The sequence below is a fragment of the Pseudomonas sp. Root401 genome (assembly GCF_001425105.1).
Classification (GTDB): domain Bacteria; phylum Pseudomonadota; class Gammaproteobacteria; order Pseudomonadales; family Pseudomonadaceae; genus Aquipseudomonas; species Aquipseudomonas brassicacearum.
In genome coordinates, this window is the sequence record NZ_LMDO01000009.1 from 1 (window position 1) to 115,343 (window position 115,343).

Below are 115,343 nucleotides of genomic sequence, written 5' to 3' on the forward strand. Positions count from 1 at the left end.
AGCAAACGGGGCCCGAAGGTGCCCAAATCCAAAGAGTGGCTGGAAGGCAAAGCCGCGAATGCTCATGTGTCGACGGATCGGGTGCTCAAGGCCGCTAAAGCCAAAAGACCTTGAAAGGGCTGGCTGTAAGAGCGGAACCCTAAGCCGCCGTTACCGAAAAAACGGATATACACACCAACCACGCACCCCGAAACGAAGCTATAAAAAACAGCCACAGGGAAAGCGTCACATCGCACAAACCACACGATTACGCCCATTGGCCTTGGCCTGGTACAGCGCCTTGTCCGCCGCGAACAACAGTTGTTGAAGCTCGCCATACGGCCCGTTTACCCAAGTGGCGATGCCTATACTGACCGTCATCGGCGCTTCCCCCTCGGCCACAGGCAGCAACTGTTCAACCGCTTCGCGAATGTTCTGGGCCATGGTGAACGCGCCAGCGGTGGTGGTCTCGGGCAGCACCACCGAGAACTCTTCACCACCGTAGCGCGCCGCCAGGTCGGCGGGGCGACGGACATGCTTGCTGATCAACTGCGCCAAGGCTCGCAGGGCCTCGTCACCCCGTTGATGGCCATGGCGATCATTGAATGCCTTGAAGTGATCGGCATCGATCATCAGCACAGACAACGGTTGCCCCGAACGTTGGGCGCGCAGCCATTCCTGTTGCAACGTCTCGTCCAGTGTCCGTCGGTTGGCCAGTCCTGTAAGGGAGTCGACGGATGCCAGTTGGGCCAATTTCCGTTCAGCTCTGTAGCGGCGTCGCAATTCGCGGCGCAGCAGCCAGGTGAGCCAGAGCAAACCGATGCACAGCGCGCCGGTAGCGCCACTGACCAACAATGCCGTGCGTTGCCATGACGCGAACACCTCTTGAGAGGAGAGTGCCACCACGACGATCAAGGGCAAGTTGCCCACCTGGGAAAAGGTATACAGGCGCGGTTTCTGATCCTGGCCGGAAACGCTGGTGAAACTGCCATTGCCTTCGCGCAGGATCCGCATGAAATTCGGTCGGTGACTGAAGTCCTTACCTGTAAGGTCTTCGGCCAAGGGGGGCTCTTGTGCCAGGAGGATACCGTCGCGGCTGACCAGGTTGACCGTACCGCCATGACCAATGTTCAGACTCTTGAACAATTGGTTGAAGTAATTGAGGCGCATCGCGGCCTCGGCCACGCCCATGAACTCGCCCCGTTCGTCGCTCAGTCGATAGCTGAAACTGATGCGCCAGTCCTGTGCATGACTTCTGGAGCGGAACGGGCGGCTGATCATCATGCCCGGGCTTGGATCCTGGATATGGGACTGGAAATACTCCCGATCGGCATAGTTGCCTTTGCGCGGCGTGATCGAGGCGGAGTCAGCGATTACATCGCCGCGTTTGTCCAGCAGCAGGATGTCGCCTTTATAAGGGGCGGCGGTGGCGCGGTCGAACAGTGCCAGATGGCGAATCGCTGGCGAAACGTCTTCCAGGTCGTCGCGCTTGGCAGCAGCGACCAAACCTTGCAGCGACAGATCGTAGAGCTCCACGTTACGCAGCACGTCGGCGTCAATCAGTTGCACGATATTGGTCGCCGCACGTGTCGCCGCCTGTTGTGCGGCGGCATGTTCGCGAATCAGCAGGAAAGTCACGATGCTCAGGATAGCGACGACAACCAGCGAGCTGGCCAGTACGAGTACCCGTTCCGAACGTATCGAAGGCGGGGTGTTGCCGGGTGTCGCACTGCGCGCGCTCATGGGTCCGATGTCTGCATTGTGATGTGGCTGGGATCCGTCCCAAAGGATTGCAAACCGGCAATGAACCAGATGCTGGCCTTTTGCTGATTGTGCTTGGATCGGTGAGGGCGGGCAATCAGTGTTTGCGCAATAAACCGGTAGGAACTGCCGAAGACTGCGATCCGTTGATTTTGATCGAGTTGGCTTTCGCCCAGCATTCAACTGTGGAAAAGATCAACCCTTGTGGCTGCCTTAAGCTGGCAAGCGGATCCCGAACGTGTTGGCGCCTTGGTCGCTGTGCACAAACACATCGCCACCATGCATCAGAGCAATGGCCTTGACGATGGCCAGCCCCAGCCCATGGTTGGCGCCACTGTTGCTGCGTGAGGCATCGACGCGATAGAAGCGTTCGAACAGGCGCGGCAGGTGCTCGCCGGCAATCGGTTCACCGGGGTTGGTGACCGCGAGCGTGATCTGGTCGCCAAGGGCTTCGATGCGCACGTCGATCACTTGCCCTGGGGCGGTGTGCTGTACGGCGTTGCTCAGCAGGTTGATCAGCGCCCGACGCAGGTGGGCGATCTCGATGCTGGCCTGGGCGTCACCGCTGACCCGGACCTGGACCTGGGCATCTTCCAGAATGAAGTCCAGGTAGTCGAGGGTGGTCGCCACCTCGCCGGCCAGGGAGGTGCTGGTCAGCTTGGTGGCCTTGCTGCCCTGGTCGGCGCTGGCCAGGAACAGCATGTCGTTGATGATCGAGCGCAGCCGCTCCAACTCCTCGAGATTCGATTGCAGTACTTCGAAGTAGTGTTCGGCCGAGCGTCCCCGGGTCAATGCCACCTGGGTCTGGCCGATCAGGTTGGTCAGGGGCGAGCGTAATTCATGGGCGACGTCGGCATTGAACGATTCCAGCCGCGAATAAGCCTGTTCGACCCGGTCGAGGGTGGCGTTGAAGGAACTGACGAACTGGCTCAGCTCCGGCGGCAAGGGCGATAGCTGCAAGCGCCCGGACAGGCGGGGTGGGGCCAGGCGCCGGGCTTCATCGGACAGCTTGATCAGCGGCTTGAGGCCGATGCGCGCGACCCAGTAGCCCAGCAACGAAGCCAGGAGGACACCGACAATCGCCAGGCTCACCAACGCCACCAGCAGGCGATGCTGGGTCTGGTAGAAGGTCTGGGTGTCGATGCCGATCATGAAGCGCAGCGGCGGACGCTGGTCCTTGGCCGGGAATTGGCTCACCAGCACTTTCATCGGGTAGTGTCGTTGGGGCAAGGTCAGGTCGCGCTTACCCAGGGCGCCTTGGGCAAAGGCACGGATCTGCGCATCGGGATTGCCGTATTCAAAGCGCGGATCGTCGCTGACGATCCAGAAATGGATGCGCTTGTCTTCTTCGCCGAGCAATCGCAGCTTGTTGTTGATCTTCACCCAGTGTTCAGGCGTGCCGTAGCGGCCAACAGTGGACTCCAGGACACTGTAGCGGGCATCGAGCTCGGCTTCGGGCAACAGGCCCAGGCCCTTGGCGACCTGTTGGTACAAGGCGCCCCCGATCAACAGGAACACCAGCGCCGCCACCAGCGTAAACAGGCCGCTCAGGCGCAGGGCGATGCTGTCAGGGAGCGTCATCACTGCGATTCTCCAGCACATAACCCATGCCGCGAATGGTGTGCAGCAACTTCTGTTCGAACGGCCCATCGAGCTTGGCCCGCAAGCGTTTGATCGCCACTTCCACCACGTTGGCGTCACTGTCGAAGTTGATGTCCCAGACCATTTCGGCAATGGCGGTTTTCGAGAGGATTTCACCCTGGCGGCGGGCCAGGACGCTGAGCAGGGAGAACTCCTTGGCCGTCAGGTCCAGGCGCTGGCCGGCCCGTGTGGCCTTGCGGCTGATCAGGTCGATCCACAGGTCGGCGATGCTCACCTGCACCGGTTCATGGCCGCCGCTGCGGCGGGTCAGGGCCTGCAGGCGGGCCACCAGCTCCAGGAAGGAGAACGGCTTGCCCAGGTAATCATCGGCGCCGTCGCGCAGCCCCTTGATGCGGTCCTCGACCCGTTCCCGGGCGGTGAGCATGATTACCGGTGTCTGCTTGCGAGCGCGCAAGGCCCGCAGTACGCCGAAGCCATCCAGGCCCGGCAGCATCACGTCGAGCACGATCACCGCGTAGTCGGTTTCCAGGGCCAGGTGCAGCCCCTCGATGCCGTCCGGCGCCACGTCCACGGTGTAGCCCTGTTCGGTCAGGCCGCGGTGCAGGTAGTCCGCGGTTTTTTCTTCGTCTTCGATAATCAGAACGCGCATGGCCCTGCCTCAGTGGTCTGTGCTCGCCAGCGCCGTCGGCGCCGACCCTGGCTGATGGGCGGGCCGATGGAACAGTCGCTCCAGCCACAAGTATATGACCGGTGTGGTGAACAGCGTCAGTGCCTGGCTCACCAGCAGGCCGCCCACCACCGCGATGCCCAGGGGCTGGCGCAGCTCCGAGCCGGGGCCATAGCCGAGCATCAGCGGCAAGGCGCCGAGCAGGGCGGCCAGGGTGGTCATCATGATCGGCCGGAAACGTGTCAGGCACGCCTGGAAAATCGCCTCCTGGGGCGCCAGGCCTTTGTTGCGCTGGGCGTCGAGGGCGAAGTCGATCATCAGGATGCCGTTCTTCTTGACGATCCCGATCAGCAGCACCAGGCCGATCAGCGCCATGATCGAAAAGTCCTGGCCCAGCAGCCAGAGCATGATCAGCGCACCGAGGCCGGCCGAGGGCAGGGTGGAGATGATCGTCAACGGGTGCACGAAACTCTCGTAGAGCACGCCGAGGATGATGTACACGGCCACCAGTGCGGCGAGGATCAGCCATGGCTGGCTGGCCAGGGAACTCTGGAAGGCCTGGGCCGCGCCCTGGAAGCTGCCGGTAATGGCGGCGGGCATGCCGATCTCGTTCTTCGCCTGGTCGAGCAGGCGCACCGCGTCTCCCAGGGCCACGCCGGGCGCGAGGTTGAATGACAGGTTGGCGGCCGGGAACATGCCATCGTGGGCAATCGACAGCGGGCCGTTGCTCGGCGCATCGAAGCGGGCCAGGGCCGAGAGCGGCACCATTTCCCCACTCAGGGGCGAACGCAGGTAGAAATACGCCAGGCTTTCGGCCTTGCCGCGTTGCTGGGTGTCGAGCTCCAGGATCACGTTGTACTGGTTGGTCTCGGTCTGGAATTCATTGATCTGCCGTTGGCCGAAGGCGTCGTACAGGGCCTGGTCGACATCGGTGGCGGTGAGGCCGAAGCGCGCCGCCGCGCTGCGGTCGATGTTGATGTGGGTGATGCTGCCGCCCAGTTGCAGGTCGTTGGAGATGTCACGGAACGCCGGGTTGCCACGCAGCTTGTCGGTGAGTTTTTGCGTCCAGGCGTTGAGGCTCGGCCCGTCGTTGCTCTTGAGCACGTATTGATATTGGGCGCGACTGGGGCCGGAGCTGAGGTTGATGTCTTGCCCTGCCCTGAGGTACAGCACCACGCCGGGGATTTTCAGCAATTGCGGGCGGATCCGGTCGATAAAACCACTGGCCGACACGTCACGCTCGCCCCGGGGCTTGAGGGCGATCCAGAAGCGGCCGTTGGCGATGGTCTGGTTGTTGCCCGAGACACCGACGGAGTGGGAGAAGGTCTGCACCGCCGGGTCGGCGGCGACGATGTCGGCCAGGGCCTTATGCTTGGCGACCATGTCCGGGAACGACACATCGGCGGCGGCTTCACTGGTGCCCAGTACCAGGCCGGTGTCCTGTACCGGGAAGAACCCCTTGGGAATGAACACGTAGCCAACCACCGCCAGTGCCAGGGTCAGGCCGAACACGCCGATCATCAGTTTTTGATGGGCCAGGGCCCGACGCAAGCCGTGCTCGTACCAGCCCAGCAGATGCTCGCCGAACCCCATCTTGCTGTGGGCATGATGCACCGGGGCGCGCATGAACAGCGCGGCCAGGGTCGGCGCCAAGGTGAGCGACACCACCACCGAAATCAGGATGGTCGAGGTGGCGGTCAGGGCAAACTCCTTGAACAGGCGCCCGACCACGCCGCCCATGAACAGCAGCGGAATGAACGCCGCCACCAATGAGAAGCTGATGGAGACCACGGTAAAGCCGATTTCTCCGGCGCCCTTGATCGCCGCCTCGCGCATGCTTTCGCCGGCCTCCAGGTGCCGGTGGATGTTCTCCACCACCACAATCGCATCGTCCACCACGAACCCCACCGAGATGACGATCGCCACCAGGGTCAGGTTGTTCAGGCTGAAGCCCATCACATACATCAGCGCGAAACTGGCGGTCAGCGACACCCCCAGCACCGCCGAGACAATCAGGGTCGCCGAGAGCTGACGCAGGAACAGCGCCATCACCGCGACCACCAGCAGCACTGCGATCAGCAAGGTGATCTCCACCTCATGCAACGAGGCGCGGATGGTCTGGGTGCGGTCGATCAGGACCTTGACCTGCACGGCGGCAGGCAACATGGCTTGCAGGGTGGGCAGGGCCGCCTGGATGCGGTCGACGGTCTCGACGATGTTTGCCCCTGGTTGGCGGAAGATCACCAGGTTGACCCCTGGTTCGCTGTCGGACCAGGCCTGGACGTAGGCGTTTTCCGAGCCGTTGACGACCTTGGCGATGTCCTTGAGGTGAACGGGTGCGCCGTCCTTGTAGGACACGATCAGCTCACCGTACTCCTCAGGCTGGAACAGTTGGTCGTTGGTGGACAGGGTGGAAATGCTCGAAGCGCCGTACAGGGCGCCCTTGGCCAGGTTGAGGCTGGCCTGCTGGAGCGCCAGGCGGATGTCCGCCAGGGTCAGGCCGATGGCGGCGAGCCGGTCAGCCGAGGCCTGGACCCGGATCGCCGGACGCTGTTGGCCGGTGATGTAGATTTGTCCTACGCCATCGATCTGGCTGATCTGACGCGAGAGCAGGGTTTCGACGTAGTCACTCAGCTCGGTGCCCGGCATCAGGGAGGAACTGACGCTGAGGATCAGCACCGGGCTGTCGGCGGGGTTGACCTTGCGCCAGGTCGGCAGGTTCGGCATGTCGTTGGGCAGTTTGCCGGCGGCGGTGTTGATCGCCGCCTGCACTTCCTGGGCCGCGGTGTCGATGCTTTTATCGAGGCTGAATTGCAGGATCAGGTTGGTCGAGCCCAGTGCGCTGCTGGAGGTCATCTGGGTGATGCCGGGAATGGCGCTGAATTGCACTTCCAGCGGCGTCGCCACCGACGAGGCCATGGTTTCGGGACTGGCCCCAGGCAACTGCGCGTTAACCTGGATGGTCGGGAATTCGGCCTCCGGCAACGGCGCGACGGGCAGGCGAGGAAACGCGATCACGCCCAGCAGTACCAGGGCAAACGTCAGCAGCACCGTGGCGATGGGGTGGTCGATGCACCACGCCGAAATCGAGCCGCGGCCCTTCACGGTTGCGGCTCCGCGGTCTTGGCCAGGGCGGGCGGATCACTGAGCACCTGGATGTGGCTGCCTGGCTTGAGTCGTGACTGGCCGTCGCTCACCAGTTGATCGCCAGGGTTCACCCCCTTGATGATGTGCAGGTCGCTGTCCTGGTAAACCATGACCACCGGCACGCTCTCGACCTTGTCGCCCTTGATCCGGTACACGAAGTGTTGTTCCAGCCCGCGCTGGACGACGGTGGGAGGCACCACCAGGGCGTCCTTGTCGAGGGCGGTCTGGATCTTCAGCGTCACCAGTTGCCCGGGCCACAGCCGTTGCGCGGCGTTGTTGAATTCAGCCTTGGCCCGCAGGGTCCCGGTGTTGGCGTTGATCTGGTTGTCGATGAGGCTCAGGCGCCCCTCGCCGAGCTGCTCCCCGGTGGCGCCATCGGCACCGATATAGGCCTTGACCAAGGCTTGTTCGGGCGCCGCGATCAAGCGTTGCAAGGTGGGCAGCATTTGCTGGGGCAGGGAGAACTCCACGGCGATCGGGTCGATCTGGGTCACCGTGAACAGGCCATCGGTGTCGCTGGTGCGCAGGAAATTGCCTTCATCCACATTGCGAATGCCGACGCGACCGCTCACCGGGGAGCGGATCTGGGTGTAGGACAGTTGCACCTGCGCCGAGTCGATGGCCGCCTGGTTACCCTGGGCGGTGGCCTTGAGCTGGTTGACCAGCGCCTGTTGCTGGTCGTAGGTCTGCTTCGAGACGCCGTCATCGACGCTCAGCAATTTGTAGCGCTTGAGATTGACTTGGGCCACCGCCAACTGCGCCTGGCTCTCGCCGAGCTGGGCCCGGGCCTGGTCGAGGCTGGCGCGTATCGAACGATCGTCGATGGTCGCCAGCAGGTCACCCTTCTTGACCAGTTGCCCTTCCTTGACCAGCAGCCGGGTGAGGATGCCGTCGATCTGCGGCCGGATGACCACGCTGTGCAGCGACAGGACCGTACCGATGCCGCTGGCAAAGCGCGGTACATCCTGTTGCACCACGCTGACGACCCGCACCGGAACGGCGGCAGGAGCGCTGGGCTTGGCGGTCACGGGCTTGAGCACAAACCAGAGGACGAGGGCCGCCAGGGCGACCAGCAGCACGACGAGCAGGACGGTTTTCTTCTGGGTGTGCATGGATATGAAGGGCCGGTTCGGGACACAGGAGTTTGAGCTTTCTTATATAGCGTTACGAGCCGGTCAGGAAGGTGACGGCTAACTGACAGGCTTGTCAGTTTTGTCCTGGCTTGCTGTCGGATGAATGGTTGTGCCAGATGAAACTGCCCTGCGCGCTGTGATATCGGGCAGGTATACTGCCGCCTTTCGCGGCTCGCCCTTCGGGCCCGACTTGCATGCATGACCCGGAGCCTTACATGACTTCCCCGACACCTTCGCCTGCGGATGAACTCCCCGGCGGCGAACAGGCCGATTTGTCCGACAGCGATGTTTCCAGCGCCGAGGACGCCAAAGCGGCGATCCCTGCCTTCAAATTCCCGTTCAAACCCGGTGAACTGGCTGCGGCCAAGGGCGCCGGCCAGCAGCCGTGGTACAAGAACGGCGCGAAGAATGGCCATACCAAGACCCCGGGTGCCGCGCCTCCCGGCACGCGTCGTTCGATGGGCAAGCGCTGACATCATCCTTCACGTACGGGAGCGACTTCAGTTCGCGACCCGTGCGCCTGCCAGGCTTCCACTCAATTCGTAAGCCGCCAGCTCAGACTGGTGCGCCGCGAGGATTTCCGGCAACGAGCCTCGCAGGTACTCGACCCAGGTCTTGATCTTCGCATCCAGGTATTGGCGCGACGGATAGATTGCATAGAGGTTCAGTTCCTGGGAGCGGTAGTTGGGCATGACCCGCACCAACGTGCCGTTGCGCAAACCTTCGATGGCCGCGTACACCGGCAATACCCCCACGCCCATGCCGCTGGTGATCGCGGTTTTCATCGCATCGGCGGAATTCACCAGGAACGGTGAGCTGTTGATGGTGACCATCTCCTGGCCTTCCGGGCCGTCGAACACCCATTTTTCCAGCGGAATGACCGGGCTGACCAGGCGCAGGCAGGCGTGGTTGAGCAGGTCGCCGGGTTTTTGCGGGCAGCCGCTGGCTTTCACGTAGGCGGGCGATGCGCAGACGATGCTGTAGGTGATCCCCAGGCGCTGGGAGACGAAGCCCGAATCCGGCAACTCGCTGGCGAGCACGATGGAGACGTCGTAGCCCTCGTCGAGGATGTCCGGCACGCGGTTGGCCAGGGTCAGGTCGAAGGTCACATCCGGATGGGTCTTGCGGTAACGGGCGATGGCGTCGATCACGAAATGCTGGCCGATACCGGTCATCGTGTGGACCTTCAGCTGCCCGGCCGGTCGCGCATGGGCGTCGCTGGCCTCGGCTTCCGCTTCTTCGACATAAGCCAGGATCTGCTCGCAACGCAGCAAGTAGCGTTTACCCGCCTCGGTCAGGGCAATGCGGCGAGTGGTGCGGTTGAGCAGGCGGGTTTGCAGGTGGGCTTCCAGGTTGGAAACTGCGCGCGAGATGTTGGCCGTGGTGGTGTCCAGTTGCGCGGCGGCGGCGGTGAAACTGCCAGCTTCGGCAACGCAACTGAACGCGCGCATGTTTTGCAAGGTGTCCATGGAGGGCTCTCTTGGGAGGTGGCAAATTGTGACACGAAGTTACAGAGCAGCGGGACCCGACTAATGGATTATCGCGTTAACGGTAACAAAGATTCACAGAAAGGTCGGCTTATCGCCGGGGAGGGCGATGCCTAGAATTGCCGCCAATCCTGGGTCATTGATTCCCTGTGGGGGCTCGCTCCCACAGGTGTGTTACCAGGCATGCATTCTCATGATCGCTTCATGCCCCCCATCTCAGGAATTTTGCGCAAGTGCCGCGTTGCATCAGCAGAGAGCTGAAGACTCTCAGTGTTTGGGTTCTGACATTAACCATCAGCGGTTGCATCGGGACAGGCGGGATAGGGCCGCAAAGCCAGGTAATGCCGGCCAACCAACTGGCGACCGATGCCGCCATCCGCGAGGCGGCTCGCGACGCTCACTGGCCCACCCGCCGATGGTGGCAAGCCTATGGCGATCGGCAGCTGGATCGCTGGGTCGACCTGGCCGTGCGGGACAGCCCGAGCCTGGCCATGGCCGCCGCGCGGGTGCGCCAGGCCAAGGCCATGGCCGGTGTTGCCGAAGCCGCCGAGTCGCTGCAGATCAATGGCGAGGCGACCCTCAAGCGCCATGGCTGGCCCACCGATCAGTTCTATGGCCCGGGCGAACTGGCTGACACCACGACCTGGGACAACAATGCCGCCCTGGGCTTGAGCTACGCCCTGGACCTGTGGGGCCGCGAGCGCAATGCCAGTGAACGGGCAGTTGACCTGGCCCATGCCAGTGTCGCGCAGGCGCGCCAGGCGCAACTGGAACTGCAGAGCAACATCGTGCGCGCCTACATCCAGTTTTCACTGCACTACGCCCAGCGCGATATCGTCGCCGCGACCCTCCACCAACAAGAGCAGATTCTCGACCTGGCGCAGAAGCGCCTGGACGGCGGCATCGGCACCCATTTCGAAGTCAGCCAGGCCCAGGCACCACTGCCCGAGACCCACCGCCAACTCGACGCCCTGGACGAAGCCATCGCCTTGAGCCGCAATCAGTTGGCGGCACTGGCCGGCAAGGGGCCGGGAGAGGGCGCGCAACTGCAACGCCCGACCCTGGCCCTCGGCGCGCCCTTGAAGCTGCCGTCGGCCTTGCCCGCCGAACTGCTCGGCCAGCGTCCGGATGTGGTGGCCGGGCGGTGGCAAGTGGCGGCCCAGGCTCGGGGCATCGATGTGGCCCGGGCCGGTTTTTATCCCAACGTCGACCTGGTGGGTAGCCTCGGCTACATGGCCACCGGCGGTGGGGCGCTGGAATTCTTGACGGGCAAGAAGCTCACCTACAACGTCGGGCCGGCGATCACATTGCCGATCTTCGACGGCGGGCGCTTGCGTTCACAGTTGGGCGAGGCGGCGGCCGGTTATGACATCGCCGTGGCGCACTACAACCAGACACTGGTGAACGCCCTCAAGGGCATTTCCGATCAGTTGATCCGCCGCCAGTCCATGGACAAGCAGCAGGCCTTCGCTGCCGAATCGGTGGCCGCTGCCCAGCGCACCTACGACATCGCAATGGTCGCGTTCCAGCGCGGGCTTACCGATTACCTCAACGTGCTCAACGCCCAAAGCCTGTTGTTCAAGCAGCAACAGGTGCAACAGCAGGTGCAGGCGGCGCGCTTGAGTGCCCATGCCGACCTGGTGACGGCGTTGGGTGGCGGGCTTGAGGCAGTAGGAGCTGTCGAGTGCAACGAGGCTGCGATCTTTCCCCAGACACTTGAGCCCCAAGCGAAAAGATCAAAAGATCGCAGCCTTCGGCAGCTCCTACACAGCACCGACAAGGCACACCCCAAGCGGGAGCAAGCTCCCTCGCCACGATGCTGAGTAGGCCTTCTGTGACGTCTTTACTTTGGCTGTACCGCCTTGAATGGCGCCGGGGTTTCTTCGACTGGGCCCGCAGCGACGGGGTGACCTGGGTCTATATCTTCAAGGTCCTGTTTGCCGCGTTCCTGACCTTGTGGTTGGCGATGCGCCTGGAGTTGCCGCAACCGCGCACGGCCATGATCACCGTGTTCATCGTCATGCAGCCCCAGAGCGGGCAGGTGTTCGCCAAGAGTTTCTACCGCTTCCTCGGCACCCTGGCCGGCTCGGCGGTGATGGTGACGCTGATCGCCTTGTTTGCCCAGAACACCGAGCCGTTCCTCGCCTGCCTGGCAGTCTGGGTTGGCCTCTGTTCGGCAGGGGCGGCGCGTTATCGCAACTTCCGCGCCTATGGTTTTGTGCTGGCCGGCTACACCGCGGCGATGATCGGCCTGCCGGCCCTGGCCCATCCGGAAGGCGCGTTCATGGCAGCGGTCTGGCGGGTGCTGGAAATTTCCCTGGGGATTCTCTGCGCCACCCTGGTCAGCGCCGCGATCCTGCCGCAAACCGCCAGTGCCGCCATGCGCAACGCCTTGTACCAACGCTTTGGGGTATTTGCCCTGTTTGTCACCGATGGCCTGCGTGGGCGCAGCAAGCGGGAGACCTTCGAAGCGCGCAACGTGGGCTTCATTGCCGAGGCGGTGGGCCTGGAAAGCCTGCGCAGTGTGACCGTGTTCGAAGACCCGCACATGCGTCGGCGCAACGGCCGGCTCAGTCGCTTGAACAGCGAATTCATGGGCATCACCACCCGCTTCAACGCTTTGCACCAATTGCTGGAGCGCTTGCGCAGCAGTGCGGCGGATCACGTGGTCAACGCCATCAAGCCAGGTTTGCAAACGTTGGCCGAACTGCTCGACGGTTTCAGTGGCCGCGCCCTGACCGACGCCGATGCGGCCCGTCTGGCGGCGGTGCTGGCCGAGTACAAGGCCGAGCTGCCGGCCCAGGTGCGAAGGCTGCGGGCGTTGTTCCAGGAAACGGCGCCCAGTGATGGGCAGCAACTGGATTTTCATACCGCCTACGAGCTGCTTTATCGCTTCGTCGATGACTTGCACGGCTATGCCCTGACTCACGCCTCCCTGGCTGATCATCGCCACGAACGTGAACGCTGGGACGAGCCGTTCGTGCCGCAGACCAACTGGCTGGCCGCCACGGCATCGGGTGTTCGCGCCGCCTTCATCCTGTTGGTGCTGGGGAGTTACTGGGTCGCCACGGCCTGGCCGAGCGGCGCGACCATGACGATGATCGCCGCCGCCACCGTGGGCTTGTCGGCCGCGACGCCGAACCCCAAGCGCATGGCTTTCCAGATGGCCTGCGGCACGTTGTTCGGGGCGTTGGTCGGCTTTGTCGAGATGTTCTTCATCTTCCCGTTGATCGACGGCTTCCCTTTGCTCTGCGTGATGCTGGCGCCGGTGATCATGCTCGGCTCGTTCCTCAGCTCGCGACCGAAATACGCCGGGGTCGGGCTGGGGTTGCTGATCTTTTTCAGCACCGGTTCGGTACCGGACAACCTGACGGTCTACAACCCCTACGCCTTCATCAACGATTACCTTGCGATGATCCTCGGCATGCTGGTGTGCGCCGCGGCCGGGGCAATCATTCTGCCGCCCAACAGCCGCTGGTTGTGGCGCCGGCTCGAACAGGATTTGCGCGAGCAAGTGGTGTTTGCCATCAGTGGCAAGCTCAAGGGCCTGGCGTCGAGCTTCGAAAGTGGTACCCGCGACTTGCTGCATCAGGCCTACGGGCTGGCAGCGGGGCAGCCCCGGGTGCAACGGGACTTGCTGCGCTGGATGTTCGTGGTGCTGGAGGTCGGCCACGCGATTATCGAACTGCGCAAGGAACAGGCGATTTTGCCGGTGCATCCGGCTTATGCCGAAAGCCAGCCGTGGCGCCAGGCAATTCGGGTGATGGGGCGGGCGCTGGTGCGGCTGTTCCGCCAACCGAGCCAGAGCAATCTGGAGCGTGCCCTGGTGGCGGTCGACCACGCTATCGGCCGCGTACAGGCCACCGACGAACCCTTCGCCCCGCATTTCGACACCTCGGCGCTGCGCCGGGTGAAAAGCTACCTGCATTTCATCCGCACCTCGCTGCTGGACCCGCAATCGCCATTGGCCGGCTATGTCATACCGCATGCCATGCCGCATGCCACACCGCTGCTCCAGGAACCTGAACATGCCCCGTGAGATCGCCTTCCATGGTGTGTACATGCCCACCATGACCCTGATGTTTTTCATCGCCGCCGCCCTGGCCTGGGCCTTGGACCGCTTCCTGTCGGGGCTGGACCTGTACCGCTTCTTCTGGCACCCGGCGTTGCTGCGCCTGAGTCTGTTTACCTGTCTGTTCGGCGCACTGGCGCTGACGGTCTACCGTTGAGATCGATGCGATGAAAAAGTTTTTCAGCCTGCTGGCGACGCTGTTGGTTCTGGCCCTGGCGCTGTGGATCGGCCGTACATTATGGGTCCATTACATGAATGAGCCCTGGACCCGCGATGGCCGGGTGCGGGCCGACATCATCAATGTGGCCGCCGATGTCAGCGGCGAGGTGGTTGACGTGCCGGTGCGCGACAACCAACGGGTGACAAAGGGCGACCTGTTGATGCGCATCGATCCTGAGCATTACCGCATCGCCGTGAAGCAGGCTCGCTCCCTGGTGGCGTCGCGCAAAGCCACTTGGGAGATGCGCAAGGTCAACGCCCATCGGCGTGCCGACCTGGACAGCCTGGTGATCTCCCGGGAAAACCGCGACGACGCCAGCAACATCGCCGACTCGGCCCTGGCCGATTACCAGCAGGCCCAGGCCCAGTTGGAAGCCGCCGAGCTGAACCTGTCGCGCACCGAAGTCCGCGCGGCGGTGGATGGCTATGTCACCAACCTCAACGTGCACCGTGGTGACTACGCCCGCATCGGCGAGGCGAAGATGGCCGTGGTGGACATGAATTCGTTCTGGGTCTATGGCTTCTTCGAAGAGACCAAGTTGCCCAAGGTGCGGGTTGGCGATTCAGCGCAGTTGCAGTTGATGAGCGGTGAAATGCTCAAGGGGCATGTGGAAAGTATCTCCCGCGGCATCTACGACCGGGACAACCCCGAAAGCCGCGAACTGATCGCCGATGTCAATCCGACCTTCAACTGGGTTCGCCTGGCCCAGCGGGTGCCGGTGCGCATTCATCTCGACGAAGTGCCCGACGGGGTGCTGCTGGCGGCGGGGATGACTTGCACGGTGGTGGTAGAACCCCACGACAAGCGCTGACCCCCTGTGGAAGCGAGCCTGCTCGCGATAGCGGTGGGTCAGTTTGCAAAGATGTTGACTGTGCCGCCGCCATCGCGAGCAAGCTCGCTCCCACAGAGGTGATCGCTATTTATCAAAGCGACCCACCCAACCCAAACCGCTTCATTAACCCTTTTTCCAGCAACCCCTTGGGCAGCCAGCCGGCCATCAAGGGCAGTGATCGGCTGCCGTTGCCCAGGCGCAGCAGGCGGGGTGGCTTGGGTTGTTGTGCGGCCTTGAGCAGGCCGGCGGCGAATTCGTGGGCCGGGGTAGGGTTGTCCTGGGAGGCCTTGGCCCGGGCGCGGATGCCGTCGCGCAGGGGCCACCAGGGCGATTGTTCGCTGATCAGTTGTTCGGCTTCATGGCCAGCATTCTTGGCGAAGCTGGAGGCGATGGCACCGGGTTGGACCTCCATCACGCGGATGCCGAACGGCGCCAGTTCCATGCGCAAGGCATCGCTCAAGGCATGCACCGCCGCCTTCGAGGCGCAGTAGGCCCCGGCAAACGGCGTGACCAGCACCCCGGAAACGCTGCCGATGTTCACCACCAGCCCCCTGGCCCGGCGCAACACCGGGAACAGCGCGCGGGTGACCCCGACGATGGCGAACACGTTGGTTTCGAACTGACGCTGCATGGCCGGCACGCCACCGTCCAGCAACGGGCCCATGGCGCCGTAGCCGGCATTGTTGACCAGCACATCCAGGCCGCCGTGCTGCTGGTTGATCCGTTCGTTGAGTTGTTCCAGGGCCTGGCCGTCGTTGACGTCCAGTTGCACGGCGGTGAACCCGGCAGCGCCGAGCGTCGCTACGTCTTCAACCTTGCGCGCCGTGGCCCAGACCTGATAACCCGCAGTCTTGAAGGCGTCGGCGAGGGCGCGGCCAATGCCGCTGGAACATCCGGTAATCAGCGCAACAGGCATGGCGCATTCCTTGTGCAAAAAGTGGGGGAGAGCAATCAGTTGGAAAAGCTACCGTGCAATCGCTCGGCGCGAAACTCCAGGGTCTGCGGGCGATAACCCGGACGCAGGGGTGGCAGCGGCAGGCAGTCTTGCCAGTCCGCGCCGGCCTGCAATTGGCCGGGGCCTCGGTAGCGCGGTGCGTCGTAGGGGGTGTCGGCCAGGTTGATGGTGTCGCCAGGCGCATAGGCCGCGACCCGCCAGTGCAGTTCGATCAGTGGCACGTCATTGGTGTTTTTCAGGTTCAGCGACAGCGGTCGGTCGGCGGGGCATTGTCCGGGGGCATAGGTAATGCGCATTTCCAGGCGCTCCAATTGCCGGGTCTCGCGGTTTTCCTGCCAAAGCACCCACGCAGCGACCAGTCCCAGCCCGATGAACGCCGCCAGGGAAACCGGCAAGGCCCTGGCCGGGTAGCGCAACAACAGGATGAGCCAGGTGATGACCAGCAAGACGCCGATAAGCATGGTTGAAGCCTCCGTTCCCGTTGTCACATCCTACCGAAGGGAGCAGGCGATGGATATTCACCGATCCTGCACCGTCGGTCGTCACTGTCATCTCTGACAGTTGGCAGCCTTGCAAACCCGTTGCTTAGATGGGCCGCGATACCCTGGCACTACACGGGATTCCTACAGATGGGCATGGATTATCGAACGCCGAGGTTGATAGCCGTCGACTCGCGAAGCAGGCCGGTTCGTTCGGTCGAATACTGCCGCAGCCTGGAGAACGGCCCGACGCAGCGGCGTATCAATCGCAGCCTCTTTGACCTCGCCGGGCGTGCGGTGAAACAGTGGGATCCGCGGTTGTGGGCCATGCAGGACCGTGACGAATTGGCCCCCAGCAACCTTTCGGCGATTTATTCGTTGTCTGGCGTCACGCTGCGCACGGACAGCGTCGATGCCGGCCGGCAGACCGATTTGCCGGGGCTCGCCGAGGAAGGACTGCTGGGCTGGGACAGTCGAGGGACACAGCGCGATGTGCTCTATGACGAATCGCTTCGCGCCGTGGCGGTGTTCGAGCAAGGTGATGGGATGCCGCGTCGGTGTACCGAGCGCATGACTTACGGATATCCGGGCCAGGGCGATCAGGACCAAAATCAGTATGGGCAGTTGATTCGGCACGACGATACGGCGGGTGTGTTGTTGCTGGCGTCGTTTGCTTTGATCGGGGAAAACCTTGTCCAGAGTCGCCGTTTTATTCTCGACGCAGGCCCAGCCGGTTGGCCGGAATCCGAAGCCGATCGAGAGCACTTGCTTGAACCCGGCGACGGGGCTATTTCGACGTGGCGTGTCGGCCCGCTGGGTGATGTGCTGGAGCAGGTCGATGCCGGGGAAAATCGACAATGGCAAAGCCTGACGCTCGATGGTCGTCTGTCTGGCAGCCAACTGCTGTTGAAAGGGCAGGGTGATTGGCAGGCGTTGGTGAGCGACATTCGCTACGACGCCCGGGGACAGATTGAGCAGGAGATGGCCGGCAACGGGTTGCAGACCACGCTCACATACAGCCCCGAAGACGGCCGGCTGAGAGAACGCTACGCCGTGCGCGCCGGCAAGGTGTTGCAACATTTGCGCTACGACTACGACCCCGTGGGTAATGTACTGAGCATTGAGGACCTGGCCCTGTCGGTCCGCTACTTCGCCAACCAGCGCATCGATCCGGTCAATCGTTTTGTCTACGACAGTCTCTACCAACTGATCGAGGCCGCGGGCTGGGAGGCGGGCACGAACCATCAGGGGCCCGATTCCGTGGGGCGTAACGACCCGGCGGCGGTCAGCAATTACCGGCAGACCTACCACTACGACGAGGCCGGTAATTTGTTGGAACTGACGCACGTCGGTGCGCAAAACCATGGTCGAGAAATCAAAGCGGCTCGCTACAGCAATCGCTGCCTGCCGTACCGTAATGGAGTGCCGCCCACGGAGGACGAAATCGCTGTGGCGTTCGATGCGCGGGGCAACTGCTTGGAACTGGAGGCGGGACGGTTCCTGGTCTGGGACCTGCGCAACCAGTTGAGTTCAGTCACGTCCATTGAACGCGACTCGGGGCTTGACGACAGCGAAGTGTATGCCTACGACGGCGATGGGCAACGTGTGCGCAAGCTGCGAACGCTGCAAACCGGCACCCGCACTTTGACCGCTGAGGTGCGTTATTTGCCGGGACTGGAGCTGCGCGCCGACAGCGGCACGGGTGAGGTGTTGCAGGTGATCATTGCCCAGGGCGGGCTCGGCAGTGTTCGAGTCCAGCATTGGGAAAGCACGTCGCCGACTGGGGAAAACGATCTCTATCGATACAGTGTTACCGATCACCTGGGCTCGGTCGGCCTGGAGCTGGCCCAAGATGGGCGGATCATCAGCCAGGAGCATTTCTATCCCTTCGGTGAGACGGCCTATCTGGCGGGCGATGACGCAATCGAGGTGGGTTACAAGACCGTCCGCTACTCAGGCAAGGAGCGGGATGCGACGGGGCTCTACTACTACGGCTTTCGGTATTACATCCCTTGGCTACAGCGCTGGATGAACCCGGATCCGGCGGAGGCGGTGGATGGTTTGAATCTGTACGCGATGGTGGGGAACAATCCGCTTACCTTTGTGGATATGGATGGGCGCGTAAAAGTGGAGGCGGAGATAGGAGCCGAGACGAAGACAGATGAGAAAACGTCAATCATCAGTGCTACACCGGCGTTTCGCCCTCTTCGCTTCATATCGGAACCCAAGCCAACGGCAAAGGGCATCTTCGATCGATATATGGCTAAGTACAGCGATAAAGACAGACAACTGCCTTTTACAATGATGGAAGAAATCACAGCGGGCAGGTTGAATTTCATAACAACCAAGGCAGCGTCCAACGTACTGGCAAAAACAGAGGATAAGCGTTTCAAGTTGCGGCATTACACTCAGTCCAGCGGGGTGCCGCCATTCAATGAAATCACTTCGAATTTTGCCTTGGTTCAACAAGGCGTGAAGAAGCTGGGGGACAAGAGCGGCAACACTAACGAAAAAGACTGGACCCAGGCAGGCAATATGGGTTTTACCTTTTTTCTCCTGGTCATTAATGATCAGGTAAATGACCGCGCGTTTCTCGCCTCGGCGACTCACTATGCCGAGTACGATCTCGAAGACGAGAAGGCGTTGGAGGATGCGCTGGGTGCGGACTTCAGGAGTGTGGAATTTTTCGCCTCTCCAGATGTTCTGGCTCCAGCGCATTCGAAGCTCGAGACGGTGCCTATGGTGAGAGGTCATTTAAAAGACTTGAAGGCGATGCTGTTGGCAAAATCAGCAGTCCCAGCTGTACAAGTGGGAAGAATGGATCCTCGCGCGCTGCTCGATAAGATCGACACGGCATTCGGAGGCAGTCTTGAAATCAAGATTCCTGGCTCGATAAAAGTCAAAACGTGGCATACAAAAAACACGACGTCGGGCCATAGGCGGCTTGCCGCTTGAGCCCAAGAAAAAAGCCCTCACCCAGCCCGCTGCGGATAGGGGACGCAGTGGGCTGGATGGGGGCTTCTTGTCCTACTGATCGTTACTGCGCGATGGTCTTCACCGACACGCCGCGTTCGATCGGGGTGGAGCGACCGTAGATGTCTTCGAAACGCTCGATGTCGTCTTCGCCCAGGTAGCTGCCGGACTGCACTTCGATGATTTCCAGTGGGATCTTGCCCGGGTTGCGCAGACGGTGGACCGACGCGATCGGGATGTAGGTCGACTGGTTTTCGCAGAGCAGGAACACGTTCTCGTCGCAGGTCACTTCGGCGGTGCCGCTGACCACGATCCAGTGTTCGGCGCGATGGTGGTGCATCTGCAGCGACAGGCACGCGCCCGGCTTGACCGAGATGTGCTTGACCTGGAAACGACCGCCCATGTCCACCGAGTCATAGGAACCCCACGGACGATAGACCTCGCAGTGGTTCTGGGTCTCGCTGCGGCCCTGTGCGTTGAGGGTGTTGACCATCTGCTTGACGCCTTGGACCTTGTCCTTGTGGGCGATCATCATGGCGTCCTTGGTTTCGACCACCACGATGTTGTCCAGGCCGATCACCGACACCAGCTTGCCGTTGCCGTGGATCATGCAGTTGCGGCTGTCCTGGACAACCACGTCGCCTTTGGTGACGTTGCCGTTGGCATCCTTGGGGTTGACTTCCCACAGCGACGACCAGCAGCCGACATCGCTCCAACCCGCCGACAGTGGTACCACGCAGGCGCGCTGGGTTTTTTCCATTACGGCGTAGTCGATGGAGTTGTCCGGGCAGCAAGCGAAGGTGGCTTCGTCGAACGTGATGGTGTCCGGGGTCTGCTCACTGCGCTCAAGGGTCAGCAGGCAGGTGTCGTAGATGTCCGGATCGTGCTTTTTCAGCTCTTCGAGGAAACGGCTGGCGCGGAACAGGAACATGCCGCTGTTCCAGAAGTAACCGCCGGCCTCGACGAACTCGGTGGCACGCTTGACGTCGGGTTTTTCGACGAAGTGCGAAACGCGGCTCACGCCTTCAGGCAGCAGCGCGTCGTTGGTCGATTTGATGTAGCCGTAGCCGGTTTCCGGTTTGGTCGCCGGTACGCCGAACAGCACCATTTCGCCACGCTCGGCGGCCACGGTGGCCAGGGCCAGGGCGCGTTGCAGGGCTTTCTGGTCTTCCAGCACGTGGTCGGCCGGCAGCACCAGCATCAGCTCGTCGCGGCCTTCGTTGACCAGCATCATCGCGGTCAGCGCCACGGCCGGTGCGGTGTTGCGCCCGAACGGTTCCATCAGGATGCGCTGGGCTTCGAGCTTACGGTTGGTCAACTGTTCGTTGACGATGAAGCGGTGGTCTTTGTTGCAGACCACGATCGGTGTGTCCATGCCTTCGAACACCAGGCGCTCGAGGGTCTGCTGGAACAGGGTGTGTTCACCGGTCAGGGCCAGGAACTGTTTAGGGAATTGCTTGCGCGAAAGCGGCCAAAGACGTGAGCCACTACCACCTGACAAGATCACCGGAATCATGTTTGTTACTCCTTGAAGCGAAATGGTTGTTAGAGCTACTGCGTTCTGTCGTTTCACTCTCTTGTTCTTGTTCCGTACCCGAATGGCTGACCTTTGCTGTAGGAGCTGACGAGTGAAGCGAGGCTGCGATCTTTCCCCTGACACTTGAATCCCAAGCGAAAGATCAAGATCAAAAGATCGCAGCCTGCGGCGGCTCCTACACAAATAGGCGTTCAGCCCTCAGGTGAATTCATCAGCGGGTCGACACTGGGCGTTTAACCCACACTGGCGACAGGCTGCTGCCTGAACCGGTGACGTACAGCACGGCCGCTTCGCCGCGCTCCAGGGCCACGGGTTTGAGGTCGCCGACTTTCTTGTCGCCTTCGAACAGCGCCAGGGACACTTTCACCGGGTTGATTTCACGTTCGCCACGGCCCTTGGCGGCCACGTTCGGCACCACTTCGGTCTTGCCGTCGGCGGTCTTGAGGGTCAGTGCCTTGTCGCTGAGGTTCTGTACGCGGACCAGGGACTTCTGCTTGTTCTTGAACGGCGGCTCTTCGATCAGTTGCGGCTGGCCGCTGGCGTTGTTGACCAGGGTGTAATAGTGATCGGAAGCCAGTTTCACCGGCACGGTCTGGCTGCCGACCTTGGCGCTGTAGTCGCCACCGGGCATGAAGCTGAAATCGCTGCTGGCCAAGGGGGCTACGTCGCTGATGTTGGTGCTGCCGACGGTGGCGCTGACTTCGGCGTTGCTGGCGTTGTACACCCGCACGAAGCTCGAGCCTTTTGGTGCGGTCGGGCCGTACAGGGCTGCGTCACCGGCAAAGGCGGACAGTGAGAGGGCGCTCATGCTGGCGACGAGGGCAACGGCCTTGAAGGAGCGAGCAGCGAGACGGCGAGGAGTAGTGTTGAAAGTCATGGTGGACCTCTCTTTCAGTTTTGCGCCCGGTCGGGCGTCTCGGATGGGGTGTTGGCGGCTACGTTCTGTTGGCGCGCGCCGGCTTGCTTGAGCTCTGCGACCCACTGTGGGTCGGCGTCGCCGATTTCGTTGTTCACGGGCAGATAGCGTTCAGGGAACTCCCAGATCAGCACCTGTGGCGGGCTGTTCTTGAAGGCGTCGCTCTTGAGGTAGCTGAGCATCGGCAGAATCGGGCCATGGCCGTCTTCGGCGTAGTTGACGACGTCGCTGTGCAGGGCTTGCTTGAGTGCACCGACGAAGTTCCAGTTGGGGTTGGCGCTGTAGCTGGTGCCGATCAGGGCCACGGGCACCTGGGCGTCGGCGAACAGCGCGTCGTCGCCGGCCGGCTGGTCATCGGCTTCGCGGGTGTTGCGCTTGACCAGCGGCTCCTGGGCCGGCATCAGGTTTTCGAACAGCGGGTCCAGGGGCAGGAACTGGCGCAGGTCACCCTTGTGGGTGATTTTTTCCGCAGGTTCCGTGACGAAGCGTTGTGGCTCACCGTTGAGCGGCGCGCGTTCGGCAATGGCCTTGGCCAGGTTCTCGGCAGCGACCTGGGCACCTTCCGGAGTCCAGTGGGTGTCGGTGCGCAGGAACACTTGCTGGCCGCCTTGCTTGGCCTGTTGCAGCGGGCCGAGCAGGTCCGGCGCGAGGATCTTGTCGGCGGCCACGCGAGCATGGAAATCCTGGTAGAGGTTGGTGTGAATGCTCGATGGCTTCACGTCACCCAGGTGCTCGGGGTACAGCCGCGCCTTGGCCGGCAGGATCGCCATGACCAGGGTCACGCCTTGTTCCTTGAGTTTCTGGCGCACGCCTTCGACCAGCGCGTAGTTGCCTTGCAGGTTCAGCTCTTCGTTGACGATCGGGTTGAACTCTTCGTCGCTGTACAGCCACTGGTCGCGGCCCAGGACCACGCCTTTGCGGCCTTCGTTGAACAGCTTGTAGTCCAGCGCAGCCCAGATGTTGGTGCCCAGGCGCTTGATCGGGAACTCGTCGTCGTAATGCGTTTCCACGGCCTTGGCCCAGCGCCCGTTGAGCACGGTGGCGTCCGGGTTGGTGCTGAAGCCGAAGAAACTGCGCGTCGACCACAGGCCCAGTGCTGTCAGGATCAGCATGAACAGCGCGATGTAAAAGATGCGTAATGAGCGGGTCATGTTCAGATCCCTCAGAACTGGAAGTAAAGGAACGGCGAGAAGCTTTGCGCCGAGAGTTTGAGAATCGAGGCGATGAACAGCAGCAGCACCAGGGTGCGCATCACGTAGCGTGACCAGTCCACGGTCCAGTAGGCCGGTTGCACCTGGGCTTCGACACCCACGGTGTAGCCCGGTTCATGAATCGTTGCTGGGTTGTCACCCGGCACGGCCTTGATCATTCCCGGTTGTGCGGTGGCCGGGCCGTTGGCCTCGGTATTGACCTCAGGCTTGGTCTTGGCCGGCGGACGGTTGGTGTAGAAGTCCCGCAGGCCGAAGAAGGCGAGGGTGATGTAGGCCACCACCAGCGTGGCGATCTGCAGGCCGGTGAGGTTGGCGCGGGTCAGTTCCGACAGCGACCAGTCGCCGAAGCTGAACATGGCGCCGTACATGCGACCGGCCACGTGCAGGTTCTCGGCACGGAAAATCACCCAGCCCATCACCACCAGCAGGAAGGTCAGCGCCCAGCGGATCGGGTTGATGCTGCGTGGCGTGGTGTTGATGCCCACCGCTTTTTCGATGGCCAGCCACATGCCGTGCCAGGCACCCCAGATCACGTAGGTGATGTTCGCGCCGTGCCACAGACCACCGAGCAGCATGGTCAGGAACAGGTTGCGATAGGTCATCAGCGTGCCTTTGCGGTTACCGCCCAGGGTGATGTAGAGGTAGTCACGCAGCCAGGTGGACAGGCTGATGTGCCAGCGACGCCAGAACTCGGTAATCGACTGGCTGATGTAGGGCTGCTTGAAGTTTTCCATGAAACGGAAGCCCATCATCAGGCCCAGGCCGATGGCCATGTCGCTGTAGCCGGAGAAGTCGAAGTACAGCTGCGCGGTATAGGCCAGGGCGCCGAGCCAGGCATCGCCCGTGGTCGGGTTCTGCAAGGCGAAGCAATGGTCGGCCACCACCGCCAGGGTGTCGGCGATGAACACTTTCTTGATGAAGCCCTGCATGAAGCGGGTGCAGCCTTCGGAGAACTTGTCCAGCGTGTGGGTGCGGTTGTTGAACTGGTCGGCCAGGTCGCGGAAACGCAACACGGGGCCGGCAATCAGGTGCGGGAAAATCGCCACGAACGCCGCGAAGTCGATCAGGTTGCGGGTCGCCGGGGTGTCACCGCGATAGACGTCGATGATGTAGCTGATGGACTCGAAGATGTAGAACGAGATCCCGATCGGCAACAGCACGTGGGTCAGGATGAACGGGTTGAGACCGAAGCCGGTGATGATGGCGTTGAGGCTGTCCACGCCGAAGTTGGCGTACTTGAAATAGCCCAGGATGGCCAAATCCACGCCCACGCCGAGCAACAGCCAGCGCTGGGCCGGTTTGGTGCGCACACCGGCGGCGCCGACTTTCAGGCCGATCCAGTAGTTCCACAGGGTGACGCCGGCGAACAGCGCCAGGAAGTCCACCCGCCACCAGGCATAGAACACGTAGCTGGCGATCAGCAGCAGCAGGTTGCGATAGCGTTGCCCGCTCAAGTAGTACAAGCCGAGAAAGATCGGCAAGAACAGAAACAGGAACACATTGGATGAAAATACCATCCCGATCTCTCCATGTTGAATCAACAGTCAAGGGCCAGAGCCCCCCCAAACCCCCCCAATGAAAAAGAGGGGTGATGATCGTTCCCACGCTCTGCGTGGGAATGCCTCTACGGACGCTCCGCGTTCGGCTTTGTGGGACGCAGAGCGTCCCGGGCTGCATTCCCACGCAGAGCGTGGGAACGATCAGCGGTGTGTCAGCTCCCTTTTTCACCTTTCTCCCGCGAAGGGTCGTACACCCGGGTCAAGTCCCCGCCGAGGCGGAAGGTCTTGAACGGTTGCATCTCATGCTTGCGCTCCAGCACATCTTCGCTGCAGGTGTAGAGGCTGCAGAACGGTTCGAGCCAGGCGAATTTCGAGTCGACCTTCAGGTCCTTCATGTCCTGCTTGTCGCCGTTCTTCTCTTCGAAGATGTCCGGGTCTTCGACCCCGGCCAGCACCCGGTCACCCAAGCGCTTGAGGGCGCCGTTGTTTTCCTGGCGCAGGTCCACACCATTGACCTGGGCGAAACTGGCGATCATCGCCAGTGGCGGCAGGGCATAGTTGTGGTAGGACAGGGCGCGTTGCTTGCGCTTGAGTTCGTTGGGCAGGAAACCGTCGGCATCGATCTGGTTGACGCCGACCTTGTATTCCTTGACGGCCCAGTCGAACAGGTCGCGGCGGTTGGTTGCCACGGAGGTTGCCATCACCGACCAGGCGGCCCAGTAGGAGTGGTTGTTGGTCTTGTCCAGCGGCAGGTTGTCCCAGTCGCTGACCACCTGATCGGCCATCCGGCTGAACCAGCCTTCGATCAGTTGCGCCTGCTCCGGGTGATTGGCCAGTGGGCGAGACTCGGAGAACTTCAGGCGCACATAGGCCGACGCCATGCTGCCCAGCGCCCATTTGCGCATGGACTTGCCGGTGTGGTTGAAGTCCTTGGACATCAGCGCATCGGCCTGGGCCCACGCGGTCAGCCAGTTGAGGGTGCATTCCAATTGTTCGGGACGGCCGTCACGCATGAATTGCATCACTTGCTTGCTGACGCCACGCTCGATCTTGGTGATGTCGGCGGTGCTGTCGCGGAAGGCTTTTTCCGATTGCACATTCAGCGTTGCGCGGGCCTTGTCGGAGCCCTCGTACTTGCTGCGAAATTGCAGGGAGCCGGTGTAGGGCGTCGGTGTGGCGTCGCAGCCTTGGGCCGCTTCGCCGGCCTTGACCTTTTCGATCGGGGCGAAGTAACCCTGTGGCGGGCGCAGCGGGGCCGCCGCCTGCGTGGCCCCGGCGAACATCGCCAGGGTCAGCAGGGAGGGCGCCAGCAGCGTTTTAAACGTTCGGGTGCGCGTGGTACTGGTCATGAGACGAGACCTCATTGTCCGATTTGAGCCGTTTGTTCGGCTTGCGGAGATGCGTTGCGTTTGCAGATTTTCGCTTCGATCTGCTGCGGCTCTTTACCGGCTTCGGGGCCCTGGACTTCAACAGCCAGAAGGTTCTGCGAAGCCCAGTCCTCGTCGGTGCGCAACTGGAAGGCGAAACGTCCGTCGGTTTCGGAGGTATCCGGTTTTTCGATCTTGATATCCTCGTGGCGCCCATTCATGTACCAGAGGGTGGCTTGCAAGGTTTTCACCGAGGTGTCGGCGAAGCGGATGTCGACCTGGTGGCTGCCGTTACGCAGATCCATGTTCTTGCTATTGACCATCAATTCGTTCTTGCCCGGCTTGAGCGCGGTCTTGCTGCTCATGAGCGCCGGCTTGCCTTCGCAACCGTTGTTGTCCAGCAGCGCCATCATCTGGCGATAGATGGTTTCCTGGTCCAGGCGATACAGCGGCGAGAATTCCCAGATGAGGATTTTCGGCGGGTTCTTCTGGAACTCTTCGCTGCCCAGGTACTGGATCATCGCGCCCTCGAAACCGCCGCCGGGGAAGGCTACGTTGAGGATGTCGGCGCCGATGGCCTCTTCCAGGAAACCGGCGAAGTTGTAGTTCTTGCCGCTGTGACTGGTGCCCACGAGGGTGATCTGCGGGTTGCCGGAATCGCTGAACAGGTCGCCGTCGCCAGCCTCGCCCTTAGGCTCGGTGGTGAACTGGTCCATGTACTGGATCGCATAGCTGGTGCCGCACAGCTGCCCGGCCATGTTGTGCAGGGTGCCGGTCTTGCCCATGCGGCCGGACTTCTTGGTCTCGAACTCACGCTTGGGGATGTCGGCGAAGGCCGGGAGCTGCTTGACCTTCTCGGCGACGATCTTGGCCGTGCGCTGGGCGCCGTATGGTGTCCAGTGCTGGTCGCCACGGAAATAGAAATCGTGGGCGGGCAGGGTTTCGGGCAGGTTTTCGTTGGTCAGCGGCGACAGGTCCGGCACCACGTAACCCATCTGGGCGAAACGGTCGAGCATGGATTTGTAGTTGGTCAGGGCCTTGTCAAAGTTGAAGCTGGCCTTCTCCTGCGGATTGAGCTTGTTGCGGTTCACCAGGCCTCGGGTCGGCTGGTAGACGAGCACCAGCTCGACGCCTTTTGCCTTGAACGCATCGTGCAACTGCTGCAGGCGTTTGTAGCCGGCCGGGGTGGTGTTGAATTCGGTACGCAGGTCTTCCTGGGTCCGGAACAACCAGTCGCCCTGGGCCTGCACCAGCGTGGTGAAGTTCTGTTGGTAGCGCGTGGTGTAGTTCTTCGCGTCGTGGGCTGCAGGGCACAGGTTGCAGCACGGTTCGGCGGTGAAGCTTGGTGCCTTGATTTCATCGGCGCGAGCGCCGCTTGCGGCGGCGAGAATGCCGGCAGTCAGGGCGGACAGGCCCAGGAGTTTGATCATCTTTGGGTTCATAAAGGTCATCCTCAGTCCCGCATTTCGGTCTGGCGTTCGACAGGGTCGATCAGCACGGCTTTCTGCTGGCGCACCAGCAGGTCGAGAATTTCATCCTGGCGCTCGCCGAGGATTCCCGAGAAGCTGATGCCGCTGGATTTGGTCGGTGCGAGCATGGACACGCGGTACAGCTCGACGCTCAACGGCGAATCGATGGACAGCGGGCCACTGCCGTTGGCAGCCAGTTCGCCGCCGACCACGATCAGCGAAACCTGGGCGTCGAACGGGTCGAGCTTGATGTCCCGGTCGGTGTCGGACAGGTCTTTGATGTGGCCGTAGAGACCGGTCAGGCCGTTGGCCATGGACACGTTTTCGTAGAGGCGGATGTTCACGCTGTTACGAATGCGGATGCCGTGGCGGCGATTGCTGATCACTTTGTTGCCCCACAACAGGTTGTCACCACTCTCGTAGAGCGTGATGCCGTCGGTGTGGTTCTTGTAGATCTCGTTGTAGGCGATCAGGTTGTTCACGCTGTTACGGTCGATCACCAGGCCCGAGAGTTTGTTGTCATAGCTGCGGTTGTTGAAAATGAAGCTGTCGTTGACCTCACGGGAAATAATGATCCCGTGCTTTTTCTTGGTCCCGTAGACGGTGTTGTCGGCAATGATCAGCCGATGGGAGCGGTCATGGGGGTCGATGCCGTAGACGATGTTGTCTTTGTAGGTATTGCCCTTGACCACGAAGTCGTTGGTTTCATAGCAGTAGAAGCCGTACCACATGTCCGAGAACTCGGAACCGATGATCCAGCCGGTCGGTTCCGGGCGTTTGAGGACCTTGGCCATGTTCGGCGTGTACTGGGAAATACTCACCCCGTACGACTTACTGTTGGCGTAGCCGAAGCTCGCCATCCTGGTGTTGACGATGTAGGTCTCGGTGCCGCCCCAGGACAGCAGGAACGGACGAAATTCCTTGGGCGAGCGGAATGTGGCAGGGCCGTTTTCCTTTTCGCGCCAGCCGGTGACCTTGGTGTCGCGGATGAACATCCGGCCATCGTTGACCAGGAACGCGCCGCCTTCCTGGGACAGGCGCAGTTCCTGGGTCTGTTTGTCGATTTCCAGGATGCCTTTCTGGCCGACCACGATCGGAATCTTCGCCAGGTAGACACCTGGCGAAGTTTCGATGACGTACTTGGGCACCTTCTTGGCCAGGTCCTTGAGGTTCATGTAGCCATCGTCGACGAAGATGGCCTGTGGGATGCCGTGCTGACGCACGACCCACTCGGCCATCTTGTTGTCACCGCCGATGAAGTCCTTCAAGGCGTTTTCCTGCATCATCCGCCGCACGCTGATCTTGCCGGGCTTGCTGCGCACGATCTTGGCCGCGACCGCTTCGGCCGTATAGCCTTTGAGGTCGGGCAGGGTCGGCGCAGCCAGCTCCAGTGGTGCGGTCGGCGCGCTGCTGACGGTGTAGGTCTTGGCTTGTTGCAGACCTTTGACCACGTTGCCCGGCTTGACCACCGGTTCAACGTTGGCGAACGCCGGCGAGCCGGCCAGCAGCATCGCTGCGACCAACAGGCTGATCGAACCTTTCATCGCCTGGCTGTTCCTGAGGTAGCGGTTCATTTCGGGCACTCCCATGGCCATTCGCATCAGAAGCGCCAGATCACGTCGACAAAGGCGCGATGCATGTACGAATCGACCTCTTTGCCGTAGGCGTCGCCTGGCTTGAACACGCCGCCACGAAAACGCACCAGCGCCGACGGCTCATCAATGGATTGACTCAGCGCGGCCGGTAGCAGGCCTTGCTTGAAGTACTTGGTGACGACCAGATCGACTTCCTGGCCCAGGTCCTTGTCGCCATCACGCAGCGGCAGGGTCGAGGTGGACAGGATTGCGCCGGTCACGTCATCGGTGTTGTTCTCCACGGCGTTGATACCGTTGCTGCCCACTGGCTTGTTGCCGTCCACGCGCCAGAACTTGTGGTACACAAGGCTGGCGTCGTATTCGTCACGCAGTTGCCAGGAACCGAACAGGCTGGCGCTCTGGGTGTTGGCCATTTCGCCACGGAACGCTTCGCCGAAACGGTGCACGCGCGAGCGCGTGCCGGTGAAGTTCGAGCGGTTGCTTTGCAGGCCGTTCTGTTCGTAGTCCTCGCTGGCGCGGGCATAGGCCGCACCGACTTGCCATTGCGGGTCCAGACGCAGGCGGATACCCAGGTCGGTGGCCCAGCCGTCGACGTCATCGCTGTGCTTGGCTTCTGTTGGGCGCGTGCCGTCGGCGTTGAGCGGATTGACCGTGTCACGGTCGCCCGTCATGCCGGTGAGGCTGGCCCAGTAGTTGACGGTGTTGGTGTTGCGCCAGTTGTAGGCGTCGCTGTTGGCTTCCAGGCCGAGCCAGGTCAAGTCACCGTTCTCGGTCTTGTCCAGGGTGTCGGTGGCTTCACCCGGGGTGGGGTAGTCGAGGCTGCCGCTGTCATGGGAGTGGTGGGCACGGATCCCGGCCCACTGGCCTGGCATCCACTGGTAGCCCACGTCGCCATAGACGTGCAGGCGGTCCTTGTCCTTGGGGGACAATTCCTTGAGGTCGGTGCGGTATTCGCTGAACCGTTCGGCCACGCCGAGGTTGGCCCGCAGCAAGGTGGTGTCGAAGGTCCAGTTCAGGGCTTCGATGTTGGTGTCGCGCCATTGGCCGTCGTCGTTGCGCAGGCGCTGGCGACCGAACTTCAACTGCTCGCCCGGGTAAGGGGTCAGGCCACGGTAGCCAATCCAGAACTCGCGCATGGCCAGGTAGCTTTTCTTGGCTTCGCGATCACCGCTGTCGGTTTGCTGGGTGCTGCCATCGGACTGCTGCAGGGTGTCGGTCTCGATGATGTCGCTGGACGTCACGGCCTGGGCCATGGCGTAGGCGCTCCAGGCACCGCTTTCGCTTTCACCATAGACCCATGGACGCAGGTCCAGGCCGACACCGTTGACGTCGCCACCGCTCTGGGTGCCGAGGTCACGGTCGTCTTCGGACTGGCCGGTGACCTTCACTTCCAGGCCGAAGTTCTTGGTGTCAGTCAGGGCCGCCAGGGTCGGACAGGACCACAGCAGGGCGCACGTCAGGCCAATTCCGGCCTGCACAAAAGGATTGAGCTTCAAAGGCTTCATAGAGGTTCCTCGCCGTCATCTTCTTTTAGGGCTTGCAGTTCCAGCGTATCGGGGCTCATCGAGCCGCGAATGGCCTGCTCTTGTTGTAGCAGGCGTTGCGCTTGTGCAAGTTGCTGCGGCGGTAATTGTGCTTCGAGGGTCTGGGCAAGCTCGTTGGCTTGCGGGGTGTTCTGCGCCTTGGCCAACTGGCTGAACACATAGGCGTTGACCGGGTTGGGCTTGGTGCCCTTGCCCTGGGAGAACAACTGGGCAATGGCGTAGTCGGCGCTGTTCTGGCCGTTGCGAGCGGCCTTGAGCAGGTGGTCCAGGGCTTTTTGCGAGTAGACCTGGCCCAGGTAACCGCGGCGATAGATCTGGCCGAGGTAGTAGTCGGCGGCCACTTCGCGGCCAACGGCTTTCTGGAAATGCGCCTCGGCGACCTTGGCATCGGCCGGGACCCACTTGCCTTCGTAGTAAAGCTTGCCCAGCAACAGTTCGGCACGAGACTGGTCGGCGGCGCGGCCGTTTTCCAGGTACTGCATCATCTTGTCGACGTCACCCAGTTCCGGGAAGTCGTAGAGCAGTTGCGCCAGGCTGACCCAGGCAGCGGGGTAGCCAGGGGCGATGCCTTCGAGCAACGACTGGGCGGTCTTTTCATCGGTCTTGCCCAGGCTGGCATCGGAAAGGACACGGGCGACGCTGTCCACGCGCTGGGCGGATACGACGCCACGGGCATGGCCGTCCTGCATCTGCTTGAGCAACGCGGCCTGCTGTTCCGGCTGGCCGCGTTTCTGATAGACCGTGGCCAGTTCGACGTAGCAGATGTCGGTAGTGGCCAGCGCGGCCTTGCAGACTTTCTCGACTTCGTCCAAGTGCTGGTCGTAGGTACCCTGGGTGCGGTAGAGCAGAATCTGCGCCAGACCCGCTTCCGGGTAGCCGGCGCTGCGCCATTGGCTGATCTGCTGCTGGGCGTTGACGTTCGGGAAGCTGTGGGGATATTGCAGGTACAGCATCGCCAGCGGGATCAGGGTGTTGCCTTCTCCGTTGGCGAAGGCTTTCTTCAACAGGCCTTCGGCTTCGTGTTTTTCCGCTTCAGTGGAACCGGGCTTGGCCACCAGCAGGCGACCCAGGCGAGCCTGGGCTCGTGGCGAGATATCGGCGGCGGCGCGGTAAGTCGCCTCGGCTTTTTTCATCTGCTCGGGGTCGTGGCTGTCCACCTGGATATCGGCCAGACCGACCTGGGCTTCGCTGTAGCCCAGGTCGGCCAGTTGCTGATAGTTCTGCTGCGCCAGCGCCGTGTCGCCGCGCTTGAGGGCTTCGTTGGCCAGGCGTTGATCGGGCAGGCCGGCACAACCGGCCAGGCTGACGGCCAGTGCCAGGGCACACAGTGTTCCCATGTGGGAACGAGTTTGCGGCATAGCATCCTGACCGCGTGGATCCTTTCGCGAGCAAGCTCGCTCCCACAGGGTCTGTGGGGTGTTCAGGATTTTTATAATGGTCACGGGCATATCCTCGACTTAAATACCGACGGCCATGGCTTTGTCGATCAGCCAGTTCAGGTTCGGGCCACGGTCGCTGGTGACTTCTACCGGACGACCGGCCAGCGAGCTGTCCAGGGGTTCGTCAGGCTGGATCAACACACGGATATCGGAGGACAGGTCGGCACTTTTCAGGCTGGTGCTGCTGACGATCTTGCCGGTACGGGTGGTGTCTTCGCCGGCGACCTGGAAGCTGACCGCAGTGCCTGGGCGCACGTCGCCGAACTGGCGATAGGAGAAACGCGCTTCGACGTTGGCCTCGGTGCCCCGTGGGACCAGTTGGAAGATCACGTCGCCCTTGCTGGCGTACTGACCATCGGACACCAACTGCTGGGTCACGATGCAGTCGCACGGAGACGTCAGGGTGCCGGTCATTTGCTTGCCGAACAGTTCCTCGACCTTGGCCGGCTGCAACTGGTTGTCGTCCAGGTGACCCTTGAGCACGTCGAGCATGCTGGTGCTGAAGGTCGCCAGCGGGGCGCCCTTGGCGGCCACGCCGTCGGCCTTGACCAGGCTCTGCACGGTGCCGTCACGCGGCATGGTGATGGCCATGCCCGGTACGTTCACCAGCCCTGCCTGGGCGTGGCTGACGAAGTACATGCCGTACACCGACTTGAAGATGAAACCGAACGCCGCCAGGCCAACGATAAAGACCCCCAGGCTGAAGGTCACGGCGCGCAGGCGACCCAAGGCACTCATGCCACCGTTTTCGTCTTTCTGCTTGCGAGCCTTGGTGAAGTTATCGCGCTGCAGGGTCGCCAGCACATCGCCGACACCGACGATGTCGCCGGCCAGGTGCGAGGTGATGATGTGACGCAGTGTCGAGATGTCCCGAGGCTCCAGGTTCTGGAACTGGCAACCGGTGCGGCCGGTCTGGCGGTCGTAGGAACGGATCTGCAATTCCACGTCCATGGCCAGGCCAAGGTTGTCGATGACGAACTGCAGGCGACCTTTGTAGGACTCCCCGGTCTTGAGGGGCATCTGGCCGGCGTTGAAGCTCAGGCCGCCGGCGGACAGGTCCAGGACCTTGACTTCCATCGGCGTACGGTCAGGACCGAAGAAGCGCAGCTTGGCCGGGATTTTGACCCTGGCGTGTTGGCGCTGGGCTTCGGATTCATGCACTACGTTGACATTCACGGCGGTGTTCATAGGGGCGATTTCCTAGTTAATTCATTCAAGTCCGGTCAGACCATCGTCAGCAGCACGGCGACAAAAATGCTGCCGGCGGAGAAGGTCATGGTCCGAGACGACCAAGTGTTGAACCAACGTTGAAAGCTGGCGAGATCACGGGTCAGGTGGGTGGGCTGGCGGGTCCAGGACTGTTGATCGAGGCGGAAGAACACGTAGATCTTCACCAGGGCACCGACGATCTGGTTGTAATAGAGAATCGCCGGGTAGGCCGGGCCGATCCGGTGTCCGGAGCACGACAGCAACAGGGTCAGCAGCAACCGCGTGATGCCGATCCACAGCAGGTACACCAGGATGAACGCGGTGCCGTACTTGAAGCTGGCGATCAGTGCCACCGTCAGGCCCAGCAGCGAGGTCCACATCGACACACGCTGGTCGAACAGCACCACCGAGGTGAACAGGCCCAGACGGCGCAGACCCAGGCCCAGTGCCCGGGAGTTCTGCCGCAGGTTGTTGCCGTACCAGCGGAACATCAGTTTGCGACTGGCCTTGATGAAACTTTTCTCCGGCGGGTGTTCAACGGTGTTGATCGCCGCATCGGGCACATAGAACGTGTCGTAGCCCAGGCGCATCAGGCTGAACCAGCTCGACTTGTCATCGCCGGTCAGGAACTTGAAGCGACCCAGGCGCCAGTGTTGCAGCGAGTCGCTTTCCACGTCGGCGATGAAGTCCGGGTTGGTGACCACGGTGGCGCGGAACACCGACATGCGGCCGGTCATGGTCAGCACGCGCTTGGACAAGGCCATGGAGCACATGTTGATGTGACGCTGGGCGAAACGCAGCTTGTGCCATTCGCTCATGATGTAGCCGCCGCGTACTTCGCAGAACTCGTTGGTGGTCAGGCCGCCGACGTTGCCGAACAGCTGGAACCACGGCACGGTCTTGCGCACGACGCCTTCGGCGAGCACGGTGTCGCCGTCGATCACCGCCACTACGGCGCGGTCGTCCGGCAAGTGGCGGGAGATGGCGCGGAAACCGTAGGCCAGGCCGTCACGCTTGCCGGTGCCAGGAATACGCACGAAGTCCAGCTTGACCCGTGCTGGCGGGTTCATGCGGGCCCAGAGGCTCTTGACCAGCAGTTCGTCGGACATTTCCACGATGGAGCAGACCACGGTGGTGGGCAGCCCGCATTCGATGGCCTCGCGAATCACCGAGCCATACACCTGGGCGGTGGTCAGCGCATCGATCCGGAAGCTGGTGACCATCAGGTACACATGGGACGGATCCGCCGCCTTGCCCAGCTTGCGTACCTTGCGGCGCAGGTGCGGGTAGACGATGTACAGGAAGATCATGCCGCGCACGAAATGCGTTGCTCCCATGGAGTAACGCCAGATGCCCACGGCGCCGATCAGGAAGATGAAGTCCTTGGATTCGGAGTCGAACGTGGACGTGGGCAGCGCCATGGCGATGCCCATCAATAAACTCAAGTAAAACAGCCAACCGGCGGCCTGAAGCAGGCCGTGCTTTAGCCTGTGCATAATCGGTATCCTAAAGTCAGTTGCAAGCTTCAAGCTTCAAGCTTCAAGCACAAACCTAAGCTCAAGCGAATGAGCTTTAGCTTGAGGCTTGACGCTTGAAGCTTGCGGCTGCCTTACCAGCAGATGCCTTCGGTCCGGCCACTCGGGTTGGTGGCCTTGGACATGAAGCCGACCAGGTCGATGACCTGCTTGCCTTCCGGTACGTTCTCGGTCAGCGCGCGGAACTTCTCATCGCGGTTGCCCAGGATGATGATGTCGGAGCTGTCGATCACCGAGTCGAAGTCGGCGTTGAGCAAGGACGAGACGTGAGGGATCTTCGACTCGATGTAATCCTTGTTCGCACCGTGGACGCGGGCGTATTCGACGTTGCTGTCGTAGATCTTCAGGTCGAAACCCTTGCCGATCAGCATTTCCGCCAGTTCTACCAGTGGGCTTTCACGCAGGTCGTCGGTACCGGCCTTGAAGCTCAGGCCCAGCAGGGCGACTTTGCGCTTGTCGTGGCTGGAAACGATGTCGAAGGCGTTCTGCACCTGGGATTCGTTGCTGCGCATCAGCGAGTTGAGCAGCGGCGCTTCCACGTCCAGGGAACCGGCACGGTAGGTCAGGGCGCGAACGTCCTTGGGCAGGCAGGAGCCGCCGAAGGCGAAGCCTGGGCGCATGTAGTACTGGGACAGGTTCAGGGTCTTGTCCTGGCAGACCACGTCCATCACTTCACGGCCATCGACGCCGACGGCCTTGGCGATGTTGCCGATCTCGTTGGCGAAGGTCACCTTGGTGGCGTGCCACACGTTGCAGGTGTACTTGATCATCTCGGCAACGGCGATGTCCTTGCGGATGATCGGCGCGTCGAGCTCTTCGTACAGCGATTGCAGAACGTCGCCAGAGGCTTTGTCGAATTCACCGATAACGGTCATCGGCGGCTGGTCGTAGTCTTTGATCGCGGTGCTTTCGCGCAGGAATTCAGGGTTGACTGCGACACCGAAATCGACGCCGGCTTTCTTGCCGGAGCAATCTTCCAGGATTGGGATGACGACGTTTGCCACAGTGCCCGGCAATACGGTGCTACGAACCACGATGGTGTGGCGGGTGGTCTTGTCACGCAGGACAAAACCGATCTCGCGGCACACGGCTTCGATGTAGTTCAGTTCCAGGTCGCCGTTCTTTTTGCTCGGTGTACCGACACAAATCATCGACAGGTCGGTATCGCGAATGGCTTCGGCGAAGTTGGTGGTACCACGCAGTCGACCTGTTTGAATGCCTTGCGCCAATAGCTCGCCAAGACCCGGTTCAACGATTGGCGATTTGCCAGCGTTGATCATGTCGATTTTGTCTTTGGCGACATCTACGCCAACTACATCATGGCCCCGTGCAGACAGGCAACCGGCACATACTGCACCGACGTAACCCAAACCAAATATGCTAATGCGCATCGCATTTCCCTCTGTTTTTCACGCCATTAAATGGCCGGAGTTAATAGTGTTCAGCGGTCATAGTGCACTCGGAAGTGTGGAATGCAGGCGCCACAATGCCGTGTGCAGGCATACTAAGTTCCGAGTGTCTAAATAAATGCACTCAAGTTGTGCGCAATGTGGCCTAGTTGTTATGACCTGCCCTGTTATGCAGCCAGTCCTCGTTATCGGGAACGCTCGTGCAAAGGTCCTTCACTTTTGATCCCTGGCAAAAAGCCCACAAAATCAAAAGCTTGTGTGCTCGGGTGAGCACGTTATAGGGGCGCAGCCTTGGCCTTGTAGGGGATAGTAATGGTGCTTTATCTCCCATCCTTTAAGGGTGGATCCAATTAGACGACGGTTTCACTAAGTTGTCGTGACAACTTGGTTAATCCGTTCGTCGTCCTTTGTAAGTTATCTCGTACACGCTCGCCGAGAATCGTTACGGATGGTATGAGCCATGCAATTTCACATAGTTCCGATCCGCTCATCGTGATTTTCGAAATTTTTCGAAATATTATCGAAGATGGCACTGGCCTCAATATGATGGCACTTACCGTTTCGCCCTTTATTAATGGGGAGTTAGAAGGGGTAGATAGTTTTGTGCCACTACCGATGAAAAAAATCGGTGCCACTACTCAAAAAACTGACGAATGTCGAGTGAAAGAAAAGTTAGCGCAGGGGTGGGGCGATTTATTGGCGCCATGAAACTGGCGAAGTGGGCGATGAACTAAGCTGACAAATAGGCAGATGATCGAAGCCCCCGATCAGGGGGCGGTATAGGGTTATGCCTTATTCGGGGGCGTGATCGCGCAGGAAAACCAGTTTGTCCCGGCTCGACTGTTGGGCGTTGAAGCGGTAGCCCTGTACATCGAATTGGCTGAGTGCCGCAGGGTCGTTGATCCGTTCCTGAATCACGAAACGACTCATCAGGCCCCGGGCTTTCTTGGCGTAGAAGCTGATGATTTTGTACTGGCCATTTTTCAGGTCGCGGAATTCGGTATCGATGACGCGCGCTTTCAGTGCGCTGCGCTTGACCGCCGAGAAGTATTCATTGGAAGCCAGGTTCAGCAGTACGTCGTCGCCCTGGTCGGCGAGGGCTTCGTTCAGCCATTCGCTGATGCGCGTGCCCCAGAAAGCATAAAGGTCCTTGCCCCGGGCATTGGCCAGCTTCGTGCCCATTTCCAGGCGATAGGGTTGCATCAGGTCCAGTGGCCGCAGCAGGCCATAGAGGCCAGAGAGCATGCGCAGGCGTTGCTGGGCGTAGTCGAAGTCGGCGTCGCCAAAGCTTTGCGCATCGAGGCCCGTGTACACGTCGCCCTTGAAGGCCAGCAGTGCCTGCTTGGCATTGGCCGGGGTGAACGCCGGTGTCCAACTGCCAAATCGCGCGGCATTGAGGCCGCCGATCTTGTCGGAGACATGCATCAGCTCGCTGATCTGTGCTGGCGAAAGTTCGCGCAATTGCTCGATCAGTTCCTGGGAATGATCCAGGTACTGCGGCTGGGTAAAACGCTCGGTGGCCGGCGGTGTTTCGTAATCGAGGGTCTTGGCGGGGGAAATCACCATCAGCATGCAATCGTCTCCTTTAAGGTGTGGCGATTCTAGGGGGTTGGCCGGGTGGACTCCAGCTATTGGGGTGATAGCTGATGGATGGGCGAGTATTGACGGGCATTTGTGGTGAGGCGCTGTGGGAGCAAAGTCCGTGGGAGCAAAGCTTGCTCGCGATGAACGATGACGCAATCTTGCAGATGGACCTTGTCGACTGCATCGCGAGCAAGCTTTGCTCCCACAGGTCTGCTCCCCAAGTCCGCTGACCACAAGGGTATTGCGCCAGGATCGGCTATGATGCCGCGCGGGTTTCGTTATGGAGACATCCCTTTTGCGTATCGCCCTTCTGTTATCGGCCTGGCTGTTGAGCCTGGGCGCCATTGCCGCGCCCAACGACGTCGCCACCCTGGACCGCAGCACCTGGCCGGAACAACTCACCAGCCCGACGCTGTTCGACGTGGCCTCGCGGGCCGAGATCCTGATGTTCGCCCGGGTCCTGCTGGACGTCGATGCCATGGACGACATCGCGCTCAAGCAGTACCTGGGGCTGCGCTCGGTCAATATGGTTGCGATCGACGCGCTTCGCACCCGGCTGTGGCAGCGGTTGCTGGCCAACTACAACTTTGCCCAACGCAGCTGCGATCAGGATGCTTCCTTCTGTTATCTGGTCGAGGACATGGCGACCTTGCGCGAAGAGGCGCGCAGGTTCCATCTGGATGACAACTCCTACTACATCAAGTGGGCCGCGCCGAGCCAGATTTTTCATACTCAATATCGCGACGAGCTGTTGCGTAAAGCTGCGCTTTTTCCGCAAACCAGCAGCGAAATCGAACGTTTCGGCGATTACGAGCGCAACGGCGAGGACATGAACGACCGCCTGTTCCTGCTGACCTTCGACAGCGCCGCCAACGTTGTGCCGGACAACACCCCGTGGTTGGCCGAATACCTGCGCAAGGCGAACATCAATGGCACCTTCTTCGTGCTGGGCAAGGATATCCAGGCGCGGTTGCAAGAGGGCTCGGTCAACAATCTCCAGGCGTTGTATTCGGGACAATGCGTGGGCGTGCAGGGCTGGGAGTTCCGCTCCCACAGTTATTGGCAGGACTGGCAAGACTCGGTCCGGCGCAGTGTCGAGCTGGTCAAGGGCAAGCTGCCCGAAAATTACGTGCCGCTGTTCCGTCCGCCCCAAGGCCAGCGTCGTGGCGATGCGCAAGCGTTCTTCCGCCAGCAAGGCTTGCAAGTGGCGCTGTGGGACATCGACCCCCAGGACAGCAACAATCGGCTCAAGCCTGAGCAAAGCGCCCAGCGTGTGCTGACCCTGATGCTGTTGTGGCGCCACGGAGTGATCAATTTCAATGCCAAGCAGGATGGGGTGAAAACGGCGATGCCCTGGTTGATGACGCAGACGGCGCAAAGCGGGATCGGTTGGGCGGACTGCCAGGAAGCGTTTCGCTGAAACCTGAAAGGCCCGGAAACATTGGGGAAAGAGAAAAAAACGGCGCACATTCATGACAACCGGACTTCCGACTTTAACGGCGCAATGGCGGTACGCCAAGGGTTATTCGTCACTCTGAAAAATAAACTTCAAAAAAGCGTCAAAGTGCTTTTTCCTGTCATGGTTTTTGGAGTATCAAGAAGACAGACCGCCGAAACCTGCAACACAGGTGGCGTCTTCCAAGACCCAGATTGTGTGCAGTTCACCTGAATCGTCGTGGGTGAATTCGGTGGCTACCTCGAGGCGCAGCACTGTCAAGGTATTGCGTCGAATGGCCCCCACATAGGTGACCGAGTATGGATGACCACGGACGTAGCCTTTCCTCCAACCAGCCAATCCTCTATGTACTCGATACCAACGTATTGATCCACGATCCAAACGCCCTGCTGAACTTCGAAGAACACCACGTTGCCATCCCGATGACCGTGCTTGAGGAGCTGGATAAACTCAAGAGCGGACACCACAGCGTCGCGGCCGAATGCCGGCAGGCGATCCGCCTGATCGACAAGACCCTGGGTGATGCCTCTCCGGAGGACGTTGAACTCGGCGTGCCGATCCAGCGCGGCAAAAGTGGCCCCAAGGGCCTGCTTTCGATCCTGATGAGCAAGCGCACCGAACCCAACCTGGTGCTGCCTGAACACCTGAACGACAACATCATCATCAACCAGTTGATCGACCTGCACGCGCGCACCAAGGACCAGGCCGTGGTGCTGGTGACCAAAGACATCAACATGCGCCTCAAGGCCCGCGCCTGCGGGATCGCGGCGGAGGACTACAGCACCGACCAGTTGGTCGACGACGTCTCGCTGTTGCCCAATGGCTACCACAACATGACCGGCTCCTTCTGGGACCGTGTGAGCAAGGTCGAGACCCGCCAGGATCACGGCCGCACCTGGCACCAGGTGCAGTTGATCGACAACCTGCCGGCCGTGCACATCAACGAGTTCATCATCGACGAACAAGGCTTCGTCGGCTGGATCAAGGAAATCCAGGTCGACAAGTTGCTGATCCTCGACCTGCACCAGGAACCTTTGCTGCATCAGGAAGCCTGGGGCCTCAAGCCTCGTGACATCTACCAGAGCCTGGCGCTGTTCGCCTTGCTCGACCCGGATATCCACCTGGTCAACCTGTCCGGCGCCGCCGGTTCGGGCAAGACCATCCTGGCCCTGGCCGCCGCCATCGAGCAGACCATGGTCAGCAAACGCTACCGGCGCATCATCGCCACCCGCAGCGTGCAGGGCCTGGACCAGGAAATCGGTTTCCTGCCCGGCACCGAAGCGGAGAAAATGGAGCCGTGGCTGGGGGCGATCACCGACAACCTCGAAGCCTTGCACATGGATGACGAAAGCACCCATGGCAGCGTCGACTACATCCTCAGCAAAGTGCCGTTGCAGTTCAAATCCCTCAACTACATTCGCGGGCGCAGCTTCCAGCAGAGCCTGATCCTGATCGACGAATGCCAGAACCTGACCCCGCACCAGATGAAAACCATCATTACCCGTGCCGGTGCCGGTTCCAAAGTGGTGTGCCTGGGTAACCTGGCGCAGATCGACACCCCTTACCTGTCCGCGACCAGCTCCGGGCTGACCTACCTGACCGAACGCTTCAAGGACTTCCCCAACGGGGTCCACATCACCCTGCAGGGCGTACCGCGCTCGATCCTGGCCGAATACGCTGAATCCCACCTGTAACCCCAGCCAAACCGGGCGACCTCACCGTCGCCCGGTTTCTTGTATGCGCCACATAACCCCTGTGGGAGCGAGCCTGCTCGCGATAGCGGTGTATCAGATAAGAATATTTAGCTGACACACGGCTATCGCGAGCAGGCTCGCTCCCACAGGGGATCTCCGGTGTTTTGCAAATTGCAGGTGCGACAATCAAGCCTGCCGGAATTTGACCCACGGGTTTACAATCGACACTCCCGATCAGGAGTAACCCTGTGCTGACTCATCTCGATTCCCAAGGTCGCGCCAATATGGTCGACGTGACCGACAAGGCCGTGACGTTCCGTGAAGCCACGGCCGAGGCCTTTGTGCGCATGTTGCCCGACACGCTGCAGATGATCGTCAGCGGCGGTCACCCCAAGGGCGATGTGTTCGCCGTCGCACGCATTGCCGGCATCCAGGCGGCCAAGAAAACCAGTGACCTGATTCCTCTCTGCCACCCGCTGCTGCTCACCAGCGTCAAGGTCGAGCTCAATGCCGAAGGCGAGGACCGGGTGCGCATCGTCGCCCGTTGCAAACTGTCAGGGCAGACCGGCGTGGAAATGGAGGCGCTCACCGCCGCCAGCGTCGCCGCACTGACTATCTACGACATGTGCAAGGCCGTTGACCGGGGCATGACCATCGAAGGCGTGCGTGTGTTGGAAAAACTCGGCGGCAAGAGCGGCCATTTCCAGGCGGATGCGTCATGAAGATCATCGTGAAGTTCTTTGCCCGTTACCGTGAAGCGCTTGGCGTGGATTCGGTAAAGGTGGAAGGCGATTTCGCCACGGTCGACGATGTGCGCGTGCTGCTTGCCCAGCGTGACGGGGCCGAGGTGCTGAAGGAGCAAAACCTGATGTGCGCGCGCAATGAAGACCTGTGCCAGCTCGACGAGCCGCTGGCGGACGGCGACGAAGTGGCGTTTTTCCCCACCGTGACCGGAGGCTGAACCATGGCGATTCGTGTGCAGGTCGAACCGTTCGACGCAGGTGGCGAAGTCAACGCGATGCACGCGGCCAATGTCGGCGTGGGGGCGGTGGTGAGTTTTGTCGGCTACGTGCGTGACTTCAATGACGGCCTCGATGTGTCCGGGATGTTCCTGGAGCATTATCCGGGCATGACCGAAAAGGCCCTGGGCAAGATCGCCACCGAGGCCGAGCAGCGCTGGCCGTTGCTCAAGCTGGAGGTGCTGCACCGTATCGGCGCCCTGGAACCGGGCGAGCCGATCGTCTTCGTCGGTGCCGCCAGTGCCCATCGCCAGGCGGCGTTCGACGCCTGCGCCTTTGTCATGGACTACCTCAAGACCCGAGCGCCGTTCTGGAAGAAGGAAAACACCGTCGACGGCCCGCGCTGGGTCGAAGGGCGGGACAGTGATCATGCGGCGGCGGATCGCTGGAAGCAGTAAGCAACCTGATAGTCCGCTATCGTCGGATCGCCGCCCGGAGCAGGCTCGCTCCCACATTTGATCTCATTGCACACAGAATCCTTGTGGGAGCGAGCCTGCTCGCGAAGGGGTCAGCAGCCTCCCATCACTTTCCCCTGTTTCCCCAATTGACCATATGTACATTAAAGTCCAGTATGGATTTATAAGTACACATAAAGTCATTGCCGCGCCTTTCTCTGCCAAACCAACAACAACCCGCGAGAGATCGATCATGAAGAAACTCCCCCTCATCACCGGCCTGGCCTTGAGCCTGTTGGCCTCCAGCAGCCTGTTCGCCGCTGAGAAAACCTTGCGCATCGGCATCGAGGCGGCTTATCCGCCGTTTGCTTCCAAGACCTCGGAAGGGAAAATCGAGGGGTTCGACTACGATATCGGCAATGCCCTGTGCGCGCAGATGCAGGTCAAGTGCGAGTGGATCGAAGGTGAGTTCGACGGGCTGATTCCTTCGCTCAAGGTGAAGAAGATCGACCTGGCGCTGTCGTCCATGACCATCACCGAAGAGCGCAAGAAATCGGTGGATTTTACCCACAAGTACTACTTCACCTCATCGCGCCTGGTCATGAAGGAAGGGGCGGTGGTCGATGACCAGTACGCCAGCCTCAAGGGCAAGACCGTCGGTGTGCAGCGGGCCACCACCACTGACCGCTACGCCACTGAAGTCCTCGAACCCAAGGGTGTGGTCGTCAAGCGCTATAGCAACAACGAAGAAATCTACATGGACCTGGCGTCCGGTCGCCTCGACGCGATCTTCGCCGACACCATCCCGCTGGAAGACTTCCTGTCGATGCCTCGTGGCAAGGGCTACGCCTTTGTCGGCCCCGAGCTCAAGGACCCCAAATACGTCGGCGAAGGCGCCGGTATCGCGGTGCGCAAGGGCAATACCCAACTGGTGGCGGATTTGAACAAGGCCATCGATGGGATTCGGGCCAATGGGGAGTATCAGAAGATCCAGGGCAAGTATTTCAAGTCGGATATCTACGGCGACTGATCAATCGCTATCGCGAGCAAGCTCGCTCCCACAGGGGACCTGGTTACAAAGATCCAGTGTGGGAGCGAGCTTGCTCGCGATGAGGCCAGGCCAGGCAATACAAAGCCTCAGCCCTTCAATTCCTTCAAATGCTTGTACACCGTCGCCCGCCCCATATTCAGCACATTGGCCACGTAGTTGGACGCGCTCTTGCCCTTGAACGCGCCTTCGGCATGCAGCGCCAGCACCAGCTCGCGTTTGTGGTCGCGGGTCAGCAGGTTCAGGCTCAACTGACGCTCGCGCATCCAGGCATGCAGGAAGGTGTTGATTCGCTCCTGCCAGTCATCGCGAAACAGTGAGTCCGGCTGGGGGATCAACTTGCTCGGCGACAGGAACAGATCCAGCGCGGCCTTGGCATTCTCGAACAGCGAAATATTCAGGTTGATGCACAGCACCGCCAGGGGATGCCCGTCGGCGTCGCGCAGTACGCTGCTGAGGCTGCGAATCTTCTGTCCGTCCCAGTTCAGCTTTTCGTAGGGCCCGATGTTACGTTCGCTGATGTCCTCGCTGAGCATGTCTTCCAGGGACGAGTCATCGCCAATTTCACGCTTGGACAGGTTATTGGCGATGTAATCGACTCTCTGGGTGCGCAGGTCGTGTAGCACCACTTCGGCGTGGGGGTAGAACAGCGTGGCGATAGCGTCGGCGATGGTGCGGAAGTTTTCCAGCACCGGATCGGGTGGCGAGGCAGTCATGACAGGGCTCCAGGCAGCGTCAGCGCCCCGTTAAACAGGGGCGCGGGGGAGTGTGCCGCAATCGCGGCGATGCGTCACCTCAAGGTGGCTCAGCCCAGGCGCCCGGGTGACAGCATGGCGCTGTTCAGGCCGAAACGGGCCAGGGCCTCGGGCAGCGGTTCGCCACGCACCAGCGCCGCGCTGGCCTGGCCCATGGCCGGTGAGGTCTGGATGCCGTAGCCGCCCTGGGCCGCGACCCAATACAGTCCGGGCACCTGCGGATCGAAACCGGACAGCAGGTCACCGTCGGGCACGAAACTGCGCAAGCCGGCCCAGGTGCGGGTCGGGCGGCGGATGGTCAGGGTGGTGGCTTCTTCGATCTGATAGATGCCCATGGCAATGTCGAGTTCTTCGGGTTGCACGTCGTGGGGTTCCACCGGGTCGGCATTGGCCGGCGAGCCGAGGAACATGCCAGCGTCGGGCTTCATATAGAAGGACTCGTCCAGGCTCACCAGCATCGGCCAGTCATGGATATCCACGCCCTCGGGGCCGGCAAAAATGAACGCTGCGCGCCGCTTGGGCTGCAACCCCAGTTTCCGGGCGCCGGCCATTTCAGCAATGTGATCGGCCCATGCGCCGGCAGCATTGATCAGAACCGGTGCCGTGAACGTCTGGTTGGCGGTTTTCACCTGCCACAGCCCCTGATCATCGCGGCTCAATTGCTGGACTTCGCTGTCGGTGTGCACTTCACCGCCATTGCGCCGAATACCGCGCAAATAGCCCTGGTGCAGCGCATCGGTGTCGATGTCGCAGGCCGTGGGGTCGTAGATCGCTCCGTGGACCTTGTCCCGTCGCAGGATCGGCAGCCGCACACAGGCCTCGTCGGCGCTGAGCAGTTGCATCTGCGGCACCGTGGCCTTGGCGCTGAGGTACTGGTTGTTCAACTCGGCCGGGTCGCCGGTGAAGTCCACGGTCATTTCGCCCCGTGGGGTGAGCAAGGGGTGTTCGCAGAAACCGGCCGGTGGCGCATCGAAAAAATCCCGGCTGGCCTGGGTCAGCGCCCGCACCTGCGGGGTACCGTAGGCGGCGGTATACAGCGCCGCCGAGCGTCCGGTGGAGTGGTAGGCCGGATGGGATTCGCGTTCGAGCACAATTACACGGCCGTGGGGGGCGAGCCAGTAACCGGTGGATGCACCGGCAATGCCGCCGCCGATGATGATGAAATCTGCTTGTTTCATGAATTCTCCTGCGAAGAATGTGCCCGGGAACTCGAAGACCCCTGTGGGAGCGAGCTTGCTCGCGAAGGCGGCCTGACAGTCGATATTGAAGGTGACTGACCCACCGCCATCGCGAGCAAGCTCGCTCCCACAAGGGAATGGGGGGTGTCAGTTGTGAAGTCGATACAGGGCATTCGCCAGCGCAACATCTTCCAGGCCCAGACCGATGGAGCGGAAGAACACATGGCGTTGGTAGTCGGGACGCGCCACGTGTTCGCTGAGCAATTCAGGCAAATCGCCGACGATGCTCGACGTCTGCCAGCCATGCTGTTCGCCGGCGATCAGCATTTCACCGGCCGAGCCTGGGGTGGTCTGACGATAGTCGCAGAACACGTCCATGTCGTTGAGGCTTTGAGGGGGGACTTCATGGGCGCGTGGGGCGTTGGTGCTGATGGAGGTGATCAGCGCCGGTTTGCCCAGGGTCTGCGGGTCGAGTACCGCTTTGGCGGACGAGGTGCAGAGCATCACCACATCAACGTCGTGCAGCGCCGCTTCAAGGCTGTCGGCGATGTGCAGGCGTGGGTCCAAGTCGGTGATGGAGGCAAGTGCTTGTGCCGACTTGGTCTTCAGGCCTGGCGAATAGAGGCTGATAGCTTGCCAGTCCCGCAGGCCCTTGACGTATTGCACGTGTGCTCGCGCCACCGCACCGCTGCCGATGACCGCCAGGCGCCGGGCGGTGTGCGGGGCGAGGGCATCGACGGCAACAGCCGTGGTGGCAGCGGTGCGAGCGGTGGTCAACTCGGCGGCATCGCACAGTAGCAGCGGCTGGCCGGTCTGCATCGACATCAACAAGGTCCAGGCGGTTACCAGCGGACCTTGCTCGCGCACGATGTAGGGCGAGGTCTTGACCCCGTAGACCTGGTCTTCAGCCAGCACACCCAGGTAGTTGATGAAGTCCCCGGCGCCCTGGGGAAACACCACCAGTTGCTGAGGCGGCTGCACCGCTTGCCCGGCGGCGAGATCACGGAACAGCTTGCGCAGGATTTGCGGCACGTCGATTTGCCCGAGCAGTTCTCGGGCCTGGGCTTGGGTCATCACATAGGGCGTGCTGGACATGGGGGCTCCGGGAAGCTGTTTTTAAACTAATTTGTCCATTATGGACTTATAGTTTAATCGAGCAATATCCCCAGGCAAAAAAAAGCGCAGCCTGTCTTGGCTGCGCTGATCGTTCCCACGCTCTGCGTGGGAATGCCTCAATGGACGCTCTGCGTCCGTCTCGACGCTAAGGGCGCTTGCGCTCGACCGGTCGCAACAGATGCGTCGGCGGAGTTTCGCAATTGATCTTTTTCCCCAGCAACGCCTCAATCGACGGCAACTGGTAGGAGTCATCTTCGCCAGCGAAGCTGATCGAAACCCCCGCGGCCCCGGCACGACCGGTACGGCCAATCCGGTGCACATAGTCGTCCGGCACTTCCGGCAGGGTGAAGTTGATCACGTGGCTGATGCCGTCGATGTGGATGCCGCGACCGGCCACGTCAGTGGCGACCAGTACGCGGATCTTGCCTTCACGGAAACCTTCGAGGGTCTTGATACGCTTGTGCTGCGGCACGTCGCCCGAGAGCTGGGCCGCGTTGACGCCATCGCGCACCAGGCGTTCTTCGATACGCCGCACTTCATCCTTGCGGTTGGCGAACACCATCACCCGCTCCCAACCATTGTCGTTGACCAGGTTGTAGAGCAGCTTGTACTTGTCGGCCCCGGCGACTGCGTAGATATGTTGCTCGACGTTTTCGCTGGCAACGTTCTCGGCTTCGATCTCGACGATGGCAGGGTCGGTGGTCCACTGCTTGGCCAGGTTCATCACGTCCTCGGTGAAGGTGGCGGAGAACAGCAGGGTCTGGCGTTCGCTTTTCGGTGGGGTCTGGCGAATGATCTGGCGCACTTGCGGGATGAAGCCCATGTCGAGCATGCGGTCGGCTTCGTCCAGCACCATCACTTCGACCATGTCCAGGTGCACGTCGCCGCGCTGGTTGAAGTCCAGCAGGCGGCCCGGCGTGGCGACCAGGATGTCGCAGTGGCGGGCTTCGAGGTGCTTGAGCTGCTTGTCGAAATCCATGCCGCCCACGAACGTCATGACGTTCAGGCCGGTGTACTTGGTCAGGTCGGCGGCATCCTTGGCGATCTGTACCACCAGCTCGCGGGTCGGCGCGATGATCAGCGCCCGTGGCTCGCCCATGTAGCGTTCCTTGGGCGGTGGGGTCTGGAGCAGCTGGGTGATGATGGAAATCAGGAACGCGGCGGTCTTGCCGGTGCCGGTCTGGGCGCGACCGATGGCGTCTTTGCCGGCGAGGGTGTAACCGAGCACTTGCGCCTGGATCGGCGTGCAATACGGGAAACCCAGGTCCTGGATGGCATGCATCAGTTCCGGGGCGAGCTTGAAATCGTGGAAGCGGGTCTTGCCTTCCTGGGGTTCTACGACGAAGTCCTCGAGCTTCCAGGCGACGACCGGCGGTTTCGGTGCGCGTTCGCGCCGTGGCCTGGGGGCTTCGTTGCGTGGTTTCTCGGGCTCGGGGGCCGTAACAGGCTGGGCGACGGGTTCTTTTGTTGCCTGTGCAACAGGTGCCGCCCGGCGCGGTTGTTGCGCATCGGTACGGCTCGGGCCGTGGGTCGGCGCAGTGGAGCCAGGCGCGAGTTGCTCGGCCTCGCTTTTACCGAACATCTTCTTGAGTGCTTTGAGCACGGTCATCTCATCGATTGGTTAAGGAATGTACGCCGGCCAGTGTAATGCAAGAAACGGGCGCGGCGTAGTGTGATCGTCAAAGGACCGGCGTGGCGATCAGTCTCTTAGCGTAACCGCTCGGCCAGCCAGGTGCCGATGTCGCGAATCTCCTCGGGTAACACTTCGTGGCCCATTGGGTATTCTTGCCATGTCACGGTGACACCATGTTGCTTTAAATACTCTTTCGCGGTCCGACCCATGGGGTTGAGTACCACTTCGTCGTATTGCCCGTGCAGCGCCAGGACCGGAATGCGTTGCTGGCTGGCCGACAACTGCAGCTCATCGCTGAAAGTCGGTGCATAAGTAGACAGCGCGACCACGCCGCCCAGCGGGCCCTGCCATTTCACGAATGCCGTGTGATAGACCACCGCGCCGCCCTGGGAGAAACCCGCCAGGAAAATCCGCGAGGCGTCTATTCCGCTGGCTCGCTGGGTTTCGATCAGGTCGATGACCCGTTGTGCCGAGGTTTCGAGCTGCTGTTCGTCAATGGCCCGCGCCGGGCTCAAGGCCCGGATGTCGTACCAACTGGGCATGGCGTAGCCGCCGTTGATCGTTACTGGTTGGGTCGGTGCCTGGGGTAGAACGAAACGTGTGGTGAGCAGACTTTGCTGCAACATTTCAGCGACTGGCAGGAAATCAAAGCGATCGGCGCCCAGGCCGTGAAGCCAGATAACGCACGCGTCGGCAGCGCTGCTGGGCTCGAGAATCAGGGGGTCGGTCATGGTTGTGCTCCAAATCTGTGCGGGCGCGCCCAATCAGTGCGTGATTACAGTGCGTGCCCGGTGTCTCAGTTAATTAGATGTCGCAAAGTTGAAAGTTTTTGTCTTGACGTGTTTTACAAGGGCTAAGCGCAGCGGTCTGGTACGGGCTTTGCTATGGGTGTACCTGAGTGATGATTCTTACGCTGTGCGGTAACACTATCAGTTCACCGCAACGCATGGGATATCAGAAATCCGGTGATGAATGTTCGCCAGTAGCCGCTACGGGCTTCGCGAACGTGAAGGGCTACAGCCCGTTCGGCCGATTGGTGAGAGATGGGCATGACCACTGTTTACGGACATCCTCATTATTAGACTCATAGCGAAGGTCCAGACGTCGGTTGACCCTAAAAAAAGCCAACAAGGGTCGGCAATGCCCCAAAAGGGTGCGATAGGGCTCGAGCTCCGACACAACAAGAGCAAAACTGGAGGTTTGAATGAAGTTACTGAAATCCACCCTGGCCGTCATGACTGCAGCAGCAGTCCTTGGTGTCAGCGGGTTCGCTCAGGCGGGTGCAACCCTGGATGCCGTGCAGAAGAAAGGTTTTGTGCAATGTGGTGTGAGTGATGGCCTGCCGGGTTTCTCGGTGCCTGATTCCACTGGCAAGATCCTGGGTATCGACGCCGACTTCTGTCGTGCCGTGGCCGCCGCCGTATTTGGCGACGCGAACAAAGTGAAATTCAGCCAACTGAACGCCAAGGAGCGTTTCACCGCACTGCAGTCTGGTGAAATTGACATCCTGTCGCGCAACACCACCATGACCAGCTCCCGTGACGCGGGCATGGGCCTGAAATTTCCAGGCTTCATCACCTATTACGATGGCATCGGCTTCCTGGTTAACAACAAACTGGGCGTCAAGAGTGCCAAGGAACTGGACGGTGCAACCATCTGCATCCAGGCCGGTACCACCACCGAGCTGAACGTTTCCGACTACTTCCGCGGCAACGGCCTGAAATACACCCCGATCACCTTCGACACCTCCGATGAAAGCGCCAAGTCGCTGGAATCCGGTCGTTGCGACGTGCTGACTTCCGACAAGTCCCAACTGTTCGCCCAGCGCAGCAAGCTGGCTTCGCCGAAGGACTATGTGGTTCTGCCGGAAACCATTTCCAAGGAGCCGCTGGGTCCGGTCGTGCGTAATGGCGACGACGAGTGGCTGGCCGTTGTGCGTTGGACTGGCTACGCCATGCTCAATGCTGAAGAAGCCGGCATCACTTCGAAAAACGTCGAGGCTGAAGCCAAGGCCACCAAGAACCCAGACGTTGCTCGTATGCTCGGTGCCGACGGCGAGTACGGCAAGGACCTGAAGCTGCCGAAGGACTGGGTCGTGCAGATCATCAAGCAAGTCGGTAACTACGGCGAAATGTTCGAGCGTAACCTCGGCAAGGGCACTCCGCTGGAAATCGATCGCGGCCTGAACGCTCTGTGGAACGCTGGCGGCATTCAATACGCACCACCAGTGCGCTGATGGTTCTATCACCCGGTGGGCCAACCACCGGGTGATGTTCTGTTCCATTCTTTGCGGGGCACTTCATGCAAAATTCAATCGGCGCACCTAAGCAGAGGCTCAGCCTCAGCGATCCACGAGTGCGTGCGTGGGTATTTCAGATCGTCACCATCGTGGCGGTTATCTCGCTGGGCTGGTTTCTGTTCGATAACACGCAGACCAACCTCGAGCACCGGGGTATCACTTCCGGTTTCAGCTTCCTGGAGCGCAGTGCCGGTTTCGGCATCGCTCAAACCCTGATCGACTACACCGAAGCGGACAGCTATGCCCGCGTTTTTGTCATCGGGTTGCTCAACACACTGCTGGTGACTTTCATCGGCGTGATCCTGGCAACGATCCTCGGTTTCATTGTCGGCGTGGCCCGACTGTCGAAAAACTGGATCATCGCCAAAGTAGCCACGGTGTATGTTGAGGTTTTCCGCAACATCCCGCCGCTGCTGCAGATCCTGTTCTGGTATTTCGCGGTGTTCCTGACTATGCCAGGACCGCGCAACAGCCATAACTTCGGCGACACCTTCTTTGTCAGCAGCCGCGGCCTCAACATGCCGGCGGCGCTGATGTCGGAAGGGTTCTGGCCGTTCGTGGCCAGTGTCGTGCTGGCGATTGTCGCCATCGTGCTGATGACCCGCTGGGCCAACAAGCGCTTCGAAGCCACTGGTGAGCCGTTCCACAAGTTCTGGGTCGGCCTGGCGCTGTTCCTGGTTATCCCGGCGTTGTGCGCGCTGATCTTCGGTGCTCCCGTGCATTGGGAAATGCCGGAACTCAAGGGCTTCAACTTCGTCGGTGGCTGGGTACTGATTCCGGAATTGCTGGCCTTGACCCTGGCGCTGACGGTGTATACCGCGGCGTTCATCGCCGAAATCGTGCGTTCGGGCATCAAGTCGGTGAGCCATGGCCAGACCGAGGCGGCTCACTCGCTGGGCCTGCGCAACGGTCCGACCTTGCGCAAGGTGATCATCCCGCAAGCCCTGCGTGTGATCATCCCGCCGCTGACCAGCCAATACCTGAACCTGGCGAAGAACTCTTCGCTGGCGGCCGGTATCGGTTACCCGGAAATGGTTTCGCTGTTTGCCGGCACGGTGTTGAACCAGACCGGCCAGGCCATCGAGGTGATCGCGATCACCATGAGCGTGTACCTGGCGATCAGTATCAGCATTTCCCTGCTGATGAACTGGTACAACAAGCGCATTGCGCTGATCGAGCGGTGAGGAAAAGCGCATGACATCCCATACTTTCAAACCTGATATGCCGCCGCCGAGCAAAGTGTTCGGGCCGATGGCATGGATGCGCGCGAACATGTTCTCCAGCTGGCTCAATACGCTGCTGACGCTGTTCGCGTTCTACCTGATTTACCTCGTGGTCCCGCCGATCCTCAGTTGGGCGATCCTCGATGCCAACTGGGTCGGCACCACCCAGGCCGACTGCACCAAGGAAGGTGCCTGCTGGGTGTTCATCCAGCAGCGTTTCGGCCAGTTCATGTACGGCTATTACCCAACGGGCCTGCGCTGGCGCGTCGACCTGACCGTATGGTTGGCAGTGATCGGTGTGGCGCCGTTGTTCATCTCGCGCTTCCCGCGCAAGGCGATCTACGGCCTGAGCTTCCTGGTGCTGTACCCGATCATCGCCTGGTGCCTGCTGCACGGTGGCGTATTCGGTCTGGACGCCGTGGCAACCAGCCAATGGGGCGGCCTGATGCTGACCCTGGTGATCGCCACCGTCGGTATCGCCGGCGCGCTGCCGCTGGGTATCGTCCTGGCCCTGGGCCGGCGCTCGAACATGCCGGCGATTCGTGTGGTCTGCGTGACCTTCATCGAGTTCTGGCGCGGCGTGCCGTTGATCACGGTGCTGTTCATGTCGTCGGTGATGCTGCCGCTGTTCCTGCCCGAAGGCATGAACTTCGACAAGCTGCTGCGAGCACTGATCGGGGTGATCCTGTTCCAGTCGGCCTACGTGGCCGAAGTGGTGCGCGGCGGCCTGCAAGCCATTCCCAAGGGGCAGTACGAAGCTGCCGCGGCGATGGGCCTGGGTTACTGGCGCAGCATGGGCCTGGTGATTCTGCCGCAAGCCTTGAAGATGGTGATCCCGGGTATCGTCAACACCTTCATTGCGTTGTTCAAGGACACGAGCCTGGTGATCATCATCGGCCTGTTCGACCTGCTCAACAGCGTGAAACAAGCTGCCGCCGACCCGAAATGGCTGGGCATGGCCACCGAAGGCTATGTGTTCGCCGCCCTGGTGTTCTGGATTTTCTGTTTTGGTATGTCCCGCTATTCCATGCATTTGGAACGCAAGCTGGACACTGGCCACAAGCGTTAGGAGCGTAGTTTATGAGTGAAGCGATCAAACAGCCTGTGAGCCCTGAAGGCATTATTCAGATGCAGGGCGTCAACAAGTGGTACGGCCAGTTCCATGTGTTGAAAGACATCAACCTGAACGTCAAGCAGGGCGAGCGTATCGTGCTGTGCGGCCCGTCGGGCTCCGGCAAGTCCACCACCATCCGCTGCCTCAACCGCCTGGAAGAGCACCAGCAGGGTCGCATCGTGGTCGACGGCGTGGAACTGACCAACGACCTCAAGCAGATCGAAGCGATCCGCCGTGAAGTCGGCATGGTGTTCCAGCACTTCAACCTGTTCCCGCACCTGACCATCCTGCAGAACTGCACCCTGGCGCCGATGTGGGTACGCAAGATGCCCAAGCGCAAGGCCGAGGAAATCGCCATGCATTACCTGGAGCGCGTACGCATTCCAGAGCAGGCGAACAAGTACCCGGGCCAGCTCTCCGGCGGTCAGCAACAGCGTGTGGCCATCGCCCGTGCCCTGTGCATGAAGCCGAAAATCATGCTGTTCGACGAGCCGACCTCGGCCCTCGACCCGGAAATGGTGAAAGAAGTGCTGGACACCATGATCGGCCTGGCCGAAGACGGCATGACCATGTTGTGCGTGACCCACGAAATGGGCTTCGCCCGCACCGTGGCCAACCGCGTGATCTTCATGGACAAGGGTGAAATCGTCGAACAGGCCGCGCCGAACGACTTCTTCGACAACCCGCAGAACGACCGCACCAAGCTGTTCCTGAGCCAGATCCTGCATTGATCCGGCCTTAGGCAGTGAAATAAGCCCGGACTTGTCCGGGTTTATTTTTGCCTGCGTGTTCTTCGCCTCAGGAGCTGAGCACGGTTTCGCGCTCGGGGTGGCGGTCAAGCAACAACTGCCGCAGGTCGGTGCCTTCGTCCAGGACCTGGATCTCGGCCATCAGGTGCGGATGACGATCCAGCAGGCGCATCAGCATGAACAGTGGTTGAGGTGGGGGGATCTCGCCTCGCTCATAGCGGGAAAAGGCATTGTGCCCACCGCCGGACAGTAACTTCACGGCTTCTTTCTGGGTGAGATGCAGTTTGCGACGGATGCGCTTGATCTCTGCGCCCATGGCTTGAAGGCAGTCTTCGAGCAACTGGTCGCTTGCCTTGGAATAGCGCTCGGCGCTGTCGGTATCGTGATCGAATTCTATTTCGCCACAGACCTGGCATTCCCATCCGGCGATGTCGTGCACCAGCCGGGCTACGCGCTTGTAGTCGACGGTGACGCTGCGATCCTTGAAGTGATGCATGGCCTCGTGAGTGCCGCAACTGACACATTGCTGCGTTTTCATTGGTTTTTCTCCTGGAAGGAGATCACCGGATGCCCACCGCCGGGGCGGTAAGTCACTTTGATGTAGATCTCCCGATCCTGAAATGTTGTGTGATAGACGTCTTGCCAGATTCGGTGATCGGCATAGGTGGTCATCGATTTGTGCAGCATCCTGTACTCCAGCAGGTGAACGATCCGCAGCATCTGGGCAAGACTTAACGTCATCCTCCGTCCGCCTTCCCGCGCGCTCATCGTGAACGCCTTGCTTCCCAACCTGCGAACCTCGGCCTTGACCTCTGCCAGCTCGTAATGGGGTGTGCTCTTTTCCATAAAAAGTCATTTACCTTGTCTCTAAAATTACCCTCAAAGGGTAATTTTGACTAATCGAAAATCTTGCTCTTTACCTGCCCTTAAACCCTAGGCGCTTGTTCTCTGGGATGAAGCTGACTAACATGTCAGAAAATTCATCCTATGATTGGATGAAAGGGCGGACTCCATGTCAGATATTTCTCCATTGATAAAGCGCTCCCTAGTCGATCAGGCCTTGGAGCAATTGCGCCGACGTATCAGCGATGGTGTGTGGGCCGTCGGCCAGCGCTTGCCCACCGAGCCGGAGTTGGTGGCGGAGCTGGGTATCAGCCGCAACACCGTGCGCGAAGCCATGCGCGTGCTGGCGTTTGCCGGGCTGATCGAGATCCGCCAGGGCGACGGCAGTTACGTGCGGGCAGTGGTTGATCCGCTGGATACGCTCAAGGTGTTGTCCCGCTGTTCGCTGGAACAGGCCCGGGAAACCCGGCATATCCTGGAGGTGGAGGCCATTGGCCTGGCGGCGCTGCGGCGCACCGATGAGGATCTGCTTGCCTTGCGCCGGGCGCTGCAAGACAGCGGCGAGCACTATCACGGCGATCTGGAGCGCTACATCGCCTGCGACCTGGTGTTCCACCGCCTCCTGGTGGATGCCGCGCACAACCCTGCGCTCAGTGAACTCTATCGCTACTTCTCCAGCGTCATCGGCGCGCAGTTGCGCCAGAGCCTCAACATCACCCCGCGCCATCAACATGTGTTCGACCTGCACGTCGAAATCCTGGAAGCCGTCGAGCAACAGGATCCGCAACGGGCCAAGTCCCTGTGCCGCCAATTGATCAATGAACCCTGAGCCCCGAACCCGAGTTTTCCATGTCCCGCGATCTGCTTGACCCTGCCACTTCGACGGCGCCCAAACGCGCCGCCGAACTCGAAGAACTGTTGATTGACGCCGAGGCCGACGATGAGCAGACCCAACAGCGCCATTTGTTGGTGCGTCGCCCCTGGCTGTTGCTGCTCGGGTTGATCCTGGTGGCGCTGAACCTGCGTCCGGCGTTGTCGAGCATGGCGCCGTTGCTCAGCGAAGTGTCAAGAAGTCTCGGCCTGTCGGCTGCCCAGGCCGGTTTGCTGACCACATTGCCTGTGCTTTGCCTGGGCCTGTTTGCGCCGCTGGCACCGGTGCTGGCGCGGCGCTTCGGTGCCGAGCGCGTGGTGCTGGGGATCTTGTTGACGCTAGCGGGCGGGATTGTCTTGCGCAGTGCCTTCGGTCAGGTCGGGCTGTTCGTCGGCAGCATCCTGGCTGGCGCGAGTATCGGTGTGATCGGCGTGCTGCTGCCGGGCATCGTCAAGCGCGACTTCGCCAAACAGGCCGGCACCATGACCGGCGTCTACACCATGGCTTTGTGCCTGGGCGCGGCGATGGCGGCCGGGGCGACCGTGCCGCTGAGCGAGCAGTTTGGCCACAGCTGGGCCTTGGGCCTGGGCTTCTGGGTGGTCCCGGCGCTGCTGGCCGCGGTGTTCTGGTTACCGCAAGTGGGCGAGAAACACGGTGCCCACCAGGTGGCTTATCGGGTCCGCGGCTTGCTGCGTGATCCCCTGGCCTGGCAAGTGACGTTGTACATGGGGCTGCAATCGTCCCTGGCCTACATCGTTTTTGGCTGGCTGCCGTCGATCCTGATTGGCCGTGGCCTGACGCCGACCCAGGCCGGGCTCGTGCTGTCCGGTTCGGTCATCGTGCAATTGATCAGTTCCCTCGCCGCGCCCTGGTTGGCAACACGTGGCAAGGACCAGCGCCTGGCCATCGTGATCGTCATGCTCATGGTCCTGGGCGGGTTGTTCGGTTGCCTCTACGCGCCGCTCGATGGCTTGTGGGGCTGGGCGATCCTGCTGGGCTTGGGGCAGGGCGGATCATTCAGCCTGGCGCTCACGCTGATCGTGCTGCGTTCGCGGGACGCCCATGTGGCCGCCAACCTTTCCAGTATGGCCCAGGGGTTCGGCTATACGCTGGCGTCGATGGGGCCGTTCGCGGTGGGTGTGGTCCACGACTTGACCGGCGGCTGGAATGCCCTGGGCTGGATCTTCGGCCTGGTTGGCCTGGGGGCGATCATCGCCGGCATCGGCGCAGGTCGGGCGTTGTACGTCGGGGCCAGCAGCGAAAGGGTCACAGACCTTCGTTGATATCATTTTCATGGCGAATGACGATAGTCTTCCCGGCGGCGGCAGATTATCGTACTGGCCTACTGAAACGTTTTTCGGAGCCTGTCCATGAGTGATGCCCACAACGCCTTGATCAGCCGTTTCTATCAGGCCTTCCAACGCCTGGACGCCGAAGCCATGAGCGCTTGCTACACCGACGACGTGCTGTTCAGCGACCCGGCGTTCGGCGAGCTGCGCGGGCGCGATGCCGGCGACATGTGGCGCATGCTGACGACCCGGGCCAAGGACTTTTCCCTGACCTTCGATAACGTGCGCAGCGATGAGCGTACCGGTGGTGCCCATTGGGTGGCGACGTACTTGTTCAGCCAGACCGGCAACATTGTGATCAACGACATTCAGGCGCGCTTCGTTTTTCGCGACGGCAAGATCTGCGAACACCACGACAGCTTCGATCTGTGGCGCTGGTCTCGCCAGGCATTGGGCGCCAAGGGCCTGCTGCTGGGCTGGACACCACTGGTGCGCAACGCCGTCAGGGCCCAAGCGCTCAAGGGGCTGCGGGCGTTCCAGGCCAGTCGCTGATAAGATCGCGGCTTGTCTTTGCCGACCTGTTGAACATCTTGTGACGACTGCCGCCCTCTCTCCCGATCTGCCTGCACAGGGCCCAACCGAACCGGACAAACCCTGGTTCGTCTATCTGGTGCGGGCCGCCAACGGTTCGCTGTACTGCGGCATCAGTGATGACCCGGTGCGGCGTTTCGCCAAGCATCAAAGCGGCAAGGGGGCGCGCTTCTTCCTTTCCAGCCCGGCAGTGGCCCTGGTGTACACCGAGGCTTGTCGCGACAAGGGCGAGGCCCTGCGCCAGGAGCGGCTGATCAAAAAGCTCAAGAAAAGCGCCAAGGAATGCCTGGTGGCCAGTGCGCTGTCGCTCAATCAGCCGGGCTGATAGGCCTTTATCAGGCCGGTAGGCTGTCCCGATCAGGCGCGCTAAGCTGTAAGACTTCATTCCTGCAGTGGCTAATCTCATGTCAGAGCTGATCCTTCATCACTACCCAACGTCTCCTTTCGCGGAAAAAGCCCGGCTGCTGCTGGGCTTCAAGGGGCTGTCCTGGCGTTCGGTGAGCATTCCGCCAATGATGCCCAAGCCTGACCTGACGGCGTTGACGGGTGGCTATCGCAAGACGCCGGTGTTGCAGGTCGGCGCGGATATCTATTGCGATACGTCGCTGATGGCTCGCCGCCTGGAGCAGGAAAAAGCCTCGCCGGCGCTGTTCCCCGAAGGCCGGGAAATGCTCGCCGCGTCCTTTGCGGCGTGGGCCGATTCGGTGGTGTTCCAGCATGCGGTGAGCCTGGTGTTCCAGCCGGAGTCGGTGGCGGTGCGGTTCGCCAAGTTATCGCCCGAAGCGATCAAGGCGTTCGTCAGCGACCGCGCCGGGCTGTTCAGTGGCGGCACGACTACACGCTTGGCTGCCGAGCAGGCCAAGCACCAATGGCCGACGATCATGGCCCGGCTGGAGCAACAGTTGCAGCGCGAGGAGGGCGATTTCCTGTTGGGTGATCCGTCGATTGCCGACTTCGCCATGGCCCATCCACTGTGGTTCCTCAAGGGCACTCCGGTCACCTCGTCGCTGGTGGATGCGTATCCGGCTGTCTCGGCCTGGTTGGCGCGGGTGTTGGGTTTCGGCCATGGTGCCTCGAGCCAGATGAGTGCCGAAGAGGCCTTGGACGTTGCCCGCAACGCAACGCCGGCAGCGCTGCCGGATGAGGCATTCGACGAGCCGAACGGGTTCACTGCAGGGCAGCAGGTGAGCATCGCCGCGACCGACTATGGTGTCGATCCGGTGGTCGGGGAGTTGTTGTTTGCCGGCAGCGAGGAACTGATTCTGCGTCGCGAAGACGCGCGGGGCGGAGTGGTGCATGTGCACTTTCCGCGGTTTGGCTTCCGGATCGAGGCTCGATGAACAACGAATGACCTTGTGGGAGCGAGCTTGCTCGCGATGAGGCCCTTAAACCTATATCGCGGACAACGCCTTGAGAATATTCTCCGGCTCATACCCACGAATCAACGTGCCGTTCACATCCAGGATCGGAATCCCCCGGCCACCCAGCGCCTCATAGGCCTTGCGCGCCTCGGTGTCCTTTTCGATATCGAACTCGTGAAACGGCACGCCTTTCTCATCCAGGAACCGCCGGGTTGCCTTGCAGTAGCCGCACCAGTTGGTGGCATACAGCACGACGCGGGCGTTGCTGCGGATCTGCTCGGAAACCATCTGTGACGGGTTGAATACCCGCTCGATCTTGCCCCAGTTCTGATAGGCCACCACCACCAGCAGAATCAGCAGGAATTTCTTCAGCACCCCACCAAACATCAATTACGACGCTTGAGCTGGTCGGTCAGCGACGTGGGCAGGCCCTTGATGATCAGCGTGCCAGCTTCTTCGTCATACTCGATCTTGGAGCCCAGCAAGTGCGCTTCGAAGCTGATGGACAAGCCCTCGGCGCGGCCAGTGAAGCGGCGGAACTGGTTGAGGGTGCGTTTATCCGCCGGGATTTCCGGCGATAACCCGTAGTCCTTGTTGCGGATGTGATCGTAGAAGGCTTTCGGGCGATCTTCATCGATCAGCTCGGACAGTTCTTCCAGGCCCATCGGCTCGCCGAGCTTGGCCTGGCTGCTGGCGTAGTCGACCAGGGTCTTGGTCTTTTCCCGGGCATCGTCTTCCGGCAGGTCTTCGCTTTCGACGAAGTCACTGAAGGCCTTGAGCAGGGTGCGGGTCTCACCGGGGCCGTCGACACCTTCCTGGCAGCCGATGAAATCACGGAAATATTCCGAGACCTTCTTGCCGTTCTTGCCCTTGATGAACGAGATGTACTGCTTCGATTGCTTGTTGTTCTGCCATTCCGACACGTTGATCCGGGCCGCCAGGTGCAACTGGCCCAGGTCCAGGTGGCGGGACGGGGTCACGTCGAGCTCATCGGTCACCGCCACGCCTTCGCTGTGGTGCAGCAGGGCGATGGCCAGGTAGTCGGTCATGCCTTGCTGGTAGTGAGCGAACAGCACGTGGCCGCCCACCGACAGGTTGGACTCTTCCATCAGCTTTTGCAGGTGTTCCACCGCCACGCGGCTGAAGGCGGTGAAGTCCTTGCCGCCGTCCAGGTACTCCTTCAGCCAGCCGCTGAACGGATGCGCCCCGGACTCGGCATGGAAAAAGCCCCAGGCCTTGCCTTGCTTGGCGTTATAGCTCTCGTTGAGGTCGGCGAGCATGTTCTCGATGGCCGTGGACTCTGCCAGTTCGGAGTCGCGGGCATGGAGCACCGCTGGGGTGCCGTCGGGCTTTTTGTCGATCAGGTGGACGATGCAATGACGGATCGGCATGGATTTCTCGGCTGATGAAAGAGAGGAGGGCGCGCTCCCCGAAAAAGGGCCCAGTGTACCGCAATCACTGGTTTTGGAACCCGGCAAAGGCCCTTTCAGACCCGTCCGACACCCTATATGCATTTTTTTAACGTTTTAGCGCAAGAAAGCTGACCAAATGGGTAGCTAGAGGCGGATATTTCAGAGGCGTTGTGCTAGTTTTGCCCGGTCTTACGCGAAGTCACTGCGTTAAGCGTGCATTCAGCATCTGTCAGGTCGAACCAATCCCGGTTTTCGGCATCTATTACCCCGATCCGTCGCGGTGATTGCCGAGGGTGCCTGATCAAGAGAGATCGGGCTCGATGGCTGACACTGCACTCTGCAATCCATATGAATTTGATAGGGAAGGAACACTACATGGCTCTTACTAAAGACCAACTGATCGCTGATTTGGCTGAATCTGTAGACGCACCAAAAGCTACCGTGCGTTCGCTGCTGGACCAACTGGGCCAAGTCGTTGCCGATCAGCTGGAAAATGGCGGCGAAATCACTCTGCCAGGTGTTGGCAAGCTGAAAGTCACCGAGCGTCCTGCCCGTACCGGCCGCAACCCTTCGACTGGCGCTGCCATCGAAATCGCTGCCAAGAAAGTGATCAAGCTGGTTGTGGCCAAAGGCCTGACCGACGCGGTCAACAAGTAAGACCGCAGTAAAAAAAACCGTGCCTTGGAGCGATCCGGGCACGGTTTTTTATTGCCTTGAAAACCACCTGTAGGAGCTGCCGAGCGAAGCGAGGCTGCGATCTTTCCCCTGACAGTTGAATCTCAAGCGAAAGATCAAAAGATCGCAGCCTCGCTTCACTCGTCAGCTCCTACAGTCGAGCCGTGTCTTTCTAATCCTTGCGAACCCAGCGGGCTTGGCGCCAGGCCTGTTGCTGGGCCTCGGTCTGGAAGGTCCAGGCCACGAAACGACTCTGCTTCTGGCCCTGGGACATCTCCACCACCTGGCTGTGCAGCGCCCCGGCCTTTTTCAGCGCGGTTTGAATCGCCGGCAGGTTCGACGCTTTCGACACCAGGGTGCTGAACCACAGCACTTGCCCGGCCAGTTGTGCGCTTTCGCCGATCAGTTGCGTCACGAACCGGGCTTCCCCACCCTCGCACCACAACTCCGCAGCCTGACCGCCGAAATTCAGCACCGGCAGCTTGCGCTTCGGATCGGCCTTGCCCAGTGCCCGCCACTTGCGCTGGCTGCCCTTGGTGGCTTCCTCCAGGGAGGCATGGAACGGCGGATTGCACATCGTCAGGTCGAAACGTTCGGTGTCGTCCAGCAGGCCCAGGAGTATCTGCTTGCGGTTGGCTTGCTGGCGCAACTGGATGGCTTTGTTCAACCCATTGGACTGGACGATGGCCTTGGCCGAGGCGATGGCCGTCGGGTCGATCTCCGAACCGAGGAAGTGCCAGCGGTAGTCGCTGTAGCCGATCAACGGATAGACACAGTTGGCGCCGGTGCCGATGTCCAGCACCTTGACCGCCGCCCCGCGGGGGATTTCACCGGCGTTGTGGCTGGCGAGCAAATCGGCGAGGAAGTGCACATAGTCCGCCCGACCTGGCACCGGCGGGCACAGGTAGTCGGCCGGGATATCCCAGTGGGCGATGCCATAGAAAGCTTTGAGCAGTGCCCGGTTGAACACCCGCACGGCCTCGGGGCTGGCAAAGTCGATGCTTTCCTTGCCGTAGGGGTTGATGATCACGAACTTCGCCAGTTCCGGCGTGCTCTTGATCAACGCTGGGAAGTCGTAGCGGCCCTGGTGGCGGTTGCGCGGATGCAGGCTGGCCTTCTCACGCGGCGCCACGGCTTTGGCCTCCGGGGCGGACTTGGGCTTCTGGCGGGCAGGTTTGGGTGTGCGGGGGGCGGTCATGGGCGAGTCGATTCGGGGATGGCTCAAAAAGTGGCGGGCATTGTCCCACATCCGGCCCCTGCGAACCCAACTGCAACGATCGGCGCGATCTGCTGTGGGAGCGAGCCTGCTCGCGATAGCGGTGGGTCAGCTTGCATCAATGTTGAATGTACCGCCGTAATCGCGAGCAGGCTCGCTCCCACAGGGGGGGGGCAGCGTTCGTAAGAAAGTGACAGGCATAAAAAAGGAGGTCCAACTGGACCTCCCTTTTCATTGCGAACCGCTGTTACAGGCTGGCGATCCGCGCGTGCTGCTCGGCCAGCTTGCCCAAGGCCTGTTCCGCCTCGGCCAGTTTGGCCCGTTCCTTCTCGATGACTTCGGCCGGCGCCTTGTCGACGAAGCCGGCGTTGGACAGCTTGCCGCCGACCCGCTGCACTTCGCCTTTGAGGCGCAGGATTTCCTTGTCCAGGCGCGCCAGTTCCGCGGCCTTGTCGATCAGGCCCGCCATTGGCACCAGCACTTCCATCTCGCCAACCAGGGCGGTGGCCGACAGTGGCGCTTCTTCGCCGGCTGCCAGGACCGTCACCGATTCAAGCTTCGCCAGTTTCTTGAGCAGCGCCTCGTTTTCGTTGAGGCGGCGCAGGTCTTCGGCGCTGGCGTTCTTCAGGAACAGGGCCAGTGGCTTGCCCGGACCGATGTTCATTTCGGCGCGGATGTTACGCAGGCCGAGCATGAAGGTCTTGAGCCACTCGATGTCGTCTTCGGCCGCCGGATCGATGCGGCTTTCGTTGGCCACCGGCCAAGGTTGCAGCATGATCGTCTTGCCTTGGGCGCCTGCCAGCGGTGCGATGCGCTGCCAGATTTCCTCGGTGATGAACGGCATGAACGGGTGCGCCAGGCGCAGGGCCACTTCCAGCACGCGCACCAGGGTGCGACGGGTGCCGCGCTGGCGTTCGACCGGTGCGTTTTCGTCCCACAGCACAGGCTTGGACAGCTCCAGGTACCAGTCGCAATACTGGTTCCAGATGAATTCGTACAAGGCTTGTGCGGCCAGGTCGAAACGGAACTGGTCCAACTGGCGAGTCACTTCGGCTTCGGTGCGTTGCAGCTGCGAAATGATCCAGCGATCGGCAAGGGTCAGTTCAAAGGCTTCGCCGTTCTGGCCGCAGTCTTCTCCCTTATCCAGCACGTAGCGCGCGGCGTTCCAGATCTTGTTGCAGAAGTTGCGATAGCCTTCGACGCGGCCCATGTCGAACTTGATGTCGCGACCGGTGGACGCCAGCGAGCAGAAGGTGAAGCGCAGGGCGTCGGTGCCGTAGCTGGCGATGCCCTCGGCGAATTCTTCGCGGGTGGCTTTCTCGATCTGCTTCGCCAGTTTCGGCTGCATCAGGCCGGAGGTGCGTTTCTGCACCAGGGTTTCCAGGTCGATGCCGTCGATGATGTCCAGTGGGTCGAGGACGTTGCCCTTGGACTTGGACATCTTCTGGCCCTGGCCGTCGCGCACCAGGCCGTGGACGTAGACGGTCTTGAACGGCACTTGCGGCGTGCCGTCTTCGTTCTTCACCAGGTGCATGGTCAGCATGATCATCCGGGCGACCCAGAAGAAAATGATGTCGAAACCGGTGACCAGGACGTCGGTGGAGTGGAATTTCTTCAGGAACTCGGTCTGCTGCGGCCAGCCCAGTGTCGAGAAGGTCCACAGGCCCGAGCTGAACCAGGTGTCGAGGACGTCGTTGTCCTGCGCCAGGGCAACGTCCGGGCCGAGGTTGTGCTTGGCGCGGACTTCGGCTTCATCACGGCCGACATAGACCTTGCCCGACTCGTCGTACCAGGCCGGAATGCGATGGCCCCACCACAGCTGGCGGCTGATGCACCAATCCTGGATGTCGCGCATCCACGAGAAGTACATGTTTTCGTATTGCTTGGGGACGAACTGGATGCGGCCGTCTTCGACAGCGGCAATCGCAGGCTCGGCCAGCGGCTTGGTGGACACGTACCACTGGTCGGTCAACCAAGGTTCGATGATGGTGCCGGAGCGGTCGCCTTTCGGGACTTTCAGGGCGTGATCGTCGACGCTGACCAGCAGGCCGGCGGCATCGAACGCCGCGACGATCTGCTTGCGTGCTTCGAAGCGGTCCAGGCCGGCGTATTCGGCCGGGATCTGGCCGTCGAAGCTTTCGTTCAGCGTGCCGTCGAGGTTGAATGCCTGGGCTGCCGGCAATACGTTGGCGTTCTTGTCGAAGATGTTCAGCAGCGGCAGGTTGTGGCGCTTGCCGACTTCGTAGTCGTTGAAATCGTGGGCCGGGGTGATTTTCACGCAGCCGGTGCCGAATTCAGGGTCGCAGTAGTCGTCGCCGATGATCGGGATACGACGGCCAACCAGGGGCAGTTCGACGAACTTGCCGATCAGCGCCTGGTAGCGTTCATCGTTCGGGTTCACCGCCACGGCGGAGTCGCCCAGCATGGTTTCCGGACGCGTGGTGGCGACGATCAGGTAATCCTTGCCTTCGGCGGTCTTGGCGCCGTCGGCCAGTGGGTACTTCAGGTTCCACAGGAAACCTTTCTCGTCATGGTTCTCCACTTCGAGGTCGGAAATGGCCGTGTGCAACTTGGTGTCCCAGTTGACCAGGCGCTTGCCGCGATAGATCAGCCCGTCTTCATGCAGGCGCACGAAGGCTTCCTTCACCGCTTCCGAAAGACCGTCGTCCATGGTGAAGCGCTCGCGGCTCCAGTCCACGGACGAGCCGAGGCGACGGATCTGGCGGCTGATGTTGCCACCGGACTCGTCTTTCCATTCCCAGACTTTCTCGAGGAATTTTTCGCGCCCCAGGTCATGGCGACTCTGGCCCTGGCCTTCGAGGCGGCGCTCCACCAGCATCTGCGTGGCGATACCGGCGTGGTCGGTGCCCGGCTGCCACAAGGTGTTGCGACCTTGCATGCGGCGGAAACGGATCAGCGCGTCCATGATCGCGTTGTTGAAACCGTGGCCCATGTGCAGGCTGCCGGTGACGTTCGGCGGCGGGATCATGATGGTGTAGGAATCGCCCGCGCCTTGCGGAGCGAAATAATTCTCGGACTCCCAGGTGTTGTACCAGGAAGTTTCAATGGCGTGCGGCTGGTAGGTCTTATCCATGCGCGGCGGGACCCTATTGGCATTTATTCAGGAAAAGCCGGGAAGTATAGCGGGCGGGGCTGGTGCAAGCCACATGCAGCAAGCTGAATGCGGGTACAGTTGAACCCTGTGGGAGCGAGCCTGCTCGCGATGAGGCCATCACATTCAACATCCATGTTGATTGACAGACCGCTATCGCGAGCAGGCTCGCTCCCACAGGATGTTCACAATGAGGGAGAGGACGCTATTCGTACTGGCTCAGCAACCGCTCCATCCGCGCATCCAGCCGGCGCTTGATCTCGGTCTCGATGTGCGGGGCGAAGTCGTCGATGACGTCTTGCATGATCAACTGCGCGGCAGCGCGCAGTTCGCGGTCCAGGTGCAGCAGGGCGTCGGGCCCTTTGGCTTCGGTCTTGGCGGCAGGCTTGGGTTCCGGCTGGCCGTTGATCGGGTCGAACAGCAGGGGGATCTGTTCATCATGCACCGGCTCGTGCACGACCGTGTCGGTCAGCAGCGGCGGTTGCAGGTTGTCGTCGCCGAGCAGTTGGCGGATCGACTCGAGGTCATCCAGCAGGTGCGCGGGCTTTTGTGGCGGTTTTGGAGTGTCCATCGTAGGGCTCAGAGTCGCTGTAAACGGTGGTCTTGCAGAGGATAGCCCTGTTCGCGGTAGAAACGGAAACTCTCCCGCGCGGCTTGTCGGATGGCCGGGTCTTCGACCACCACTTCCGCCACACGGGCGAAGCGCTGGGCAAAGGCCGGTACTTTCAGGTCGAGGTTGACCAGCAGGTCCTGGTGCTGGCCGCAGTCATCCCCCAGCCCCAGCACGATCAACCCTTCGGGTTCGCTCTCGGCCGGGCCGTGGGGCACGAAGCTCTCGCCCTTGAAGGCCCACAGGCGTGCGTCCAGGTCCTCGCGCTGGGCGGCATCGCTGCAATGCAGGTAGATGCGGTGCCCCATGCGCCAGGCCTTTTCAACGAGCTTGCAGGCGAAATCCAGCCGCGCCGACGGATCGGCGCTGGGCAGGATATAGAAATCGACTTTGGTCATTGCGGTTCCTGAGCCGACGCTGACGCCACCCAAGGGCGACGCCAGCGACGGTCATTGGTGTCAGGCCTTGGCGCGGTCCAGCAGGTACTGGGTCAGCAGGGGCACCGGACGACCGGTGGCGCCCTTGTCCTTGCCGCCGCTGGTCCACGCCGTGCCAGCGATGTCCAGGTGTGCCCAGTTCAGGTTCTTGGTAAAACGCGACAGGAAGCAGGCAGCGGTGATGGCCCCGGCTTTCGGGCCGCCGATGTTGGCGATGTCGGCGAACGGGCTATCCAGTTGTTCCTGATACTCGTCGAACAGCGGCAACTGCCAGGCGCGGTCATCGGCCTGTTGGCCGGCGCTGAGCAGTTGGCCGATCAGCTCATCGTTATTGCCCAGCAGGCCCGAGGTGTGGGAGCCGAGGGCGACGATGCAGGCGCCGGTCAGGGTCGCGATGTCGATCACCGCTTGCGGCTTGAAGCGCTCGGAGTAGGTGAGGGCATCGCACAGCACCAGGCGGCCTTCGGCGTCGGTGTTGAGGATTTCCACGGTCTGACCGCTCATGGTGGTGACGATGTCGCCCGGACGCGAGGCGGTGCCGCTGGGCATGTTCTCGGCGCAGGCCAGGATGCACACCAGGTTGATCGGCAGTTGCAGTTCGAGCACGGCGCGCAGGGTGCCGAACACGCTCGCGGCGCCGCCCATGTCGTACTTCATCTCATCCATGCCCGCGCCCGGCTTGAGGCTGATGCCGCCGGTGTCGAAGGTGATGCCCTTGCCGACCAGTGCGTACGGCTTCTCGGATTTCTTGCCGCCGTTGTATTGCATCACGATCAGGCGTGGCGGCTGGGCGCTGCCCTGGCCGACGGAGTAGAACGAACCCATGCCCAGGTCCTTGATCTTCTTCTCGTCGAAGACTTCGACCTTCAGGCCCTTGAACTCCTTGCCCAGTGCCTTGGCTTGTTCGCCGAGGAATGTTGGGTGGCAGATGTTCGGCGGCAGGTTGCCCAGGTCGCGGGTGAACGCCATGCCGTTGGCAATCGCGGTGGCGTGGGTCACGGCGCGCTGGACTTCAGCCTGGGCGGCCTTGATGGTCAGCACGGTGATTTTTTTCAGGGCGCGGGGTTCGGCTTTCTGGCTCTTGAACTGGTCGAACTGGTATTTGCCGTCCACCAGGGTTTCGGCCAGCAAGCGGTTCTTGCCGTAGCTGTCGCGGCCCTTGATCACCAACTCGTCCAACGCCAGGGTGGCCTCAGCGCCGCCAAGGCCCTTGAGGGTGCCCAGCACGCCGGCAATGATTTTACGGAACGGACGATCGCCCAGTTCAGCGTCCTTGCCCACGCCCACCAGCAGCACGCGCTCGGCCTTGAGGTTGGGCAGGTTGTGCAGCAACAGGCTCTGGCCGACCTTGCCGGCCAGGTCGCCGCGCTTGAGTACGGCGCTGATGGCCCCGCCGCTCAGGGTGTCGAGCTGGGTGGCGACCACGCCGAGCTTGCGGTTTTCACCGACGGCGACGACCAGTGTGGCGGTTTTCAACGTTTCTGGGCTGACGCTTTTTACAACCAGTTCCATGTCCGGATCCCTGAGTCAATGGTCAAGAAGCCAGGCGCCGAGATGGTGGCGCGCTGAGCAACTGTCTTCTATATAAGAGAAGCGCCGGTACGTGCCGGCGACAAAGGCCGCAGTTTGAACCCCGGCGGCCGAGCCTGACAACCCTGGTAGCCGTTAACTTTTTGACTGTGAAGCGTCTGCTTAAAGCGTGCGCAGTGACAGGCGCCTCCAATCACAGGATAATGCGGCTCTTTTTTGGGCGGCTCGCTGCATGAGCTGGCTCGATACGTTTCTTGTTTGGCCGCCTTAGCCTGACAATCCTGGAGTGTCTGGTTTGATCGTCTTCCGTTATTTATCCCGTGAAGTCCTGCTGACCCTGAGCGCCGTCAGCGCCGTGCTGCTGGTCATCATCATGAGCGGGCGCTTCATCAAATACCTCGCCCAGGCGGCCTCCGGTGCCCTGGACCCGGGCTCGCTGTTCCTGATCATGGGGTTCCGCCTGCCGGGCTTCTTGCAATTGATCCTGCCGCTGGGGTTGTTCCTCGGCATCCTGCTGGCCTACGGGCGCTTGTACCTGGACAGCGAAATGACCGTGCTGTCGGCCACCGGCATGAGCCAACAGCGGCTGTTTCGCATGACCCTGTTCCCGGCCACGTTGGTGGCGCTGGTGGTGGCCTGGCTGAGTCTGAGCCTGGCACCCCAGGGCGCCAACCAGTTCCAGTTGCTGATCAACCAGCAGGACGCCATGACCGAGTTCGACACCCTGGTGCCAGGGCGTTTCCAGGCCCTGCGCGACGGTACGCGGGTGACCTACACCGAACAGCTCTCGGACGACCGGATCGACTTGGGCGGCGTCTTCATTACACAAAAGAACCTGTCTTCGGATACCAAGAAGGACCGTGGCATTTCCGTGCTGGTGGCCGAGAAGGGCCGGCAGGAAATCAACCCCGACGGCAACCGCTACCTGATCCTGGAAAACGGCTATCGCTATGACGGCAAGCCGGGGCAGGCCGATTACCGGGCCATCAAGTACGACACCTATGGCGTGCTGTTGCCCAAACCCGAGGTCAGCGACGAAGTCACTGATCGCGACGCGATGCCCACCGCCAGCCTGCTGGGTAACGACGACATTCGTGCCCGTACCGAGCTGCAATGGCGCCTGTCCTTGCCGCTGCTGGTGTTCATCGTGACCCTCATGGCGGTCCCGCTGTCGCGGGTCAACCCGCGCCAAGGGCGTTTCCTCAAGCTGCTGCCGGCGATTCTTCTCTATATGGCTTACCTGACCATCCTCATTTCCGCTCGCAGTGCGCTGGAGAAAGGCAAGATCCCGCCAGCCCTGGGCCTGTGGTGGGTGCACTCGATCTTCCTGGCCATAGGCCTGGGGTTGCTCTATTGGGAGCCACTACGCCTGAAGCTGGCCAGTCGTCGCAGCGCGCTGGAGGTGGCCCGTGGTTAAGCTCGATCGCTACATCGGCAGCAGCGTGTTCATGGCGATCCTCGCGGTACTGGGGATCATCCTCGGCCTGGCGACCCTGTTTGCCTTCATCGATGAAATGAGCGACGTCAGCGACACCTATACCCTGATGGACGTCATGAGCTACGTGCTGCTGACCGCGCCTCGGCGCCTGTACGACATGCTGCCGATGGCGGCGCTGATCGGCTGCCTGATCGGCCTGGGCAGCCTGGCCAGCAACAGCGAACTGACCATCATGCGCGCCGCCGGTGTGTCCATTGGTCGGATCGTCTGGGCGGTGATGAAGCCCATGCTGGTGTTGATGCTGGTGGGTGTGTTGATCGGCGAATACATCGCCCCAGCCACCGAAAATACTGCCCAGGCCAACCGTTCCCTGGCCCAGGGCGGCGGCGATGCGCAAAGCGCCAAGCACGGCCTGTGGCACCGCCAGGGCGACGAGTTCATCCACATCAACTCGGTCCAGCCCAACGGCATTCTCTACGGTGTGACCCGATATCGCTTCGACGACCAGCGGCACATGCTGTCGTCGAGTTTTGCCAAGCGGGCCAATTTCGCTGAGGACCACTGGCAACTGAGCGATGTCACTACCACCTTGTTCCATGACAAGCGCACCGAGGTGGTCGCCGCCCCGCAGGAGCGTTGGGACGTGTCGATCAGCCCGCAGCTGCTCAGCACCGTGGTGATGGCGCCTGAATCCCTGTCGATTACCGGCTTGTGGGGTTATATCCACTACCTGGCGGACCAGGGCTTGAATAATGGCCGCTACTGGCTGGCTTTTTGGGTCAAGGTGTTGCAACCGTTGGTCACCGCCGCCCTGGTGTTGATGGCGATTTCCTTCATTTTCGGCCCGCTGCGTTCGGTGACCCTTGGTCAGCGGGTGTTTACCGGCGTGCTGGTGGGCTTCACGTTCCGCATTGCCCAGGATTTGCTGGGGCCATCGAGCCTGGTGTTCGGCTTCTCGCCGCTGTTTGCGGTGCTGGTGCCGGCCGGTATCTGCGCGCTGGCCGGGCTCTGGCTGTTGCGTCGGGCCGGTTGATTGCTCGTGTAGCGAGGGGGCTGTGGGAGCAAGGCTGTGTGGGAGCAAGGCTTGCCCGCGATGAAGGCCCTGTGGTCTTTCATAGATCGAGGTGGCTGTTTCGCGAGCAAGCTTTGCTCCCACTTGCGCGGTGTATCAGGTACAATTCCCGGCTATTTTTCGGCGGGCTATGCCTGCAGCCTTTTTGAGTGTTGATCCGTGAGTGATTTGAGTCATATCCGCAATTTCTCCATCATCGCCCACATTGACCATGGCAAGTCGACGCTGGCCGATCGCTTCATCCAGATGTGCGGCGGCCTGGCCGAGCGTGAAATGGAAGCCCAGGTCCTGGACTCCATGGACCTGGAGCGTGAACGCGGGATCACCATCAAGGCCCACAGCGTTACCCTCTACTACAAGGCCCGCGACGGCATCACCTATCAGTTGAACTTCATCGATACCCCGGGCCACGTCGACTTCACCTATGAAGTCAGCCGGTCGCTGGCGGCCTGCGAAGGTGCGCTGCTGGTGGTCGATGCTGGTCAGGGCGTCGAAGCTCAATCGGTTGCCAACTGCTACACGGCCATCGAGCAGGGCCTGGAAGTCATGCCGGTGCTGAACAAGATCGACCTGCCCCAGGCCGATCCGGACCGCGTGAAGGAAGAAATCGAAAAAATCATCGGCATCGACGCCACCGACGCGGTCACCTGCAGTGCCAAGACCGGCCTGGGCGTGGACGAAGTGCTCGAGCGCCTGGTGCACACCATTCCCGCGCCGACCGGCAACATCGAGGATCCGCTGCAAGCGTTGATCATCGACTCCTGGTTCGACAACTACCTGGGCGTGGTTTCCCTGGTTCGCGTGCGCCATGGCCGCGTGAAGAAGGGCGACAAGATCCTGGTCAAGTCCACCGGCAAGATCCACCTGGTGGACAGCGTCGGTGTATTCAACCCGAAACACACCGCCACCGTAGACCTGAAGGCCGGTGAAGTGGGCTTCATCATCGCCGGCATCAAGGACATCCACGGGGCGCCGGTCGGCGACACCCTGACCTTGAGCTCCACCCCCGACGTCGATGTGCTGCCAGGCTTCAAACGCATCCAGCCGCAGGTCTATGCCGGCCTGTTCCCGGTCAGCTCCGACGACTTCGAGGATTTCCGCGAAGCCCTGCAAAAGCTGACCCTGAACGACTCGTCCCTGCAATACACCCCGGAAAGCTCCGATGCCCTGGGCTTCGGCTTCCGTTGCGGGTTCCTGGGCATGTTGCACATGGAAATCATCCAGGAGCGCCTGGAGCGCGAGTACGACCTGGACCTGATCACCACGGCGCCGACGGTTATTTTCGAGCTGTTGCTCAAGAACGGCGAAACCATCTACGTCGACAACCCGTCCAAGCTGCCGGACCTGTCGGCCATCGAAGACATGCGCGAGCCGATCGTGCGGGCCAACATCCTTGTGCCTCAGGAGCACCTGGGTAACGTCATTACCCTGTGCATCGAGAAGCGCGGCGTGCAGCACGACATGCTGTTCCTCGGCACGCAGGTCCAGGTGACCTACGACCTGCCGATGAACGAAGTGGTGCTGGACTTCTTCGACCGTCTCAAATCCACCAGTCGCGGCTATGCTTCGCTGGACTATCATTTCGATCGTTACCAATCGGCTAATCTGGTGAAGCTGGATGTGCTGATCAACGGTGAGAAAGTCGATGCCCTGGCATTGATCGTGCACCGTGACAACGCGCACTACAAAGGTCGTGCATTGACCGAGAAGATGAAGGAACTGATTCCGCGGCAGATGTTCGATGTGGCAATCCAGGCCGCCATTGGCGGGCAGATTGTGGCGCGTACAACCGTCAAGGCGCTCAGAAAGAACGTATTGGCCAAATGCTACGGTGGCGACGTCAGCCGTAAGCGCAAGCTGTTGGAAAAGCAGAAGGCCGGTAAAAAACGCATGAAGCAGGTCGGTAACGTGGAAATTCCACAAGAAGCCTTCCTTGCGGTGCTCAGGTTGGATAGTTAGGTCCTATGTCGCTAAATTTCCCGCTGTTGCTGGTTATCGCCGTGTTTGTCTGCGGCCTGTTGGCGTTGCTTGATCTGTTGTTCCTGGCGCCTCGGCGCCGGGCGGCCATTGCCTCTTATCAGGGCAGCGTCAGCCAGCCTGATGGTGTGGTGGTCGAAAGGCTCAACAAGGAACCGCTGCTGGTCGAGTACGGCAAGTCGTTCTTCCCGGTGCTGTTCATCGTGCTGGTGCTGCGCTCGTTCCTGGTGGAACCGTTCCAGATCCCGTCCGGCTCGATGAAGCCGACCCTGGACGTGGGTGATTTCATCCTGGTGAACAAGTTCTCCTACGGGATTCGCCTGCCAGTGATCGACAAGAAAGTCATCGAAGTCGGTGATCCGCAACGCGGCGATGTCATGGTGTTCCGCTTCCCGAGCGACCCGAACGTCAACTACATCAAGCGTGTTGTCGGCCTGCCGGGCGACACGGTCCGCTACACCGCCGACAAGCGCCTGTTCGTCAATGGCGAATCGGTGGCCGAACAGTTGCTCGGTTCCGAGCCGGGTACGCTGGGCAGTGCCGAGCTCTACCGGGAAAAACTCGGCGAGGCCGAACACCTGATCCGCAAGGAAATGAGTCGCTACCGCGCAACGCCGGACCGTTCATGGACCGTGCCGGCGGGGCACTATTTCATGATGGGCGACAACCGCGACAACTCCAACGACAGCCGTTACTGGGATGATCCGAACATTCCCAAGAACCTGCTGGGCATGGTCCCGGACCGGAACATCGTCGGCAAGGCCTTTGCGGTCTGGATGAGCTGGCCGGAACCCAAACTCAGTCACCTGCCGAATTTCTCGCGGGTTGGCCTGATCAAGTAATCACACACGGCGCTGTTGAACACAGCGCCGAATGCTTTTCTGGAGCCTGCGCAAGGTTGCCCGAAGGCATGAAGCCAACGATAGTCAGGACGTATTTTTGAACACAGCGTTAATTGTCCCAAGCCAACGGCGCCTTGCCGCCGTGGCGGTGGAATCCAGCCACGAACTCAGCGTGGGTAAACCGTGAGCGTTTCTCTAAGCCGTCTCGAGCGTCAGCTCGGTTACACCTTCAAGGACCAGGACCTGATGCTCCTGGCCCTCACTCACCGCAGTTTTGCCGGGCGCAACAACGAACGCCTGGAATTTCTCGGTGATGCCATCCTCAACTTCGTGGCCGGCGAGGCGCTGTTCGAGCGTTTCCCGCTGGCCCGCGAAGGCCAGTTGTCGCGTTTGCGCGCACGCTTGGTAAAAGGTGAGACCCTGGCCGTACTGGCCCGTGGTTTCGACCTGGGTGACTATCTGCGCCTGGGCTCCGGTGAGTTGAAAAGCGGCGGTTTCCGTCGCGAGTCGATCCTGGCCGATGCCCTGGAAGCGTTGATTGGCGCGATCTACCTGGACTCAGGCATGGAAATGGCGCGCGAACGCGTGCTGGCCTGGCTGACGTCCGAGATCGACAGCCTGACGCTGGTGGACACCAACAAGGATCCGAAGACCCGATTGCAGGAATTCCTGCAATCGCGCAGTTGCGAGCTACCGCGCTACGAAGTCGTGGATATCCAGGGTGAGCCGCATTGCCGTACCTTCTTCGTCGAATGCGAAGTGGTCCTATTGAATGAAAAAAGCCGGGGTCAGGGTGTGAGTCGTCGTATTGCCGAACAGGTAGCGGCCGCCGCAGCACTGATTGCCCTGGGTGTGGAGAATGGCAATGACTGATACAACCGTCACCCGCTGCGGCTATGTCGCCATTGTCGGTCGGCCGAACGTGGGCAAGTCCACGCTGCTGAACCACATCCTGGGCCAGAAGCTGGCGATCACCTCGCGCAAGCCCCAGACCACCCGCCACAACATGCTGGGCATCAAGACCGAAGGCGCCGTGCAGGCGATCTACGTCGACACCCCAGGCATGCACAAGGGCGGCGAAAAGGCCCTGAATCGCTACATGAACAAGACTGCCTCGGCGGCGTTGAAAGACGTCGACGTGGTGATCTTCGTGGTCGACCGCACCAAGTGGACCGAAGAAGACCAGATGGTCCTCGAACGCGTTCAGTACGTGACAGGTCCCTTGATCGTGGCGCTGAACAAGACCGATCGCATCGAAGACAAGGCTGAACTGATGCCGCACCTGACCTGGTTGCAGGAACAGTTGCCGAACGCCCAGATCATCCCGATCTCTGCCCAGCACGGCCATAACCTCGACGCGCTGGAGCGGGTGATTGCCGAACACCTGCCGGAAAACGATCATTTCTTCCCCGAAGACCAGATCACCGACCGCAGCAGCCGTTTCCTCGCCGCCGAGCTGGTGCGTGAGAAAATCATGCGTCAGATGGGTGCCGAGCTGCCCTACCAGATCACGGTCGAGATCGAAGAGTTCAAGCAACAGGGGAAGACCCTGCACATTCATGCCTTGATCCTCGTCGAACGTGACGGCCAGAAGAAAATCATCATTGGCGACAAGGGCGAGCGCATCAAGCGCATCGGCACCGAGGCGCGCAAGGACATGGAGCTGCTGTTCGACTCCAAGATCATGCTCAACCTGTGGGTCAAGGTGAAGGGCGGCTGGTCCGACGACGAGCGAGCGTTGCGTTCGTTGGGTTACGGCGACCTGTAATCGTTTACTTGAGTGTATGAATTCCACTGTGGGAGCGAGCCTGCTCGCGATAGCGGTCTGTCAGTCAACATCCCTGTTGAATATCAGTCCCTCATCGCGAGCAGGCTCGCTCCCACAGTGGGTTGTGGTTGTCAGTAAAACTGCGTTTACTCATTGAGAACTGCGATTCCCATGCCCCCAACCCAACCCACCGGCCAACCCGCCTACGTCCTCCACAGCCGCGCCTACCGCGAAAGCAGCGCCCTGGTGGACTTCCTCACGCCGCAAGGGCGGCTGCGGGCGGTGTTGCGTGGGGCGCGGGGCAAGGCCGGGACGTTGGCGCGGCCGTTCGTGCCGCTGGAAGTCGAGTTCCGTGGCCGGGGCGAGTTGAAAAATGTCGGGCGCATGGAAAGCAATGGCGTCGCGGCGTGGCTCAACGGTGAGGCGCTGTTCAGCGGCCTGTACCTCAATGAACTGCTGATCCGCCTGCTGCCCGCCGAAGATCCCCACCCGGCCGTCTTCGACCACTACGCCGCCACGCTACTGGCCCTGGCTGAAGGCCGGCCGCTGGAGCCGCTGTTGCGCTCCTTCGAATGGCGGCTGCTGGATGACCTGGGCTATGGCTTCGCCCTGAACACTGACCTGCACGGCGAACCCATCGCCGCCGATGGCCTGTACCGCTTGCAGGTGGATGCCGGCCTGGAGCAGGTCTACCTGTTGCAACCGGGGCTGTTCAACGGTGCCGAGCTGCTGGCCATGGCCGAAGCCGACTGGAGTGCGCCAGGCGCCTTGTCGGCAGCCAAGCGTCTGATGCGCCAGGCCCTGGCTGTGCATCTGGGCGGTCGGCCACTGGTCAGTCGCGAGTTGTTTCGCAAGCCCTGATCAACCCGTATGCTGTGGGCCGACCATTCGTCCATTCAGGAGCCTTTTCGTGAGCACCAGCAATCGCATTCTTCTCGGCGTGAACATCGACCATGTCGCCACCCTGCGCCAGGCCCGCGGTACCCGTTACCCGGACCCGGTCAAGGCCGCACTGGACGCGGAAGAGGCGGGCGCCGACGGCATCACCGTGCACCTGCGTGAAGACCGTCGCCACATCCAGGAGCGTGACGTGCTGCTGCTCAAGGATGTGCTGCAAACCCGCATGAACTTCGAAATGGGCGTGACCGAAGAAATGATGGCGTTCGCCGAACTCATCCGCCCGGCGCACATCTGCCTGGTGCCGGAGACGCGCCAGGAGCTGACCACCGAAGGCGGTCTCGACGTGGCGGGGCAGGAGGCGCGGATCAGCTTGGCAGTGGAGCGCCTGTCGAAGATCGGCGCCGAGGTGTCGCTGTTCATTGATGCCGACGAACGGCAGATCGAGGCGTCCAAGCGTGTTGGCGCGCCGGCCATCGAACTGCACACCGGTCGTTACGCCGATGCCGAGACCCCCACGGATGTGGCCGATGAGCTGCAGCGAGTAGCTGACGGCGTCGCCTTCGGCCTGGCCAAGGGCCTGATCGTCAACGCCGGCCATGGCCTGCACTACCACAACGTCGAAGCCGTCGCGGCCATCAAGGGCATCAACGAGCTGAACATCGGTCACGCGCTGGTGGCCCATGCGTTGTTCGTCGGGTTCAAGTCGGCGGTGGCGGAAATGAAAGCGCTGATCCTGGCTGCCACCAGACCCTGACCCGACCACCACATCCTGCGGGAGCTAGCCTGCGGGAGCCGGCCTGTGGGAGCAAAGCTTGCTCGCGATAGCGGACTGACAGTCAAACCGCTATCGCGAGCAAGCTTTGCTCCCACAGGCACCACATTAAGGAGTGTTTGTTCCCACAGGTCCCCCCCAGATTAAGGGGTGTGTCTGGCTGTCAGAGCTGCGGGGATTCCTGGTTAGGCTTGCTCTTGTCGACACCCGGCACGTGCAGGTTGCCCTCGGCCACCTGGTTGCCTTCAAGCTGTGGCTGCGTTACCCAGGTCAGGATGTCGTAGTAGCGACGGATGTTCGCCACGAAATGCACCGGCTCGCCGCCCCGGGCGTAGCCATAGCGGGTCTTGCTGTACCACTGTTTCTGCGACAGGCGCGGCAGGATCTTCTTCACATCCAGCCACTTGTTCGGGTTCAGCCCTTCCTTGGCCGCCAGTTTGCGGGCGTCGTCCAGGTGACCGCTGCCCACGTTATAGGCGGCGAGGGCGAACCAGGTGCGGTCGGGCTCCTGGATGCTTTCGTCCAGTTGGTCCTTCATGTAGGCCAGGTACTTGGCGCCGCCCATGATGCTCTGCTTCGGATCCAGGCGGTTGGACACACCCATGGCCTGGGCGGTGTTCTGGGTCAGCATCATCAGGCCGCGCACGCCGGTCTTGGACGTGACCGCCGGTTGCCACAGCGATTCCTGGTAGCCGATCGCGGCCAGCAGGCGCCAGTCGACTTTCTCTTTCTTGGCGTAGGCCTTGAAGTGTTGTTCGTATTTGGGCAGCCGTTGCTGCAAGTGTTGGGCGAAGGTGGTGGCACCCATGTAGCCGAGGACATCGACGTGCCCGTAATAACGGTCTTTCAGGCGCTGCAAGGTGCCGTTTTTCTGCACCTTGTCCAGGTAGCTGTTGATCTCGTTGAGCAGGCTGTTGTCCTCGCCGGGGGCGACCGCCCAACTCTGGCTGCGGGCATCGCCCAGGTCGAAAGCCACGCGCACATTGGGGAAGTACACCTGGTTCATCGCCACTTCGTTGGAGTCCACCAGGGTCAGGTCGATCTGGCCCTCGTCGACCATGCGCAGCAGGTCGACCACTTCGACTGCGTCGGATTCTTCGTATTCGATGCCCGGATACTGCTGTTTCAGCTGTGCCAGTTGTTCGGCGTGGGTACTGCCCTTGAGCACCATGATCTTCTTGCCGGCCAGGGCGGCGGCGTCGGTGGGGCGTGACTGGCCGTTGCGGTAGATGATCTGCGGGGTGACTTCCAGGTAGGAGCGGGAAAACCGCACCTGCTTCTTGCGCTGTTCGCTGCTGACCAGGCCCGCCGCCGCCAGTACCGGACCGTTGGGCTTGCCGATCTGGTTGAACAGGTCGTCGAGGTTGTCGGCGGTCTCGATCTTCAGCTCCACCCCCAAATCGTCGGCGAAGCGCTTCACCAGCTCGTATTCGAAGCCGGTTTCACCGTTACGATCCTCAAAGTAGGTGGCGGGGCTGTTTCGGGTAACCACCCGCAGCACGCCATCCTCCTTTACGCGCTCCAGTGTGTTGGGTTTCTCAACACAACCACTGAGCACCAGGAAGAGTCCGGTTGCGATCAGCCATTTGGCATATCGCGGACGCAAAGCCGTTGGGGAAAACATCTGCGCAGTATACGCAAACGGCCCCTACCGCCATATCTCGACAGCAAAAGGCCAGTCTGCTAGCCATTGCAAAACATGTCCGCAGCACCGGCCGGCCGGGGTGCGCAGGGCTTTGCGTCGCTGAAAAATAACTCTGCGAAAACCTTGGCGCGGGTGTCCAATACCGCCGTGCGCGCAAAGACCGACATTCGGCCAGCACTGCGCGTGCCGTTTCGGGTGCCGTTGCCGACGGTTTAGGCTAGAATGCACGGCCTCAAAGCACACCCCCTTCCCGAGGCTGTCCCGAAGATGTTGATCCTGCGCGGCGCTCCTGCCCTTTCTGCCTTTCGCCACAGCAAACTCCTTGAGCAACTGAGCCAGAAGGTTCCGGCTGTCAGTGGCTTGTATGCTGAATTCGCTCACTTCGCCGAAGTCACCGGCGGTTTGACCGGCGACGAACAGCAGGTGCTCGCGCGCCTTCTGAAGTACGGTCCCAGTGTTCCTGTCCAGGAGCCGGCCGGTCGCCTGTTCCTGGTACTGCCGCGTTTCGGCACCATTTCGCCGTGGTCGAGCAAGGCCAGCGACATCGCCCGCAACTGCGGCCTGGCGAAAATCCAGCGCCTGGAGCGCGGTATTGCCTTTTATGTCGCCGGTGAGTTCAGCGAGGCCGAGGCCCAACTGATCGCCGAAGGCCTGCATGACCGCATGACCCAGGTCGTGCTGGGCAACCTGGAGCAGGCCGCCGGCCTCTTCAGCCATGCCGCACCCAAGCCACTGACCGCCATCGACGTACTGGGCGGCGGCCGTGCCGCGCTGGAAAAAGCCAACGTCGAGCTGGGCCTGGCCCTGGCCGAAGACGAGATCGATTACCTGGTCAACGCCTTCCAGGGCTTGAAGCGCAACCCGCACGACATCGAACTGATGATGTTCGCCCAGGCCAACTCCGAGCACTGCCGCCACAAGATCTTCAACGCCAGTTGGGACATTGACGGCCAGGACCAGGAAAAAAGCCTGTTCGGCATGATCAAGAACACCTACCAGATGCACAACGAAGGTGTGCTGTCGGCCTACAAGGACAACGCGGCGGTGATCGTCGGCAACGTTGCCGGTCGCTTCTACCCGAACCCTGAGACCCACCAGTACGGTGCGGTCCAGGAGCCGGTGCACATCCTCATGAAGGTCGAGACCCACAACCACCCGACCGCGATTGCCCCGTTCCCGGGCGCGTCCACCGGTTCCGGTGGCGAGATCCGCGACGAAGGCGCCACAGGGCGCGGTGCCAAGCCCAAGGCCGGCCTGACCGGCTTCACCGTGTCGAACCTGCAGATCCCGGGCTTCGAACAGCCGTGGGAAAAGCCGTACGGCAAGCCTGAGCGCATCGTCAACGCCCTGGACATCATGATCGAAGGTCCCCTGGGGGGCGCGGCGTTCAACAACGAATTCGGCCGTCCGGCCCTGACCGGCTATTTCCGTACCTTCGAACAGTCCATCACCACCCCGCGTGGTGAGGAAGTCCGTGGTTACCACAAGCCGATCATGTTGGCGGGCGGCATGGGCAACATCCGCGCCGAACACGTGCAGAAAGGCGAGATCCTGGTCGGCTCCAAGCTGATCGTCCTCGGTGGCCCGGCCATGCTCATCGGCCTGGGCGGCGGCGCCGCTTCCTCCATGGCCACCGGCACCAGCTCGGCGGACCTGGACTTCGCTTCGGTCCAACGGGAAAACCCGGAAATGGAACGCCGTTGCCAGGAAGTCATCGACCGTTGCTGGCAGTTGGGTGAACACAACCCCATCAGCTTCATCCACGACGTCGGCGCGGGCGGTCTTTCCAACGCCTTCCCGGAACTGGTCAACGACGGTGGCCGTGGTGGCCGCTTCGAACTGCGCAACATTCCAAACGACGAGCCGGGCATGGCCCCGCACGAAATCTGGAGCAACGAATCCCAGGAACGTTACGTCCTGGCGGTCGGCCCGGCTGACTTCGAGCGCTTCAAGGCCATTTGCGAGCGCGAGCGCTGCCCGTTCGCGGTAGTGGGTGAAGCCACCGCCGAGCCGCAACTGACCGTCACCGACAGCCATTTCGGCAACAGCCCGGTGGACATGCCGCTGGAAGTGCTGCTGGGCAAGGCCCCGCGCATGCACCGTTCGGCCGTTCGGGAAGCGGAGCTGGGCGACGATTTCGATCCGTCGACACTCGATATCGCCGAGTCCATCGAGCGCGTGCTGCATCACCCGGCCGTGGCGAGCAAGAGCTTTTTGATCACCATCGGCGACCGCACCATCACCGGCCTTGTGGCCCGTGACCAGATGGTTGGCCCGTGGCAGGTGCCGGTGGCTGACGTAGCCGTGACCGCCACCAGCTTCGACGTCTACACCGGTGAAGCCATGGCGATGGGCGAGCGCACGCCGCTGGCACTGCTGGACGCCCCGGCGTCGGGCCGCATGGCGATCGGCGAGACCCTGACCAACATCGCGGCTTCGCGTATCGGCAAGATTTCCGACATCAAGCTGTCGGCCAACTGGATGTCCGCCGCCGGTCACCCAGGCGAAGATGCGCGCCTGTACGACACCGTCAAGGCTGTCGGCATGGAGCTGTGCCCTGAGCTGGGCATCACCATTCCAGTGGGCAAGGACTCCATGTCCATGGCCACGCGCTGGAACGACGAAGGCGTGGACAAGAGCGTGACCTCGCCGCTGTCGCTGATCGTGACGGGTTTCGCCCCGGTCACCGACATCCGCCAGACCCTGACCCCGCAACTGCGCATGGACAAGGGCACCACCGACCTGATCCTGATCGACCTGGGCCGTGGCCAGAACCGCATGGGCGCCTCGATCCTGGCCCAGGTGCATGGCCAGCTCGGCTCGCAAGCGCCGGACGTCGACGATGCCGAAGACCTGAAGGCGTTCTTCGCCGTCATCCAGGGTCTCAACGCCGACGGTCACCTGCTGGCTTACCACGACCGTTCCGACGGTGGTTTGCTGACCACTGTGGTGGAAATGGCCTTCGCCGGCCATTGCGGCCTGAGCCTGACCCTCGACAGCGTTGCCGAGTCCAAAGCCGAAATCCCGGCCATCCTGTTCAACGAAGAGTTGGGCGCGGTGATCCAGGTTCGCCAGGACGCCACTCCGGACATCCTCGCCCAGTTCAGCGCGGCTGGCCTGGCCGATTGCGTCTCGGTGATCGGCCAGCCGATCAACAACGCCCACATCAACATCACCTTCAATGGCGACACCGTCTTCGAAGGCCAGCGCAGCCTGTTGCAGCGCCAGTGGGCGGAAACCAGCTACCAGATCCAGCGCCTGCGCGACAACGCCGACTGCGCCGAGCAGGAATTCGACGCGCTGCTGGAAGAAGACAACCCGGGCCTGAGCGCCAAGCTCAGCTACGACGTCAACCACGACGTGGCCGCGCCCTACATCAAGAAAGGCATTCGCCCACAAGTGGCGGTCCTGCGCGAGCAGGGCGTCAACGGTCAGGTGGAGATGGCGGCGGCATTCGACCGCGCCGGCTTCAACGCGATCGACGTGCACATGAGCGATATCCTCGCCGGTCGTGTCGACCTGAACGACTTCAAGGGCATGGTCGCTTGCGGCGGTTTCTCCTACGGTGACGTGTTGGGTGCCGGTGAAGGCTGGGCCAAGTCGGCGTTGTTCAACAGCCGCGCCCGCGATGCGTTCCAGGGTTTCTTCGAACGCACCGACAGCTTCACCCTCGGTGTGTGCAACGGTTGCCAGATGATGTCCAACCTGCACGAGCTGATTCCGGGCAGCGAGTTCTGGCCGCACTTCGTGCGTAACCGTTCCGAGCAGTTCGAAGCGCGCGTGGCGATGGTCCAGGTCCAGGAGTCGAACTCGATCTTCCTGCAGGGCATGGCCGGTTCGCGCATGCCGATCGCCATCGCCCACGGCGAAGGCCATGCGGAATTCGAAAGCGAAGAAGCGCTGCTCGAAGCTGACCTGTCCGGTTGCGTGTCGCTGCGTTTTGTCGACAACCACGGCAAGGTCACCGAAACCTACCCGGCCAACCCGAACGGCTCGCCGCGCGGGATCACCGGCCTGACCAGCCGCGACGGCCGCGTCACGATCATGATGCCGCACCCGGAGCGTGTGTTCCGCGCGGTGCAGAACTCGTGGCGTTCGGACGACTGGAACGAAGACGCGCCATGGATGCGCATGTTCCGCAACGCCCGCGTCTGGGTGAACTAAGGCGGTGTACAAGCTCTGCTTCTTCGTCCCGGCCAGCCATCTGGACGTGGTCAAAAGCGCCGTATTCGCTGCCGGTGGCGGGCGAATCGGCGACTATGAGCACTGCGCCTGGCAAGTGTTGGGCCTGGGCCAGTTTCGCCCGTTGGACGGCAGCCAGCCGTTCATTGGCGAGGCGGGGCAGGTTGAACAGGTTGAGGAGTGGAAGGTGGAACTTGTCGTGGCCGATGAGTTGATCCGCCCAGTGGTGGAAGCTCTGAAGCACAGCCATCCCTACGAGACACCGGCGTATGAAGTGTGGCGGTTGGAGGATTTCTGATCTTCCCCGTTTAAATGAAAAACCCGCTGATTGGATCAGCGGGTTTTTTATTGTGGCGCGGTCTGTCAGATGTGTTGGGTATGTACAGGCCTCATCGCGAGCAAGCTCGCACCCGCAGTGGATTGATGTTGTTCACAAAACAGGTGATCGACACCGAACCCTGTGGGAGCGAGCTTGCTCGCGATGGCGTACTTTCAGGCAACGAAAACTCAGGCTTTGACACCCGCCTGACGACTCGGCACCACCGCCTCCAACGCCCGCCACAACCCCGGCGCTTTTTCCCCTAGCAACAAGTGCCACACACCATCCTCCAGCGCGCTGACCCCCTGGCAACCCAGCGCCTTGAGCTGGCTTTCCGACAACCCTTTGCCATCGGCCAGTTGCACGCGCAAACGGCTCATCGCCACGCAATCGAGCTGCACCACATTCCCGCCACCGCCCAGGGCCGCGAGCCATTGTTGCGCTTCGGCTTCGGAGACAACAGCCGGTGGGGCAGACGTGACCACGGCGGCCACGGGCGAGCCGGCTGGCCGTTCGGAAGAGGGCAACGCCAAACGGATTTCATCAGCGATGCTGTCGGCCATCGGCCCCACCACCACCTGCAGGCTGCCGCCATGGCCGGGGCGGACCACGGCCATGGCGCCGAGGGCCTTGAGCTGGGCGTCGGACGCCTTGTTGCGATCCATCAGGTCCAATCGCAGGCGCGTGGTGCAGGCGCCGAGGGTGATCAGGTTGTCAGCGCCGCCCAACGCTTGGATGTAGGCAGCGGCCCGCTGGTTTTCGGCGATGGCCGGTTTGTCGCCCGTCGGCACCTCTTCGCGCCCCGGCGTCTTCAGGTCGAAGCGACGGATGCAGAAGTCGAACACCAGGTAATAGATCGCCGCGTAGGCCAGGCCCACCGGGACGACCAGCCAGCCGTTAGTGGATTTGCCCCAGCCCAGGACCATGTCGATGAAACCGCCGGAGAAGGTAAAGCCCAAGTGGATGTTCAATAGGTTAGTCACCGCCATCGACAGGCCGGTGAGCAGCGCGTGAACCAGGTACAACAGCGGCGCAAGGAACATGAAGGCGAATTCGATCGGCTCGGTGACACCGGTCAGAAACGAGGTCAGCGCCATGGACAGCAGGATCCCGCCCATGACCTTACGCCGCTGGGGCAGGGCATTGCGGTACATCGCCAGGCACGCCGCGGGCAGGCCGAAGAGCATCACCGGGAACATGCCGGTCATGAACTGGCCGCCCTTGGGGTCGCCGGCGAAATAACGGGTCAGGTCCCCGGTGACCACCGCCCCGGTCGTCGGGTCGGTAAAGCTGCCGAAGATGAACCAGGCCATGTTGTTGAGGATGTGGTGCAAGCCGGTGACGATCAGCAACCGATTGAATACACCGAAGACGAACGCGCCGAAGCTGCCGCTGGCCATCAGCAGCTCGCCGAAGCTGTTGATGCCGTGCTGGATCGGCGGCCAGATCAGGCCGAACACGACGCCGAGACCGACGGCGCTGAAGCCGGTGACAATCGGCACGAAGCGCCGGCCGCCAAAGAACGCCAGGTACTCCGGCAGCTTGATGTCCTTGAAGCGGTTGTACAGCGCGCCGGCCAGCAGGCCACTGATGATCCCGGCGAGCATGCCCATGTTGATGCTGGCGTCGAGCACCTTCAGCGTGGCGATCATCACCAGGTAACCGATGGCCCCGGCCAGCCCCGCCGTGCCGTTGTTATCCCGGGCGAAACCCACAGAGATGCCGATGGCGAAGATCATTGGCAGGTTGGCGAAAATCGCTTCGCCGGCATCGTGGATGATCGCGATGTTCAACAGGTCCGTGTCACCCAGGCGCAGCAGCAGGCCGGCGATCGGCAGGATCGCGATGGGCAACATCAGCGCCCGGCCGAGGCGTTGCAGCCCTTCAATGAAATGCTGGTACATGGCGTCTCTCCTTTTATTGTTGTCCGACGTGGCTCAGCCCAGGGGCCAGTGTTGATGACAGGCCTGGCGCACGGCGGCGGCACTGGCCAGGTTCAGCAAATCGGTACTGACGCGGCGGCACTGGGCGGCATCGAGGTGACGCACGCGGTCCTTGATTTCGCCGACCTGCGGCGGGCTGACCGACAGCTCCCGTACGCCCAGGCCTATCAGCACCGGTGTGGCCAGGGGATCGGAAGCCAAGGCCCCGCACACGCCAACCCAGCGCCCATGCTTGGCGGCGCCAGCGCAGGTCTGGGCGATCAGTCGCAACAGCGCCGGGTGCAAGGCATCGACCCGGGCGGCGAGGCCGGCGTGGTCGCGGTCCATGGCGAGGGTGTACTGGGACAGGTCGTTGGTGCCAATGGACAGGAAGTCCGCGTGCTCGGCCAGTTGTTCGGCCAGCAGGGCAGCGGCTGGTACTTCGATCATCACCCCCAGTTGCGGGCGTTCTCTCAGGCCGAGTTCGGCGCCCAAGGCGTCGAGACGCTGGCGGATGTGCAGCAGTTCGTCGACCTCGGTAACCATCGGCAACAAAATCCGGCAGCGGTGCAGTGGGCGAGTCTGCAGCAGGGCTCGCAATTGCTGATCCAGCAGTTGCGGGCGCACCTGGGCCAGGCGAATGCCCCGCAGGCCGAGCACCGGGTTGGCTTCGGCCGGCAGCGGCAGGTAATCCAGTTGTTTGTCGCCACCGACGTCGATGGTGCGGATGATCACCGGCCTGTCGCCCATGGCGTCGAGCACGGCCTGATAGGCCTGGCGTTGCTCGTCGTCGTCGGGGGCGGTGTGGCGGTCGACGAAGAGAAACTCGGTGCGCAGCAAGCCAACGCCATCGGCACCGTTGGCGAAGGCCTGGCCGGCTTCGGTGCTGGAGGCGACGTTAGCGGCAACTTCAACCTCCACCCCATCGACGGTTCGCGCCAGCGTGTGAGCGAGGGTCTGTTGCTGGGCACGCAGGGCTGCGCGTCGGGTCTGTGCTTGCCGCACCTGCGCCAGGCGCTCGGCGGTTGGCGTGAGTTCGAGGCGGCCGCCGTCGGCGTCCAGCACCACCGATTGCCCCGGTGCCTGTGCAAGCAGTGCCTCGCCCAACGCCACCAGGCAGGGCAGGCCTTTGCCACGGGCCAGGATCGCCACGTGGGACGTCGCGCCGCCCTCGGCCATGCACACACCGGCCACGCCTTGGGCGCTGAGTTGCAACAGGACCGATGGGGTCAGTTCCTGCGCGACGACAATGGCGCCCGCCGGTACGTCGAATTGCCAGGCTTCCCCCAACAGCACCCGCAAGACCCGCTGGCGCAAGTCGTGCAAATCATTGGCACGCTCGGCCAGCAGCGTGCTTTGCAGTTGCCGCAGCACTTGGCACTGCACGTCGATGGAGCGGCTCCAAGCGTGGGGCGCGGCGCAACCTTGTTCGATCGACAGGTCGGCGGCGTCCAGCAGGACCGGATCTTCCAACAATGCCAGGTGGGCGCTGAAGATCGCTTGCTCATCGACGTGGCGCCGGGCCTTGGCGTTTTCCAGGGTCAATTGGATCTCGCGACTGACCTGCGCCAAGGCATCGCGAAGCCGTTGCCGTTGTTCTGCGACGTCGTGCCCCCCGACATCCTCGGGCAGCTGAATGCCTAACAGGCGAACCAGCGCTCCGCTGACCAGGCCGGGCGCGGCGCATACGCCCTGCAGCACACCGTCTTCGACGCTACGGCTGGGCGCCTTGGCCGGCGGTGCGTCGGCATGGGCCTCTTCGGCCAGGGCTGTGGATAACGTATTCAGCAGCGCTTGCAACGCCGCCTCGGCATCGCTGCCACGGCAACTGACATGCACTTCGGCCTGTTCGGTGATCGCCAGGCCCATCATGCCCATCATACTGTCGCAGGACGCCGATCGACCGCTGAAGTGCAGGTGCGAGCGACTCTTGAAGCCTTGGGCGGTCTGGCGAACCAAGGCGGCCGGCCGCGCGTGCAGGCCGCCTCGATGAGCGATACGGATCTGGCCGAACACTTCGATGCCGACGTCCGCTTCATCGTCGCGTGTTTCACCCGGTGTCTTGCTGACGATGTGCAGCAACGGCTCGCCGACCTTGACCCCTTTGAGGGTAATCGGCCGAGCCTGGAAGTGCTCGCCATTGGTGATGATCAGCAGGCTGACCAGGCTTTTGCAGCGCTGTGCCACGCTGTCCAGGTCATAACGCAGCAGCGCCTGGCCGTTGCTGACCCGCGTACCCTCCTTGACCAGCATGGAAAAGCCGTCGCCCTGCAATTCGACAGTGTCCAGCCCCAGATGCAGCAGCAGTTCGGCGCCGTTGTCGGCTCGCAGGGTTACGGCGTGGCCGGTGCGAGCGACGTGGATCACCTCGCCGTCACAGGGGGCGTAGAGGGTGTCGTTCAGTGGATCGATGGCGATCCCGTCGCCCATGGCGCCGCTGGCGAACACCGCGTCCGGGACGTTGGCGAGGGTGAGCACCGGCCCGCTGAGCGGGGCGCTGAGGGTCAGCTCTTTATTGTTGTTGGGCATGGGCTCGCTCTCTTTGAAATTTCGTTGACCTTGCGTTAAAGGACTGTCGGTTCAGTGGGTCCGGGTGACCTTGCTCAAGTGCCGTGGCTGGTCCGGGTCCAGGCCTCGGGTCTCAGCCAGGCTGGCGGCCATGCGGTAAAAGCTCTGGATCGCCAGGATCGGGTCCAGGGCCGGGTGTTCGGCGCGGGTCAGCGTCAGGTCGCGCTCGGCGATGTCATCGGGCGCGGCCAGTAGCACCCGGGCGCCGCGTTGGCGCATGTCGGCGGCCAGGCTCAACACACCGGCCTGCTCGGCGCCGCGCGGGGCGAACACCAGCAGCGGGTAATCTGCATCGATCAGTGCCATCGGCCCGTGGCGGACCTCGGCGCTGCTGAAGGCTTCGGCCTGGATCGCTGAGGTTTCCTTGAATTTGAGCGCCGCTTCCTGGGCGATGGCGAACCCGGCACCACGGCCGATGACCATCAAGCGCTGGCCGTCACGCAGGGCCTCGATGGCGGCGCTCCAATCCTGGCTCGCGGCATCGCGCAGGCCTTCGGGCAGCGCGGTGCCGGCTTTGAGCAATTCGGCATCGTCTTTCCAATGGGCCACCAGGCGCGCGCTGGCGCTGAGGGTGGCGATGAAACTCTTGGTGGCGGCGACACTGCTTTCGATGCCGGCGCACAGGGGTACGCTGAATTCACAGGCCGCCTCCAGCGGAGAGTCCTCGGCGTTGACCATCGCCACACTCAACGCGCCGCGCTTGCGCAGCAGGCGCAGGCTGTTCACCAGGTCCGGGCTTTGCCCCGACTGGGAGAATGCGAACGCTACCTGGCCGCTGACCTTCAACGGCGCCTGCTGCATGGTCACCACCGACATCGGCAACGACGCCACCGGCAACCCCAGTTGTTGCATGGTCAGGTAGGCAAAGTAGCTGGCGGCGTGGTCGGAGCTGCCACGGGCCACGGTCATCGCCACTTGCGGCGGTTGGCGGCGCAGGCGCCCGGCAATTTCCTGCAGGGCGGGGTCCAATAGCCGTAATTGGCGCTCGACGGCGGCGGACGAGGCCAGGGCCTCTTCAAGCATTTTGGAAGTCAATGGCTTCTCCTTCGACCATCACGTCGATCAGGTTCAGGGCACGATCAAGGCGCACACAGTCAGCCCAGGCGCCGGGTTGCAGGCGTCCGCGCTCGGGCAGGCCGAGGTAGTCGGCGGGGAATTGCGACAAGCGTTGCGAGGCTTCGGCGAGGGGCAGGCCGATCTTCACCAGGTTGCGCAGGGCCTGGTCCATGGTCAGGGTGCTGCCGGCCAGCGTGCCGTCGGCCAGGCGCACACCGCCCAGGCATTTGGTCACGGTGTGGCTGCCCAGCTTGTATTCGCCGTCGGGCATGCCGGCGGCGGCGGTGGAGTCGGTGACGCAATACAGGCACGGGATCGCACGCAAGGCCACGCGCATGGCACCGGGGTGCACGTGCAGCAAATCGGGAATCAACTCGGCATAGCGGGCATGGGCCAGCGCCGCGCCGACGATGCCCGGTTCGCGGTGATGCAACGGGCTCATGGCGTTGTACAAATGGGTGAAACTGCTGGCCCCGGCCGCCAGTGCCGCGACGCCTTCTTCGTAACTGCCCAGGGTATGGCCGATCTGCATGCGCACGCCCCGGGCGCTGAGCGCGCGAATCAAGGCGTCGTGCCCGGCGATTTCCGGTGCGATGGTAATCACTCGGATCGGTGCCAGGGCCAGGTAGGCCTCCACTTCGGCCATCAACGCGGTGTGGGCGAAATTCGGTTGGGCACCGAGTTTACCGGGGTTGATATAGGGGCCTTCCAAATGCACCCCCAGCACGCGTGCGCTGCCGCTGGGCCGCTGTTCGCAGAACTCACCGAGGGCCTTGAGCACGCTGGCGATTTCTTCGCTCGGCGCGGTCATGGTGGTGGCGAGCAGCGCCGTGGTGCCGAAGCGCACGTGGGTGCGGGCAATGGTTTCGAACGCTGGCGCGCCTTCCATGATGTCTTTGCCGCCACCGCCGTGCACATGCAGGTCGATGAAGCCGGGCAGCAGGTAGGGCAGGGCGTTGCTCGCCGGGTCGCAGGGCTGGCCTTCGACGGACACGACCTTGCCGTGTTCGTGGACCAGGCGGCCGCGTATCCAGCCGTTGGCGGTGAGGATGTTGTCTTCGGACATTGGGATTCTCTGGTCGTCTAGCGCCGCAGCTCTGCGACAAAGTCGTAGTAGTCGTTGCGGCAATAGGTGTCGGTGACTTCGATGGGCGTGTTGTCTTCCAGGTAGCCGACCCGGGTCATTAGTAGCATTGCGGTGCCGGGGGCGATGCCCACCAGGGCGGCGAACTCGTCCGAGGCGTTGATGGCCTGGATGTGTTGCAGGGCGCGCACCACCGGTTTGCCGATGCCATCGAGGAATTCATAAAGCGAATCGCCCACCGCCTGTGGCTTGGGAATGATTGATGCGGGCAGGGTGCTCATTTCGATGGCCATGACGGTGTCGTCGGCCTTGCGCAGCCGTTTGAGCCGGGCGACTTTGTCAGTGGGCGACAGGCCCAGGCGAATCAGTTCTTCGTGGGTTGGCGGGGTGATTTCCCGCTCCAGCCACTGGGAGCCGGGCACGAAGCCTTTGAGCCGGAGCATTTCGCTGAACCCGCTGAGGCGCGAGAGCGGTTGTTCGAGGCGCGGGGTGATGAACGTTCCCGAGCCTTGGTTGCGGCGGATCAGGCCTTGTTCGAACAGCACTTCCAGCGCTTTGCGGGCGGTGACCCGGGAAATGCCCAGTTGCTCGCTCAAGCTGCGTTCGGAGGGCATTGCTTGCTCGGCTTTCCACTGGCCGGCGTGGATGGCGGCTTCCAGGTTGCGGGCCAGTTGCAGGTAGAGCGGGGTGGGTTGGGTGTCGTCGGGGCGCAGGGCCAGGATGTCGTTCATGTGGTGTGTCCGATGCGGTTGTAGGAGTTTTCGCTCGGTGATGGGGGTTGAAGCTAATACCACTTGAATACCATGTCAACGCTGCTTTTTCGGGTTTGGCTAGTGTTTTCTGGGTGTTTATGAGGGTGGTTCTTTAAGTGGTATTAGGGTGGTGGTGATGTGGCGTTGAATTGCAACGTTGGACTGGGGTTTTTAAAGGTCAGTGGTATGCATGAAGGGCGGGTTTTGAAATTTGATATTTATTTTTTTGGTGAGCGGTAGTTCGTTTTATTTGGTCGGTGTGTATATCCGTTTCTGCGGTAACGGCTACTTAGGGTTCCGCCCAACGGCGGGTCACTTTTGAAAAGCCCGGAAGCCGGCCCAGTCAAAAGTAACCAAAACGCTTTTGCCCCACCACTCGGTGCCTCGCCTAGGCTCGGCATGCCTGAACGAAGGCATCGCTCCGTGGGCCGCCGCGAAGGGTCATCCATGGCCCAGCGCGGCTAACCCGGCATCCATGCCGGGTTGCCCACTGCGCAATACCTTCGTTCAGCCATCGTGGTTAACGGGGCGTCCGAGATCAAAAACAAAAGCGAGGCGGCCTGATAGCCGACCTGGTTCTTGGTGGGACCGCGTTTTTCCTGTTGGAGCGAGCCTGCTCACGATGGCGGTATTACAGTCGATGAGGATATTGAATGTACTGTCCCCTTCGCGAGCAGGCTCGCTCCCACAGTGACCCGTGCTCGGCCAGTCGATCGTTCCCACGCTCCCGCGTGGGAACGCCGCCAGGGACGCTCCGCGTTCCGATTCTGAAAGGTGACGCAGAGCGTCACGGGATGCATTCCCACGCAGAGCGTGGGAACGATCATGGAATGTAAGCAAGGCGGTCTGACAGCGGGCCTGGTTTCAGGTCAAACGCGTTCCCCTGTGGGAGCGGGCTTGCTCGCGAAGGTGGCACTTCAGTCAATGAAGATCTTGGATGTGCTGGCCTCTTCGCGAGCAAGCCTGCTCCCACAGGGGCGCTGCGGTGTACGTAAATTTTGTGTCCATTGAAAGTCCAATGTGGGAGCGAGCTTGCTCGCGATAGCGGTAGTTCAGTTACCCAGATTTGGATTGGCTACCGTCATCGCGAGCAAGCTCGCTCCCACAGGATAAACGCGGTCCTACCAAGAGCCAGGTCGGCTCTCAGGCCGCCTCGGGGAGGACGTTGATCTCGGACGCCCTGTTAACCACGCTGGCCGAACGCAGGCATTGTGGAGTGGGCATCCCGGCATGGATGCCGGGATAGCCGCGCTGGGCCATGGATGGCCCTTCGCGGCGGCGTGGTGGGGCAAAAGCGTTTTGCTTACTTTTGACTGGGCCGGCTTCCGGGCTTCTCAAAAGTGAGCCGCCGTCAGGGCGGAACCCTAAGTCGCCGTTACCGCAGCAATGGATATGTACCCAATTCAATCAAAAAAAGCCTATCTGGAATTTTGTCTGAAACATCCATGATCAAGTGGACGGTCTGTCAGACGCACCGAAGTTTCCGACATGTTTTTAAGGTTGTCCCTCGGAAGCAAGGGCTCTAGCCTTTGGGTGTCGCTGCCAATTCAGCGACCGGGTTTGACCGTCCGAAAAAAATCAAGGGGCAACAGGCCCGGACGTTTTGTCCTGGGCTCCATTAATTTAAAGGAGCTTCAATTGAAAAATAATTCTGACATGCCAAAACCCGCCTCCACCTTCCCCTACGGCGACTACGCCCCCGACAAGCTGAAAGAAGCCGCCGACCGCGCGATGGACCATTACCTCAAGCCCGACAACAGCGAACCAGCCCCCCAACCCTCGGTGCAGTTGTTCAGCGTATCGGACAACGTTGACACCGAAACCTTACTAGCCAACCTCAGTGAAACCCTGGCCTCGGCCAATGCAGTGCTCAGCGACCTCCTGTTTGACTTGGACGGTTCGCGGCGGCATGTGGCGTTGGGCGTGGCGCAGATGATCGAGCTGGGAACGTTGTTGGCGAACAAGGCCTTGGACCGGGTAGAGCTTCGGACTTGATGCCACGTAACCTGTGGTGAGGGAGCAATCTCGCGCGGGGCTCTGTAGGAGCTGGCGAAGCCTGCGATCTTTTGATCTTTCGCTTGAGACTCAAGTGTCTGGGGCAAGATCGCAGCCTCGTTGCACTCGACAGCTCCTACAGGCGCAGCCTAGCGGGGACTCCCTCGCCACAAGAAGCTCCTGCCGCTGGAGGGGGAGGCGCTACGGCCGAATCTCGATCATCGTGCCATCCGGCACCAGGTTCCACACCTCGCGCATATCCACATTGCGCATGGCGATGCAGCCGTCGGTCCAGTCCAGCGTATGGAACAACTGCTCAGGGTTCTCTTCCGAATCCGGCGTGCCGTGGATCATGATCATGCCCCCCGGCTCAACGCCTTCACGGCGGGCGCGGGCGGCGTCGCTGATGTTGGGGTAGGAAATGTGCATCGACAGATAGAACCGGTCGCTGGTCTTGCGCCAGTCCAGCCAATAGAAGCCTTCAGGGGTGCGCTTGTCGCCCTCGATCAGCTTGGGGCCCTTCTTGGCGCCCTTGCCCAGGGAAATGCGATAGGTTTTGAGCGGCTTGCCGTCGTTGATCAATTGCAATTGATGGGCGGACTTGAGCACCAGCACTTTTTCGATGACCTTGCCGTTGTAGGTTCCCACCGCAGAGGCCTGGGACATCGCAGTGAACGACAAGCAGAACAAGACAAGCAACCAGCGCATTGAAACGATATCCCTAGAGGTGTTGTGGCTATATTGGTTTTTCAAGTATTGGCAGGCTGAGCCAGCGGTGGGATCGATTCGGATCGCACAGGGTAATCCTCGATGCGTCGATCCGCGTAGAAATACTCCAGGGTACGGCCCACCGTGCGGAAAGCCAGTTCGTCCCAGGGAATGTCCGCTTCTTCGAACAGCTTCACCTCCAGGCTCTCGGGCCCGGCGGCGAAATCCTCATCCACCAGTTCGGCGCGGAAGAATACATGTACCTGGCTGATATGCGGTACGTCAATCAGCGTATAGATGTTCAGATTTCGCACCCGGGCGCAGGCTTCTTCGGCGGTTTCGCGCACGGCGGCCTGTTCGACCGTTTCGCCGTTCTCCATGAAGCCCGCCGGCAGCGTCCAGTAACCGCGCCGCGGCTCGATGGCGCGCCGGCACAACAGGACTTTACTGCCCCAGGTCGGTACGCAACCGGCCACGATGTTGGGGTTCTGGTAATGGATGGTGTGGCAGGTGTCGCAAACAAAACGCAGGCGCGAGTCGCCTTCGGGTATGCGCTGGGTCACCGGGTTACCGCACTGGCTGCAGAATTTCATGCTTGGATTCCTGAATGCTGCGCCTATCTTGGCGGCGCGGGCCGGTGTCGGCAAGTTGTCGTTTCGCGACACGACGCGGTGCGGGGGTTGGGCCGCTTGAACGATTGGTGCATGATGCAAGGTAGCGAATAAATCGAGAAGTCTCATGCTGGACGAGCTACTGCATCGAGTAAGCAACCATACCCCGCACGATCTGCAGGCTGACCAACGTTTCCCTGAAGCCGCGGTGCTGGTGCCGATTACCCGCAGCGATGAACCGGAACTGGTACTGACCCTGCGCGCCAGCGGGCTCTCGACCCATGGCGGCGAGGTGGCGTTCCCCGGCGGGCGCCGCGACCCGGAAGACCCGGACCTGATCTTCACCGCCCTGCGCGAAGCCGAGGAAGAAATCGGCCTGCCGCCCGGCCTGGTGGAAGTGATCGGCCCCCTCAGCCCGCTGATCTCGTTGCACGGCATCAAGGTCACGCCGTATGTCGGAGTGATTCCGGACTACGTCGAATACCAGGCCAACGATGCCGAGATCGCTGCGGTGTTCAGCGTACCGCTGGAGTTTTTCCGCAAGGATCCGCGCGAACACACGCACCGGATCGATTACCAGGGCCGCAGTTGGTACGTGCCCAGCTATCGGTTTGGCGAATTCAAGATCTGGGGCCTGACGGCGATCATGGTCGTGGAGTTGGTCAACCTGCTGTACGACGCCGAAATCGACCTGCACAAACCGCCCAAGAGTTTCATTAATACCTGACGCCCCGAGGACTCTCATGAAATACCGCCTGGGCGATGCCCGTGTCGAAACCCACCCACAGAGCTGGGTCGCGCCCAACGCCACGCTGGTGGGCAAGGTCCGCCTCGAAGAGGGCGCCAATGTCTGGTTCAACGCCGTGCTGCGCGGTGACAACGAACTGATCCTGATCGGCAAGAACAGCAACGTGCAGGACGGCACGGTGATGCACACCGACATGGGCTATCCGCTGACCATCGGCACTGGCGTGACCATCGGCCACAACGCCATGCTCCATGGCTGTACGGTGGGCGACTACAGCCTTATCGGCATCAACGCGGTGATTCTCAACGGCGCGAAGATCGGCAAGAACTGCATCATCGGCGCCAACTCGCTGATCGGTGAAGGCAAGGAGATTCCCGACGGCTCGCTGGTGATGGGCTCGCCCGGCAAGGTGGTGCGTGAACTGACCGAGGCCCAGAAGAAAATGCTCGAGGCCAGCGCGGCGCACTACGTGCACAATTCCCAGCGCTACGCCCGCGACCTGATCGAGCAGGAACAATGAGCGCCCCTGAACGCCCGGTGCCTTCGCCTTGCGTGAACATCTGTGCACTGGACGATGACGACATCTGCACCGGTTGCCAGCGCACCGTGGCGGAGATCACCCGTTGGAGCCGGATGGACAACGATGAGCGGCGCAGTGTGTTGGCGCTGTGTCATGAACGGGCCAAGGCCAGTGGGTTGGTGTGGATGTTGCCGGCAAGGCGCTGATGCCGGATATGGAACACAATCCCCTGTGGGACACCTATCTGTGGGAGCAAAGCTTGCTCGCGATGCAGGCRCCSTGGTCTTCAGGTAAACCGCGTGATCTTCATCGCGGGCAAGCCTTGCTCCCRCAGGTTTGGCTCACACAGCCATGTGCTCTGAGTGGGCCTCTACGATGAACACCCGTGATAACCCGGGTTCTGTGGGAGCAAAGCTTGCTCGCGATGCAGGCRCCGTGGTYTYCAGRTRRACCGCGTGATCTTCATCGCGGGCAAGCCTTGCTCCCACAGGTTTGRCTCACACMGCYATGTGCTCTGCAGGCCTCTATTTCAACGATGCCAACCGATTCAACCCCACCACCCCCAGCGCAATCGCGATAAACCCCAGCAATATCCCCCCGGCATTGATGAGCACCTGTGGATAACCCAGGTTCGCCACATCGATGAAAGGGTAGGGGTAGGCCGCCAATAACTCCCCGCGCAGCAGGACATAGGCGAAATACACCAAGGGGTAGATCACCCAAAGCCCGATGTGGCCCAGGCGCAAGCTGCCTTTGGGTACCCACAGCCACCAATAGGCGATGTACAGCAAGGGCACCACGTCGTGCAGTAGCTCGTCGGCCACGACCTGCCAGCCTTCGGGTTGCCAGAGGTGGCGCAGCAGCAGGTTGTAGGCCAGGCTGACCAGGGCGATGCTCACGGCGACGCCGCTGCGCACGCTGGGGAGCAGGAACCAGCGCCGGGCCGCGGACTCGCGAGGAGTCAGTTCCCAGGTCAGCACCACGGCCACCAGGGTGTTGGTCAGGACCGTGAAAAAACTGAAAAAACTCACCAGGCCGCCCAGCAGGCTCGCGTCCAGTTTCCAGCGACCCAGCAGGATCAGATACAGCTGGATGCTCAATCCCACCCAGCCCAGCAGTGCCGTCACGCAGACAAAACGCTGTCGCAGCGTGAGGTGGCGACCCTGATCACGTCCCACGGCTCAGACCGGCCGTTTAGTGCGCATCAACTTGATGTACAGGCGCTCGACCTTCTCCCGCGCCCAAGGCGTCTTGCGCAGGAAAGTCAGGCTCGACTTGATGCTCGGGTCGCTCTTGAAGCAACGGATGTCGATGCGTTCGGCCAGGCCCGACCATTCATAGTGCTGCACGAGGGCGTTGAGGATCTGCTCCAGCGTCACGCCGTGCAGCGGGTTGTTGTTGGGTTCGGTCATGGGAGGCCTTCGCGCTAAAGGTGTAAAGCCGCGCACCTTAGCCGAGGTGCCCCTTTGGTGGAAGCATAGCCTTCATCATCGCCGCCAGCGCCAGGCGCACTGTTACCGAATCCGAGATGATTCATGTCAACAAAAGCCCTTTCTCTATTGAGAACAGGACATTATCCTTGCGCCGCCTGCTGAAACGCTTCTTCTGTTGTGCCGAAGCCTCTGCGTCCAGCTTATTCCCACTAAACGATCTGATGAATGCCCAATGTCCTGACCCTGAAAGACAGCGCTGTCTCGTTGACTTCCTGTGGGAGCGAGCTTGCTCGCGATAGCCATTGCACATTCAACATCGAAGCCAACTGACACGCCGCCATCGCGAGCAAGCTCGCTCCCACAAGGGATCGCGGCAACAGAATTTGCCTTTTTTCAACTGAACCATGCCCCCGCAAGATCGTCATCTACAGTGACTACTTGCGCGGGACTCCTTAAAACGTCACGGAGAAACACACTATGAGCACTGAGGGTGCTTTGAGTCGAAGCCGTCTGCTACCGAGTTTGCTCGGCATTCTGCTTCTATTGATGGGCCTGGTCCTGTTGGCCGGGGGAGTCAAGCTGAGCACGCTTGGCGGCTCGTTGTATTACCTGCTGGCCGGTATCGGCCTGGCGCTGACCGGCGTGTTGCTGATCATGGCCCGTCGCGCGGCCCTGGGCCTGTACGCGCTGGTGCTGTTCGCCAGTACCGTGTGGGCCTTGTGGGAAGTGGGCCTGGACTGGTGGCAACTGGTGCCGCGCCTGGCGATGCTGTTTGCCTTGGGCATCGTCATGTTGCTGCCGTGGTTCCGCCGCCCGCTGTTGACCGCCGATGCCTCGGCCACGGGAACCCGCGCATTGGGCGCCGCCGTGGTCATCGCCGGTGTTGCCGCGCTCGCCAGCCAGTTCACCAACCCGGGTGAGATCAAGGGCCAACTGGACCGCGACAGCGTGCCGGGCATGACCAACACCGCACCGGCCATGCCGGACGGCGATTGGAACTCCTACGGGCGCAGTGCCCATGGCGACCGCTATTCGCCGCTGGCACAGATCACCCCCGAGAACGTCAGCAAACTGGTGCCGGCCTGGACCTATCGCACCGGCGACCTGCCAGGGCCGAACGATCCGGGTGAAACCACTGCCGAAAACACCCCGCTGAAGGCCAACGGCATGCTCTACGTGTGCACGCCTCACAGCCAGGTGATCGCCCTGGAGCCTGAAACCGGCAAGGAAATCTGGCGTTTCGATCCGAAGCTTTCCACGCAAAAAGCGGAAAACTTCAAGGGTTGGGCCCACATGACCTGCCGTGGCGTGACCTATCACGATGACGCCGCGTACGCCTCTGCCGAGCAGAGCCCGACCGGCGCCGCCAGCACCACGCCGGCCAGTAGCGTATGCCCGCGGCGGATCTTCCTGCCGACCGCCGACACCCGTCTGATCGCCCTCAACGCCGACACCGGCAAGATGTGCGAAGACTTCGGCGACAAGGGCCAGGTCGACCTGACCGCCAACATCGGTGGCTTCACGGCCGGCGGTTACTACTCCACGTCGCCACCGGCGGTCACCCAGAACCTGGTGGTGATCGGCGGCCACGTCACCGATAACGTCTCCACCGACGAGCCAAGCGGCGTCATCCGTGCCTACGACGTACACACCGGCAAGCTGGTGTGGAACTGGGACAGCGGCAACCCGGACGACACCACGCCGATTGCCGAGGGCAAGACCTACACCCGCAATTCGCCGAACATGTGGTCCATGTTCAGCGTCGATGAAAAACTCGGCATGCTCTACCTGCCGATGGGCAACCAGACCCCCGACCAGTTCGGTGGTTTCCGTACCCCGGAATCGGAAAAATACGCCGCTGGCCTGACCGCCCTGGACATCGCTACCGGCAAGGTGCGCTGGTACTTCCAGTTCACCCATCACGACCTGTGGGACATGGACGTCGGCGGTCAACCGACCCTGATGGACCTGAAGACCGCCGATGGCGTGAAACCCGCTGTATTGGCGTCGACCAAGCAGGGCAGCATCTACGTGCTGGACCGCAGCAATGGCCAGCCGATCGTGCCGATCAAGGAAATCCCGGTGCCGCAAGGCGCGGTGGAAGGTGACCACACTTCGCCGACCCAACCGATGTCCGACCTGAACTTCGTGCCGCCGGTCCTCAAGGAAAGCGACATGTGGGGCGTGACCCCGTTCGACCAGATGCTCTGCCGGATCGACTTCAAGTCGCTGCGTTATGACGGCATGTTCACGCCGCCGTCGCTGCAAGGCTCGATCGTCTACCCAGGCAACTTCGGCGTGTTCGACTGGGGCGGCATTTCGGTGGACCCGGTGCGCCAGATCGCCTTCGTCAACCCAAGCTACATGGCGTTCAAGTCGAAGCTGGTGCCAGCGGCCGAAGTGGCTGGCGGCCCGGGGCGCAAGAGCGAAACCGAAGGCGTGCAGCCGAACAAGGGCGCGCCGTATGGTGTGATCCTCGAAGCGCTGCTCTCGCCAATGGGCCTGCCTTGCCAGGCGCCTGCGTGGGGTTATGTCGCGGCCGTGGACCTGACCACCAACAAGACCCTGTGGAAGCACAAGAACGGCACCGTGCGCGACAGCTCGCCGGTACCGATTCCGCTGAGCATGGGCGTCCCGAGCCTGGGTGGCCCCTTCACCACCGCCAGCGGCCTGGCGTTCCTGAGCGGCACCCTCGACCAGTACCTGCGTGCCTATGACGTGAAGAACGGCAAGCAGCTGTGGGAGGGCCGCCTGCCCGCCGGCGCCCAGACCACGCCGATGACCTACACCGGCAAGGACGGCAAGCAATACGTGCTGGTTGTTGCCGGTGGCCACGGTTCCCTGGGCACCAAGCAGGGCGATTATGTGATTGCCTACAAACTGCCGGATTAAGGCCAACCTGCGCTCATGAAAAAGGCGACACCCTTGCGGGTGTCGCCTTTTTCTTTAGCCCTGCTGGACTGTGTAGGAGCTGTCGAGCGAAGCGAGGCTGCGATCTTTTGATCTTTCGCTTGAGATTTAAGTGTCTAGGGAAAGATCGCAGCCTCGTTGCACTCGACAGCTCCTACAGGGGCCAAGCTACTCAGGTTTTACAACTCGATCTTGACGGCCTGGGAAGCGCGGGTCGCCTTGGCGCGGGCGGCTTCGATGGATTCGTCGCGGGCCAGGGCCACGCCCAGGCGGCGCTGGCCATTGACTTCCGGTTTGCCGAACAGGCGCAGGGCGGTGTCCGGTTCGCTCAGGGCCGCGCCCAGGTTGGCGAAAGCGGTCTGGGTCGATTGGCCTTCCACCAGGATCACCGCCGAGGCCGAAGGGCCGAACTGACGGATCAGTGGGATCGGCAGGCCGAGAATGGCGCGGGCATGTAGGGCGAACTGCGACAGGTCCTGGGAGATCAGCGTCACCAGGCCGGTGTCGTGTGGGCGCGGCGAGACTTCGCTGAACCACACCTGGTCACCCTTGATGAACAGCTCGACACCAAACAGGCCGCGACCACCCAGGGCCTCGGTCACTGCCTTGGCGACGCGCTCGGATTCGGCCAGGGCCACCGGGCTCATGGCTTGTGGCTGCCAGGATTCCTGATAGTCGCCCTTTTCCTGACGGTGGCCGACCGGTGCGCAGAAGGTGGTGCCGCCGACGTGGCGCACGGTGAGCAAGGTGATTTCGTAGTCGAAATCGATGAACCCTTCGATGATCACCCGGCCCTTGCCGGCACGGCCGCCTTCCTGGGCGTAGTCCCAGGCTTTTTGCACGTCATCGGTACCGCGCAGCAGGCTCTGGCCCTTGCCCGAAGAACTCATCACCGGCTTGACCACGCAGGGGAAACCCAGGGTTTCCACGGCCTTGCGGTAGTCTTCCACGGTGTCGGCGAAAAAGTACGGCGAGGTCGGCAGGCCCAGTTCTTCGGCGGCCAGGCGACGAATGCCTTCACGGTTCATGGTCAACTGCGCGGCACGGGCGGTGGGGATCACGGTGAAGCCTTCGGCTTCCAGTTCCACCAGGGTGGCGGTGGCGATGGCTTCGATTTCCGGCACGATGAAATGCGGCTTCTCGGCCTCGATCACCGCACGCAGGGCAGCACCGTCGAGCATGTTGATCACATGGCTGCGGTGGGCCACTTGCATGGCCGGCGCGTTGGCGTAGCGGTCCACGGCAATCACCTCGACGCCCAGGCGCTGCAGTTCGATTACCACTTCCTTGCCCAGCTCACCGCTGCCACACAACAAAACGCGGGTCGCGGTGGGCGACAATGGGGTTCCGATACGGGTCATCTGAAGGTCCTCAAACAGGAGCGGATCATCGCGGGTTGCGCGCCGGGCGAGCTTCCCATGGGAGAAAGCGCGGCATTTTACATGAACCGCCCGGCGATGGCCTGTTTGCGTGAACGCCAGGCCATGATCAGCCAGACGGCCGTGACCCCGGCGAACTTCGAGAGCAGGGCGGTGATCACCACGGCGGGCGTCAGGGCGTCGATCAGGCCGAAGAAGATGAACGTGTCCAGGGGAATGCTCAGGGCCGAACTGATCCACAACCGGTCATGGAGCGGGCGCTTGGTGATGGTGAACACCAGCCAGTCGATGCACTCGGACACCGCGAACGCCGTGGCACTCGCCAGGGCGATGGTCGGGTCCGAGGTGACATAGGACAACACCAGCGCCACCAGCATCGCCGCGATGGCGCCGTGGCCGAAGCGGGTCTGCACCATGTCCCGCAGGATAAACACCAGGCCGCCCCAGGCCGACCAGATAATGTCCAGGTGCGGTGCGGCGGAAAACGCGAAGTTGATCAGCACGACACTGCTGATGTAGGCGAGCAGGAAAAGCATGGGGCGGGGTACCTAGTGGTGACGGATAAAGTATTAAAGGGCAGCGATAGCCCTGTGGCGAGGGAGCTTGCTCCCGCTGGGCTCTGTAGGAGCTGGCGAAGCCTGCGATCTTTTGATCCTGAGCTTTCGCTTGCGACTCAATTGCCTGGGACAAGATCGCAGCCTCGTTGCACTCGACAGCTCCTACAGCCGCCGTCAGTCCCTCAATCTTCCTCACTGTCATCCAGCTTCCAATACCCCACCGCCTTCACGAAATCCTCATCCAGGCCTTTCTCCTCCAGCAAGACCTTGCGAATCTGCCGCGACACCTTGCTTTCGGTCGCGACCCAGGCGTATAGCTTGCCGCCGGGCATTTCCAGCTGCTGCACGGTTCGCAGCAGGTTGTCCTGGCGGCCTTCGCGCAGCACCCAGATCACCTGCACCTGCGCCGGGCTTTGGAGCACTTGCTGTTCGGCGCCGTTCTCCACTTCCACCACCACCAGGGCACGCCTGTTGGGCTCCAGGCCTTCGAGGCGGCGGGCGATGGCGGGCAGGGCGGTTTCGTCGCCGATCAGCAGGAAGCTGTCGAAGATGTCCGGCACGATCATCGAGCCCCGGGGCCCGGCAATGTTGAGGTATTGCCCTGGCGCCGCCTGGGCCGCCCAGGTAGATGCCGGGCCGTCGCCGTGAAGCACGAAATCGATGTCCAGCTCCAGGGTGTCCAGGTCATAGCGGCGCGGGGTGTAGTCGCGCATCTCGGGCATCGGGCCCTGGGCCTTGCCGGCGCTGGGGTTGAAATTTTCCAGGGCGGCATGCTCCTCGGCGTTCTGCGGGAACAGCAACTTCACGTGATCGTCGGTGCCCAGGCTGACGAACCCGGCCAGTTCCGGCCCGCCGACGGTGATGCGGCGCATGCGTGGGGTCAGGTCCTGCACTCGCAACACCTGCAGGCGACGGCGTTTGATCTCGTGGGTGACGCGGTGAATGGCGTTTGGATCGACTTCAGTCATTGGCTTGACTCCGAGACAGGTGGACGGTCGGGGCCGTCGATGATGGCTTTGGCGGTGTCGTTGAGCAGGTCGCGCACCCGCCGGATTTCTTCCGGGCTCCAGTGGCCAGGGTGCTTTTGCAGCGCATGCCGCAGGTTATACACCGCTTCCTGGATTTCCGGGGGACGATCATGGCCACGCAGCGTGCGCTTGCTGATTTCAATGCGCGTGCGCACCTCATCCAACGCTTGGGCCTGGTCCTCAAGTAATAGACGTCCGGCATCGGTCACGCTGTAGCATTTTTTTCCATCATCGACGCCGCAGGTGACCATTGCGCTCATTTCCAGGAAGGACAGGGTCGGGTAGATCACGCCGGGGCTGGGGCTGTAGGCGCCGTCGAACATGTTTTCGATCCGGCGGATCAGGTCATAACCGTGGCAAGGTTGCTCGGCAATCAGCGCCAGTGACAGCAACTTCAGGTCACCGGCGGCAAAAACCCGTGGGGCGCGACTGTTACGCTCACGGCGCGCCGGGTGTCGTTCGAAATCGTCGTGTTCGTATTCACGTTTGAAATGGGAATAAGGGTCTGTCATATGCGTTCTCCGTTCTGCATAAGATAGGGCTGAGATATAACTTTGCCGTGAGATATATCTTTAAGGCAGGATATAACTAGGAACTAAGATATATCGAGTTTCGTTGCCCGTTACTTCTGATGAAACAAGACTTTACCTGAATACGATATGGCAGAGGGTGATGGGATTTTGCGGCGGTTTTTCTTGACTTTGAAAGGCGCCGCGATGTTGCTGGGCGTGTGGGCTGTTTCTGACATACAAACTTAAATTTTATAAAAAGTCGGGTATTTTTCGCCCATTCGTGTGCCGGATTTACTACACGCCTGTGGGAATCTGCCTGCTTTTTTTTAATTGCAAAGAGCCGATCATGCCCCGGCGTTGGAGGAGCAGATCAAGTTGTTGTTGAACTGCAAATTCAACCTTTCTCTTTATGTCAAGAACAGGTGTTAACAACATGCTCAAACAATTCGTAACCGCTGCTTCCCTGACTGCCGCTGCCTTGGGCGCTTCGCAGGTATTTGCGCTCGATGATGCACGCTCCGCTATCCACATCACCGCGAATATCCCGACCCAGCAGTTCCACGTGCAGCCACGTGACCCGAACTTCGGTAAGGATGAAATCATGAGCTACAACACGGTCAGTGGCACCTTGACTTCGCTGCGCCAGACCTTCGACGTGAAGAACACCGAAGGTTCGGTCCATGCCTACATCGAGGGTGGCCCGGCGGCGCTGTACAACGGCAGTGATTCCATTGCCCTGACCACCAACTTCAATGGCGTCACCCTGACCGCCATCGCCCAGGAAGTGGTGGATGATGCAACGTCCACTCCAGGCACACAGGCTGACATGACCATCGTCGCGGCCACGCCTCTGGCTACCCAGAACGGCCTGTACACCGCCGACATGACCGTGATCTTCGACGCCGTGCCGCGCCCGTGATCCCGCTCGATGCCCGGTGAGTTCCAGCTCATTGCACGGGCATCGCCGCAGGCCGTCCGGCGCTCCCCAGCCGGGCGGCCAGCACCTGAAACGCCTTGATCGCTCGCAGATTATGAGAATCCGTTGATGTTTCCGATGACACCCATCGCGGGTGCGCTCGCGCTATTGTTGTGCGCGAATGCATTGGCCGCGCCGACTGCCCCCGGTACGACACCGAGAAGCCTGTTGTCCCAGGCCAAGGGCCTGCCGGCGGAGTTTGAATCGCACTTCTTCGATGTGCCTCTGGCGGTTCGTATTGAACTCAATCAACAGTACCTCGGCGAAGCCATGGTGGTCTTGTCGCGGGACGATCGTATCACCCTGCTCGAATTCACCGACACGCACGACAGCACGATAAAAGCTGTCGAGCGCGACCAATGGGCGCAGCATCTCAAGCAAGGACAAGTACTGGGCGCCTGTGAAGGCAGCTGTCCGTCAGGGCTGCTGGCCGTGCATTACAGCCTTGAAAATTCATTGGTATCGATCCTGACCCGGGATGTGGAGCGAGGCACCGAAGCCAAGCGCTATTACGATCAACCGGAAGGCGGCAGCCTCGGCCTGATCTTCAACAACCAACTGAATATCAACGGTGGCCAGGAGCAGGACACGGGCGGGCGTTATGGCCTCAACGCCAGTTCCAGCGTGGGCAACTGGAGCCAGTCGCTGGACCTTCAGCTTTCGCGTCTTGGCGGGCCGGACGACAAGCTGTACCACGCTGTCCATGAGCTCTACACCCAACGAGAAATGGAGGGGACTTTTTTCCGCCTGGGCTATTTCACGCCCAGCTCCGATGGCTTGAATCGGCAGATCCGTTCGTTCGGCGCCAACCCGGACACCGCGCTGGGGGTGATGTACGGCAGCTCCGACAGCCTGGCGATCGAAAATCCCAAGCCCAGCGTCTACCCCATTTATGTCACCGCCAGCCGCCAGGCTTCGGTGGAGATTTACCGCAGCGGTCTGCTGATCAACACCCAGGCGGTCGCCGCCGGCTTGCAGAGCCTGGACACCCGGCCCTTGCCCGGCGGCATCTATGAAGTGGAAGTGCGGCTGATCGAGGACGGACAAACCACCGCCACCAGCCAGGAGCTGGTCTACAAACCCAATAACTGGAGCGACGCCGAGGACCGCTGGCGCTACAACCTCTTCGCCGGGCGCGAGACCAGGCTCTGGAGCAACTGGGAAGACCAGCCCTCGGGGTTCACGACAGCGGGTGTCGGCCTCAACTACCTGCTGCATCCGCGGGTGATCCTGGGTGCCTCCACGCGCCAGGTGCAGGACAAGTTGCAAGTGGGCACCTCGGTGGACTGGACGCTGGCAACCAACACCAGCCTGTACGCCAACGTCTATCAGACCCAGCAGTACGGCACCGGCATGGACGTGCAAGGCCTGTACAGCTACGGCCATGGCAGCGTGGTGGCCAGCCACAACCGCAGTTGGCTGGACACCCGCAACACCTATGAAACCCTGGCGGACGGCACCCGCATCCGCCAGCGCAACGTGTTCGTCGGCCATACCAGCAACTCCTCGCTGTCGGTCAATCATCGCTTGAGCAACAAGACCTCCATCAACGGACGGCTGGCCTATAGCGAAGGCAATGTCCAGGGCACCGGCCTGGACCTGGGTTGGAGCCAGCGCGGCAAGTTGCGTGGCAGCGATGCCAACTGGCGGCTGTCGGTGTTCGACCGCCCCGGCACCTCGAGTACCGCCGACCGGCGCAATCGCGGGGTCGACCTGAGCGTCAGCGTCGCCCTGGGCGGGCCGGGCGAGTACTGGTCGGGCAGCATCGGCACCCGTACCTCGCGGGACGGCGATCGCGACCACAATGCCTCGCTGACCTATCGCCGGGACCTGGAAGATCACGTGTTGCAAAGCGTCTCCGCCACGGCGCTGGCCGACACCTATGGCGTGGGCCTGTCCGGCATCGCCAGTTTCATGACCGATTCGCTTTACGGCGACGGTTTCGTCCAGCGCTCGTCCTATAACGACAACCTCACCGGCGGCCTGAACCTGAGTAGCACCGTGGCCGTGGGCGGCCAGAAAGCCGCTTTCACCGGCGTGCCCCAGGGGCGCGGCGCCGGCATGATCGTCGACGTGGAGACCGATCTGGACAATGTCGCCCTGCGCGCTGATGACCTGACCGGTGGCAGCACCGCGTTGCGTCCGGGCCGTAACTTCGTCCCCATCACCGCCTACAAAAACAGCATGGTGACCTTCGACTTCGACGGCGTGCATCCGCCAGCGGCGAGCATCGAACCTTCACGCACCCGTTATCACCTGAACAAGGGTGGGGTGGACTACCGCAAGATCCATGTGATGAAAACCGTGACCGTGCTCGGGCGCTTGCTGGACGGGCAGGGCCAGCCGCTTCGGGGCCACCACGTGATCAACCACGCCAGTCGCGGCATCAGCGAGGTGGACGGGTTCTTCTCCATGGAAATGAATGCCGGCTCGCCCACCCTGGAAGTGCGCTACGGCAATGAGTTGTTCTGCCGGTTCCGCCTCGACCCGGACAACGCCGGCCGCGAAGGCGATGTGCTGATGATCGGTGATTTGCGCTGCACGCCGGACACGCTGGCCGATACGACGCTGGCCGAGGCCGGGACGAAGCAGCGCTCATGAGAACCGTGGGAGCAAAGCTTGCTCGCGATGAACGATAACGCCGTTCACCTGAAGACCCGGGCGCCTGCATCGCGGGCAAGCCTTGCTCCCACAGGTGAGTTGCTCACCACCTATTTGCAATGATTTGTCTTGATGTATGAGGTTGTATAAATGAAACCCTTATCGGTTGCAGTGCGCAGCGTGGTCTCGGTGTTGTTGTTTGCGTGTGTGCCTACGGCCAATGCCTTGACCCAGGACATTAGCGCACTGTTCAGGCCTGACTCATCGAAACCCAACGAAAATACCTTTCTCAATACCACGCCTGTTAGCGGTTACTGCGCACAATATCCGTCGGAATGCAGGGCAACAAAGATGTTCAGCATTCGGTTGCCCTTTATTTTCAGTTCGACCAGTCCTATTCAAGCCAACCATGGGGATGCTCGACAGGGCGCGATGTTTAAACTCCCTACCACTTGGCGCACGACACAGGTGACCCATTCAGCGACGGGTGAAACGGAAGTCGTTGAAGTGCGCTGGTCCGGTATAGGTTCGACATACCGACTCTCTGGTGACGTCATCGACTTGGTAGGTGGCGGCGTGTCGCTCTTGATCGCCCATCAACGGTTATGGAACGGCCTTAGTTGGGTATATGCCCCCACGCCTTGTAGATACAGCGGTATAGGGTGGTATACCAATACCGACTACACCTTCTTCTGGAAAACTCCGGTAGAGGGCGTGTGTGCAAAAGGGGCCAATTATTTGATCCCTGGCTTTTCTTACCGCTATCTGGACTTTGCCTACGAACTGCGCACCCCCAACCCACTGAAAATGTCCTCCGGCCAATACACCGGGTCGCTGACTTATAGCGTCGGGCCCGGGCAGGACATTGACATGGGCGATGTCATGCTCCCCAACGATTCGGCGCTCACGCTCAATTTCAATCTTGAAGTCCAACACACCCTCCAGGTGGAAGTCCCCCCCGGCGGCAACCGCGTGGAACTGGTCCCCCAGGAAGGCTGGCAATCCTGGCTGAACAGCGGCCGCAAACCAACGCGGCTGTTCCGTGACCAGCGCTTCCATATCTCCGCTTCCTCACGTTTCAAGATGGCGCTCGAATGCCAAATCATCAGTGGCAATACCTGCGCGATCTCCGAAGCCGGCACCGGTCATGCCGTGCCGGTGGATGTCAGCGTCAGCCTGCCCGATGGCTTGACCGACGCCGCCGGTCAGCCGGTCAACCGTCGCCGGTTGCTGCGTGACGGCAGCGGCACCGAACTGTTCCAGCCCGGTTTCTATGTCGATCGCCGGCCGGGCACCCTGCACTTTGAAGTGGCCCGCAGCAGCGTCGAGGAGATGCTCGACAGCGGCGCCAAGGCCTATACCGGCAACGTCACAGTGATCTGGGATTCGGAAGTTTAAAAAGGAGTGGCTTGGGCAGTCCGAGCCGATTTGAGGGTGAGGTAGAGATGAAGCAGTTACCAACGGCAGTGCAAGGCTTGGTATCGGTGATGGTGTTGACCTGTGCATCGACGGCCGATGCATTGAACCAGAACATCACCGCATTGTTCAGGCCCGACCCTTCGAAGCCTCAGCAGAATACATTCGTCAACACCACGCCTAGTAGCGGTTATTGCCAAGAGTATCCATCGCAATGTGGGAGTTCGACCTTCAGCATCCGCTTGCCAATCAACTTCAATTCGAACGGTCCCATCCAGGCGAATCATGGGGATCCCCGGCAAGGTGCGATGTTCAATGTGCCCGCCGACTGGCGCATCACGCAAGTGACTCATACCGGTACAGGTGAAACGGCACTCGTTGAAGTGCGTTGGTCCGGTTTGGGGGCACTGCATGAACTCCCGAGCAGTGCGGTCGATCTGGTAGGCGGAGGCGTGAGCGTTTGGAGAGCCCATGAGTTGTTATGGAATGGTCTTGCCTGGGTCTATGCTCCCTCGCCCTGTCGGTACAGCGGCCTTGGTTGGTACACCGAGAGAACCTATAAGTTCTTCTGGAAAACCCCTACAGAGGGGACGTGTGCAAAAAGGGCCAATTATTTGGTTCCTTCCCTGAGATACAACTATCTGGATTTTGCTTACGAACTGCGCACACCCAACCCACTGAGGATGTCGTCCGGCCAATACACAGGGTCGATTACCTACGGTGTCGGGCCGGGTCGAGACGTCGACATGGGCGATGTCATGGTTGCCAGTGATTCGGTGATAACCCTCAACTTCAAACTGGATGTCGAACACACGCTCAAGATCGACGTGCCCCCAGGCGGCAATCGAGTAGAGCTCGTACCCCAGGAAGGCTGGCAATCCTGGTTGAACAGCGGGCGCAAGCCGACCCGCCTGTTTCGTGACCAGCGCTTCCATATTTCTACGTCCTCACGTTTCAAGATGATGCTCGAGTGCCAGCACGTCAGCGGCAATACCTGTGCCGTATCGGAGGCCGGTTCCGGCCATGCCGTGCCAGTAGATATCAGCGTGAGCCTGCCCGACGGTTTGACGGACGCGGCTGATCAGCCTGTCAACCACCGTCGGTTACTGCGTGACGGCAGTGGCACCGAGCTGTTCCAGCCGGGTTTTTACATCGATCGCCGGCCCGGCACCCTGCATTTCGAAGTGGCCCGCACCAGCGTCGAAGCAATGCTCGACAGCGGCGCCAAGGCTTATACCGGCAACGTCACGGTGATCTGGGATTCGGAAGTCTGAGTGCCCTTAGGGCCAGCCATATTCAGTGAATTACGTTTAATGCATGAGGTTGAAAAAGTGATGAAGCATCTATGGGCATGGATTGGTTTTTATATGTTTTGCGGCATGGCCCAGGCCGGGCCGCAGATTGGTGTCGGGGTGGTCTACGACTACCTGGACGGCGACAAAAGCACCTACATGAAACGGGTGTTCAACGGCGGGACGTCCACGGCATTCGTCAAGGTCAACATCCTGGAAATCATCTACAACGAGGACGGCACCTATCAGGAAGTGCCGCTGCAGAACCAGGCCAGTGCCATGGCCAAGGACGGCCTGATGGCCAGCCCGGCGCGGCTGATCGTGCCGGCCAACGGCATGCAGGGCACACGCTTGCTGTTCATGGGCAACCGTGACAAGGAGCGTTACTTCCGGGTGCGTTTCGTGCCGGTGGTGCCGGAAGCGGAGGACGAATTTGCCGTCAGCGCCGAGGAGCGCGAAGAGTACAAGAAAGAGCGCGTGGCGGCGGGGGTCAAGGTCCTGGCGGGCTACGGCACGGTGTTCTTTGTGCGTCCCAAGGACACCCGTTTCGAGACGGTGATCGATGACAGCGCCAGTCGCTACGTGATGCGCAACAACGGCAATAGCGTCCTGGTGCTCGACGAGTTCAAGGACTGTGCCGTGAAGAAAGAAAACGACTGCCGGCCGACCACCAAACACCACGTCATGGCCGGTCGCGCGTTTTCGTTCGACAAGGAGGCGGGGCGTGAATATCGCTTCACGCTGATCGAAGGCGGGCAGAGCAAGACCGTCGAGATCAAGGGTTGACGGTTGCCGTCGCCAAACCGTCGTTGACGCCACAGGTAATCAAAATGTTCAAGACACTGCTAAGTCCCCTCGCATTGACCGCTCTGATGTTGCCCTGGAGTCCGGCCTGGGGCGCGGTCGAACGGGAAACCTTCGAACTCTACGTGACCATCCCGACGCTGGATTTCTATGTGCTGCCCCTCGACCCGCAGTTGGTCCAGCGTGAACAACGCTTGCCCTTCAGCACCATCACCAACGAGCTCAGCCCGTTGCGGGCGACCTACGAGGTGAAGAACAGCAACGGTGCTATCGGCGCGCGTCTGGCCGAAGAGGCGTACCTGTCCAACGGCCGTGAGCGCATCGACCTGCGGGTACGGTTCAACAACGTCGAGTTGACCCTGGATTCGAATCACGTGGTGTCAGCCATCGAGGCCCGGCCCGGCCGCCAGGTGCCGCTGGAAATCGCCGCCATCAAACCCGCCGACGACTACAAGCCCGGCGATTACTACGGCACGGTACACATGGTGTTCGATGCCATTGCGCCGTGAGGAACAAAGGTGTGGGTTGGAATACGGGCTACGGGCGTCTCGGTTCTGTAGGAGCTGGCGAAGCCTGCGATCTTTTGATCTCGATCGTTCCCACGCTCCTGCGTGGGAATGTCGCCAGGGACGCTCCGCGTTCCGGTTCTGGAAGGTGACGCAGAGCGTCACGGGATGCATTCCCACGCAGCTGCAGGTGCAACCGGCGGGAGCAAGCGCCCTCGCCACAAGGCGGTCTCCACTTCGTTTCATTACTCTGGAAAGGTATCAAGCATGTTTAGAAAAGTGATGTTCATGACGACCCTTGCAACCCTGAGTCCTTCACTGGTGCTGGCGGCTGATGATGCACGCACCGCCATCCATATCACCGCGAACATTCCCAACAAGCAGTTCCATGTGCAGCCGCGCAATCCGGACTTCGGCAAGGATGAGGTCATGCACTTCGACCCGGTGAACAGCCAACTGAGCCCGCTGCGCCAGACCTTCGATGTGAAGCACACCGATGGCTCGGTCCATGCCTATCTCGAGGGCGGCCGGGCGTGGTTGACCAACGGCAGCGACGCCATTCCCCTGCTTGTCAGGTTCAACAGTATCCGCCTGACCGGTGTGTCCCAGGAAGTGGTGGATGACGCAACGTCCACGCCTGGCACCCAGGCGGACATGCACATCATGGCCTCGGACAAGGTCTATGACGGTCAGCACGGCCTGTACACCGCCGACTTGACCGTGATCTTTGACGCGGTGCCTCGCGTAACCCCTTAGTTCTGTCGCAGCGCCACCAGTGGTTTGCATTGGGTGTGACTGCCCGGCTGCAAGTAGGGCGAGAGGAACGGCGCCATGCCTTTGAGCACCTGCACCGGCAACGCCGAGGTGAACTTGAAGTTTTGCGCCGACGCACCGGGCACGAAGGCGGTCAGTGTGCCGAAATGGCTGTCGCCTATGTAGAACACGAAAGTGGCGGTGCGGTTGATCGATTTGGAGCTGATCACCCGTCCACCGGAACCGACGGCTTCGATGCGGTTGTCACCGGTACCGGTCTTGCCGCCCATGGCCAACGGTGTGCCATCGGCGAGTTTGAAACTGCCGGCCACGCGTTTGGCGGTGCCGGCATCCACCACTTGTGACAACGCACCGCGCAAGGCCCGGGCTACTTCTACGGGCATTACGCGCTTGCCGTTATCCGGGTCGCTCACCAGGCGTGTTTCGTAGGGCGTATTGACGGCAAAGTCCAGGCTGTCGACACGCAGTGCCGGCTGCCGGATGCCATCGTTGAGGATAGTGCCCACCAGTTCTGCCAGCGCGGCGGGGCGGTCACCGGAGCTGCCGATGGCGGTGGCCAGCGACGGCACCAGGTGGTCGAAGGGGTAGCCGACTTGTTGCCAGCGCTGATGGATATCCAGGAAGGCTTCGATCTCCAGCATGGTGCGGATGCGACTGTCGCGGGCACTCTTGTGCCGGCTCTTGAACAGCCAGCTGTAGACTTCCTGGCGCTCGAACTCACTGGCCTTGACGATCTGGCTGAACTTGGCGTCGGGGTTGTTCAGCAGGTAACCCATCAACCACAGGTCCAGCGGGTGGACCTTGGCGATGAAGCCTTGGTCCGGCAGGTCATAGGCGCCGGGGCCGTAGCTCTGGTAGAGCCGTTCCAGGCGTTCGTCGGTGAGTTTTTCGGCGCTCTTGGCCGACTTCAAGTGCGCGCGCACGAAGCGGTTGAAGCTCTCCTGGCTGTCGTTGGGAAAGAAATAACGGTGCACGGCGGCCAGACGGATCGCCGTGGGGCGCATGCCGTCGAGGAAGGTTTCCAGGCGTTGGCCGGTGTCCTTTTTCTGATACTTTTTCCAGAACCTGAGCAGGAACGCGGTGCCTTCGCGGTCCGCGAACTGGGCCAGGTATTCCTGGCGGCGCGGGTCCTTGTCGTCCTTGAGCAACTCGGAACTGTTATTGGGGCCAGCATAAGTGGCGTAGCGCACCAGGTCGCGCATCAGGCGGATGAACGGCAGGTTGATCGATTCCCGCAGGGAGTCGCGCAGCGTGGGGATGCGGCCGTTGTCTTCTTTACGGAAGTTGTTGAAGGTATGCAGCCCGCCGCCCGTGAAGAACGCCTCGCCGGGACTGGCTGAATAGGTGCGGTCCAGCGCGGCCTCGAGCATTTTCGGCAGGCTGCGGTCGGTGTCCTGGATCAGGTAGTCGACCGCCCAGCGGGAGAGGCGGTCCTGTTCGGCGATATCGACTTTCTTCAACGCCGCCGGGGTTTGCTGGGCATAGCGCTCGTGCAGCTCGGCGATGATCTGCAGATACGTGGTGAGCACCCGCAACTTGGCAGTGGAGCCCAGTTCCAGCTTGCTGCCTTCGTTGATGTCGAAGGGCTGGTCGGTGCTGTCGGTCTGCACTCGCACGCGCGAGCCGTCGGGGGTCAGTTCCAGCAGGGTGAAGCTGTAGCGCACCTGGGTGGTGCTGGTGGGGGTCAGCAGGCGTTCGCCCATCAGGCCGATCTCGGTCGCGAAGGCCGGGTCGGCCAGGCGCTTGAGGTATTCGGTGGCCTGGGCCTGCAAGTCGCTTTGCAAGGTGCTGGTGGCGGACAGGTCAAGGCGATCGAGGTCGTACAGCGGACGATTGAGCAGGGCGGCGAGGCGACTGCGGGCGGCGCTGATGCCTTTGTTGGTTTCGTTGGGCTGGACGGTCGGGTCCTGGACCCAGTCGCGATAACTGACCTGGCTCGCCAGGGCCGCCCCCGACAGTGCCGCATCGATCACGCCGTTCTGCGCCAACAGCCGGATGTGGCTGTCGGTCAGGCGCGCCAGTTCATCGTGGCCCTTGGACAGGTAATGAGAGGGGCGGCGCTGGGCGATCATCAACGACAGCATTTCCCGCAGGGCCAAGCCTTTTTCCGCCAGGCTCTTGGGGTCGTTGGCGGTACTGAACAGACGTTCATTGGCGCGCTTGAAATCGGCGCCGTACCAGACCCGCAAGCCTTCAGCCATGCCATGGACTTCCCCATGCCCGGGCACGGCGGAGAGCGGTACGCTGTTGAGGTAGTCGCGAATGATTCGCTGCCGCGCCTCAAGGGTTTGCGGGCCGGCCTGATAAGCCCGCACGCTGGCGGAAATCATCTGGCGGATTTTCTCCGCGCCGGACACGGTCAGGCCCTCAGGCGAGTGACGGTACTTCTCCAGTTGTGTCGCCAGCGTGCTGCCCCCAGCGGACTGCCCGGGCAGGCTCAACAGCTTGGCGACCTGCGACCAGGCCGCCATGCCGAAGCGTGGCCAGTCCACCGCCGGGTTGGCCAAAGGTTGCTTGGGGTCGAGCAGGAAGCGGTTCTCGATAAACAACAGGCTCTGCACCACCACGGGCGGGATCGCTTCGAAGTTCGCATACAGTTGCTGCGGGTACTTGAACTGATAGACCGGTGCGGCGCGGCAGTCGGTGATGGTCAGGCCGGCCTGGATCTTTTCCGCATAGGGTACGAACAGGCCTTTTTCGACGTAGCCCATCAAGGCCGGCGAGAACCGCGCCTGGGCCTGGATCACGTAGTCGCGCTTGAGCAGGCGCGGCAGGAATTCCCCCAGCGCGCTGTAGCCCAGGCGCCGGTCGAACGGGCCCGCGCCCGGGTAGACGATGGCATCGCTGGGCCCCGGCTGCACCGCATAGCTCAGGGACGCAGCGTATTTGCTGATCTCCCGGGCCTGAAACCGCGACGTGCGCATTTCCTTGGCCACCGCCAGGCCGACCACCACCACGATAATCAGCAGCAACAACCAGAATGCCCGCCAGCCATGCCGTGGGCGGCGTTTTTTTTGAGGTAAAGGCGCTTCTTCCATACGTTCAGTCGGGACCACAGGTTCATTCGAATCGGTTTGCCACAAAGCGCCCATAGTCGACTGATCCATTCACGCAGATTGATCGGACTTGCTTGAAGCTTAGACGGTGGTTGGCGTGGGGGGAGGGGAAATTGTCGGCAAGCCCATACGCGAGCACTTGTGTGATCGTTCCCACGCTCTGCGTGGGAATGCATCCCGTGACGCTCTGCGTCACCTTCCAGAACCGGAACGCGGAGCGTCCCTGGCGACATTCCCACGCACTAGAGCCATCGGTCTGCGCCCAGACATGACGCTGCACCATTGCTGTGCAATACTCGGCGCCGTTTCCTTATGACCTGTAATCCCAGACAACGCCTCTCCAAAAGCCACTTGTGGCGCAGGCTTATCCCTGAATTTCCCAGGTTTTACAGTGAAACTCTCTATCCCTGGCTTTTTATACTGCATGGCCCGCTGATCCTGAGGTTGTCGTTCCACAGGACGGTCTGCCCACAAGACAGACCCGGTTTCGGCAAGGCGGCAGGCTCACCGGCCTGTGGCTTTGGACACTCGGTGGCTAATCCAATAACAAGACGAGGTTGTATCCCTATGCCTGTAGGCAATCATCTGCCCCATGGCGAGACCACCCAGGGTGGTCCGCTCAAACGTGAACTCGGTGAGCGGCATATCCGCCTGATGGCGCTCGGCGCCTGCATCGGTGTCGGGCTGTTCCTCGGTTCGGCCAAGGCCATTGAAATGGCCGGTCCGACGATCATGCTGTCCTACATCCTTGGCGGCCTGGCGATCCTGGTGATCATGCGCGCCCTTGGCGAAATGGCCGTGCATAACCCGGTGGCCGGTTCGTTCAGCCGCTATGCCCAGGACTACCTCGGCCCGCTGGCAGGCTTCCTGACCGGTTGGAACTACTGGTTCCTGTGGCTGGTGACCTGCGTGGCGGAAATCACCGCGGTGGCGGTGTACATGGGCATCTGGTTCCCTGATGTGCCCCGCTGGATCTGGGCCCTGGCGGCGCTGATCAGCATGGGCTCGATCAACCTGATCGCGGTCAAGGCCTTCGGTGAGTTCGAATTCTGGTTCGCCCTGATCAAGATCGTCACCATCATCGCCATGGTCATCGGTGGTGTCGGCATCATTGCCTTCGGCTTCGGTAATGACGGCGTGGCCCTGGGCATTTCCAACCTCTGGACCCACGGCGGCTTCATGCCCAACGGCGTGTCCGGCGTGTTGATGTCCCTGCAAATGGTGATGTTCGCCTATCTGGGCGTGGAGATGATCGGCCTGACCGCCGGTGAGGCGAAGAACCCGCAGAAAACCATCCCCAACGCCATCGGCTCGGTGTTCTGGCGAATCCTGCTGTTCTACGTTGGCGCGCTGTTCGTGATCCTGTCGATCTACCCGTGGAACGAGATCGGCACCCAGGGCAGCCCGTTCGTGATGACCTTCGAGCGCCTGGGCATCAAGACCGCCGCCGGCATCATCAATTTCGTGGTGATCACCGCCGCACTGTCGTCCTGCAACGGCGGGATCTTCAGCACCGGGCGGATGCTCTACAGCCTGGCGCAAAATGGCCAGGCCCCGGCCGGTTTCGCCAAGACTTCCAGCAACGGCGTACCACGTCGCGCATTGCTGCTGTCCATCGCCGCCTTGCTGCTGGGCGTGCTGCTCAATTACCTGGTGCCGGAGAAAGTCTTCGTCTGGGTGACGTCGATTGCCACGTTCGGCGCGATCTGGACCTGGGTGATGATCCTGCTGGCCCAGCTCAAGTTCCGCAAAGGCTTGAGTGCTTCCGAGCGTGCGGCCCTGAAATACCGCATGTGGCTGTACCCGGTCAGCTCGTACCTGGCGCTGGCCTTCCTGGTGCTGGTGGTGGGCCTGATGGCGTACTTCCCGGATACCCGCGTGGCCTTGTATGTGGGCCCGGCGTTCCTGGTGCTGCTGACGGGGCTGTTTTATACCTTCAAGTTGCAGCCGACGGGTGATGTGCAGGGTTCGGT

Annotated in this window: 97 protein-coding genes (1 of these 97 running past the window's edge); 47 read left to right on the forward strand and 50 right to left on the reverse strand. The window is 61.5% G+C overall.

Annotation, left to right across the window (positions count from 1 at the left end; genetic code table 11):
* Positions 1 to 225 precede the first annotated feature (225 nt).
* The 5 genes from ASC85_RS08280 to ASC85_RS08305 all read right to left on the reverse strand — a co-directional run bounded on the left by ASC85_RS08280 (position 226) and on the right by ASC85_RS08305 (position 8,268).
* On the reverse strand, positions 226 to 1,722 hold the full coding sequence (locus ASC85_RS08280; protein ID WP_057448949.1) for a sensor domain-containing diguanylate cyclase: 1,497 nt from the start codon (positions 1,720 to 1,722) through the stop codon (positions 226 to 228).
* Between the two features lie 231 nt (positions 1,723 to 1,953).
* Complete coding sequence (locus ASC85_RS08290; RefSeq protein WP_057448951.1) at positions 1,954 to 3,321, reverse strand: heavy metal sensor histidine kinase; 1,368 nt, start codon at positions 3,319 to 3,321, stop codon at positions 1,954 to 1,956.
* The gene (locus ASC85_RS08295; RefSeq protein WP_014340057.1) at positions 3,308 to 3,991 is read right to left on the reverse strand and encodes a heavy metal response regulator transcription factor; all 684 of its coding nucleotides are present in this window, start codon (positions 3,989 to 3,991) and stop codon (positions 3,308 to 3,310) included. Before ASC85_RS08295 ends, ASC85_RS08290 begins: the two co-directional genes overlap by 14 nt.
* Before the next feature lie 9 nt (positions 3,992 to 4,000).
* Positions 4,001 to 7,114 carry a multidrug efflux RND transporter permease subunit gene (locus ASC85_RS08300; protein ID WP_057448952.1) on the reverse strand — a complete coding sequence of 1,038 codons (3,114 nt, stop codon included), beginning with the start codon at positions 7,112 to 7,114 and terminating at the stop codon, positions 4,001 to 4,003.
* On the reverse strand, positions 7,111 to 8,268 hold the full coding sequence (locus ASC85_RS08305) for an efflux RND transporter periplasmic adaptor subunit (RefSeq protein ID WP_057448953.1): 1,158 nt from the start codon (positions 8,266 to 8,268) through the stop codon (positions 7,111 to 7,113). The genes ASC85_RS08300 and ASC85_RS08305 overlap by 4 nt, the downstream gene beginning before the upstream one ends.
* 236 nt (positions 8,269 to 8,504) lie before the next feature.
* Here ASC85_RS08305 and ASC85_RS08310 point away from each other — a divergent pair, with 236 nt between their 5' ends.
* Positions 8,505 to 8,762, forward strand: a complete 258-nt coding sequence (locus tag ASC85_RS08310; RefSeq protein WP_018606117.1) for a hypothetical protein — start codon at positions 8,505 to 8,507, stop codon at positions 8,760 to 8,762.
* A 27-nt stretch (positions 8,763 to 8,789) separates the two neighbouring features.
* On the opposite strand, the gene ASC85_RS08315 is transcribed toward ASC85_RS08310, so the two are convergent.
* Positions 8,790 to 9,758 (reverse strand): LysR family transcriptional regulator, encoded by a 969-nt coding sequence (locus tag ASC85_RS08315; protein ID WP_003205334.1) that lies wholly within the window; start codon positions 9,756 to 9,758, stop codon positions 8,790 to 8,792.
* Positions 9,759 to 10,009: 251 nt separating this feature from the next.
* Here ASC85_RS08315 and ASC85_RS08320 point away from each other — a divergent pair, with 251 nt between their 5' ends.
* The 4 genes from ASC85_RS08320 to ASC85_RS08335 are packed head-to-tail and all read left to right on the forward strand — an operon-like array spanning position 10,010 to position 14,879.
* On the forward strand, positions 10,010 to 11,599 hold the full coding sequence (locus ASC85_RS08320) for an efflux transporter outer membrane subunit (RefSeq protein ID WP_082534340.1): 1,590 nt from the start codon (positions 10,010 to 10,012) through the stop codon (positions 11,597 to 11,599).
* A complete protein-coding gene (locus ASC85_RS08325; RefSeq protein ID WP_057448955.1) occupies positions 11,593 to 13,815 on the forward strand; it encodes an FUSC family protein in 2,223 nt (740 codons plus the stop codon). The genes ASC85_RS08320 and ASC85_RS08325 overlap by 7 nt, the downstream gene beginning before the upstream one ends.
* Complete coding sequence (locus ASC85_RS08330) at positions 13,805 to 14,005, forward strand: DUF1656 domain-containing protein (protein ID WP_024617598.1); 201 nt, start codon at positions 13,805 to 13,807, stop codon at positions 14,003 to 14,005. The genes ASC85_RS08325 and ASC85_RS08330 overlap by 11 nt, the downstream gene beginning before the upstream one ends.
* 10 nt (positions 14,006 to 14,015) lie before the next feature.
* Entirely contained in the window at positions 14,016 to 14,879 is an 864-nt protein-coding gene (locus ASC85_RS08335; protein ID WP_057448956.1) for an efflux RND transporter periplasmic adaptor subunit, read from the forward strand.
* A 112-nt stretch (positions 14,880 to 14,991) separates the two neighbouring features.
* Here ASC85_RS08335 and ASC85_RS08340 read toward each other — a convergent pair whose 3' ends face one another.
* On the reverse strand, positions 14,992 to 15,816 hold the full coding sequence (locus ASC85_RS08340) for an SDR family oxidoreductase (RefSeq protein WP_057448957.1): 825 nt from the start codon (positions 15,814 to 15,816) through the stop codon (positions 14,992 to 14,994).
* A 35-nt stretch (positions 15,817 to 15,851) separates the two neighbouring features.
* Positions 15,852 to 16,316 carry a hypothetical protein gene (locus ASC85_RS08345; RefSeq protein ID WP_057448958.1) on the reverse strand — a complete coding sequence of 155 codons (465 nt, stop codon included), beginning with the start codon at positions 16,314 to 16,316 and terminating at the stop codon, positions 15,852 to 15,854.
* Positions 16,317 to 16,484: 168 nt separating this feature from the next.
* Here ASC85_RS08345 and ASC85_RS08350 point away from each other — a divergent pair, with 168 nt between their 5' ends.
* Positions 16,485 to 19,289 (forward strand): RHS repeat domain-containing protein, encoded by a 2,805-nt coding sequence (locus ASC85_RS08350; protein ID WP_057448959.1) that lies wholly within the window; start codon positions 16,485 to 16,487, stop codon positions 19,287 to 19,289.
* Between the two features lie 82 nt (positions 19,290 to 19,371).
* On the opposite strand, the gene ASC85_RS08355 is transcribed toward ASC85_RS08350, so the two are convergent.
* From ASC85_RS08355 to ASC85_RS08410, 12 genes are all read right to left on the reverse strand, one after another.
* Positions 19,372 to 20,823, reverse strand: a complete 1,452-nt coding sequence (locus ASC85_RS08355) for a mannose-1-phosphate guanylyltransferase/mannose-6-phosphate isomerase (RefSeq protein WP_057448960.1) — start codon at positions 20,821 to 20,823, stop codon at positions 19,372 to 19,374.
* Between the two features lie 232 nt (positions 20,824 to 21,055).
* On the reverse strand, positions 21,056 to 21,721 hold the full coding sequence (locus ASC85_RS08360; protein WP_057448961.1) for an alginate O-acetyltransferase AlgF: 666 nt from the start codon (positions 21,719 to 21,721) through the stop codon (positions 21,056 to 21,058).
* Positions 21,722 to 21,735: 14 nt separating this feature from the next.
* A complete protein-coding gene (locus ASC85_RS08365) occupies positions 21,736 to 22,911 on the reverse strand; it encodes an alginate O-acetyltransferase (protein ID WP_057448962.1) in 1,176 nt (391 codons plus the stop codon).
* Between the two features lie 11 nt (positions 22,912 to 22,922).
* The gene (locus tag ASC85_RS08370; RefSeq protein ID WP_057448963.1) at positions 22,923 to 24,488 is read right to left on the reverse strand and encodes an MBOAT family O-acyltransferase; all 1,566 of its coding nucleotides are present in this window, start codon (positions 24,486 to 24,488) and stop codon (positions 22,923 to 22,925) included.
* Between the two features lie 194 nt (positions 24,489 to 24,682).
* Complete coding sequence (locus ASC85_RS08375) at positions 24,683 to 25,819, reverse strand: mannuronate-specific alginate lyase (protein ID WP_057448964.1); 1,137 nt, start codon at positions 25,817 to 25,819, stop codon at positions 24,683 to 24,685.
* 11 nt (positions 25,820 to 25,830) lie between these two features.
* On the reverse strand, positions 25,831 to 27,279 hold the full coding sequence (locus ASC85_RS08380) for an alginate O-acetyltransferase (protein WP_057448965.1): 1,449 nt from the start codon (positions 27,277 to 27,279) through the stop codon (positions 25,831 to 25,833).
* Between the two features lie 11 nt (positions 27,280 to 27,290).
* Positions 27,291 to 28,880, reverse strand: a complete 1,590-nt coding sequence (algG, locus tag ASC85_RS08385; RefSeq protein WP_057449032.1) for a mannuronan 5-epimerase AlgG — start codon at positions 28,878 to 28,880, stop codon at positions 27,291 to 27,293.
* A 26-nt stretch (positions 28,881 to 28,906) separates the two neighbouring features.
* Entirely contained in the window at positions 28,907 to 30,397 is a 1,491-nt protein-coding gene (locus ASC85_RS08390) for an alginate export family protein (RefSeq protein WP_057449033.1), read from the reverse strand.
* A 5-nt stretch (positions 30,398 to 30,402) separates the two neighbouring features.
* Positions 30,403 to 31,893, reverse strand: a complete 1,491-nt coding sequence (gene algK / locus ASC85_RS08395; RefSeq protein ID WP_057448966.1) for an alginate biosynthesis TPR repeat lipoprotein AlgK — start codon at positions 31,891 to 31,893, stop codon at positions 30,403 to 30,405.
* A gap of 9 nt (positions 31,894 to 31,902) precedes the next feature.
* Positions 31,903 to 33,072, reverse strand: a complete 1,170-nt coding sequence (locus ASC85_RS08400; RefSeq protein ID WP_057448967.1) for an alginate biosynthesis protein Alg44 — start codon at positions 33,070 to 33,072, stop codon at positions 31,903 to 31,905.
* Between the two features lie 35 nt (positions 33,073 to 33,107).
* Positions 33,108 to 34,589 (reverse strand): mannuronan synthase, encoded by a 1,482-nt coding sequence (gene alg8 / locus ASC85_RS08405; RefSeq protein ID WP_057448968.1) that lies wholly within the window; start codon positions 34,587 to 34,589, stop codon positions 33,108 to 33,110.
* 113 nt (positions 34,590 to 34,702) lie between these two features.
* Positions 34,703 to 36,019: a nucleotide sugar dehydrogenase gene (locus ASC85_RS08410; protein ID WP_057448969.1), complete on the reverse strand. Its 1,317-nt coding sequence runs from the start codon at positions 36,017 to 36,019 to the stop codon at positions 34,703 to 34,705.
* Between the two features lie 471 nt (positions 36,020 to 36,490).
* Between ASC85_RS08410 and ASC85_RS32075 the strand changes: the two genes are divergently transcribed.
* The gene (locus ASC85_RS32075) at positions 36,491 to 36,745 is read left to right on the forward strand and encodes a hypothetical protein (protein WP_145902477.1); all 255 of its coding nucleotides are present in this window, start codon (positions 36,491 to 36,493) and stop codon (positions 36,743 to 36,745) included.
* Between the two features lie 84 nt (positions 36,746 to 36,829).
* On the opposite strand, the gene yaaA is transcribed toward ASC85_RS32075, so the two are convergent.
* On the reverse strand, positions 36,830 to 37,609 hold the full coding sequence (yaaA, locus tag ASC85_RS08415; protein ID WP_057448970.1) for a peroxide stress protein YaaA: 780 nt from the start codon (positions 37,607 to 37,609) through the stop codon (positions 36,830 to 36,832).
* 307 nt (positions 37,610 to 37,916) lie between these two features.
* Here yaaA and ASC85_RS08420 point away from each other — a divergent pair, with 307 nt between their 5' ends.
* The 7 genes from ASC85_RS08420 (at position 37,917) to ASC85_RS08445 (ending at position 43,215) form a co-directional block, all read left to right on the forward strand.
* On the forward strand, positions 37,917 to 39,041 hold the full coding sequence (locus ASC85_RS08420; protein ID WP_057448971.1) for a polysaccharide deacetylase family protein: 1,125 nt from the start codon (positions 37,917 to 37,919) through the stop codon (positions 39,039 to 39,041).
* Between the two features lie 21 nt (positions 39,042 to 39,062).
* Positions 39,063 to 39,290, forward strand: coding sequence for a hypothetical protein (locus ASC85_RS32080; RefSeq protein ID WP_156395624.1), 228 nt, complete (start codon positions 39,063 to 39,065; stop codon positions 39,288 to 39,290).
* An 86-nt stretch (positions 39,291 to 39,376) separates the two neighbouring features.
* Positions 39,377 to 40,771 (forward strand): PhoH family protein, encoded by a 1,395-nt coding sequence (locus ASC85_RS08425; RefSeq protein ID WP_057448972.1) that lies wholly within the window; start codon positions 39,377 to 39,379, stop codon positions 40,769 to 40,771.
* Between the two features lie 248 nt (positions 40,772 to 41,019).
* Positions 41,020 to 41,493 carry a cyclic pyranopterin monophosphate synthase MoaC gene (gene moaC / locus ASC85_RS08430; protein ID WP_003205311.1) on the forward strand — a complete coding sequence of 158 codons (474 nt, stop codon included), beginning with the start codon at positions 41,020 to 41,022 and terminating at the stop codon, positions 41,491 to 41,493.
* Positions 41,490 to 41,732: a MoaD/ThiS family protein gene (locus ASC85_RS08435; RefSeq protein WP_057448973.1), complete on the forward strand. Its 243-nt coding sequence runs from the start codon at positions 41,490 to 41,492 to the stop codon at positions 41,730 to 41,732. The genes moaC and ASC85_RS08435 overlap by 4 nt, the downstream gene beginning before the upstream one ends.
* A 3-nt stretch (positions 41,733 to 41,735) precedes the next feature.
* Entirely contained in the window at positions 41,736 to 42,188 is a 453-nt protein-coding gene (gene moaE / locus ASC85_RS08440; RefSeq protein ID WP_003205309.1) for a molybdopterin synthase catalytic subunit MoaE, read from the forward strand.
* A 250-nt stretch (positions 42,189 to 42,438) separates the two neighbouring features.
* Positions 42,439 to 43,215, forward strand: coding sequence for an ABC transporter substrate-binding protein (locus tag ASC85_RS08445; RefSeq protein WP_014340031.1), 777 nt, complete (start codon positions 42,439 to 42,441; stop codon positions 43,213 to 43,215).
* A 107-nt stretch (positions 43,216 to 43,322) separates the two neighbouring features.
* Here ASC85_RS08445 and ASC85_RS08450 read toward each other — a convergent pair whose 3' ends face one another.
* The 5 genes from ASC85_RS08450 to ASC85_RS08470 form a co-directional block, all read right to left on the reverse strand.
* Positions 43,323 to 43,949 (reverse strand): helix-turn-helix transcriptional regulator, encoded by a 627-nt coding sequence (locus ASC85_RS08450; protein WP_057448974.1) that lies wholly within the window; start codon positions 43,947 to 43,949, stop codon positions 43,323 to 43,325.
* An 89-nt stretch (positions 43,950 to 44,038) separates the two neighbouring features.
* A complete protein-coding gene (locus ASC85_RS08455; RefSeq protein WP_057448975.1) occupies positions 44,039 to 45,166 on the reverse strand; it encodes an NAD(P)/FAD-dependent oxidoreductase in 1,128 nt (375 codons plus the stop codon).
* 147 nt (positions 45,167 to 45,313) lie between these two features.
* Positions 45,314 to 46,261 carry an ornithine cyclodeaminase family protein gene (locus ASC85_RS08460; RefSeq protein ID WP_057448976.1) on the reverse strand — a complete coding sequence of 316 codons (948 nt, stop codon included), beginning with the start codon at positions 46,259 to 46,261 and terminating at the stop codon, positions 45,314 to 45,316.
* Positions 46,262 to 46,427: 166 nt separating this feature from the next.
* The gene (rhlB, locus tag ASC85_RS08465; RefSeq protein ID WP_057448977.1) at positions 46,428 to 47,891 is read right to left on the reverse strand and encodes an ATP-dependent RNA helicase RhlB; all 1,464 of its coding nucleotides are present in this window, start codon (positions 47,889 to 47,891) and stop codon (positions 46,428 to 46,430) included.
* A 98-nt stretch (positions 47,892 to 47,989) separates the two neighbouring features.
* A complete protein-coding gene (locus tag ASC85_RS08470) occupies positions 47,990 to 48,646 on the reverse strand; it encodes an alpha/beta hydrolase (RefSeq protein ID WP_057448978.1) in 657 nt (218 codons plus the stop codon).
* A gap of 473 nt (positions 48,647 to 49,119) precedes the next feature.
* Here ASC85_RS08470 and ASC85_RS08475 point away from each other — a divergent pair, with 473 nt between their 5' ends.
* The 4 genes from ASC85_RS08475 to ASC85_RS08490 all read left to right on the forward strand — a co-directional run bounded on the left by ASC85_RS08475 (position 49,120) and on the right by ASC85_RS08490 (position 53,282).
* Positions 49,120 to 50,151: an amino acid ABC transporter substrate-binding protein gene (locus tag ASC85_RS08475; protein ID WP_057448979.1), complete on the forward strand. Its 1,032-nt coding sequence runs from the start codon at positions 49,120 to 49,122 to the stop codon at positions 50,149 to 50,151.
* A 65-nt stretch (positions 50,152 to 50,216) separates the two neighbouring features.
* Positions 50,217 to 51,398, forward strand: a complete 1,182-nt coding sequence (locus tag ASC85_RS08480) for an amino acid ABC transporter permease (protein WP_014340024.1) — start codon at positions 50,217 to 50,219, stop codon at positions 51,396 to 51,398.
* A 10-nt stretch (positions 51,399 to 51,408) separates the two neighbouring features.
* Positions 51,409 to 52,506, forward strand: coding sequence for an amino acid ABC transporter permease (locus ASC85_RS08485; RefSeq protein WP_057448980.1), 1,098 nt, complete (start codon positions 51,409 to 51,411; stop codon positions 52,504 to 52,506).
* 11 nt (positions 52,507 to 52,517) lie between these two features.
* Complete coding sequence (locus ASC85_RS08490) at positions 52,518 to 53,282, forward strand: amino acid ABC transporter ATP-binding protein (RefSeq protein ID WP_003205299.1); 765 nt, start codon at positions 52,518 to 52,520, stop codon at positions 53,280 to 53,282.
* Positions 53,283 to 53,349: 67 nt separating this feature from the next.
* Here ASC85_RS08490 and ASC85_RS08495 read toward each other — a convergent pair whose 3' ends face one another.
* Both ASC85_RS08495 and ASC85_RS08500 read right to left on the reverse strand, forming a co-directional pair.
* Positions 53,350 to 53,838, reverse strand: coding sequence for a type II toxin-antitoxin system MqsA family antitoxin (locus ASC85_RS08495; protein ID WP_057448981.1), 489 nt, complete (start codon positions 53,836 to 53,838; stop codon positions 53,350 to 53,352).
* Complete coding sequence (locus ASC85_RS08500) at positions 53,835 to 54,146, reverse strand: type II toxin-antitoxin system MqsR family toxin (protein ID WP_057448982.1); 312 nt, start codon at positions 54,144 to 54,146, stop codon at positions 53,835 to 53,837. The genes ASC85_RS08495 and ASC85_RS08500 overlap by 4 nt, the downstream gene beginning before the upstream one ends.
* A 166-nt stretch (positions 54,147 to 54,312) precedes the next feature.
* Here ASC85_RS08500 and ASC85_RS08505 point away from each other — a divergent pair, with 166 nt between their 5' ends.
* From ASC85_RS08505 to ASC85_RS08525, 5 genes are all read left to right on the forward strand, one after another.
* Positions 54,313 to 54,972, forward strand: a complete 660-nt coding sequence (locus tag ASC85_RS08505; protein WP_057448983.1) for a FadR/GntR family transcriptional regulator — start codon at positions 54,313 to 54,315, stop codon at positions 54,970 to 54,972.
* A 20-nt stretch (positions 54,973 to 54,992) separates the two neighbouring features.
* On the forward strand, positions 54,993 to 56,297 hold the full coding sequence (locus ASC85_RS08510) for a CynX/NimT family MFS transporter (protein WP_057448984.1): 1,305 nt from the start codon (positions 54,993 to 54,995) through the stop codon (positions 56,295 to 56,297).
* An 87-nt stretch (positions 56,298 to 56,384) separates the two neighbouring features.
* Positions 56,385 to 56,855 (forward strand): nuclear transport factor 2 family protein, encoded by a 471-nt coding sequence (locus tag ASC85_RS08515; protein ID WP_057448985.1) that lies wholly within the window; start codon positions 56,385 to 56,387, stop codon positions 56,853 to 56,855.
* A gap of 40 nt (positions 56,856 to 56,895) precedes the next feature.
* The gene (locus ASC85_RS08520; protein ID WP_057448986.1) at positions 56,896 to 57,219 is read left to right on the forward strand and encodes a GIY-YIG nuclease family protein; all 324 of its coding nucleotides are present in this window, start codon (positions 56,896 to 56,898) and stop codon (positions 57,217 to 57,219) included.
* 79 nt (positions 57,220 to 57,298) lie between these two features.
* Positions 57,299 to 58,234: a glutathione S-transferase family protein gene (locus ASC85_RS08525; protein ID WP_057448987.1), complete on the forward strand. Its 936-nt coding sequence runs from the start codon at positions 57,299 to 57,301 to the stop codon at positions 58,232 to 58,234.
* 51 nt (positions 58,235 to 58,285) lie between these two features.
* Here ASC85_RS08525 and ASC85_RS08530 read toward each other — a convergent pair whose 3' ends face one another.
* Positions 58,286 to 58,642, reverse strand: a complete 357-nt coding sequence (locus tag ASC85_RS08530; protein ID WP_057448988.1) for a glutaredoxin family protein — start codon at positions 58,640 to 58,642, stop codon at positions 58,286 to 58,288.
* The gene (gene yejK, locus ASC85_RS08535; RefSeq protein ID WP_014340016.1) at positions 58,642 to 59,646 is read right to left on the reverse strand and encodes a nucleoid-associated protein YejK; all 1,005 of its coding nucleotides are present in this window, start codon (positions 59,644 to 59,646) and stop codon (positions 58,642 to 58,644) included. Before yejK ends, ASC85_RS08530 begins: the two co-directional genes overlap by 1 nt.
* Before the next feature lie 396 nt (positions 59,647 to 60,042).
* On the opposite strand from yejK, the gene ASC85_RS08540 reads away from it, so the two are divergent.
* Positions 60,043 to 60,324: an HU family DNA-binding protein gene (locus ASC85_RS08540; RefSeq protein ID WP_003205289.1), complete on the forward strand. Its 282-nt coding sequence runs from the start codon at positions 60,043 to 60,045 to the stop codon at positions 60,322 to 60,324.
* Positions 60,325 to 60,514: 190 nt separating this feature from the next.
* Here the strand turns inward: ASC85_RS08540 and rlmF are convergent, their stop codons facing one another.
* From rlmF to ASC85_RS08565, 5 genes are all read right to left on the reverse strand, one after another.
* On the reverse strand, positions 60,515 to 61,540 hold the full coding sequence (rlmF, locus tag ASC85_RS08545) for a 23S rRNA (adenine(1618)-N(6))-methyltransferase RlmF (protein WP_057448989.1): 1,026 nt from the start codon (positions 61,538 to 61,540) through the stop codon (positions 60,515 to 60,517).
* A gap of 265 nt (positions 61,541 to 61,805) precedes the next feature.
* Entirely contained in the window at positions 61,806 to 64,652 is a 2,847-nt protein-coding gene (locus ASC85_RS08550) for a valine--tRNA ligase (protein ID WP_057448990.1), read from the reverse strand.
* 223 nt (positions 64,653 to 64,875) lie between these two features.
* The gene (locus tag ASC85_RS08555) at positions 64,876 to 65,241 is read right to left on the reverse strand and encodes a hypothetical protein (protein WP_027911412.1); all 366 of its coding nucleotides are present in this window, start codon (positions 65,239 to 65,241) and stop codon (positions 64,876 to 64,878) included.
* Positions 65,242 to 65,249: 8 nt separating this feature from the next.
* On the reverse strand, positions 65,250 to 65,678 hold the full coding sequence (locus ASC85_RS08560; protein ID WP_003205282.1) for a DNA polymerase III subunit chi: 429 nt from the start codon (positions 65,676 to 65,678) through the stop codon (positions 65,250 to 65,252).
* 60 nt (positions 65,679 to 65,738) lie between these two features.
* Positions 65,739 to 67,229 carry a leucyl aminopeptidase gene (locus ASC85_RS08565; protein ID WP_057448991.1) on the reverse strand — a complete coding sequence of 497 codons (1,491 nt, stop codon included), beginning with the start codon at positions 67,227 to 67,229 and terminating at the stop codon, positions 65,739 to 65,741.
* 313 nt (positions 67,230 to 67,542) lie between these two features.
* On the opposite strand from ASC85_RS08565, the gene lptF reads away from it, so the two are divergent.
* From lptF to pdxJ, 8 genes are all read left to right on the forward strand, one after another.
* Positions 67,543 to 68,664, forward strand: coding sequence for an LPS export ABC transporter permease LptF (gene lptF, locus ASC85_RS08570; RefSeq protein ID WP_057448992.1), 1,122 nt, complete (start codon positions 67,543 to 67,545; stop codon positions 68,662 to 68,664).
* Positions 68,657 to 69,718, forward strand: a complete 1,062-nt coding sequence (lptG, locus tag ASC85_RS08575) for an LPS export ABC transporter permease LptG (RefSeq protein ID WP_057448993.1) — start codon at positions 68,657 to 68,659, stop codon at positions 69,716 to 69,718. Before lptF ends, lptG begins: the two co-directional genes overlap by 8 nt.
* Positions 69,719 to 69,916: 198 nt before the next feature.
* Positions 69,917 to 71,716, forward strand: coding sequence for a translation elongation factor 4 (gene lepA, locus ASC85_RS08580; RefSeq protein WP_003205274.1), 1,800 nt, complete (start codon positions 69,917 to 69,919; stop codon positions 71,714 to 71,716).
* A 5-nt stretch (positions 71,717 to 71,721) separates the two neighbouring features.
* Positions 71,722 to 72,576 (forward strand): signal peptidase I, encoded by an 855-nt coding sequence (gene lepB / locus ASC85_RS08585; RefSeq protein WP_057448994.1) that lies wholly within the window; start codon positions 71,722 to 71,724, stop codon positions 72,574 to 72,576.
* Positions 72,577 to 72,759: 183 nt separating this feature from the next.
* Positions 72,760 to 73,449 (forward strand): ribonuclease III, encoded by a 690-nt coding sequence (rnc, locus tag ASC85_RS08590; RefSeq protein ID WP_057448995.1) that lies wholly within the window; start codon positions 72,760 to 72,762, stop codon positions 73,447 to 73,449.
* Positions 73,442 to 74,344 carry a GTPase Era gene (era, locus tag ASC85_RS08595; protein WP_003205264.1) on the forward strand — a complete coding sequence of 301 codons (903 nt, stop codon included), beginning with the start codon at positions 73,442 to 73,444 and terminating at the stop codon, positions 74,342 to 74,344. Before rnc ends, era begins: the two co-directional genes overlap by 8 nt.
* A gap of 171 nt (positions 74,345 to 74,515) precedes the next feature.
* Positions 74,516 to 75,205, forward strand: coding sequence for a DNA repair protein RecO (recO, locus tag ASC85_RS08600; protein ID WP_018603364.1), 690 nt, complete (start codon positions 74,516 to 74,518; stop codon positions 75,203 to 75,205).
* Between the two features lie 49 nt (positions 75,206 to 75,254).
* Positions 75,255 to 75,998 (forward strand): pyridoxine 5'-phosphate synthase, encoded by a 744-nt coding sequence (pdxJ, locus tag ASC85_RS08605; RefSeq protein WP_057448996.1) that lies wholly within the window; start codon positions 75,255 to 75,257, stop codon positions 75,996 to 75,998.
* 181 nt (positions 75,999 to 76,179) lie between these two features.
* On the opposite strand, the gene mltF is transcribed toward pdxJ, so the two are convergent.
* Positions 76,180 to 77,640, reverse strand: coding sequence for a membrane-bound lytic murein transglycosylase MltF (gene mltF / locus ASC85_RS08610; protein WP_082534343.1), 1,461 nt, complete (start codon positions 77,638 to 77,640; stop codon positions 76,180 to 76,182).
* A gap of 288 nt (positions 77,641 to 77,928) precedes the next feature.
* Here mltF and purL point away from each other — a divergent pair, with 288 nt between their 5' ends.
* Both purL and ASC85_RS08620 read left to right on the forward strand, forming a co-directional pair.
* Positions 77,929 to 81,825 (forward strand): phosphoribosylformylglycinamidine synthase, encoded by a 3,897-nt coding sequence (purL, locus tag ASC85_RS08615; protein ID WP_057448997.1) that lies wholly within the window; start codon positions 77,929 to 77,931, stop codon positions 81,823 to 81,825.
* Positions 81,826 to 81,829: 4 nt separating this feature from the next.
* Entirely contained in the window at positions 81,830 to 82,141 is a 312-nt protein-coding gene (locus ASC85_RS08620; RefSeq protein ID WP_057448998.1) for a Nif3-like dinuclear metal center hexameric protein, read from the forward strand.
* Positions 82,142 to 82,350: 209 nt separating this feature from the next.
* Here ASC85_RS08620 and nagE read toward each other — a convergent pair whose 3' ends face one another.
* Genes nagE through ASC85_RS08645 form a run of 5 tightly spaced genes read right to left on the reverse strand, consistent with a single transcriptional unit; the run spans position 82,351 to position 89,523 of the window.
* Complete coding sequence (gene nagE / locus ASC85_RS08625; protein ID WP_057448999.1) at positions 82,351 to 84,066, reverse strand: N-acetylglucosamine-specific PTS transporter subunit IIBC; 1,716 nt, start codon at positions 84,064 to 84,066, stop codon at positions 82,351 to 82,353.
* Between the two features lie 33 nt (positions 84,067 to 84,099).
* Positions 84,100 to 86,613, reverse strand: a complete 2,514-nt coding sequence (ptsP, locus tag ASC85_RS08630; protein ID WP_057449000.1) for a phosphoenolpyruvate--protein phosphotransferase — start codon at positions 86,611 to 86,613, stop codon at positions 84,100 to 84,102.
* A 51-nt stretch (positions 86,614 to 86,664) separates the two neighbouring features.
* Positions 86,665 to 87,687 carry an SIS domain-containing protein gene (locus ASC85_RS08635; protein ID WP_156395625.1) on the reverse strand — a complete coding sequence of 341 codons (1,023 nt, stop codon included), beginning with the start codon at positions 87,685 to 87,687 and terminating at the stop codon, positions 86,665 to 86,667.
* Complete coding sequence (gene nagA / locus ASC85_RS08640) at positions 87,668 to 88,774, reverse strand: N-acetylglucosamine-6-phosphate deacetylase (RefSeq protein ID WP_057449002.1); 1,107 nt, start codon at positions 88,772 to 88,774, stop codon at positions 87,668 to 87,670. The genes ASC85_RS08635 and nagA overlap by 20 nt, the downstream gene beginning before the upstream one ends.
* A 17-nt stretch (positions 88,775 to 88,791) precedes the next feature.
* Complete coding sequence (locus ASC85_RS08645; RefSeq protein ID WP_030139601.1) at positions 88,792 to 89,523, reverse strand: GntR family transcriptional regulator; 732 nt, start codon at positions 89,521 to 89,523, stop codon at positions 88,792 to 88,794.
* Positions 89,524 to 91,182: 1,659 nt separating this feature from the next.
* Between ASC85_RS08645 and ASC85_RS08650 the strand changes: the two genes are divergently transcribed.
* Positions 91,183 to 91,539: a DUF6124 family protein gene (locus ASC85_RS08650; RefSeq protein WP_082534345.1), complete on the forward strand. Its 357-nt coding sequence runs from the start codon at positions 91,183 to 91,185 to the stop codon at positions 91,537 to 91,539.
* Between the two features lie 201 nt (positions 91,540 to 91,740).
* On the opposite strand, the gene ASC85_RS08655 is transcribed toward ASC85_RS08650, so the two are convergent.
* Positions 91,741 to 92,247, reverse strand: coding sequence for a L,D-transpeptidase family protein (locus tag ASC85_RS08655; RefSeq protein ID WP_057449004.1), 507 nt, complete (start codon positions 92,245 to 92,247; stop codon positions 91,741 to 91,743).
* Positions 92,248 to 92,288: 41 nt separating this feature from the next.
* Entirely contained in the window at positions 92,289 to 92,840 is a 552-nt protein-coding gene (locus ASC85_RS08660) for an NUDIX hydrolase (protein WP_057449005.1), read from the reverse strand.
* A 145-nt stretch (positions 92,841 to 92,985) separates the two neighbouring features.
* On the opposite strand from ASC85_RS08660, the gene ASC85_RS08665 reads away from it, so the two are divergent.
* The 3 genes from ASC85_RS08665 to ASC85_RS08675 are packed head-to-tail and all read left to right on the forward strand — an operon-like array spanning position 92,986 to position 94,332.
* On the forward strand, positions 92,986 to 93,585 hold the full coding sequence (locus ASC85_RS08665; RefSeq protein ID WP_003205236.1) for a CoA pyrophosphatase: 600 nt from the start codon (positions 92,986 to 92,988) through the stop codon (positions 93,583 to 93,585).
* 16 nt (positions 93,586 to 93,601) lie between these two features.
* A complete protein-coding gene (locus ASC85_RS08670) occupies positions 93,602 to 94,126 on the forward strand; it encodes a gamma carbonic anhydrase family protein (RefSeq protein WP_046064853.1) in 525 nt (174 codons plus the stop codon).
* A complete protein-coding gene (locus tag ASC85_RS08675) occupies positions 94,123 to 94,332 on the forward strand; it encodes a DUF1289 domain-containing protein (RefSeq protein WP_003205232.1) in 210 nt (69 codons plus the stop codon). The genes ASC85_RS08670 and ASC85_RS08675 overlap by 4 nt, the downstream gene beginning before the upstream one ends.
* 318 nt (positions 94,333 to 94,650) lie before the next feature.
* On the opposite strand, the gene ASC85_RS08680 is transcribed toward ASC85_RS08675, so the two are convergent.
* Positions 94,651 to 95,304, reverse strand: a complete 654-nt coding sequence (locus tag ASC85_RS08680) for a Pr6Pr family membrane protein (protein ID WP_057449006.1) — start codon at positions 95,302 to 95,304, stop codon at positions 94,651 to 94,653.
* A gap of 3 nt (positions 95,305 to 95,307) precedes the next feature.
* The gene (locus ASC85_RS08685; RefSeq protein WP_003205228.1) at positions 95,308 to 95,538 is read right to left on the reverse strand and encodes a VF530 family DNA-binding protein; all 231 of its coding nucleotides are present in this window, start codon (positions 95,536 to 95,538) and stop codon (positions 95,308 to 95,310) included.
* Between the two features lie 498 nt (positions 95,539 to 96,036).
* Between ASC85_RS08685 and ASC85_RS08695 the strand changes: the two genes are divergently transcribed.
* Positions 96,037 to 98,451: a glucose/quinate/shikimate family membrane-bound PQQ-dependent dehydrogenase gene (locus ASC85_RS08695; protein ID WP_057449008.1), complete on the forward strand. Its 2,415-nt coding sequence runs from the start codon at positions 96,037 to 96,039 to the stop codon at positions 98,449 to 98,451.
* Between the two features lie 197 nt (positions 98,452 to 98,648).
* Here ASC85_RS08695 and purT read toward each other — a convergent pair whose 3' ends face one another.
* The 4 genes from purT to ASC85_RS08715 form a co-directional block, all read right to left on the reverse strand.
* On the reverse strand, positions 98,649 to 99,830 hold the full coding sequence (gene purT, locus ASC85_RS08700) for a formate-dependent phosphoribosylglycinamide formyltransferase (protein WP_014339994.1): 1,182 nt from the start codon (positions 99,828 to 99,830) through the stop codon (positions 98,649 to 98,651).
* Between the two features lie 77 nt (positions 99,831 to 99,907).
* The gene (locus tag ASC85_RS08705) at positions 99,908 to 100,384 is read right to left on the reverse strand and encodes a VUT family protein (protein ID WP_057449009.1); all 477 of its coding nucleotides are present in this window, start codon (positions 100,382 to 100,384) and stop codon (positions 99,908 to 99,910) included.
* 203 nt (positions 100,385 to 100,587) lie between these two features.
* On the reverse strand, positions 100,588 to 101,373 hold the full coding sequence (locus ASC85_RS08710) for a siderophore-interacting protein (RefSeq protein ID WP_057449010.1): 786 nt from the start codon (positions 101,371 to 101,373) through the stop codon (positions 100,588 to 100,590).
* Positions 101,370 to 101,945 (reverse strand): PadR family transcriptional regulator, encoded by a 576-nt coding sequence (locus ASC85_RS08715; protein WP_057449011.1) that lies wholly within the window; start codon positions 101,943 to 101,945, stop codon positions 101,370 to 101,372. Before ASC85_RS08715 ends, ASC85_RS08710 begins: the two co-directional genes overlap by 4 nt.
* Positions 101,946 to 102,378: 433 nt before the next feature.
* Between ASC85_RS08715 and ASC85_RS08720 the strand changes: the two genes are divergently transcribed.
* The 7 genes from ASC85_RS08720 (at position 102,379) to ASC85_RS08750 (ending at position 110,296) form a co-directional block, all read left to right on the forward strand.
* Positions 102,379 to 102,864: a CS1 type fimbrial major subunit gene (locus ASC85_RS08720; RefSeq protein WP_057449012.1), complete on the forward strand. Its 486-nt coding sequence runs from the start codon at positions 102,379 to 102,381 to the stop codon at positions 102,862 to 102,864.
* Between the two features lie 126 nt (positions 102,865 to 102,990).
* On the forward strand, positions 102,991 to 105,522 hold the full coding sequence (locus tag ASC85_RS08725) for a CS1-pili formation C-terminal domain-containing protein (RefSeq protein ID WP_057449013.1): 2,532 nt from the start codon (positions 102,991 to 102,993) through the stop codon (positions 105,520 to 105,522).
* Between the two features lie 150 nt (positions 105,523 to 105,672).
* Positions 105,673 to 106,920: a hypothetical protein gene (locus tag ASC85_RS08730; protein WP_057449014.1), complete on the forward strand. Its 1,248-nt coding sequence runs from the start codon at positions 105,673 to 105,675 to the stop codon at positions 106,918 to 106,920.
* A 47-nt stretch (positions 106,921 to 106,967) separates the two neighbouring features.
* Positions 106,968 to 108,212, forward strand: a complete 1,245-nt coding sequence (locus ASC85_RS08735) for a hypothetical protein (RefSeq protein ID WP_057449015.1) — start codon at positions 106,968 to 106,970, stop codon at positions 108,210 to 108,212.
* A gap of 60 nt (positions 108,213 to 108,272) precedes the next feature.
* Positions 108,273 to 109,016 (forward strand): hypothetical protein, encoded by a 744-nt coding sequence (locus ASC85_RS08740; RefSeq protein WP_057449035.1) that lies wholly within the window; start codon positions 108,273 to 108,275, stop codon positions 109,014 to 109,016.
* Positions 109,017 to 109,060: 44 nt separating this feature from the next.
* Positions 109,061 to 109,543, forward strand: a complete 483-nt coding sequence (locus ASC85_RS08745) for a CS1 type fimbrial major subunit (protein ID WP_043043016.1) — start codon at positions 109,061 to 109,063, stop codon at positions 109,541 to 109,543.
* 264 nt (positions 109,544 to 109,807) lie between these two features.
* On the forward strand, positions 109,808 to 110,296 hold the full coding sequence (locus tag ASC85_RS08750) for a CS1 type fimbrial major subunit (protein WP_057449016.1): 489 nt from the start codon (positions 109,808 to 109,810) through the stop codon (positions 110,294 to 110,296).
* Here the strand turns inward: ASC85_RS08750 and ASC85_RS08755 are convergent.
* Positions 110,293 to 113,406, reverse strand: a complete 3,114-nt coding sequence (locus ASC85_RS08755; protein WP_057449017.1) for a transglycosylase domain-containing protein — start codon at positions 113,404 to 113,406, stop codon at positions 110,293 to 110,295. The two genes, ASC85_RS08750 and ASC85_RS08755, sit on opposite strands and share 4 nt — an antisense overlap.
* A gap of 531 nt (positions 113,407 to 113,937) precedes the next feature.
* Between ASC85_RS08755 and ASC85_RS08760 the strand changes: the two genes are divergently transcribed.
* A protein-coding gene (locus ASC85_RS08760; RefSeq protein WP_057449018.1) for an amino acid permease crosses the window boundary here: on the forward strand, positions 113,938 to 115,343 show its 5' portion. It continues 16 nt past the right edge of the window; the window shows 1,406 of its 1,422 coding nt (coding positions 1–1,406); its start codon is at positions 113,938 to 113,940; its stop codon lies beyond the right edge, outside the window.

Coding starts and splice junctions, on each gene's coding strand:
- ASC85_RS08280 (WP_057448949.1), bottom strand. CDS start 1,722: ATGAGCGCGCGCAGTGCGACACCCGGCAACACCCCGCCTTCGATACGT.
- ASC85_RS08290 (WP_057448951.1), bottom strand. CDS start 3,321: ATGACGCTCCCTGACAGCATCGCCCTGCGCCTGAGCGGCCTGTTTACG.
- ASC85_RS08295 (WP_014340057.1), bottom strand. CDS start 3,991: ATGCGCGTTCTGATTATCGAAGACGAAGAAAAAACCGCGGACTACCTG.
- ASC85_RS08305 (WP_057448953.1), bottom strand. CDS start 8,268: ATGCACACCCAGAAGAAAACCGTCCTGCTCGTCGTGCTGCTGGTCGCC.
- ASC85_RS08310 (WP_018606117.1), top strand. CDS start 8,505: ATGACTTCCCCGACACCTTCGCCTGCGGATGAACTCCCCGGCGGCGAA.
- ASC85_RS08315 (WP_003205334.1), bottom strand. CDS start 9,758: ATGGACACCTTGCAAAACATGCGCGCGTTCAGTTGCGTTGCCGAAGCT.
- ASC85_RS08325 (WP_057448955.1), top strand. CDS start 11,593: ATGCTGAGTAGGCCTTCTGTGACGTCTTTACTTTGGCTGTACCGCCTT.
- ASC85_RS08330 (WP_024617598.1), top strand. CDS start 13,805: ATGCCCCGTGAGATCGCCTTCCATGGTGTGTACATGCCCACCATGACC.
- ASC85_RS08335 (WP_057448956.1), top strand. CDS start 14,016: ATGAAAAAGTTTTTCAGCCTGCTGGCGACGCTGTTGGTTCTGGCCCTG.
- ASC85_RS08340 (WP_057448957.1), bottom strand. CDS start 15,816: ATGCCTGTTGCGCTGATTACCGGATGTTCCAGCGGCATTGGCCGCGCC.
- ASC85_RS08345 (WP_057448958.1), bottom strand. CDS start 16,316: ATGCTTATCGGCGTCTTGCTGGTCATCACCTGGCTCATCCTGTTGTTG.
- ASC85_RS08350 (WP_057448959.1), top strand. CDS start 16,485: ATGGGCATGGATTATCGAACGCCGAGGTTGATAGCCGTCGACTCGCGA.
- ASC85_RS08355 (WP_057448960.1), bottom strand. CDS start 20,823: ATGATTCCGGTGATCTTGTCAGGTGGTAGTGGCTCACGTCTTTGGCCG.
- ASC85_RS08360 (WP_057448961.1), bottom strand. CDS start 21,721: ATGACTTTCAACACTACTCCTCGCCGTCTCGCTGCTCGCTCCTTCAAG.
- ASC85_RS08365 (WP_057448962.1), bottom strand. CDS start 22,911: ATGACCCGCTCATTACGCATCTTTTACATCGCGCTGTTCATGCTGATC.
- ASC85_RS08370 (WP_057448963.1), bottom strand. CDS start 24,488: ATGGTATTTTCATCCAATGTGTTCCTGTTTCTGTTCTTGCCGATCTTT.
- ASC85_RS08375 (WP_057448964.1), bottom strand. CDS start 25,819: ATGACCAGTACCACGCGCACCCGAACGTTTAAAACGCTGCTGGCGCCC.
- ASC85_RS08380 (WP_057448965.1), bottom strand. CDS start 27,279: ATGAACCCAAAGATGATCAAACTCCTGGGCCTGTCCGCCCTGACTGCC.
- algG (WP_057449032.1), bottom strand. CDS start 28,880: ATGAACCGCTACCTCAGGAACAGCCAGGCGATGAAAGGTTCGATCAGC.
- algK (WP_057448966.1), bottom strand. CDS start 31,893: ATGCCCGTGACCATTATAAAAATCCTGAACACCCCACAGACCCTGTGG.
- ASC85_RS08400 (WP_057448967.1), bottom strand. CDS start 33,072: ATGAACACCGCCGTGAATGTCAACGTAGTGCATGAATCCGAAGCCCAG.
- alg8 (WP_057448968.1), bottom strand. CDS start 34,589: ATGCACAGGCTAAAGCACGGCCTGCTTCAGGCCGCCGGTTGGCTGTTT.
- ASC85_RS08410 (WP_057448969.1), bottom strand. CDS start 36,019: ATGCGCATTAGCATATTTGGTTTGGGTTACGTCGGTGCAGTATGTGCC.
- ASC85_RS32075 (WP_145902477.1), top strand. CDS start 36,491: ATGAGCCATGCAATTTCACATAGTTCCGATCCGCTCATCGTGATTTTC.
- yaaA (WP_057448970.1), bottom strand. CDS start 37,609: ATGCTGATGGTGATTTCCCCCGCCAAGACCCTCGATTACGAAACACCG.
- ASC85_RS08425 (WP_057448972.1), top strand. CDS start 39,377: ATGGATGACCACGGACGTAGCCTTTCCTCCAACCAGCCAATCCTCTAT.
- ASC85_RS08435 (WP_057448973.1), top strand. CDS start 41,490: ATGAAGATCATCGTGAAGTTCTTTGCCCGTTACCGTGAAGCGCTTGGC.
- moaE (WP_003205309.1), top strand. CDS start 41,736: ATGGCGATTCGTGTGCAGGTCGAACCGTTCGACGCAGGTGGCGAAGTC.
- ASC85_RS08445 (WP_014340031.1), top strand. CDS start 42,439: ATGAAGAAACTCCCCCTCATCACCGGCCTGGCCTTGAGCCTGTTGGCC.
- ASC85_RS08450 (WP_057448974.1), bottom strand. CDS start 43,949: ATGACTGCCTCGCCACCCGATCCGGTGCTGGAAAACTTCCGCACCATC.
- ASC85_RS08455 (WP_057448975.1), bottom strand. CDS start 45,166: ATGAAACAAGCAGATTTCATCATCATCGGCGGCGGCATTGCCGGTGCA.
- ASC85_RS08460 (WP_057448976.1), bottom strand. CDS start 46,261: ATGTCCAGCACGCCCTATGTGATGACCCAAGCCCAGGCCCGAGAACTG.
- rhlB (WP_057448977.1), bottom strand. CDS start 47,891: ATGACCGTGCTCAAAGCACTCAAGAAGATGTTCGGTAAAAGCGAGGCC.
- ASC85_RS08470 (WP_057448978.1), bottom strand. CDS start 48,646: ATGACCGACCCCCTGATTCTCGAGCCCAGCAGCGCTGCCGACGCGTGC.
- ASC85_RS08475 (WP_057448979.1), top strand. CDS start 49,120: ATGAAGTTACTGAAATCCACCCTGGCCGTCATGACTGCAGCAGCAGTC.
- ASC85_RS08480 (WP_014340024.1), top strand. CDS start 50,217: ATGCAAAATTCAATCGGCGCACCTAAGCAGAGGCTCAGCCTCAGCGAT.
- ASC85_RS08485 (WP_057448980.1), top strand. CDS start 51,409: ATGACATCCCATACTTTCAAACCTGATATGCCGCCGCCGAGCAAAGTG.
- ASC85_RS08490 (WP_003205299.1), top strand. CDS start 52,518: ATGAGTGAAGCGATCAAACAGCCTGTGAGCCCTGAAGGCATTATTCAG.
- ASC85_RS08495 (WP_057448981.1), bottom strand. CDS start 53,838: ATGAAAACGCAGCAATGTGTCAGTTGCGGCACTCACGAGGCCATGCAT.
- ASC85_RS08500 (WP_057448982.1), bottom strand. CDS start 54,146: ATGGAAAAGAGCACACCCCATTACGAGCTGGCAGAGGTCAAGGCCGAG.
- ASC85_RS08505 (WP_057448983.1), top strand. CDS start 54,313: ATGTCAGATATTTCTCCATTGATAAAGCGCTCCCTAGTCGATCAGGCC.
- ASC85_RS08510 (WP_057448984.1), top strand. CDS start 54,993: ATGTCCCGCGATCTGCTTGACCCTGCCACTTCGACGGCGCCCAAACGC.
- ASC85_RS08515 (WP_057448985.1), top strand. CDS start 56,385: ATGAGTGATGCCCACAACGCCTTGATCAGCCGTTTCTATCAGGCCTTC.
- ASC85_RS08525 (WP_057448987.1), top strand. CDS start 57,299: ATGTCAGAGCTGATCCTTCATCACTACCCAACGTCTCCTTTCGCGGAA.
- ASC85_RS08530 (WP_057448988.1), bottom strand. CDS start 58,642: ATGTTTGGTGGGGTGCTGAAGAAATTCCTGCTGATTCTGCTGGTGGTG.
- yejK (WP_014340016.1), bottom strand. CDS start 59,646: ATGCCGATCCGTCATTGCATCGTCCACCTGATCGACAAAAAGCCCGAC.
- ASC85_RS08540 (WP_003205289.1), top strand. CDS start 60,043: ATGGCTCTTACTAAAGACCAACTGATCGCTGATTTGGCTGAATCTGTA.
- rlmF (WP_057448989.1), bottom strand. CDS start 61,540: ATGACCGCCCCCCGCACACCCAAACCTGCCCGCCAGAAGCCCAAGTCC.
- ASC85_RS08550 (WP_057448990.1), bottom strand. CDS start 64,652: ATGGATAAGACCTACCAGCCGCACGCCATTGAAACTTCCTGGTACAAC.
- ASC85_RS08555 (WP_027911412.1), bottom strand. CDS start 65,241: ATGGACACTCCAAAACCGCCACAAAAGCCCGCGCACCTGCTGGATGAC.
- ASC85_RS08560 (WP_003205282.1), bottom strand. CDS start 65,678: ATGACCAAAGTCGATTTCTATATCCTGCCCAGCGCCGATCCGTCGGCG.
- ASC85_RS08565 (WP_057448991.1), bottom strand. CDS start 67,229: ATGGAACTGGTTGTAAAAAGCGTCAGCCCAGAAACGTTGAAAACCGCC.
- lepB (WP_057448994.1), top strand. CDS start 71,722: ATGTCGCTAAATTTCCCGCTGTTGCTGGTTATCGCCGTGTTTGTCTGC.
- era (WP_003205264.1), top strand. CDS start 73,442: ATGACTGATACAACCGTCACCCGCTGCGGCTATGTCGCCATTGTCGGT.
- recO (WP_018603364.1), top strand. CDS start 74,516: ATGCCCCCAACCCAACCCACCGGCCAACCCGCCTACGTCCTCCACAGC.
- mltF (WP_082534343.1), bottom strand. CDS start 77,640: ATGTTTTCCCCAACGGCTTTGCGTCCGCGATATGCCAAATGGCTGATC.
- purL (WP_057448997.1), top strand. CDS start 77,929: ATGTTGATCCTGCGCGGCGCTCCTGCCCTTTCTGCCTTTCGCCACAGC.
- nagE (WP_057448999.1), bottom strand. CDS start 84,066: ATGTACCAGCATTTCATTGAAGGGCTGCAACGCCTCGGCCGGGCGCTG.
- ptsP (WP_057449000.1), bottom strand. CDS start 86,613: ATGCCCAACAACAATAAAGAGCTGACCCTCAGCGCCCCGCTCAGCGGG.
- nagA (WP_057449002.1), bottom strand. CDS start 88,774: ATGTCCGAAGACAACATCCTCACCGCCAACGGCTGGATACGCGGCCGC.
- ASC85_RS08645 (WP_030139601.1), bottom strand. CDS start 89,523: ATGAACGACATCCTGGCCCTGCGCCCCGACGACACCCAACCCACCCCG.
- ASC85_RS08655 (WP_057449004.1), bottom strand. CDS start 92,247: ATGCGCTGGTTGCTTGTCTTGTTCTGCTTGTCGTTCACTGCGATGTCC.
- ASC85_RS08660 (WP_057449005.1), bottom strand. CDS start 92,840: ATGAAATTCTGCAGCCAGTGCGGTAACCCGGTGACCCAGCGCATACCC.
- ASC85_RS08665 (WP_003205236.1), top strand. CDS start 92,986: ATGCTGGACGAGCTACTGCATCGAGTAAGCAACCATACCCCGCACGAT.
- ASC85_RS08670 (WP_046064853.1), top strand. CDS start 93,602: ATGAAATACCGCCTGGGCGATGCCCGTGTCGAAACCCACCCACAGAGC.
- ASC85_RS08675 (WP_003205232.1), top strand. CDS start 94,123: ATGAGCGCCCCTGAACGCCCGGTGCCTTCGCCTTGCGTGAACATCTGT.
- ASC85_RS08685 (WP_003205228.1), bottom strand. CDS start 95,538: ATGACCGAACCCAACAACAACCCGCTGCACGGCGTGACGCTGGAGCAG.
- ASC85_RS08695 (WP_057449008.1), top strand. CDS start 96,037: ATGAGCACTGAGGGTGCTTTGAGTCGAAGCCGTCTGCTACCGAGTTTG.
- purT (WP_014339994.1), bottom strand. CDS start 99,830: ATGACCCGTATCGGAACCCCATTGTCGCCCACCGCGACCCGCGTTTTG.
- ASC85_RS08705 (WP_057449009.1), bottom strand. CDS start 100,384: ATGCTTTTCCTGCTCGCCTACATCAGCAGTGTCGTGCTGATCAACTTC.
- ASC85_RS08710 (WP_057449010.1), bottom strand. CDS start 101,373: ATGACTGAAGTCGATCCAAACGCCATTCACCGCGTCACCCACGAGATC.
- ASC85_RS08715 (WP_057449011.1), bottom strand. CDS start 101,945: ATGACAGACCCTTATTCCCATTTCAAACGTGAATACGAACACGACGAT.
- ASC85_RS08720 (WP_057449012.1), top strand. CDS start 102,379: ATGCTCAAACAATTCGTAACCGCTGCTTCCCTGACTGCCGCTGCCTTG.
- ASC85_RS08725 (WP_057449013.1), top strand. CDS start 102,991: ATGTTTCCGATGACACCCATCGCGGGTGCGCTCGCGCTATTGTTGTGC.
- ASC85_RS08730 (WP_057449014.1), top strand. CDS start 105,673: ATGAAACCCTTATCGGTTGCAGTGCGCAGCGTGGTCTCGGTGTTGTTG.
- ASC85_RS08735 (WP_057449015.1), top strand. CDS start 106,968: ATGAAGCAGTTACCAACGGCAGTGCAAGGCTTGGTATCGGTGATGGTG.
- ASC85_RS08740 (WP_057449035.1), top strand. CDS start 108,273: ATGAAGCATCTATGGGCATGGATTGGTTTTTATATGTTTTGCGGCATG.
- ASC85_RS08745 (WP_043043016.1), top strand. CDS start 109,061: ATGTTCAAGACACTGCTAAGTCCCCTCGCATTGACCGCTCTGATGTTG.
- ASC85_RS08750 (WP_057449016.1), top strand. CDS start 109,808: ATGTTTAGAAAAGTGATGTTCATGACGACCCTTGCAACCCTGAGTCCT.
- ASC85_RS08755 (WP_057449017.1), bottom strand. CDS start 113,406: ATGGGCGCTTTGTGGCAAACCGATTCGAATGAACCTGTGGTCCCGACT.